The following is a 111,530-nucleotide window of genomic DNA, read 5'->3' on the forward strand; positions in this document are numbered from 1 at the left end:
CAAGTGCTGGCCAAGGTGCTGGCTGGCACCAGCAATTTCCTGCTGTTCCTTGCCTCCTTGCTTGTAGGCTTGAGCCTGCTCGACCTGCCCGAGCGCTGGCTCAGCCGGGTCAGCAGCCTGTGGTTCGTGGTCGCCGCCCTGCAGATTGGCCTGTGGGCCAACCGCGCCATAAGCCTAGGCCTTAGCCGCTACTTCGCACGCCACAGGGCCGATGGCCTGAACCAGGGCAGCGCCTTGGCCACGCTCTCGGCCTGGGGCGCGCGGGTGTTACTGTGGTCGGTGGTGTTGCTGGCGATGCTGTCGAACCTGGGCGTGAACATCACTGCCTTCGTTGCCAGCCTGGGTGTGGGCGGGATCGCGGTGGCGCTGGCCGTGCAGAACATCCTCGGCGACCTGTTCGCCTCGCTGTCGATCGCCGTGGACAAGCCGTTCGAAGTCGGCGACTTCATCGTCATCGGCCCGCTGGCGGGCACCGTGGAGCATGTCGGTCTTAAAACCACGCGTATCCGCAGCCTTGGCGGCGAGCAGATCGTCATGGCAAACGCCAGCATGATCAGCAGCACCATCCAGAACTACAAGCGGTTGCAGGAACGCCGCATCGTGTTCGAATTCGGCCTTTCCTACGACACACCCACCGAGGCGGTGAAGAAGGCGCCGGGCATCGTCGAAGAAGCGATCAAGGCGCAGGATCAGGTGCGTTTCGACCGTGCTCACCTGCGCGGTTTCGGCAAGGAGGCGTTGGAGTTCGAGTGCGTGTATATCGTCAAGGACCCAGGCTACAACCTGTACATGGATATCCAGCAAGCGATCAATTTCCGTCTACTGGAACGCTTCTCCCGGATCGGCGCCACATTCGCCGTTCCGGTACGGGCAATCAAGGTCACCGCCTTGCCAGAGGCCAACGTTGAGTCTGCAGGGCGCGAAGGCCGTGGCTTCAGAGGAGCCTGAATGCACAAGCCCCAGGGAAGGCGTCGCCAGCCAAGGCGTCTTCCCTCTCCGTCACAGGTCCAGCGCACCGCTGAGCAGCGCTTCCAGGACACCCGCCACATTGCTCTGACGCTCGTTCAGCAGGCACAGCGGAATACCCTGCAAAACCCCCAGGGAATCGTCCAGGCCCTCGCCCACCACCGCCAACGGGCAAGCGACGTCCATCTGCAACGACCGCAGGCGCCTGGCCAGCACAGGGGTAACAGGCTCCCGTACGGCAATCACCACCGCCGCGGGCTGGATCGCCGCGCACAGCAGGGCCAGTTCTTCGAGGGGTTGGCCACGACCGAGCACCTCGATGCGCTGGCGCTCGCCACTGAGCAGCAAACCGGTACTAAGCAACTCAAGCTCGGCATGGTCCTCCAAACCAGCCAGCAGGACCCGAGGGGCATCGGGCTGATTCATCTGCAGGCGCAGGAGTAACCTGGCGCGCAGGAAGGTATCGAGGAAAAGCCACTGGCTGCGCTCCCCGAAACCACTACCGGATGCCAGACCACGCCAGACCGGCATCAGCACGTCATGCATCACGCTGGCCTTGGGAAAGAGCGTGAACAACTGGCCATGGATACCTTCCAGCGCCTGGCTATCGAATGTTCTGGTTGCGCGCACAACGGCCGTACGCCATTCATCGAAGGCATCGTCGCGCACAAGGCTGGTCTTGCTTTGCCCCGCGAGCATTTCGCCAACCTTGCTGATCGGCAGGCCATTGGCGGTCCAGCGCAGGATGTCGCGGATTCGCTGCACGTCCGTGGCAGTGTACAACCGGTGGCCGCCATCGGTACGTTGTGGGCGGATCAGGCCATGGCGCCGCTCCCAGGCACGCAAGGTAACGGGGTTGATGCCGGTCATGGTGACCACATCGCGCATGGGAAAAAGATCAGGTGGGGTGGCTTCAGTCATCGTGGGGCATCCGTGAGATAACACATTCTAAACCCCTGCACATCTTCTTGGGCGAGCATCATTGAGTCATCATTCGACGAACCGCACCGAAGCTCTCGACAGTAGAGCTACGCTGCGCATACTGAACATGAATCCGTGGGTGGCTAAATGATCAACGCAAAACTCCTGCAACTGATGGTCGAGCATTCCAACGATGGCATCGTCGTCGCCGAACAGGAAGGCGACGACAGCATCCTTATCTACGTCAACCCCGCTTTCGAACGCCTCACAGGCTATTGCGCCGCCGATATCCTTTATCAGGACTGTCGCTTCCTCCAAGGCCAGGACCACGACCAGGCAGGGCTCGTTGCCATCCGCCAGGCCATCGCCCAAGGGCAGCCCTGCCGTCAGGTGCTGCGCAACTACCGCAAGGATGGCAGCTTGTTCTGGAACGAACTGTCCATCACGCCGGTGCATAACGAGGCGGACCAGTTGACCTACTACATCGGGATCCAGCACGACGTCACGGCACGAATGGAAGCCCAGCAAAGGATCCGGGAACTGGAAGCGCAAGTCGCTGAATTGCAGGGCAAATTGGGCGAGCTCGAAGCTTGATACAAAAAAAGCTGTACAAGGCCGTTGACTTGTACAATTTTAGACGTAGTCTTCAGCTATACCTGTACAAGATTCATTATCTGTACAGGCCTGCCTGGAGACTCGCATGTCCGCCTACCTGCAGCAATTCGCGCAACGCTTCGCGCGGCTCGACGCGCACAATATCGATGCGCTGGTAAACCTGTACAACGAAGAGGTCACTTTTCGCGACCCCCTGCATCAGATTCAGGGTCTTGAGGCACTGAAGGCCTACTTCTCCCAGCTTTACGCCAACGCGCAGGACATCCGCTACACCTTCACAGGCGCCGATGAGGTAGGGCCTGGTCAAGGCTATTTGCGTTGGACCTTGCAGTTCCGCCACCCTCGCCTGTCCGGCGGACGGCCGATCGCCTTGCAAGGTTGCAGCTACCTGCAATGGCAGGACCGGGTGCATCTGCATCAGGACTTCTTCGACGCAGGAGCCCTGCTCTACGAGCATGTTCCGGTCATGGGCGGCGCTATCCGCTGGCTCAAAGGCAGGTTGGCATGAGCCGTTGCTGGCTGACCGGCGCGAGCAGCGGGATCGGCGCCGAACTTGCGCGATGCCTGCTCGAACAGGGGCACCAAGTGGCACTCGGCAGCCGTCATGCCGAGCGGCTGTCACCCCTTGCCGAACAGTTTCCTGGCCAAGTGCTGCTGGCCATCGGCGACCTCGACGACCCACGCCAGGTAGCCCAGGTCGCCGCCTGCATCGAGCAGGCCTGGGGTGGCCTGGACATGGTCATCCTCAACGCAGGTACCTGCGAATACCTGGAGCCCGGCCGATACGACCCGCAGCTGGTCGAACGCGTGATCCGCACCAACTTCCTCGCGCTGAACCATTGTCTGGCAGCCGCCCTGCCCTTGCTGCGCGCTGGGGAGCGCCCGCACCTGGTGGTGATGGGCAGTTCGGTTACCTGGCTGGCCTTGCCTCGGGCGGGAGCTTATGGCGCATCCAAGGCGGCTGTACGCTACCTGGTGGAATCGCAACGCATCGACCTGGCGCGCGAGGGTATCGACGTGACCTTGGTGAGTCCGGGGTTCGTCGACACGCCGCTGACCCGCCGCAACGACTTCCCCATGCCCCAGATCTGGCCAGCCCAGCGCGCCGCCAGCCATATCGCCAAGCGCCTGCCCCAGCGCCCGCTGGAGATCAATTTCCCCGGCCTATTCACCTTTGTCCTGCGCCTGCTCGGTGCTTTGCCTGCGCGTCTGCGCCTGGCGATTGGCCGACGCCTGGCACGCCATGAACAGGAATGATGCCCCATGCGCATAGCGATCATCGGCAGCGGTATCGCAGGTTTGACCTGCGCCTACCTGTTGTCGCGCAAACACGAAGTGACAGTGTTCGAGGCCGAGCAATGGATCGGCGGGCACACCCATACCCTGGATGTGGACTGGCAGGGCCAACGCTATGCCATCGACACCGGCTTCATCGTCTTCAACGACTGGACCTACCCCCATTTCATACGCCTGCTCGGTCAGCTCGGGGTCGCGTCGCAACCAACGCAGATGAGCTTTTCGGTCCATGACCCGCTCACTGGCCTGGAATACAACGGTCACGACCTCGATACCCTGTTCGCCCAACGCAGAAACCTGTGGTCGCCGGGCTTCTGGGGGATGCTGCGCGACATCCTGCGCTTCAACCGGCAGGCACTGGCCGACCTGGACAACCAGCGCATCGATGCCTCCACCACCCTGGGCAGCTACCTCACGACCCATGGCTATGGGCAACGCTTCATCGAACACTACATCGTACCGATGGGGTCGGCCATCTGGTCGATGTCCCGCGCCGACATGCTCGACTTCCCGCTGCGGTTCTTCGTGCGGTTCTGTCGCAACCATGGCCTGCTGTCGGTCAACGATCGCCCGCAATGGCGGGTCATCCAGGGCGGCTCGCGTAGCTACATCGAGCCGCTGTGCCGACCGTTCGCCGATCGTATTCGCCTTGGCACCAAGGTCCACCGGGTCAGCCGCGACGAGGGGGGGGTGAGCGTTTTCACCAGCGCCGGCACCGAACGCTTCGAAAGCGTGGTGTTTGCCTGCCACAGCGACCAGGCCCTCGGGCTGCTGGAAGCACCCAGCGCCCAAGAGCGCGCCGTGCTAGGCGCCATAGGGTACGCCGAGAACGACGTGGTGCTGCACACCGACATCCGCCTGTTGCCGCGCCGCAGGAAAGCCTGGGCCAGTTGGAACTACCGCTTGGGCGGCGCCGAGCATGCCCCGGCCGCGGTCACCTACAACATGAACATTCTTCAGGGTATTCAGGCGCCGGCGACCTTCTGCGTCAGTCTCAACCAAACCGCACTCATAGACCCGGCACACATCATCGCCCGCCTGCGTTACGCCCACCCACAATACAGCCTGGCCGCCTCCACCGCGCAGGCAAGGCAGGAACAGATACAAGGCCATCTGCACAGTTACTTCTGCGGTGCCTATTGGGGCAATGGTTTTCATGAAGACGGCGTGGTGAGCGCGCTGCAGGTGGCGCGCCACTTTGGAGAGCAGCTGTGAACAGCAGCCTTTGCCTGGGCTGGCTCAGCCACCGCCGCCTGGCGCCACGCCCCCACGCGTTCCGTTACCGGGTAGGCATGTTCTTGCTGGACCTGGACGAACAAGCCGCATGGCTGGGGCTGTCGCGCTGGATCGGACGCTGGCGCCTGGCCCCTCTGAGCTGGCGCGACACCGACTACCTGCCCGCCCTGACCCGCCAAGGTACACCGCTAGCCGAAGCTGCCCGCACATTGGTCGGTCAGGCCACCGGCCGCACACCCACTGGACACGTCCAACTGCTGACGCAATTGCGTTGCTGGGGGCTGTCGTTCAATCCGGTGAGTTTCTACTTCTGCCATGACCACGACGGGCAGCTGGCGGCGATCCTGCTGGAAGTCCGCAACACTCCCTGGCGCGAGCGCTACCACTATGTGCTGCCGGTAGAGGGCAACCTGGCGACGTCCTTCACCCTGGCCAAGGCCTTCCATGTGTCGCCGTTCATGCCGTTGAACATGGACTACCGCCTGCACTTTCGCCTGGCGGCGACGCAAGTACGCATTCACATGCAGAACTGGCAGGACGGCCAGAAAGTCTTCGATGCCGATCTCGCCCTGCAGCTTCAGCCCCTGGATAGGCGCGCACTGCGGAGGTACATCCTGACCTTCCCCTGGATGAGCTTGCGCACCGTCTCGGCCATCTACTGGCAGGCGCTGCGCCTTCTACTCAAACGCACGCCCATCCATGACCACACCGAACGCCAGGGCGACCTGGTACTCGGCCAACCCTGCGAGGACCCCAACCATGCCCAACCCCACTCTGAGCGTTAGCAAGTCCGCAGGCCTGGCGCCCTTGCTCGGCACATTGGCACGTAACGCCCTGCTCGCCCAATTGGGCAAGTTACGCCACGGCCACCTGCGGCTGCTCAGCCATGGGCGGCAGTGGAACTTTGGCGATGCCGCCAGCCCGTTGCAGGCCGAGGTGGAGATTCTCGATGACGCAGCCTGGGGCATGATCGCCGGGAATGGCTCGATTGGCGCCGGCGAGGCGTATATCCATGGCTACTGGCGCAGCCCGGACCTTGCGCGGGTGACCCGCCTGTTCGTGGCCAACCTCGACGTACTGGACGCCCTGGAAGGTGGCCTGGCACGTCTTGGCCGACCAGCCCTGCGCCTGCTGCACCGGTTGAACCGCAACAGCCGGCGCGGTGCCCGGCGCAACATCCTGGCCCACTACGATCTGGGCAACGCACTGTTCGAGCAGTTGCTGGACCCGACCATGATGTATTCCGCGGCCAAGTTCGAGCATCCAGGGCAAACCCTGGAACAGGCGCAACTGAACAAGCTGGAGCGCATCTGCCAGAAGCTCGAACTCAGCCCGAACGACCACCTGCTGGAAATCGGCTGCGGTTGGGGCAGCCTGGCCATCCATGCCGCAACCCGCTACGGCTGCCGAGTCACCACCACCACGCTGTCGCAAGCGCAGTACAGCTATACCTTGCAGCGGGTCCGGGACCTTGGCCTGGAGCAGCGCGTGACCGTACTGCAAGACGACTACCGCGACCTGGTCGGCAGCTACGACAAGCTGGTGTCCATCGAAATGATCGAGGCCGTGGGCCACCGCTACCTACCGACCTACTTCCGCCAGTGCGCCGCCCTGCTCAAGCCCGACGGGCTGATGCTGCTGCAGGCCATCACCATCCGTGACCAGCGCTATGCCCAGGCGCGGCGCTCTGTGGACTTCATCCAACGCTACATCTTCCCCGGTGGCGCCCTGCCGTCGCTGAGCGTGATGCTCGACACCGCCAGCCGGCAGACCGCGCTCAACCTCGTGCATCTGGAAGATTTCGGTGTGGACTATGCACGCACGCTGGAGCATTGGCGCGACAACCTGCGCCAGTCACGCACCACGCTGGCCGCGCTGGGATACGACGACACGTTCCAGCGCTTGTGGGAGTTCTACCTGTGCTATTGCCAGGGCGGTTTCGAAGAGCGTGCAATCGGTGTATCACAATTGCTGTGGGCAGCCCCCTTGGCCCGGCGTGCGCCGTTGCCAGCACAGCCATGATGCCCAGCGCCTGGCTGGTGGCCAACGCCCTATGGTTGCAGGCCGGCTGGTGGCTTTGCGTGCTCGGCGCAAAATACCCGTGGCTGTTGCTACTGGTGCCGATCGGGCTGGCCGTGCACCTGTACCTGTGCGCGGACCTTGCCGCCGAGACCAAGGCGTTGTGGCGGGTCACACTGGCCGGCTGCGTCATGGACAGTCTGCTGGGATCGTTGGGCGTTTTCGATTTCGGCACCTGGCCACTGCCCCTGTGGCTGGGGCTTTTGTGGCTGGTGCTGGCCAGCGGCTTGCGCCACAGCTTGGCCTGGGCTGGCAGCCCATTCTGGCGTGGCGCACTGCTGGGTGCTCTGGGCGGCCCGGCGGCTTACCTGGGCGGTGCCGGGCTGGCTGATGTGGCGCTACCCTTGGGGTCACTGCCCACCGCGCTGTTGCTGGCCCCGATCTGGGCGCTGGCCTTCCCCCTGCTGGTGCGCATCGCCGCGTGGCGCTGACCTTCGGCAGCGCTGCGAGCAGTACCGCACCTGGTCCCAACACCGCGCCCAGCGCTTGCGCCAATCGAATGGGCGACCACACACCACGCAAACCTTGCTCGGCAATAAACCCTTCTTCATAGCGCCTCCCCGGCATCCAGCCGTGCCAACAACTCCTGGCCACGCTCCCACACCGCTTGGCGACGCGCCGGTGACATGTTGTCGAGGCTTCCATAGACCAGGCGCAGGCGCGGATTGGCAGATAGCTGGGCACGATGCCGAATCAGAAAATGCCAGTACAGCGCATTGAACGGGCAGGCATTCTCCTCCGTGACCTGCCCGACCTTGTAGCTGCAGGCCTGGCAATGGTTGGACATCCGCTGGATGTATCGACCACTCGCGCAATAGGGTTTGGAGCCCAGATAGCCGCCATCGGCGTGCATCACCATGCCCAAGGTATTGGGCAGCTCGACCCAATCGAACGCATCGATATACACCGCCAGGTACCACTGGCAAATGGCGTCTGGTGCGATGCCGGCCAACAGAGCGAAATTGCCAGTGACCATCAGCCGCTGGATATGGTGCGCGTAGCCAAGCCGCAGGGTCTGCCCAATGGCCTGCGCCATGCAGCGCATGCGCGTAGCCCCGGTCCAGTAGAACGTCGGCAGCGCGCGATCGTTGCCCAGGTGGTTCAGCCCAGCATACTCGGGCATGCGCAACCAGTAGATGCCCCGCACGTATTCGCGCCAGCCGATCAACTGACGAATGAAGCCCTCAGCGGCATTGAGCGGTACCTGGCCGCTGCGCCAGGCGTGGTCGACATCCGCGCACAACTGCCGGACATCCAGCAGCCCGACATTCAGGGCCGCACTGATGCGTGCATGGAACAGGTACGGTTCGCCTTCGGCCATGGCGTCCTGGTAATCGCCGAATGCCGCCAGGCCAAAGTCGAGAAAATGCTGCCAGAGCTGCTGGGCCTGACCATGGGTCACGGGGTAATCGAAACCGTCCATGGCACCGTAATGATCATTGAAACGCTGCCGGACCAAGTCCACCACCGTTTGGGTGATCGCATCCTGGTCGAACTGCGCCGGAATCGGCCCGCGCAGGCCTCGCGGCAAGGATTTGCGATTGTCGGCATCGAAGTTCCACGAGCCGCCTGCCGGACTGCCGTCGGGCTCCAACAGCAGGCCACAACGCTTGCGCATGCCTCGGTAGAAATGCTCCATGCGCAGTTGCGTGCGCCCTTGCGCCCAGCGCGCGAATGCCTCGCGCGAGCACAAGAAGCGGGTATCGCGATGCCACACCAGCGGCAGCCCGGCATCGCGCAGCGCCTGTTCCAGACGCCACTCGCCGCATTCGGTCAGGTGAATTTCGCTCGCACCGAGCACCTTGCACCAGCGCCGCAGCTCGCCGGCGATGCTGCCGCTGTTGCCTTCGGCATCCAGCTCGACGTAATGCACCTGCCACCCACGCTCGCGCAGGGCCTGGGCGAAATGACGCATGGCGCTGAAGATGAACATGATCTTGTGCGGATGATGCGGCACATAGCGGGCCTCCCCCTGGACTTCGGCCATGAGGACGGCGTCCTGGGTCGGGTCCAGCGCCGCCAGGCTCGCCAGGTCGAATGACAGCTGGTCACCGAGCACCAGGCCGAGACGCATTGCGTTGGTCACCATTGGCTGGCCATGGTCAGAGGCCCTTATTCAGTTGCAGGGAGCGCCTTCCGGCAGACGGCGGAAGAACAAGGTGATCTGCCCGAGTTCCACGCCCAGTTTGCTCATGCGCGAGCGATTGATCAGGGTGTCGTCGTCCATCAGGTACATCCAGTCGTCCAGGTCGACCTCCCAGTGCCGCCCGTCCACGGGCAGATCCAGCTGGTAGCGCCAGCGCAGCGCATTGCCCGCCACCTCGCCGCGGGCCTCGCCAATCACGTCCGCCGCGGTTCCGCGCCAGCGGCCAGGGCCGTCTGGCACGAGGGTCCAGACGCGCCGTTGACGCGTGCCATCGCTGTAAAGAAAACGCTCGTCGAGGATCAGCCGCTCACCGTCCCGCCGGCTGGCGATGCACACGTGAAAACGCTTGACCACTTCCCCGGAGCGCTTCTGGAACATGCCCCAGGCCTGCACCGGCTGCGAGAAGAAACTCGCCAGGTCTAATTTCGGCTGCTCCGAGGCGTAGCGCTCGACGCCAACATTGCCACAGCTACCCAATAAAACGCAGGCCGCCAACACCAGTGCCCTGTACATGCTCATGCTCCTTCGTCGTCGCTAACCTGCCCCAGCAAGCGCAGGCGCAGTCGAGGGTCTCTGGCCCGAGGGTCGAGCCATATCGCAAAGAACGCCCGCGCAAAGGCCGGGTCGGCGATTTCCCGGTGGAGCGTGCCGTCGACATAGAAGCGGCATCCCTCACCCGGCAAGTACAAACCGGTGATGCGCATTCCAGGGCGCACATCCACGAATGCCGTTTGAATCAGCTCGGCCCATGCAGCGATCTGCTCCGGCGTCACGGCCCCCGTGTTCAGTCGGCGAATCTCATCCATGCTGGCCTGGACCAGAGTTTCGCGGGAAATCGGTCGGTGGTAGAGCAGCTCCAGCGCAAAGGGCTGTCGCCAATCCTGTACAGGTCCGTTGGTCCAAAGCCTGGCGCTGTAGACACGCAACCCGAACCAGGTGAACTCACCGCTGCCCAGTCGCTGTGCCGTGGGCAGCGCTGTCCGCCAGTCGGCTGCTGCCGCTTGCAGGCAGATCAACAGGAACCACAGGCAGGTCCAACGCGCAGCGTGCGTCATGCTGACCTCCAGCTCACTCAATCCTGTACAAGAAGATACATTTGTACAACTTTACGAAGGAGATGTACAGCTTCTGACGAAACCTGCCCTCACGTCCGACTTGCAATACATCCGGAAAATCGTATATTCGGAAAATCATATACGCTCAGTGCACCCCTGCGGGCTGGCAGTGAAACCCAGCCACCGAGACACGCCATGACTGACCCGCTGTCACCCCTCCAGGTTTTCAAATGCCTCGCCGATGAGAATCGCATCCGGATGATGCTGCTGATCGCCCGCGAGCAAGAGCTCTGCGTCTGTGAGCTGACCTGCGCACTGGAACAAAGCCAACCCAAGGTTTCCCGCCATCTGGCGCAACTGCGCACCTGTGACCTGCTGGAGGACCGCCGGCAAGGCCAATGGGTCTATTACCGCCTGCATCCAGCGCTGCCCGCCTGGGTGCGAGAGGTACTGGCAATCACCCTCGAGGCCAATCGCGAATGGCTGAGTCGAACTGCCGATCGGCTGGACGCCATGGGGGATCGCCCACGGCGCGTCGCCAACTGCTGCTGATGCCATCGGATGGAAGAACCTCCTTCGCCTTCACCCTGAACAAGACCGACGTCCGCTGCATCGGTCATCGAGCGGCCATTGCCCCCCTACCCCTATGAGCGCTCTCTGAGCACAACCTGAGTACAACGACATGGCAATCAAAGTAGGCATCAACGGATTCGGACGTATCGGCCGCCTGGCGCTGCGCGCATCCTGGGAATGGCCAGAGTTCGAATTCGTCCGGATCAACGACCCAGCCGGCGACGCCAAGACACACGCCCATCTGGTCAACTTCGACTCGGTCCACGGCCGCTGGCACCGCGAAGCCAGCGCAGACGGCGACTCGGTGGTAATCGATGGCAAGCGCATCAAGGTCAGCGCGAACAAAACCCTTGCAGAAACCGACTGGTCCGACTGCGACCTGGTGATCGAGGCCAGCGGCAAGATGAAGTCGGTGGCCGTGCTCCAGGCCTATCTGGATCAGGGCGTCAAACGCGTGGTGGTGTGTGCGCCAGTCAAGGAAAAGGGCGCGCTTAACGTGGTGATGGGTGTCAACCAGCACGTGTTCGACCCGGCCCTGCACCGCATCGTCACCGCTGCTTCCTGCACCACCAATTGCCTGGCTCCGGTGGTCCAGGTAATTCATCAGCACCTGGGCATCCGCCACGGTTCGATCACCACCATCCACGACCTGACCAATACCCAAAGCATCCTCGATACGCCACACAAGGACTTGCGTCGCGCCCGGGCCTCAGGCATGAGCCTGATCCCCACCACCACCGGCTCGGCCACTGCGATCGCGGAAATCTTCCCTGAGCTGCGCGGCAAGCTCAATGGTCACGCCGTGCGTGTCCCGCTGGCCAATGCCTCGCTGACCGACTGTGTGTTCGAGGTTCAACGCGCGACCACCGCCGAAGAGGTCAATGCCCTGCTCAAAGCGGCTGCCGAAGGTGGGTTGAAGGGCATCCTGGGCTATGAAGAACGGCCATTGGTGTCCATCGACTACCGCACCGATCCACACTCCTCGATCATCGACGCGCTGTCCACGCTGGTGGTCAACGGTACCCAGGTGAAGATCTACGCCTGGTACGACAACGAATGGGGCTATGCCAACCGTGCAGCAGAACTGGCCCGACTCGTCGGCATGGCGGAGTAGACAACGATCATGAAGGCGTTGTCAGCCCTGTCCGGGGACGTGCGTCAATACCTGCTGGTGACCGGCAATTACTGGGCCTTCACGCTCACCGACGGCGCGTTACGCATGCTGGTGGTCCTGCACTTCCACGCACTGGGCTATACGCCGCTGCAGATCGCGGCGTTGTTCCTGTTCTATGAAGTGTTCGGCGTGATCACCAACCTGACGGGGGGCTATCTTGGCGCACGCCTGGGGCTCAATCGCACCATGAACATCGGCCTGGGCATGCAAGTCGTGGCCTTGATGATGCTGACGGTCCCGGCGGCCGGGCTGACGGTGCCCTGGGTGATGGCTGCCCAGGCGCTGTCCGGCATCGCCAAGGACCTCAACAAGATGAGCGCCAAAAGTTCGATCAAGCTGTTGGTGCCGGACAGCCAGCAAGGCACCCTCTACCAGTGGGTGGCCATCCTCACCGGCTCGAAGAACGCGCTCAAAGGCGTGGGCTTCTTCCTCGGTGGAGCGCTGCTCGCGCTGCTTGGTTTCACCCACGCGGTGCTGTCCATGGCGGCCGTGTTGGCAGCGGTTTGGATCGGCAGTTTGCTCCTGCTGAAAAAAGACCTTGGCAAGGCCAAGGCCAAACCGAAGTTCCGCGACATGCTGTCCAAGAGCCGGGCGATCAACATCCTCTCGGCTGCACGGCTGTTCCTGTTCGGGGCCCGCGACGTGTGGTTCGTGGTGGCGTTGCCGGTCTATCTGAGCGCCACTTTCGGCTGGGACTTCTGGATGGTCGGCGGTTTTCTGGCCGCCTGGGTCATCGGCTACGGCATCGTCCAGTCGTTCGCCCCTTACCTCACCGGCAAGAAGCAAGGCCATGTGCCCGACGGCCGAGCCGCCTTCACCTGGGCCATCGCCCTGGCCGGGCTGCCCCTGCTCATGGCACTGGGCCTCACAGCCGGTGGCTCGGCCCAGATCGTGCTACTGGGCGGGCTGATGTTGTTCGGCGTGCTGTTCGCGGTGAACTCATCGCTGCACAGCTATTTGATCGTGAGCTATGCCAAGGAGGATGGCGTTTCCCTGGACGTGGGCTTCTACTACATGTCCAACGCCCTGGGACGGCTGATGGGCACGCTGCTTTCGGGTTGGGTATTCCAGGCCTATGGCCTGGAGGCCTGCTTATGGGTTTCCAGCGTTTTCGTCCTGGCTGCGGCACTCATCTCGGTCGGATTGCCAAGGCACGGCAACCGGGTACGACAGCACGACTGAGCGGCGCCGAACAGCGCACGCTGTGGGGCCTGCGCTGTTCGGGTTCTACCGACGGGCGCGAATCGCTTCGATGCCATTGAACACCAGCATGCCCAGCAACATGGCTGCCACGAACAGCCAGGCCTGCCAATAACCACCCGGCAACAGCACCAGCGCAGGGCCCGGGCATACGCCAGCCAGCCCCCAACCAATGCCGAACAGCAGGCTTCCGCCTACCAGGCGACGGTCGATGTCACGCCGGGTGGGCAACTGCATCGTGCCCCCCAACAGCGCCACCGACTGTCGGCGCGCCCAGGCCATCGGCACCAACGCTGCGCCAATGGCACCGACCATGACCAATGCAAGCGAAGGATCCCACTGCCCGGCCAGGTCGAGAAATCCAAGCACCTTGGCGGGATTCGCCATGCCGGACAGCAACAAGCCCAACCCGAACAGCAACCCTGCGATGAAACCAGTGATCCGCGTCATGTCACACGCCCGCCAGAAGATGCCGAGCGACGAACACGGTGGCGAACCCGGCCGCCATGAAGCACAGCGTCGCCACTGCCGAACGGGGTGACAGCCGCGACAGGCCACACACCCCGTGACCGCTGGTGCAGCCGCCGCCGTAGCGAGTGCCCAGGCCGACCAGCAGCCCTGCGACCATGAGAACCCAGGGTGCACGGGTGAACTCCACGGCGGGAAGCGACACGAACACCTGCCACAGCAGCGGTGCAGCGATGATGCCCAGCAGGAACGCAGCTTTGTCGCCACGCCCCTCCCCTGACCGCTGCAACATCGAAGCCAGCAACCCACTGATACCGGCTATCCGCCCGTTGGCTGCAGCGAACAGCCCTGCGGCCAGACCAATCAGCACGCCTCCTCCGAGCGCCGACCATGGCGTGAAGGCATTCATGTCAACAAGCATCGCAACGCTCCAACTCAAGAGAAAGGGGTGGGCATGCCCTTATTCTAGCCCTGGGCCAGCAGGGTTGAAATCCGAGTCTGCAGCAGCCCGCCGTGGCTTGGGGATAGGTGAATTACTGCTAAGCTTTTCAGAGGCTGGCCGGTAATCCTCGTTGCTGCATTGCCAGTTCAGCACCGATGAGTTCCATTGTCGTTCGGGCCCACCCTTTGCGCATGACCTTTGCTCAACAAAGGTGCCGACATGGCTGACTTCAAGAAGCATTCGTCCAAGCGGTTGTCCAAGGTGAAAGACGACATCCGTGAAGAAAAGAATTTCCATTCGCGCAAGGAGAGACTGGAGGCCGGTAAACGTCTGCGAGACGTCGTTCCGCGGGCGGCTCATGCAACGTGGAAATCCAAGCCCAGGCAGCGTGATCCCGTCGGTTTGCTCGAACTGTCCAACCGTGACCGCCATCCGGCACTGGTGCCTGTCCGTTATGGGCGAATGCTGCGCAGCCCATTCACCTTCTTGCGTGGCTCGGCCGGCCTGATGGCACGCGACCTCGCCACGCTGCCTTGTACCGGCGTACACGTCCAAGCCTGCGGCGATTGCCACCTGCTCAACTTTGGCTTGTTCGCCACCCCCGAACGTAACCTGATCTTCGATATCAACGACTTCGACGAGACACTTCCCGCGCCGTGGGAATGGGACATCAAACGGTTGGCAGTCAGCTTTGCCGTCGCCGCCCAAGACAATCGGCTGAACGACAAAGAGGCCGGACAATTGGCCATGGCCTGCGTGGAGGCCTACCGCAAGCGCATGCGTGAATTGTCGGATATGAGCCCGCTTGACGTCTGGTACGACCGCCTGGACGCTCAGGCCATCATCGACATGGCCCCCAACGAGAAATACCGCAAGGCGCGCGAAGCATTGATGGCCAGGGCCAGAACGCGGATCGGGGACTACCTGTATCCCCAGATCAGCGATGAAGTGGGCGGTAGGCGACGCCTGGTCGACCAGCCTCCGATCCTGTTCCATATCCAAGAAGCCGGTTTCGCCAAGCGCGTGAAGCTTGCACTTGAGGATTACCGCCGTTCATTGCTACCCGAGCGCAGAGTGCTCTACGACCGCTATCGCCTGGAGGACTTCGCAGTGAAAGCCGTGGGCATTGGCAGCGTGGGCACGTTCTGCTTCGTCGGCTTGTTCTTTTCGGCCGAAAACCATCCGCTGCTGCTGCAATTCAAGGAAGCCTGCCCGTCCGTGCTGGCGCCCTATGCCGGCAAAAGCGAGTTTGCCAATCAAGGTCAGCGAGTGGTTACCGGCCAGCGCCTTTCGCAATCCGCCAGCGACATTTTTCTGGGCTGGACCGAAAGCACCAAGGGCCGGCAGTTTTTCGTCCGACAGCTACGCGATATGAAGATGTCATTGCCAGTGGAAGGTGCGACCTTCGAGCAGATGAACATGTATGCGCAGGTGTGTGGCATGACATTGGCGCGGGCGCATGCCAAGTCAGGGGACGCAGCGCTGATCAGTGGGTATCTCGGCAAGTCGGACGCCTTCGATCAAGCCCTTGGCAAGTTCGCACTGGCTTATGCCAAGCAAAATGCCATGGACTACGCGGCGCTGGTCAATGCCGAGAAAAAGGGCAGGATCAAGGCACTTCGCGAGGAAGACGATTGAGCACTGCCATGGCCTATGCCATGGGGGGTGACCTAACTGCATTCATCTGGATTCAAGAAGATGCATGACCCTCGTTTTCCCCCAGCGCGTTCAAGATCGTCTCGTTTCCACGGGGCCGTTCTCGTCGCGACCATACTGATGCTGACCGCCTGTTCAACCCTCGGTCCCTCCACCATCGAGCGCGACAGAAGCGATTACGCGACCGTCATAGCCACGACCTGGAAAGAACAGACCCTGTTGAACATCGTCAAGTTGCGTTACGCCGATGCCCCCGTCTATTTGGAGGTGTCATCGGTGATCAGTTCCACGGCCATCCAAAGTCAGGTGAACCTCAGCGCCAGTTGGTTCAGCGGTTCGCCCGCTGAGGGTAACAACCAGACCTTGGGCGCTTCAGGCCTCTACACAGATCGCCCTACCATCAGCTACACACCGTTGTCCGGCGAACGCTTCTCCCGTTACCTGCTCACGCCCCTTTCGCCAGCGGCTATATTCTCGCTCGTCCAGGCGGGCTATCCGGTCGATCGTGTGCTGCACCTGACCACGCGTGCCGCAAACGGCTTGTACAACAGGTCAACCTCCCCGTCTCGGCTGCGTGCAGCAGACCCAGAGTTCTATGCGGTGCTGGATGCGCTTCGGCGGATTCAGCGTTCGGAAAAGCTGGGCATGCGAATCAGCCAACGTGCCGGGACTGACAGTGAACTGCTGCTGATCGCCGACACCCGGTCGGAAATCGTCGAAACCGATCGCCGACTGGTGCGCCAGTCGCTGCACCTTCGACCCGACGCGGAGATACTGAAACTCACCTTCGGCTCGGTGCAGAGGGACGATACCGAGGTGGCCTTGCTGACACGTTCGATGTCGGAGATCTTCTCGGAGATCGCCGCCACCATCGAAGCCCCGCCCATCCATGTGCAAGAGGGTCGGGCAAACCCCGAACCCGCCCTTCCCAAGGTTTCCAACGAATGGGACACGCCACTGGTGCGTATCCATTCAAGCGAGCGAAAGCCAGACAATGCCTATGCCGCCGTGCACTACCGCGATCACTGGTTCTGGATAGACGATCGCGACCTGAAGTCCAAGTCCGAGTTCCTCTTCATTCTCGTGCTCTTGTCCCTCGCCGAAACTGGCGTAGCCCCGGAAACACCGGTCATCACGATCCCCGCCAACTAGTCAGGCAGCGGATACAGGCTTTGCAGCAAACGATCCTGCGCGGACAGGGGACCTAGATGGCGAACGAACAGGGCCTCGCCTTGTGGGCCCGAAAGTGCCTGGCTCAAGGCGGTATCCACCAACAAACGAAAATCGTCGTCTCCTCTTGGCATCGACAACGCCACCCGGCTCATGACGAACAAGTGATCCGGAACCCACAGCTGGTCGCGCTCAGCTTGCCGGGCCTGATAGGCCAGCAGGACCACCCTGTCTCCCAGGAGCGCGTCGACCTTGCGGTCGACCACCCGCTGCACCCCTTCCGCGTACGTCGACACTTCCTGGAGCGTGGATTGCAAACCAAGCTGGCGGATCCGCTCATGGGCCCAGCGACTGCTCAAGGTGCCACGCAGGACGGCAAAGCTGTGCTTGCTCAACCCCGCGTTGATCGTCGCGCGCCAGCGCGGGCTGGTGTCCTGCGCGCCACCGCTGAGGGGGCCGAGCAAGGTATTCGGTGCATCACGCCTGACCAGAGCCGCAAGGCCGGAAGTAAAGACCGCGATGGAAAAGTCCAAGGTGCCCCTTCTGGATAGGGTTTCCACCATCGGTGTACAGAGCAGGTCGACCTGCCCGTCACCCACGGTGCGAACAGCCTCCGGCTCTGCCAGGGAGCGCCAGCGTACCTGCAAGCCCGCGAGCCCGGGCGACTCCCGAAGGCGTGCGACGACTGCCTGGCAAAGGTCGATGGAGTACCCCTCCGGTGCCTGTTCGCTGCCAGATGAGAAGGGAGCGAACCCCTCCACGAATCCGAGATTGAGCACCTGCCCTTGCCTTAACCTGCTCAATACGTCCGCAGCGGCGACAGTGCTGTCTGCTACCGCGCACAACAGCAAACTGGCAAGACACCAACCGGTCGCTTTCAATGAACGCTTCATGGCGCACCTCCGATCATGTCCAACGCCTTGACGAAACGCTTGGCAATGAAACCGAACAGCAGGTAGCCCAGCGCCATGATCAGAGCGGCACCGAATACGGCTTCCAGGCCCGAGGCGTACAGTGCGTAGAAGCAATAGCACACCGCGACCACCATGACCGCGCTGTTACGGCGAAAAATGGCTGCCTGAACCTGGGCCTTGTACATGATCACCAACAGCCCGGTCAGCGAGGTGATGTAGGGAATGATGTTGGTCACGGCAGCCAGGTTGACCAGTTTGCTGAACTGGGCGCTGGCATTGGGCGAGAGCGTCGACAGGGCAATGAGGCTCTGCAGCACGGCGCAGGTCAGCATGCCTATCAATGGCACACCACGTGCCGTGGTGCGCGTGAACAGCGTTGGGAAAAGCCCCTGCCCGGCAGTCACTCTGGCGGTTTCAGCCAAGGTGAATTGCCAGCCGAGCAACGAACCCACACAGGCGATTACCGCCAAGGCCATGATGACATTGCCGACAGCGTCATTGAACATCTGCGCATAGACCAGGGCGAAGGGCGCGCTGGCGTTTGCAAGTTCCGGGTTCGGCACGATGCCCTGGATGACACTGGTCGAAAAAATGTAGATCACCGCTGCGCCAAGGGTGCCGAGCAAGCACGCCAGAGGCACATTGCGCTTGGGGTTTTCCACCGCGTCGGAGTTCTGCGCAGCCGATTCCATGCCCAGGAACGCCCACAAGGTCAGCGGAATACTGTTGGTAATGGCCTGGGCGACCGGCATTTGACCCGGGTTCCAGGCATCCTGGAAGGTCGCGGGGCTGAACCAGTGCCACCCGATCAGGCTTAAACCGGCAACCGGGACGATGACGCCCCACACGCTGACAGCGCCAATACGACCGGTAACTTCGGCTCCCCCCAGGTTGGACAAGGTGGTAAACCAGATCAACGTCACCGCTCCAACCAATAGCGGCCCACCACCAGTTCCAAGCCAGGGAATGAAAGGCGTGAGGTAGCCAACGGCAGAAATGGCGATGGCTACATTGCCAATCATCAGCGACAGGAAGTAAAGGTAGGAGCACAGAAAGAAAGCAGACTTGCCATGGGCTTGTTCACTGTAGGCAGACATGCCGCCCGATTGCGTGCAGTAGATGCCGCATTGGGCGAAACAGTAGGCGATAGCCATCGAGCCGATGGCCGTAATCACCCAGGACAGCAGCGAGACGGCGCCGATCTGCGCCATGCTTGCCGGCAGCATGATGATGCCCGAACCCATCATATTCACAGTGACCAGCGTCGTCAGTCCGACCAGGCCCATTTTCTTTGCTTTATCACGCATGGCTGCCACCTCCGCGAAAGCTTGTCGAAGAACCGATCGCTCATGTGCCACGCCTTCACTTTCGAGCCCTGCGCCCCAACCGCCGGGCACCGGGTGCAGCGCTTATGCCATGCAATATCACGCTGAGCACGACGCAAGCGATGGTCGTGGCGATGATCGTGCTGCCCTCTTGCAGCGGCGCATCGAGTACCAGCACGGCGAAGACGATAGACGCTAGACCACGCGGTCCGAACCAGCCAATGAACAGACGGCTCTCGGCAGCCAGCTCGCTGCCGGCCAGGCTCACCCAGACAGGCACCATACGCACCAGCGACAGGCTCAGCAGTGCATAGAACCATACCGAGGGCGACAGGATTTGCGAGGCCTTGGGCGCTACGTAGGCACCGAACACCACCCAGGTCAGCAGCGAAAGCGCTTCACCGCAGGATTCGCCGGTCTTAAGCAGCGGCTGCGTTTCCCGATTGAACAGGTAACCGGTCAACACACCTGCACAGAACGCTGCGATAAAGCCGCTACCGCCCATTGCCTGGGCGCTGGCGAAGCTCAGCAACGCCAGGGCGGGCATCACCAGTTGTTGCCAAGAGTCCATTTGCAGGCAGCGGCGTTGGGAAAGACGCAGCAGCCCTCCCACCACCAGCGCCAGCACTGCCCCCGTCAGTACGCCAATGCCCAACTCCTCCAGCAAGAAGTATCCCGCCAGGGCAAAGGGCATCGTCGAGCGACTTTCCATCAGCAATGCCAGCAGCAAGAGCAGAACCGGCACGCAGATGCCGTCATTCAGTCCGCTTTCGACGTTCAGGCTTTCACGCACATTGGCCGGCACCAGGGGGTTACTCACCACTGCCTTGCCAAGGGCGGCATCGGTGGGCGCCAGGATCGTCGACAACAGGGCCATTTCCAGCCAGGGCATGCGTGGAAACATCAGCCACGCAGCAAGCCAACCGGCGACCAGGGTCAGCGGCAAGCCAATCGTCAGCAGACGCAGCGGCAGGCTACGGTGAAGGCGCAATTGAGCCAGATCAGCTTGGGCAGCATCGCTGAACAGTACGATCGCCAGGGTAAGCTCGGCCAGCAGCCGAAGATCATGACGATCCAGGGAAAGGTTCAGCACCCCAAGCCCAGCGGGGCCTGCCACCAGCCCCGCCAGCAAGAACAACAGGGGGCCATTGATAGGTTTGGATTCGAGCGCGCCGGCCAGGTTGGCGTACAGCACCAGCAAGGCAGCCACGACAGCCAGATTCTGATACATGACACCCCACCGTGATCGCCACGACTGTATGAATACGCTACCACTGCGTTCGTGGCGCGACGATCCAAAAGGCGGCGCAAGTTATCCTAGGTCAACAGTTGAGGTAATAAACCTGCAAGACTCCTGTGCATCAGGTGGTACCTGCCCCAAGGCCCTCGCCAGCGACCGCGGGGATCATCGTGGAAATGACCTGTGCTTGGCTTTTATCAAGTCGAGCAGGTGGCAGCGGTATAGGTTGCCAATGACCCTTGGCCGACCACGGAAAACAATCATGAACCGCCCCGCCCCCTCACGCGCTCGCCTGTATGACGAACAAGACCTCGACAGCGTGCTGCGTAGCATGGCGCAGCAGGCCCTGGCGTTCATGACTGCCCAACCCACGGTGCTGGTGGGGATTCAACGCCGAGGGGAGCCTTTGGCGCGCCGCCTGCAACTGCACTTGCACCGACTGACCGGGGCGGCGCCATTGCCACTCTACCCGATCAAGGTCAAGCGCTACGCCGACGACCTCAGCATCCTGCATGCCTATACGCAGCTTACCGAGAACCCTGAGTTGGCCAAACTGGATCTGGCCGATACCACCTTGCTGGTGGTCGATGACGTGCTGTACGAAGGGCACTCCCTGCTGCGTACCTGCGCCTACCTGGCTGAGCTTGGCGCGCGACGGGTATTCAGCGCGGTGCTCGTTGACCGTCACGTCTGTCACCAACCCGTGCATGCGCAGATCGTGGGTATACACCTGCAGGTCGCCGAGCAGGACATCGTCGAATGTCATGTGCCACCTTTCGAGGCGGATTTCAGCGTGGAAGTGGTTCGCCACGGCCGAGCTGGCGACACCGCCTGAATCAATCCGCGGACGCGGACCGGACCGTCAGAAGGCTGCACGGCGCATGGTTGAGGAGCCGTTCGGTGGTGTCGCCGATCAGCTTGGCCCAGCGCCTGGGCTGCACCACGCCGACCACCACCACGTCGATCTTCAGCGTGGCGACCAGAGACTGGATCACGCGCAGCGGCGCACCTTCGATGAAGTAGCGCTGCGCATGGACAATGCCATGGATATCGGCCAGCTCATCGAACGGTGCCTGGAGCGACTCGCGCACTTGCTCCGCCCAGGGCGCTGCAAGGTCGGGATTGGCCAGCATAGCCATGGGCAGGTCGTACGCCGACAGCAAATGGACCTGGCCGTTGCATGCACTACCCAGTTGTCGACCTGCCTCCACCAGCGCATGGTTCAGCGCTTGCTGCGCAAGGTCCGCCTTGGCCACATCCACGGCGACCAATATGCTCGCGGGCATGGCCGGGGCCTCGGCAGGCACCAGTTGCAAAGGCACCTGACACGTATGCAGCAACGCACGGTCAACCGAGTACTTGTCGATCAGGCCACGTACCGGACTGGCGGAAAGCCCCTTGATCACCAAGTCAGGCGCACAACGCGCGATGCATGCCGGTAGGAGGTCACCCGCCGTGGCGGTTTCCAGCGCTTCGAAGGTGATGTGCAACCCTGTGGGCGCCTGCTCATCGAGCAATGCCTTGAGCCCGGAAGCGAAATGCGCGAATGCGGCTGACGGTTGGGCAGCTTGCCGCCCTTGATCGGGCACGCCACATTCGGCAGGCGTATGGATGCCCAGTACATGCAGCGAGGCACCTGACGCTTGAGCCAATGCCAGGGCCCGACGCAGCGCTGCATCGACCTGGACCTGGGTCATGACCAGAAGCATCCGACGGTACAGGCTCATCAGCCACCTCCTGGCGCGAATGGGGGTGCCGCACCGCTGTCATTATCGAAGCTGGCGGTCAGCCAATCTTGATAAATATCAAGGCCATCAAGCCCCACTGCGTCACCCTTGGCCTGAACCGGTGGGCCTTCATCGAGGCTGCCATCGCCGTGGAGGCCATCATGAATGCTTACTCGCGACTGCTACTGATCTGCCATCCAGACCTGCACCCCTCGCCTGCCCTGACGCGTGCCCAGGCGCTGGCCAGCACGACTGGCGCCACCTTGCACCTGGTGGTGCTCAGTCAACTCCCCTCACGTCTGGCCACCCTGGACCAAGTGCTGCGCGCCAATGCCCGCAAGCAGGACGCCGAGCACCGCAAGGCTTGGCTGGCCGACCAGGTGAAGGCGCTGGGCGAACTGGGCATCAGCGCCTACGCCGAGACACTGGACGATGAAGACCCGCTCAAGGACTTGATCCGGCTGGCCCAGTTGCACCGGGTAGAGATGGTGATCAAGGACATCAAGCACGAAACCGCCTTGAGCCGTGCACTGCTCACGCCTTTGGACTGGCAACTGCTGCGCCGTTGCCCGATCCCGCTGCACTTGGTGGCCCAGGCGCAGACCAACTTGCCAGCGCGCATACTTGTCGCCGTCGATCTGGTCGAGCACGACCCTGTGATCGACAAGCTCAACGACCACATCCTGCAATCGGCACAGGCCCTGGCACAGCGATGCAAGGCGCAACTGCATCTGCTGCAGGCCTATGAACCCAGTGCAAGCTTCGTTGCCTATGCCGCCGCCCCCGTCGCCTGGACTGACAAATTGGTCGAGGAAATGTCGGGTCGTGCGCGCGAGCGCATGGCAGCGTTCGGCGGCCGCTACGGCATCAAGCCAGATCATCTGCACCTGGTGAGAGGCGCTGCCCGTAACGTGGTCAGCGAATACGCCAACCAGCATGGCTTCGATGTGGTGGTGATGGGCACGCTGTACCATGAGCGGGTGAGCAAGGTGGTCGGAAGTACCACCGAGCAAACCCTGTACAAGGTTCACTCCAGCATTCTGGCGATCCACGGTTGAACGATCGCTCGCCTGGTTTCACCTCCTCCCTGGAGTGAAACCAGGCCAGGCGACCTCAGTCTCGATGCCAATCGACACTCAAGTACACATCGCTGTCGCTATAGCGGTAGCTGCACGCGCCATCGTAGGCGGCCTTCAGTTCATGACCAATGCGGTTGGCCAGGTGCGTGCCAGTGGTGGTTGCCACCAGTTGGCCCTGCTGGTAGTCGATCGCGATCAAGCGCTCAAGAACATGCGTCTGCCTTTCCTGTTGCTCCACGTTGTGCATGAGTTTGCGAATCTCCTCTTCATGCGCTGCCAGAAAACGGCCCGACACCCGCACTTGTCCGGCAGCGGCACGGTCTTCGATGCGCCGGCATGCCGGGCAGACGATCGACTCAACCGGCCCAGGCCCCTTCGCCCCATGGGCGTGCCACTCGCCTCCATGGTAGGCAGCGCCACATTGCGGACAACGCGCACTGCCAGCAGGACGATGCGCCGTGGCATAGGGGTCGAACGGATGCGGCTTGAACAGTTTGTCCTTGTGGCTTTTCTGGTATTTGTCCATTGGCGTACTCTCCGTGCAGGGTGTAGGGGGCGCAGGCCATTGCATGCTCTGACATGCCCAGTGTCCGCCCGCTGGCTATGCTCGACTTGATAATCGTCAAACCGCGCAGTGGCATGCCGCTTATGTTGCTGTGAACGACCTCTGGAGCGCAGGGCATGAATGACACACCACCGTTACTGTTCGCCTTGCAAGGCAGCCAGGCCTATGGTCATGCCGTGGCGCAACGATTGGGCTGGAAGCTGTCTGCGCATGAAGAGCGCGACTACGAAGATGGAGAACACAAATGCTGGCCTGCCGAGTCGGTCGACGGTCGATCGGTCATCGTCTTCCATTCGCTCTTTGGTGACGCGCACCACAGCGCGCACGACAAGCTGTGCCGCTTGCTGTTCTTCTGTGGTGCGCTCAAGGACGCCGGTGCCCGCCAGGTGACAGCCGTCACGCCTTACCTGTGTTATGGCCGCAAGGACCGCAAGGTGGAGTTTCAGGACGCGACCATTACCCGCCATGTAGCCCGGCTGATGGAAAGCTGCGGCATCGACCGCGTGGTCGCGCTGGACGTACACAACCCCAGCGCCTTCGACAACGCCTACCGAATCCCGAGCTGGAACCTGCAATGCACCCAGCTATTCGCCCAACACCTGGCCCCGCTGCTCGGAGAAGAGGCTGTCACGGTCGTCTCGCCGGATATCGGTGGTATCAAACGCGCCGAGCAGTTTCGCCAGGTCCTGGCGGACCTGCTGGCGCGCCCGGTTTCGGTGGCCATGATGGAAAAGCATCGCCAGCCGACGGGCCTGAGCGGCGAACATCTGGTTGGCAATGTGGCAGGCAGCACCGTCATCGTGTTCGACGACCTGATCAGCACGGGGCAGACGCTGCTCCGCGCTGCCCACGCCTGCCGGCAGGCCGGCGCCACCCGCATACTGGCCGCAGCCACCCATGGCCTGTTCACTACAGGTGGCGAGCTGTTCGACAGCTGTGCGTTCGAACGAGTACTGGTGACCGACAGCATCTCGCCCTTTCGCCTACCCGTGCGATGTCTGGAACAGCTGGATATCGTCGATACCAGCGCCCTGGTTGCCGAGTTGCTTGCCTGCCGCCGGGGCTTGGACGCATGACTCCGGCGCCGGGCCTTACACCGCCAGGATATTGCAGGGAATCTGGTACAACACATGCTCCGTGGTGCTGCCGAACAGTCGGTCCAGTCCCCGGGCGAGCGGCCTGCCCATGACGATCACGTCCACCGGATGGGTTTCGACGTATTCGCTCAGCACCGCGACCGGGCGGCCCAGTATGAAGTGCCTGCGCTCGGCCGGAGCGCCATAGCGGTCAGCCACCGCCTTGAAATCCTCCTCCAGTGCCTGGCGCAGGGACTCGCCGACGTCGCCAATGGCCCAGGCGCCATATCCCATGTCGCCCATGTAGGCCATGGTCAGGTCGCACGCGAACAGCAGGTCCAGTTGCGCGCCGGTCTGCAACGCGAGCGCATTGGCCTGCTGGACGATGCTGTCATTGCGCGCCTGGCCCTCGGGCGATGGATCGGCCACGTCTACCGCCGCGACGATCTGGCGAGGCAAGGCCGGTCTGGCTGCGCCCAATAGGTAGACCGGGATCGGGCAATGCCGCAGCAACTGCCAGTCCAATGGGGTAAAGAAGGCCCGCTTGAGCACCGGTTCGCGCTCGACCTGCTTGAGCAGTACATCCGGCTGCATCTCCAGGGCATGTTCGAGAATATCCGCCTGCAGATCGCTGCTCCAGGCGACTTCCGTCGTCACTTGCACACCCGATGCCCGCAGCACCTGGGCCTGCGCTTCGAGCTGCGCCTGCTGGGATTGCAGGTAAGCCTGCCGCTCGCTCTGATGGTCACCTGTCTCCAGGAACCTGAGCTTGTCCAGCGATTCCAGCAAACCCACGATGTGCAGGCTGGCCGAACTTGACCTGGCCAGGGCGGCCGCCTGTTCCAAGGCACAGGACTGGCGCAATGCAGGGCGCAGGATCAGCAACAGGCGTTGATAGTGGCTCATGGTAGCCTCCGACGATCGGTTCGCCTGATCACTCAGGCAATGGGGGTTGCATCAAAGGTGCTGTCTTTTCCGGGATATCGGTCATGGTTGCCTCGGTCAGCAGCAGGATGCTGGCGACTGAGACTGCGTTCTCGAGGGCGATGCGTACCACTTTGGTGGGGTCGATGATGCCGGCCTCGTACAGGTCGACGTAAGTGTTGGCCGCCGCGTCGAACCCGATGCTGCCCGTTTCGGCGAGCATGCGTGCCACCACCACGCCCGCGTCCACCGCGGAATTTTCGGCAATCATCCGCGCTGGGGCCTCCAGCGCACGGCGCAGTATCTGCAAACCGGTGCGTATATCACCTTCGCTGCCCGCCTCTTCAGCGAGCAACGCAGGCACCGCCTTGAGCAAAGCCAGGCCACCGCCAGGCACCATGCCTTCGGCGATGGCCGCGCGGGTGGCGGCCAGGGCATCATCCAACGCGTCCTTGCGCGCTTTCATCTCCGCTTCGGACGGTGCCCCGACGCGGATCACTGCCACACCGCCCGCAAGCCTGGCCAGGCGTTCATGCAGTTTTTCCCGGTCGTAATCGCTGGTGCTGGCCTCGATCTGGGCGCGGATCTGCGCAACGCGGGTAGCCACCGCTTGCTGGGTGCCCTTGCCACCGATCAACGCCGTACTGTCTTTCAACACCACCGCACGGTGCACCTGGCCGAGCTGGGACAACTGCAACTGATCGAGATTGATGCCAAGCTCCGCCGACACCAGGGTCGCCCCCGTGAGCACCGCGATGTCCTGGAGCATTTCCTTGCGCCGGTCGCCATACCCAGGAGCCTTCACGGCCACCGCTCGCAGCACGCCGCGGATCTGGTTGACCACCAGCGTGGTCAAGGCCTCGCCGTCGATGTCTTCGGCGATCACCACCAGCGGCTGACCGCTTTTCGCCACTTGTTCCAGCAGGGGCAGCAGATCGGTGAGTGCGCCGATCTTGTGATCGCACAGCAAGACACAAGCATCGGTCAGCTCGACCTGCATCTTCTCGGTGTCGGTGACGAAGTAAGGCGACACATAGCCCCGGTCGAAGCGCATGCCATCCATGATTTCGACCACGGTTTCGGTGGTCTTGGATTCCTCCACGCTGACCACGCCTTCCACGCCGACCTTCTCCAGGGCATCCGCGACCAACTGGCCAATCAACGGGTCGTTGTGCGCCGATAACGTCGCCACCTGGGCTTTTTCCTTGGCAGTGCTGACCTGGCGTGACTGCGCCAGCAGCGATGTCATGACCAACGCCAGCCCTCTGTCCAGGCCTCGCTTGAGGTCGATGGCGCTGGCCCCGGCCACCACGTTGCGCACGCCGTCGGCCAGGATCGCGTGGGCGAGCACTGTCGCGGTACTGGTGCCATCCCCCACCGCTTCACCGGTGCGTTCGGCCGCCTGGCGCAGCATCTGGGCGCCAAGATTTTCCTCTGGGTCCTGCAGATCGACCCGTTTGGCGATGGTGACTCCATCGTTGCAGACGGTCGGCTTACCCCAACTGCTCTGCATCAGCACCGATTTCGATTTGGGCCCTAGCGTAACGCGCACGGCATCGGCGAGCTGGGTGGCGCCACTGAGAATTTTCTCCCGCGCTGCAGAGCGGAACAGCATTTTGCTGTGGGGCATGGTATTGCCTCCCGTGTAGGCCAGGGCATGAAACAGCTGCTGCCAGCATCCCGCTCCACCACATTGGGTGCTTGATTTTTATCAACCCCACAAGGCGCTGAACGCTGCGCTCAGCGTTGATCCAGGTACCGGTAAAGGGCCTCTTCCTGGTCGAAGTGCAACTTTGCCAAGGTGTCCAGGCGTATCAGCTGGTGCTGGATGTCATCTGCGCTCGGGCTCGCTGCCGCCTGACTGAAATCGTGGTTCATGCAGGACAGAAGATGGATGAGGCGGAAAATTTCCCGGTGGGTATGGCTCATCGCCGACAACGGGTCTTCGCCGGGCATGAAGCGGCTCAGCAGCGGGTACAGACGACGCTCGTCATCGCGCTCGTGGCGCTCCAGAAGGTCATGCAGCCCGGTGACCAGCCTGCCGAGGTCAGCCCGCGCCTGCTCGATGGGACGCTTGGCGAAGTCGCAGGCCATCTGGCTCAGTTCCGTCAGCAACCCGTCGAGTTGCCGATGCTCGTCCTGCAACCGATCCAGGTCCTCGACGGCAAGCCCGCTGCGTTGCCTGGCCGTCAAGGGGCCTAGCGCACGCAAGGCGTTGACGATGATCAACAGGTCGATACCTTCCTGCAACACCGCCCCCAGCAATGCCGGCAGGTAGCCGGCGGCTGCAACCACCATCGCCAGCAACGACAGGCTCATCCCCACCCATACTCCCTGCCGGGCGATGTACACGGCATGCCGGGCGATATCCAGGGCCTCGACCAAGCGATCGAGCCGATCGACCAGCAACACCACACCGGCCGCCTGGGCGGAGGCCGTCACGCCAGAAGCCCCCATGGCAACCCCGACATCGGCCGCCGCCAATGCCGGTGCGTCGTTGATGCCGTCGCCGACCATCAGCGAGGGGGCCGTACGGCAGCCCTCCTGCACCAGGCGAATTTTGTCTTCTGGCGAGAGCCCTGAGCGAAGCTCGTCGATACCCGCCGCCAGCGCGACCATTTCCGCGGTTTCCGGGCGGTCACCGGTGAGCATGACCACCTTGTCGATCCCTCGCGCCCGCAGGCGTCGCAGTGTCTGGGGGGTTTCCCGGCGCAGGTCATCGGCCAGCCGCAGTACCGCTTTCAACTCACCGTCAACCGCCACGAAACTGCCGCTGTTGGCCAGGTAGTCCAGTTGCTGCAAACGCTCCTGTGCCCAGTGCCCATCGTCCTTCTCCTGCTGCACATAGGCCAGGGCACCCAAGCGTACAGCCTTGCCGTGCACAACCCCGGCGAGCCCCTGGCCGGGGCTTTCCTCCACCTGCTGGGCGGCGGTCAGCGTCACGTTGCGCAATCGGGCAGCATGAACAATGGCCTGGGCAATCGGATGGGTCGATGACTGGGCCAACGAAGCGGCCAGCTGCAGCATCTGCAAGGGCGCGCCCTGCCCCCTCACCTCGATCGACTGCAACTGGGCATGGCCACTGGTCAAGGTCCCGGTCTTGTCGAGGAACACCTGGCGCACGCCGGCGAGGGCTTCGAGCACCTCGCCGTCACGCACCAGTATGTTGCGCCGTGCAGCCCTCGAAATGCCTGAAATGATGGCAATCGGCACAGCCAGTATCAGCGGGCAAGGCGTGGCGACCACCAGCACGGCGAGCACCCGCTGCACATCGCCACTGGCCCACCACGCCAGCGCAGCCATCAGCAATGTCAACGGGATCAGCGCCAGTGCGTAGCGGTCGGCCAGGCGCACGAACGGTGCCCGTGACTGACGTGCCGCTTCGGCCAGTCGCACGATGCCCGCGTAAGTGCTTTGCGCTGCGGTACGGGTGGCCAGCAAGAGCAGCGGCGCGCCTGTGTTGGTCACGCCGCTGGCCACCGGCTCACCGGCATGGCGGGTGACGGGCAACGATTCGCCGGTCAGCGCAGCTTCGTCCAGAGTCGCCTGCTCAGACTGCAAGTACCCGTCCACTGGCACGATTTCGCCCAGGCGCACCAGGACGCGGTGGCCAGCGCGGACTGCGTCGACCGGCACCTCACGCAAGCCCTCCTGCTCCTGAATCCAGGCCCGCTGTGGCGCCCGGTCGATCAGTGCGCGCAATTCGCGCTCGGCGTGACGCAGGCTGAGCGTCTCCAAGGCACGCCCCGTGGCCAGCATCAGCGCAACCACGGCGCCCACCAGCATTTGCTCCAGGGCCAGGGCCGCGCCAATCGACATCAGTGCGATCAGGTCGATGCCCGCCTCACGCCTGGCCAGGCGCTGGACCATTTCCACCGCCAGCACCACTGCCATGAGCGCGCTGCCGCCGGCCCAGATCAACGCCGCCCAAACCGGCTGTTGCGCGGCATAGACCAGCCCGCCCAACAGCAGGGACAGGACGCAGACCAGCAACAGGCTTGGGTCCAGCCATCGACGTGACATGGCCGTTACTTGCGTTTGGCCTGCTGGAGCAACTGCTGGACCTGTTCCTGGGCCTGTGTCGCTCTGCGCAACGCCTCGTTGGCGGTCTGCTCGACCATATCGATGCGGTAGCACACCTGGTCGGCCCGCAAGCGCGCGGTCGCCGCGTTGTTCTCGGCCGACTCCAGCCGTGCGTCGTATTGCTCAGCGTGCCATGGCGTGCATCCCCAAACCAATACCAGCAGCAGGCTGGACAAGCCGGCAAGCAGATAGCGTTGCATGGTGGTGCCCTCGCGCATGCTCAAGACACCCCTAGTATCGGCACCGGCACTCACCGCAGCCTGACATTTATCAATCTCGCCAGGCGTACGGTAGCGCGCCGGTTTTGACCTTTGTCAATCGCGTGGTACCGCTGGAGGGTAGAAACATGGGCTGAGGGCATCTCGGCCCACCTTTCCAATGGATAGCGGAGACCATCATGAACGACCTTGATTTGCGCGACCTGGTGCTTGAAGAGTTGGCGTTTCAACCTGACATCAATGCCGCCAGCATCGGTGTGACGGTGCAGGATGGCGTGGTCACACTGTCCGGCCACGTCAGCAGTTATGCCCAGAAGATCAGTGCCGAGCGCACCGTCAAAGCCATGAAAGGCGTGCGTGGGCTGGCCGAGGAAATCGAAGTCCGACTGAACAAGCTCGAAGGTACTGCCGACGATACCATTGCCAGCCGCGCCCTGAAGATCATCGCCTGGAGCTCGGATGCCAATGTCGAGGGCATCAAGGTCACCGTTCACAAAGGCACGGTGACCTTGGAAGGCGAACTGGACTGGCAATACCAGAAGGAAGTGATCGAGCAAGCGGTTTGGCGTCTGTCGGGCGTGGTCGGCGTGCACAATCGCATCACCTTGAAGGCGCGGGCCAATGCCAGCGATATCCGCCATCGCATCGAACAGGCCCTCAAGCGCAGCGCAGAGATCCAGGCCGAGGGCATCCGCATTACCGTCAACGGCGGTGTGGTCCGGCTGGAAGGCAAGGTGCACTTGCTTCGTGAACGGGAAGTGGTCGAGCGCGCTGCCTGGGCAGTGCCTGGCGTAAGCAAGGTTGAAGACTACCTGTTGATCGCCTAGCCCGGCGGCCCACCAGGAGAGACGGTCATGAACAAAGATCAGCCCTGGACGCTGTACCTGCTGGCAATCGGCCTGGCCGTGCTCGCCGCCATCCAGTTCGGCCTGTTCAACCGAGCGGCCGTTCAGACCATCTCCTATAGCCAGTTCCTGCAATTGCTCGAACAGCAAAAGGTCAGTGAGCTGCGGATCGAACATGACCGCATCCTGGGCACATTGCAGGAACCGATCGCCGGGCGTTCGGTGTTCTCCACGGTGCGGGTCGACCCGCAGTTGAGCGAGCAATTGGGCCGTACGGGCGTTACCTTCACTGGGGTAGCCGAGGACAGCAACCTGGCGAGCCTGGTGGGTTGGCTGATGCCGCTGATGATGATGCTGGCGCTGTGGTTCTTCCTGTTTCGTGGCGTGACCGACAAACAGGGGTTGGGCGGGTTGATGAGCGTGGGCAAGTCACGTGCGCGCGTCTATGTCGAGCGCGATACCAAGGTCACCTTCGCCGATGTGGCGGGCATAGACGACGTCAAGGGCGAGCTCACCGAAGTGGTGTCCTTTCTCAAGAACCAGGCGTTCTATGCCCGCCTGGGGGCGCATGTGCCCAAGGGCACGTTGCTGATCGGCCCCCCTGGCACCGGCAAGACCCTGGTCGCCAAGGCCATCGCCGGAGAGGCGGCGGTACCGTTTTTCTCGATCTCCGGGTCGGAGTTCGTCGAGATGTTCGTCGGCGTGGGCGCGGCGCGGGTGCGCGACCTGTTCGACCAGGCCCGGCGCGCAGCGCCCTGCATCATCTTCATCGACGAACTGGACGCCCTGGGCAAGATGCGTGGTATCGGCAGCCTGGGCGGCAACGACGAGAAGGAACAGACCCTCAATCAACTGCTGGCCGAGCTCGATGGCTTCGATCCACGCGAAGGTGTCGTGCTGCTGGCAGCGACCAATCGCCCTGAGATACTGGACCCGGCGCTGCTGCGCGCCGGACGCTTCGACCGGCAGATCCTGATCGACCGCCCCGACCGCAAGGGCCGCCTGGCGATCCTTAAGGTGCACCTGCACAAGATCGTCTACAAGAACGACCTGGACTTGGAACGCATTGCCGAGATCACCCCTGGCCTGACCGGCGCCGACCTGGCCAACCTGGTGAACGAAGCCGCCATCGTCGCCACCCGGCGCGCCAGCCAATGGGTTGAGCTGCAGGACTTCACCGCTGCCGTCGAACGCCTGGTGGCAGGCGTGGAGCGCAAGGGCAACGTGCTGCGCGACGATGAACGCCAGGTTGTGGCGTACCATGAAATGGGCCACGCACTCGCGGCAAGCAGCCTGCCGGCGATGGACCCGGTGCACAAAGTGTCGATCATCCCCAGAGCCGCTGGCTCGCTGGGGTTCACGCTGCAACGGCCGACCGATGACCGCTACCTGATCAGCGCGCAGATGCTGCGCGACCGGATCGTCGTACTGATGGCCGGGCGGGCCGCCGAAAGCCTGGTATTCGGCCAGGTGTCCACCGGAGCCGCTGACGACTTGGGACGCGCCACCGACATCGCCCGCCAGCTGATCACCCGCTTCGGCATGAGCACGGAGCTGGGCCAGGCAGTGCTGGAGCGGCAGCAGGCCAGCTACCTGGGCGAATCGTTGTTGCGCCAGGAGCGCAAGGACTACTCGGAGCAGACCGCAAGGGAAATCGACCTGGGTATTCGCGGCTTGCTGGAGGAAGCCTACGCCCGTGCCCGGACGTTGCTCGAACAGCGACGTTCCGACCTGGACGCTGGGGCACGCCTGTTATTGGCCAAGGAAACCATCACCCCGGAAGAATTCCCCGCGCTGCTGCCCCTGGCCAAGGAGCCTGCCACCTATAATCTGGTCGATGCGGCCAAATGACAGACCGATCCAATCCGAGTACCGACCATGCTCACCGTCACATTGATCAACATGCTGGTGGTGATCCTGGTGGTGATCATCCACTACGAATGCCTGCTTCGCCTGAACGACTGGCTACCGCGGCTGAAGCTGTGGAGCCGGTTCCGGATCGTCGCTGGCGTGTTTGGCGCGCTGCTGGCCCATGCCTTGGAGGTCTGGTGTTTCGCCCTGGTGTATTACCTGATGGCCCACGCCGAGGGCTGGGGCACGCTCAGTGGCAACTTCGACGGCAGCTTGCTCGATTGCGTGTACTTTTCCTTTACCACCTACACCACGATAGGCTTTGGCGACATCGCCCCTACCGGTCATCTCAAGTACCTCACCGGCCTGCAAGCGTTGACAGGCCTGGTGCTGATCACCTGGACCGCGTCGTTCCTGTTCCTCGAAATGCAGAAATACTGGAAAGCCAAATAGCGCCGGTTCAGGCGTCTGGGTGCGGTGTCCAGTGCCATTGCGCAACCTCAGGCATGTCTTCGCCATGCTCGATCAGGTACAGCTTGTGCTTTTCCATGGTCGACCAGTAGCGGGTTCGCGCCCGCTCCACCTGCGCTTGCAGGCGAGGCACGCGTTCGAACACATCCAGCACCAGCTGGTAGCGGTCGAGGTTGTTGATGACCGCCATGTCGAACGGCGTGGTGGTCGCCCCTTCCTCACGAAAGCCGTGCACATGGAAACGCTGCGGGTTGGCACGCTTGTAGATGAGGCGGTGAACCAGGGCCGGGTAACCATGGAAGGCGAAGATCACCGGCTGCTCTTCGGTGAACAGCGCATTGAAGTCACTGTCGGGCAAGCCGTGCGGATGCTGTAGCGGTGATTGCAGTGCCATCAGGTCGACCACGTTCACCACCCTGACCCGCAGGTCGGCGACGTCGTCACGAAGCAGGGTTACCGCCGCCAGCACTTCCAGCGTCGGCACATCGCCTGCGCAGGCGAGGATCACCTCCGGCAGGTCATCGTCATGGCTGGCCCATGCCCAACGCCCGATGCCAGCCTGGCAGTGCAGGTTCGCCGCCTGCCCATCCAGCCACTGCCACTCCAGTTGCTTGCCGGCAACGATCACATTGATGTAGCCACGGCTGCGCAGGCAATGGTCAGCCACGGACAGCAGGCAGTTGGCGTCCGGGGGCAGGTAGATACGCGCAAGATCGGCCTTCTTGTTCGCCAGAAGGTCCAGCAGACCTGGGTCCTGGTGCGAAAAGCCGTTGTGGTCCTGACGCCAGACATGCGAGGTCAGCAGGATGTTCAACGAAGCGATCGGCTTGCGCCACGGCACTTCGGCGGCTGTCTTGAGCCATTTTGCATGCTGGTTGATCATCGAATCGACGATGTGGATGAACGCTTCATAACACGAAAACAAGCCGTGGCGGCCGGTCAGCAGGTAACCCTCCAGCCAACCTTCGCATATCTGCTCGCTGAGAATCTCCATCACCCTGCCATCTGGACCGAGGTGGTCATCCTCGGCACCGTGGGGGTCCAGCCAGACCTTGCAGGTCGCCTCGAATACCGCATCCAGCCGGTTGGAAGCCGTCTCGTCAGGGCCGAACAGGCGAAAATCGCGGGACACCAGGCTGTTCTTGATCACGTCGCGCAAGTAGCTGCCCAGAACCCGGGTCGCCTCTGCGCGTACGCGTCCAGGCCCGTCCATCTTCACGCTGTAGTCGCTGAAGCGCGGAAGGTCCAGCGCTCGCAACAGCAGCCCGCCATTAGCATGTGGGTTCGCGCTCATGCGCCGCCGCCCGGTCGGGACCAGCGCGGCCAGTTCCGGCAACAACGCGCCCTGGGCATCGAACAATTCATGCGGCCGGTAGCTTTCCAGCCATTGCTGCAACTGCTGCAAGTGCAGTGGCTTGCGAAGGTCTCCCAGGGGCAGTTGATGGGAGCGCCAGGTTCCCTCTACCCGCTGCCCATCGACGAACGTCGGCCCCGTCCAGCCTTTTGGGGTGCGCAAGACCAGCACCGGCCACAATGGCCGGTCGATGGCTTGGCCCGCCTCGGTGTGCCGGGCAAGCCGCTGGATCTGGCAGATTTTCTCGTAGATCACATCCAGCGTCCTGGCCAACGCCCGATGCACCTCCATCGGTTCGTCGCCCTCGACGAAATAAGGATCATAACCGTAGCCATACATGAGGCTGGTTAACTCGTCCTCGCTGATCCGCGACAGCACCGTCGGGTTGGCGATCTTGTAGCCATTGAGGTGCAGGATCGGCAGTACCGCACCGTCGCGCGCGGGATTGAGGAATTTGTTGCAATGCCAGCTCGCCGCCAGCGCTCCGGTTTCCGCCTCGCCGTCGCCGATGACGCAGGCCACGATCAGCTGCGGATTGTCCAGGGCTGCGCCATAGGCATGGACCAAGGCATAGCCCAGCTCGCCACCTTCGTGCAGAGAACCCGGAACATGCGGGCCGACATGGCTGCCAATGCCGTACGGCCAGGAAAACTGACGAAACAACCGCGCCATTCCCTGCGCGTTACGTTCTATCGCAGGGTTCAGCTCGGTGTAGGTGCCATCCAGGTACGCCTGGGCAACCATGGCCGGGCCGCCATGGCCAGGGCCGGCGACGAACAACATGTTCAGGTCGTAATGGCGGATCAGCCGGTTCAGATGGGTGTAGATCAGGTTGAGCCCTGGCGACGTGCCCCAGTGCCCCAGCAACCGAGGCTTGATGTCGGTCAGCTTCAGCGGCGTGGCCAGCAAGGGATTGCCCTGCAGGTAGATCTGGCCAACGGTAAGGTAGTTCGCGGCCCGCCAGTAGGCATCCAGCCATTCCAGTTCCTCGGTGCCTGGAAAATCGTTCATGATCGCCCCCTCTGTCGATGGCGCGCACGCGCATGGGGTTCAGATGTCCCCGGCGCGGATATCTTCTTCCCGCCGGCTCTGCTGACGGATCAGCAACGTCAGCTCGTGCAGGTGGTCGGCCAACAGCCCCACCAAGTCGTCCGCGGTGACGATTCCGACCAGTAGGCCAAAGTCATCGACCACCGGGATCCGCCTGATGTTGGCTCGCCGCATGTTCAGAATCACATCGAACAGGTCTTCGTTCTGGTTCGCGGTGATCAATGGACGTGGCAGCACGTCGATGGCCTGCAGGTCTTCCTGGTCAGGAGGGTTGCGGGCGATGATCCTCAGCGCAAGGTCACGGTCGGTGATCAGGCCGATGGGCCGGCAACGGTCGCGGTCGACAGGCTCGGCCAGCACCAGGTCCCCGACGTGGTACCGGCTCATCATCCGCGCCGCGGCGTAGATGGAAATGCTGGGGGGCGCTGTGACCACATCCCGGTTGCAGTATTTGCCAATGGACATGATGTTCTACCTTTTGGAATGCGAAGGCGGAGCGTCCCTGCTCCTGAAATCGGTCGGGTCAATCACTTGCTGCTTTTGATAGGAATCACTTTTTCAGGGTGAATCGCTTCGGCGCGCTTGGGCAGGTGCACCAACAGTACGCCCTTGGCAAACTGGGCATTGATCTTTTCAGCGTCGACTTCACGGGGCAGTTGGAAGACCCGCTCGAAGCTGCCGTAATGCCGCTCCGACAGGTGGTACTCCTTACGCTTTTCGTCGACCTCTTCCTGCTTCTCGCCGCGAATCACCACATTGCCATTGACCAGCTTGATCTCGATGTCCTTGTCGTCCACACCTGGCAGTTCGGCACTGATGCGAAACTCATCGGCCAGTTCGCTGATATCCATTGCCGGCATGCCATGGGCGAACAGCTCACGGCGCCAGAACGGCTCGACATCGAATGGGGTGTGGCTGAACGGCAAGCGCAATGGCCGGCGCCCGAAATCGTCGAACAGGCTGTCGATCTGGCGCCGCAGCTGCTGGAACGGCCGCCACAGGTCCGACGGCTCGGTGCCGGGTGGAGAAGCCTTGGCAGGTTGGGTGGCTGCGGGAGTGACAGGTACTTTCTTGGCTGCTTCGGACATGGCGACCTCCTCGAATGAGTAATGCCTCCCAGGGAGACACCTCGATCGTGCGCGGGCAGGCAACCCCGCGCTTGACCTTTATCAATCAGCGCGCTGCTGCCATCGCTTGTCGGTTTGATCCTGATCAAAGTCCCGTTCTGGCAGACGCCTAGCCTGAAAACAGTGCGGTCCATCCAGACACTATCGAGGCGACTATGGAGCGGGACGACGGCAAGCGTGTCCGCTTGCTGGAAACCTTCCCTGGCCCGGGTATTCAACAATGCCTGCGCCTGGCACAGTGCAGCCCGCAATTCACCGAGGCGATGCCAGGCCAGTATTGCCTGCTGGCCAATCGCACCGAGCGCTGGCCATGCAGCTACGTCAGCCTGCCCGGAGTGGATGGACGGTTCGTGGTGACTACCCACGGTGCGCACCCGCTGGGGCAGCCAGGCGAGCTGCTGGGGTATTCAGGCCCGTTGGGCAGCGGCTGGCCAGTGCCCTTGCAGAGTGCGCGCCTGCTGGCGATCACACGGGGCGAAGGGATATTGGCGCTATTGTGCATGCTCGATGAGGTCCGCTGCTGGCTGCCTTGGGTACAGGTGCGCTTGCTACACGAGGGCTTGGCGCTGGAGCACCTGCCCGCTGAATGCCGGCCATGGCTTCGCGCGCAAACGACGGCGCCGCGCGACCCCTCAAGCGGATGGATGCAACTGACACAGCAACTGCAAGCATTCAGGCCAGACACGGTCTACTGCTGCGCGCCGCCCCAGGTGGCTCGACAAGCAGCACGCCTGTGTTGGCAAAAGGGGATATCGCCACAGCGCATCTGGCTGCGGACCGACCATATGCCTCGGCCAACCTGGGGGGATCACTGTCCACTGGGAGGGCCGGTCCAGCGCTATGACAGGGTCCTGGCTGCGCTCAAGTGGGTTCCTCCAGCCGGCTGAGGTTCAGCAGGCTTTGCAAGTCGACCAGCCGAACTTCCCGCCCGACGCATTTCACGAACCCTGCCTGGGTGAAACGGCTGAACAGCCTACTGACGGTTTCCAGGGTAAGGTCCAGGTAGTTGGCGATATCGCCACGGGACATCGGCAGGTTGAAGACGTCTGCGCGCAGGCCGCGTTCGTGATAACGCGCCGACATGCCGAGCAGGAATATCGAAAGCCGCTGTTCGGCTCGGCCGTGGCAGCAGCGCAAGTGCTCATCCTTGCCCTGAATCCCCATGCTCAGCATATGCAACAGCTGGTAACGCAAGCCTGGGATCTGCCCCGACAGGTCGACCAGCTGATCCAGCCTGATGGAACACACCAGCGAAACCTCCAGCGCCAGGGCATAGCTTCGATAATGCCTTGCACCAATGGCGTCCAGCCCCAGCATCTCCCCCGGCAGGACGAAACCGGTAATCCGCTCGTTGCCCTCGGTATCGATCAGGAAACTCTTGATCGCCCCTGAGCGTAGGGCGAACACGTGCTCCATCGGCTCATCGGCCTTGAACAGATACTCGCCCTTCTTCAACGGGCGGTTACGGCGCACGATTCGCTCCAGCTTGTCCACTTCGTCGGCACTGAGGCTGGCGGGCAGGCAAAGCCGGCTCAACGAACACGCAAGGCACTTCACATGGGGCCTTGCCCCCATATCCAGTGAGCCTGACATGACCAGGCCTCCGCTAATGTGCATGGGGGGTATTAATACAAATTAGCTGGTTCCCCCGGCCTTTTCGCGCCCTCCGACCAAGGGTCACGCCGTCCTGCTCAAGGCTTGATGAAGATCAAGTCAGGTCTGCGCGCTGCTCTCATGCTCGACTGTCGGCAGGTTGCAAGCAGCCAGTGCGGCTCGATCGATGCTCAGTCCAGACAGAAGGCCCTATTTATGAAAATCAATCACTTGCTTTTGATCGCCCCTTGCGATGATCGATACAGCCCGGCGGTTGAGCAAAGCGCCGAATTGGCAATGGCCTTGGACGCCAGTGTTTCGCTTGCCGCGCTGCGTGCCCCATCCCTTGGCGGGCAGAAACCGTCCGTCGAGTCGTACCTGAAACAGCGGGCCTCCCATCTTGCGTCCAGGGGCCTTCGTGTCAGTCCTGATGTCACGGTACTCAAACCCACGGCAAACGGCGTCGCGGCGCAAGTCACGCGCTGTGGCGCGGACCTGGTGGTCATGGACCATGCCGCCGACGAGGCGGCGCATCAGGCCAACCTGGACCTGCAACTGCTGGAAAAAGCTCCCTGCCCGGTGCTGTTCGCTCGCGAACAGGTGGCGCCCAACCTGGAGAAGCTGTTCGTCGCCGCGCCAGCAAGCTGCGAAGACCTCGACGAACGGGCATTGAATGCCCACGTCATCGAGGTAGCCAAGGCCGTATGCCAGGCCCGCAAAGGCAAGATGCACCTGTTTTCGGTCTACGACCAGGCGGCGCTGCTGCGCCATAGCGAGCACTACAGCCTGGCAGAAATCCCAAGGTACGAAACCTTGGCCGCCACGTTCAAGGCATTTGCTGGGCAGCTTGGGATACCGACGCTTCACCATCACCTGATCGTCGGCTCTTGCGCCCATACCCTCTGCGCCTATGCCAATCGGTGCGAATACGACCTGGTGGTGATCGCCAATGCCTATAACCTGCGCCAGCACGAGACACTGCGCTATTTGCTGAGCCACCTCACCTGCAGCCTTTTGGTGGTCAACGCACCGAACAGGGCAATGCAGCCAGCGACCCAAGCCTGGGCGAGCCTTGACGATCCGCTGTTGTTCCCTGCCTGACAGGTGACACCCGCTGGAGGGCAGGCAATTGACAACTATCAAGTCCGCGCAGGGCCAAGCGTCGAAACTGAAGCTCCATTGTTCATTCCCGACACACGAGGATTATTGCCATGGCTCCTACAGAACCCTCCCGCCAATACACCGCGCCCTCGTTTCCCAAGCCTGCGGGCGAGCATTGGATCGAAGCCCTCGACAATGGCACCCATGTGCTGATCAGACCGCTGCAAGCCAAGGACCGGGAGCGCGAGAGGGCCTTCATCGAACGGCTGTCACCGCAGTCGCGGCATTTTCGCTTCCTGTGCCAGATCAAGGAGCCCGGTGAGGCAATGCTCGACCAGTTGATGGCGGTCGACCAGGACCGCCAAGCGGCCTACGTCGCCCTCGCCCATGTGGACGGCGAGCTGCAAGAGGTGGGCATTTCCCGTTACGCCGCCATTGCCGGCAAGGATGAATGCGAATGCGCCGTGACCGTGCTCGACAGCTGGCAGCACCATGGTCTGGGTCGACTCTTGCTCAAGCACCTGACCGATCATGCCCGGGCCAAGGGCCTACGACAGATGTATTCGATCGACTCGGCCGCCAACCAGGCGATGCGTGACCTGGCCAAGGCGGCAGGATTCACCACCAGCACCGACCCGGATGACCCGACCCAGGTCATCCATCGCCTGAACCTGACCTGAAGCGTCGTTGCGCCAGCGCCTGGGGTGGCCACAGCGCTGCCCCACCCGCTCTTCGCCCCACGACCTGCGGCCACATCCGCACGAGGAGGGTATCCATGAACGGTAACTCGCGCAAACTGATGGAAATGCTCTACGGCAAGCAATACCAGGTCGACAGCGCGGAGATCGCCCCCCTGCTGCATCAATTCGCCGAACCCTTGCCCGACCTCGAGTCCCCCGCCTTCGCCGCGCTATTCGATCGCTACGCCGACGCCCGTGTGGTGATGCTGGGCGAGGCAAGCCATGGCACCAGCGAGTTCTATCGCGCCCGTGCAGCCATTACCCGGCGGCTGATCGAACAGCACGGCTTCAACATCGTGGCCGTCGAAGCCGACTGGCCGGATGCAGGGCACGTTGACCAGTACGTGCGGGGCTTGGCTCATTCGGCATGGAAGCGCCATATATTCAGCCGTTTCCCAACCTGGATGTGGCGCAACAGCGAGGTCAAGGCATTCGCCCACTGGCTGCATGGGCATAATCGCCTGCTCGCCGTCGACCGCCGCGTGGAGTTTCGCGGCCTGGACGTCTACAGCCTGCGCAACTCCATTCACGAAGTGCTGGCCTTTTTGGACCGGACAGATCCGCACCTGGCCCGCGAAGCGCGCCGACGGTATGGTTGCCTGACGCCCTGGCAGGATGACCCGACACTGTATGGCCACTTCGTCGAACGGGGTGGCGTCATGCCCTGCGAGCAGCCTGTGGTCGAACAACTGAATGTGATGCTGGCCGATCAGCTGTCGGGCCTGATCCGCAATGATGAAGCGTTTTTCAATGCCACCCAGAACGCACGCGTGATCATCGCCGCAGAACAATACTATCGGGCGATCTACCGAGGCTCGACTGCCTCGTGGAACCTGCGCGACCGGCACATGTTCGATACCCTGCGCGCACTGCTGGAACATCGCGGGCCACACGCCAAAGCCGTGGTCTGGGCACACAACTCTCACATCGGCAACGCCGATGCCACGGAAATGGGCTGGAAAGGCCAATTCAACATCGGCCAACTGTGCCGCCACGCGTTTGGCCGGGACGCCGTGCTGATCGGCATGGCCACCGACCGCGGACAAGTGGCCGCCGCCAGTGACTGGGATGGCGACATGCTGATCAAGGACATCCGTCCTTCGCGGTCGGACAGTTGGGAGCACCAGTTCCGCCTGGCAGGCGTACCGGCTTCCTTGACCGACTGGCGAGACCCACAGCGCAAGGAGCTTCGTCGCATCTTGTCAATGCCACTGCTCGAACGCGCGATCGGCGTCATCTACCGACCGGAGAGCGAACGGCTGAGCCATTACTTCGAAGCAGTGCTGGCCGAGCAATTCGACGCCCTGCTTTGGATCGAACAGACCCAACCGGTTGACGCCCTGCCTCTGCCGAAACAACAACACCTTGAACCGGAGGACGAAACCTATCCGTTCGGCGTCTGAACATCCGGCCTGCAAGGCTCAAGGGGATGGGGCTTGCAGGTGGGTGACGAACCAGTCACCCGCCAGAACGGCGACTTCGGTCAGGGTGCCAGGCTCTTCGAACAGGTGCGAAGCACCTGCTACTACCTCCAAGCGATGCTCGCAAAGCAGCATCCGACTGGCCTGACGATTGAGTTCCAGGACCTGAACGTCCCTGCCACCAACGATCTGCAGGGTCGGGGCTTGTACCCGCTTGAGCGCTTCGCCTGCCAGATCGGTGCGCCCTCCCCGGCTGACCACCGCCGCCACCACCTCCGGGCGCTCGGCCGCCGCACACAAAGCCGCCGCTGCACCCGTACTGGCGCCGAACACGCCAATGCGCAAGCTAGCAAGGTCGGGGTCCTGGCCAACCCAATCGATGACATCCGTAAGCCGCTTCGCCAGCAGCGGAATATCAAAGCGCAGCGCGGCGGTCTGGTTGTCCAGTCGCTGCTCCTGCTCGGTCAAAAGGTCAAACAGCAACGAGCCGAGGCCGCGACTGGCGAGCACGTCCGCCACATACTGGTTTCTGGCGCTCAGCCGACCGCTACCGCTGCCATGGGCGAAAATGACCAAGGCCTGGGTGTTGGTGGGTAACCGTAGGTCCGCGAGCAGTTCGACGCCGGGCCATTTCATCGAGCGCAGCACTACCTCAGTCATCTTCAGCCTCCCCGCCACGGCCCCCGGACGACGCTGCGATCCCGGCCTTGTCCATCAGCGCCATGACTTCCTCGTCCGAGGTCTGCGGAAAGTCCTGGTACCAATAGCCGACCGAAACCATCCGATCGGGCACCAGCGGGCAGATCACCTCGTCCACTTCGCTCCACAGGGCCTCTAGCGTTTCCGGTGGCGCGACCGGCACCGCGACCACGATCCGCGCTGGCGATTGGGCACGCACCGCCTGGATGGCCGCCATCATCGAGGCCCCGGTTGCCAGGCCATCATCGACCAGGATCACGGTCTGGTCTTTGAGCCGAAGCGGAGGTCGGCCACCCCGATAGGCGCGCTCACGACGTCTCAGTTCCTGTGTTTCCCTGGCTATCACGCTCTCAAGCAGGGCCCGATCGACCGGATAGGCCCGCAATGCATCGTCATTGAGAATCTTCACCCCTCCCCCAGCGATCGCGCCCATGGCATATTCCGGGTGCGATGGCATGCCAAGCTTGCGCACCACCAGCAGGTCCAGGCGAACCTTGAGGGCGATGGCGACCTCGTAAGCCACCGGCACCCCGCCCCGTGGCAAGGCGAGCACGATTACATCAGCCCGTTCGGCGTATTGGCTCAACGGCGGCACCAGGCAGCGACCGGCTTCAGCGCGGTCGGGGTACAGGGTGCGACGCGCAAGATCATGTGACATGGAAACCTCCCGCGCCGAGACGGCGCCTGTCGTTTCACCTACTGGCAAGCACTACCACCCTTCAAGGCGTCGTCGCCCGGGCTTCTTCAGGTAGCAGGTCGAACTGCTCGAGACAGCGCTGTTCATCGTCCGCCGTCAACGCCTTGTATGCGCTCACTTCCCGCATCGGCGTTTCGAACAAGGCCAGGCGGATCACGCCATTGCGATCGAGGAACGTTTGCGCCAGGCAGGTACACACCGGCTTGCCGACCAGTGCCGTGAGCTTCTCATCCCCTGGGGTGTTCACCTGGGCCTGCAAGTTGTCTGCGCAATTCTCCACGATACGGTCCACCGAGCGCCCCGCCAGCCAAAGCGTGCCGCCAGCGAGCAACGCCAGCAGCAGCAACAGGCCTAAAAGAACGTTCGACTCCTGGGTGACCGAGCGCAGGAAGGCAAGCCGAGCCTGCCAGCCCGTGGCCTGACCATTGAAAATGGTCTTGCCGACCGTGCGCTTGACGCCACGCTGCACCACCCAGCCCAACGCCACGCACAAGGCCAGCAAAGCCAGCAGCACGAACGGGTGTTGCATGGGCAGACGCCAGCTTGGGCTCAACGACCGGTAGGTAGCGGCCACCATGAGCAATGCCAAGATCGCCACGATCCACCCCAGGCTACCCCGTGGCCGATGCATCCAGGCCCGGAGTTTCGCCCTCGCTTGTGTTTCCATGACAGCCTCCCGGCCCACGCTAGCGCACTGGGTCAATGGCAACGGTTTCCTGGTACTCGGGCACGCAGACCTGCCAACCGAGCTCGATGCTGATCCGCCGTCGCAGCGTGTCGGCGGCATGGGGCTCGCCATGGATGACGTAGGTCTGGCGTGGCGGGCGGGCGAATCCGCGCAGCCACTCCATGATCTCGTCGGCATCGGCATGCGCTGAAAGGTTCTCCATGGCATGCACCTGGGCCCGGATGGGCACGTCTTCGCCATGCAGGCGGACGTTGTGTGCACCGGCGACGATATCAGCCCCGCGCGTACCACCGGCCTGGAAACCTGAGAACAGGATGCTGTTGCGTGGGTTGGGGGCCAACGCCTTGAGATGGTGCAGCACCCGTCCACCAGTCGCCATGCCACTGGCGGCGATGATCACCGAAGGTTCCCGCAGCTGATCCAGATGCCGGGACTCATCGACCGTACGGATGATATGCGTGCCCCTGCACATTGCCGCGCATTCCGTGGACGTCAAGCGATGCTCGCTTCTGAACTGCTGGTACAGGGCGGTTGCATCGGTGGCCATCGGGCTGTTGAGGTAGACCGGGATGTCGGGTATCAGGCCATCGCGCTTGAGCTTGTACAGGTAGTACATCAGCAACTGGGCACGACCGACGGCGAATGACGGTACCAACGTGATGCCATGGCGCAGGAGGGTCTGGTTGATGACCTGGGCAAGGTATTGCTCGGTTGATTCGGTTGGGTGCTGGCGATCGCCATAGGTGGATTCCACCAGCAGCACGTCTGCCGTCCTGATCAGTTCCGGCGCGCGCATGATCGGGTCCTGTGGCCGGCCAAGGTCCCCGGAGAAGACCAGCGTCTGGCCATCGACCTTGATCTGCACCGTTGCCGCGCCAAGTATGTGCCCGGCCGTGCGCAACAGCAGCTCCATGCCTTGCACGACCATGATCGGGTGATGCAACTCCACAGGGCGCAGCAGTGCCAAGGCGCGCTTCGCATCCTGCTCGGTGTACAGCGGGCGTGCCGGTGAATGCTTGGAGTAGCCGTGGCGGTTGGCATGCTCGGCCTGCTCTTCCTGCAATCGGGCACTGTCGAGCAGCAGGATCTCGGCCAAGGCGCAGGTGGCCGGGGTTGCGTAGATCGGACCGGCATAGCCTTCCCGTGCGAGCACTGGAAGATAACCACTGTGGTCGAGATGGGCATGGGTCAGCACCACCGCATCGAGTGCATGAAGCGCCGCCGGAAGCGGTTCCCAGTTGCGCAGGCGCAGTTGCTTGTAACCTTGGAACAGTCCGCAGTCGATCAGCACACGGCTGCTGTCGCGGGTCAACAGGAACTTGCTGCCGGTCACGGTCCCGGTACCACCGAGAAATGTCAGTTGCATGGCTAGGGCTCCAGGGTTTCGACCGCTTGAGGGTGAACCGCCAGGACACTGCACGGTGGACGGCTGACGATGCGCTCGGTGGTATCGCCCAGCAGCTTGTCCAGCCCTTTGGGCTGCACCACACCCATGACCACCGCGTCGATATCCAGCGCAGCGACCTGCTCGCGAATCACTTGCACCGGGCCACCTTCCATGAAATGGCGGCGATTCGCCGCGACCCCCTCAGTGTCCGCCAAGGTGTCGAACGGCTCCTTCAAGGCGTTGCGCATCTCATCGATCCACGCCTGGGTGACGTTCATGTCCGAGGCGAATACGCCGGCCAGGTTGTAGGCCGAGAGCAGGTGCAACTGTGCATCGCATTGCAGTGCCAGCGCCTGCGCGGCACGGATCAGCCCACGATTGAAGGATGCCTGGACCTCGGGGGTTTCGCTGAAGGAAGTGTCAACGGCGACCAGCACGCGCTGGGGCAGCGACACCGCTGCCGCCGGCACGAAGTGCGTGATGCCCTTCAGGCCCCGCATCAAGGCGCAATCCAGGGGCGTGCTGAACAGTCGCACCATGGTTGGCGTCGCTTCGCTGTCCTTGATGACCATGTCGGGCTGCAGTTCGCTGATGTAGTCGAGGGCCTGGCTGCGGATGTCGTCCGCCTGCAGGCTGTCGACCGTCAAGGCGACACCGCTGCCACGGTGACGCTCGACCAAACCTGCCAGCCGTACACGGTAGTGGTCGAACTGGCGCTGGTTATCGGCCTCGTTCAATCGCTCTTCACGCAACAGGTGCTCCTGCGTCGGTTCGAACAAGCCCAGTACATGCACGCTGGCACCACTGACATGCGCCAGGGCCAGGGCCCTGCGCAGCGCGGCCGAATGCGGATCGACCTCGGTGAGCAGCACCAGCAGTTGTCGATATTGACCCATGGCGAACCTCCGGGCTTGCGCGGCTGGCGTGATGATGTAGGCGATTGTCCGGAGGCAGGCTGATGCGCGCTTGATGCAGATCAGAAAAACCACCTGCCGCGCCTGAACTTGACGATTGTCAGAACCGGCGCCGCCCATCACGGTACAACGGCTGCAGCAAGCATCGACCAGGTAATCGGGAGGCGACATGAACAAGCAGCAGGCTGACCAGCCAGATACGGGCGAGCATTGGATCGAGAAGCTTTCGGACGGCGCTGCCGTACTGATCCGTCCGCTGCGAGAAGAGGACCGCGAAAGGGACCGCCGCTTTCTCAGCACGATCGCCTACGAAGCCCGACGTTTCCGCTTGATCGCTGGGCTCAGTGGCGGCGTGCCAAGCCTGGATGCGCAGCAAATGCCAGTGGATCACCACCAGCGCGAAGCCTACGTTGCCCTGGTCCATGCAGATGGCCAGTTGCACCAGATCGGGGTAAGCCGGTATGCCAGCGTGCCCGGCAGCCGCCTCTGCGAATGCGCCGTCGCCGTGGACGAACAATGGCAGCGCAAGGGGCTGGGCCGGTTGCTGATGCAGCACCTGATCGCAGCCGCCAAGCGCAACGGCTTTCACTGCATGATTTCCAGGGACCTGGCGAACAACTATGCCATGCACCGGCTGACCAAGGGCCTGGGCTTCAGCTCACGCTACTTGGGTGGCGATGTCAGCGAGATCATTCACGAACTTGACCTTCGCACCTGAAGACAAGGCCCTTTGGGGCCTTGTCTCTCAGCCTTGGGAATGCTCCGGTGAAATCACCAGCACGCTGCTGGACAAGCGATTCAACACCCGCTCGGCAGTGCTGCCGATGAACCAGCCGATGCCGTGATGGTGGTAGCTGCCCATGACCAGTACGTCGATATCGTTGTTCTCCATGAACAGCGCCAGCACCTTGGCCGGGTCTCCCAAGCGCAGGTGGCGGTGTTCGGCGGCGATTCCATTGCGCTCGGCAAGTGCCTGGAAGGCATCGCTTTGCGCCTCGTGCAGTGTCTGGGCCAGGTTGGAGTCGAACAGGAATGAATGCTCGCGGCTGCCGCCGGCGTCCAGGTACATCGACCCCATGTCGTAGGCATATAGCAACTCGATCTGGGCATTGCACTGTAATGCCAGCTTCAGCGCCTCGCTGATGATCTGGTCGTTGAAGCCCTCGAACTGGTCTTCCGGGCGCGACAGGTCCACGGCCGCCAGAATCTTGCGCGGCAGCGCATGGCTGGCCTGGTGAACCAGGTGCAGGGGAATGCGGGTTTCCCGCAGCAACTGAATGTCGAGCGAGGTGAACATTGCCCGTGCCCACCAGGGTTCATGCTCGAAGGCCTTGATCAGCATGGCGAAAGGCTGCTCGCGCAGGTGCACGAGTATCTCGTCCAGCGGATGCTGGACCCATACCACTTCGGTGGTGACCGTCACCCCATTGCGGCGCATCGACAGCGCTTGGGTTTCCAGCCATTCACGGTGTTGCTGTACATAGCCTTCGCGCATCACCGCCAGGGCCTGGTCGTTGACCAAGCCCGCGGTGGCAAGGCCTTCGAGGTAGTCAAACGCCACGATATGCAGGGCCATGCCCTTGGCCTTGGCCAGCGCCGCCGCACGGTCGTAGACCGGGGTGCGCCGCATCAGAGGCGAAGCGATCAGAAGAAGTCTTTGCGGGTTGTCCATGGCGCACCTCAGCGTTTGGGAAGTGTCCCTGGATCATCCCTGAACCGCCCTATGCGGACTTGACGTTTATCAACTGAACCACTGGACGGACAAACGGCGATGCCAGCTGCGCGAGAATTTGATGCGGATCAAAGCTTCCTGGCGTTTACGGCGCAATCTGACTCTATACCAACAACAATCATCGAACTCCCTGGAGGCGTGCCATGACGCTCATGACAACCTGCGAAGTCGGCCATGAATCATTCGCCAACCCGCCCAATGGCGTGACGAAAATGGCCAATACGCCCTGAACCACCCCTGTTGCTGGCAGGGATGCCTTCGTTTCGCATGGATTTGCAGTTGGTTTGCTCATGCATGCTTTTGGAGGCTTCCATGAACATCTACGTCGAAACAAGCCCTGAACAGAACCGCTGGTGGGTCCGCATGGACGACTGCCGGGTGAGCTTCACCACGCCCGACGAAGCGCAAGCCTTCGTCGATCGGCTTAACGCCCGTCTCAATGCACCCCATTCACGCGACATGCTTGCCGACTGGTCACCACGCCCCGGCATGGGCAGCACGGGTAAAGCCAATGCTCGGATGGCCACTCAGGCAGATCTCCGATGCGCGAAGGAGGCCTGAAAATGACTGGCCTACTGAACGTGACCTTGCTCGACCAACCGCCAGCGTCGAGTCCCGCGACGCCGATCCACCTGAAACCGCTCACGACCCTGTGCACCGAGTGCCGTGTCAGCGGGTTGTGCCTGCCCACCGGTCTTCCGGTGCAAGACAACAGTTGCCTGGGCGCCCTGATCGGCCCACGCCTGCGTGTTCGCAAAGGCGCCGCGCTGTTCAACGCCAATGACCCGCTGACAACGCTCTATGCCGTGCGCTGCGGCAGCTTCAAGACCAGCCTGAACAGTGCCGAAGGCCAGGGCGTGGTGATCAATTTCTGGATGCCGGGCGATGTGCTTGGCCTCGACGCCATCGCCACCGAACACCACGTATGCGATGCCATTGCCCTGGAAGACAGCGAGGTGTGCCCTGTCCCCTACCGCCGGCTGCAGGCCCTGGCACACGACTTTCCCGTCCTGCAGCAAAGCCTGAACCGTTTGATGAGTCGGGAAATCGTGCGCGAGCATGAACGGGTGTTGATGCTGTGCAACCTCACCGCCGAGCAGCGCCTGGCCAGCTTCCTGGTGGGGTTGTCACGGCGCTTCGTCAGCCGGGGCTATTCTGCCCACGGTTTCATGCTGCGCATGTCCCGGGAAGACATGGCCTCGTACCTGGGACTGCGGCTTGAGACCGTCTGTCGTTCGGTCGCCCGCTTGCGTGCGCTGGGTATCGTCAGCATGCGTGGCAGGCTTGTCGAGATACTCAATCTGCCAGCTTTGATAGCCCTTGAGCAAGGCGGCGCGGACGTCGCGCCCAAGGACAACCCGAAGGCGCCATGCTCGACGCGGTGAATATCAGCCACGGCGCCGTGGCATTGGGCATCGGCATGCTGGTGGGGCTTGAGCGCGAGCGCAAGAAAGGCCGCAATGAAGACCATGCCGCCGCCGGCCTCCGGACCTTCGCCATCACCGCCCTGTTGGGCTACGTCAGCATGTTGCTGGCCGGGCCCATGCTGGTCGGGTTCGCCAGCCTTGGCCTGGTACTGATGTTGTGCATGCATTACCACAAACATGCCGACAGAGACCCCGAAGTCACCAGCGAAATCGCCCTGCTGCTGGTGCTGACCCTCGGAGCACTGAGCCTCGAGGAACCAGAACTGGCCACCGCTGTCGGCGTGGTACTGACCCTGCTCCTGGCACTGCGCCGCGAGCTGCATCATTTCGTGCTCCAGCAACTGAACGAGCAAGAGCTGCGCGATGGCTTGATGCTGTTGACGATGGCGCTGGTGGTGCTGCCGTCGACACCGGACAGGTTCATGGGGCCGTATGGCGCACTCAACCCTCGCACCCTCTGTACGCTGGTCGTGCTGCTGATGACCGTCGGTGCGCTGGGGCACATTGCCTTGCGTCTGGTCGGCCCACGCTACGGCTTGCCCCTGAGCGCCATCGCATCCGGCTTCGCCTCGGGCACGGCGACGATTGCGCTGCTTGCCCATCAAGCCCGTCAACGCGTCGCTGCCGTGAAATCCCTGGCCGCCGCGGCCGTGTTGTCCAACCTCGCCAGCATCGCGCAATTCGCCTTGGTACTGGGCATCGTCGACCGCCGCCTGTTGAAACCTTTCATGGCCTCGATCGGGCTCGGTGTAGGGGTTACGGTGGTTTACGGAACCTTGTTACTGGCACCTTGGCGCAACGACCAAGGCGCGTGCCCGGCACCTCAGGGCGATGGCGCCTTCAACCTCTGGACAGCCTTGATCATCACCCTGGCGCTGGCCGGAATCGCCTTGTTCTCGGCATTCCTGCTTCACCACCTGGGCCACAGCGGCGTCAGTATCGCGGCCTTCCTCGGCGGGATGGGCGATGCCCACGCAGCCACCGCATCGGTAGCCTCGCTGGTTGTGGCAGGACAGCTGGGGACAGCCGATGTCGTGGTACCAGGGATGATGGCAGTGACGGGCAATAGCCTGACCAAATGCGTACTGGCGTTCAGCAATGGCGGCTTCGCATTCGCACGTTACCTCGCCCCGGCACAGTTGATCATTCTTGGCGCGATGTGGCTGGGGCTTTTAGTGACCTGACTTGTCGAACGCCACTCGGGCATTGCGCAGGAACTTTGCACCGGTCGGACAGGCCTCCTGTTCCAGGTCTATCGAAAAACGGAGATTACGACGATGAGTGCACCACTCAATGGCAAGCGCGTGGCCTTTCTGGTCACCGATGGATTCGAACAAGTCGAGCTGACCGGCCCCCGCGAAGCATTGCAAAACAATGGCGCCGTGGTCGATATCCTGAGCGACAAGGAAGGCACTGTGCGGGGCTGGAACCACGACAAGCCCGCTGACGAATTCGCCGTCGATGCCACCTTCGAGAATGCGCATCTGGATCTGTACGATGCGCTGGTGCTGCCCGGCGGCGTGCAGAACTCCGATACCATTCGGCTGATTCCCGGCGCGCAGAAACTGGTCAAAAGCCATCAATCGGCCAACAAGCCGTTGGCAGTGATCTGTCATGGCGCCTGGCTGTTGGTGTCGAGCGGTTTGGCCAAGGGCAAGCGGATGACCAGCTACAAGACACTGCAGGATGACATTCGCAACGCAGGCGGCACCTGGGTGGACGAAGAGGTGGTGGTGGATGGCAACCTGATCAGTAGCCGTCAGCCCGATGACATTCCCGCGTTCAACGACCAGTTGGTCCGCGCCCTGGCCGTTTGAGCTGCGCGTTGACACCGCCGCTGCAAGTGAATTGAACGTCGCGCGCGGCCCCATGACCTAAAGAGGTACCCATCCGCTACTGGAGGTACCTCATCATGCACGATCCCAATGCCCCAGACCCATATGTCGATGACGTCCCCCATAACCCAGGTGAACCGGTGCCTGCACCAGACTCCGAAACCGAGGCGCCGGACTGGCCAGAGGACCAAGTCCCGCCAGAAGAGCAATCCGATGGTTGAGTGACGGGTTCGCCGGCGTCAACCTGTGGCCGGCGTCATCTCGCCCACCACTTGGTCGACCACTGCCCGGAAGGCCTGGCGCCGGTCTCTCCCCTGGGCGAGGGCGCGCTCGAAGGCGGCCAGTTGGCGTTGAGCGCTACTGCCGTCCTGGAGGATACGCGCAGCGTGGCCGAATGCGTGCTCGGCATCCTGGGTGTCGGCGGGTACCAGGCCCTGCAGCTGTGCCAGCCAGCCATGGGCGGTCACCGGTTGCCTGTCGTGCGCGCCTATGAACATGCCATTGCCGCCATGGCGGAGCGCCCTCCAGTAGTTCTCCTGGATGATCCAACGTTGCTCGGGGCCGAGCGGCTGCCAATGCTGACGAACCCGCAGCGTCTGCTCTACCAGGTGACGGAACAGCCCGGCGATGGCCAGGCCGTCTTCCAAGCGTGGGCACGCATCACAGATGCGCAACTCGATCGTCGGAAATCGCCGCGACGGGCGGATCGCCCACCAGAAGTCGCCGTCTTCGGCAAGCCCGCCTATACCTTGGAGCAGTGTTCTGTAGCGCAGGTAGGCATTCCAGTCAGCCAGCGGCTCTGGCATGTCCATGTGCGGCCACTCCCCGCAGACCACGCGTCGGTAACTTTGGTAACCGGTCACTTGGCTGTACCAGAACGGCGAAGAGGTGGTCAGGACGAGCAACAGCGGCAACCAGCAGAGCATCTGGTTGATCAGTTGCATGCGGTCGATCTCCGGCGCCACCCCCACGTGCACATGCAGCCCCGAGAGCAGGCTACGGCGGGCGACCATTTGATAGTCGTCGAATACCTGGCGGTAGTGATTCTGGTCCCGGGCATGCTGGCGTTGCCACCGCGCGGTGGGATGGCTGGCAGCGCCATAAAGGGCCACCCCCTCCTGCGCCAGCGCGCTGCACAGATTGTGTCGACATTCGGTGAAATAGCTGCGCGCTTCATGCAGGTTGGCCAACACCGGTGAAGCGACCTCGATCTGGCTGTAGAACATTTCCTCGGCGAAATGCTCGCCCACCACTTCACGGCAACGGCGCGCCACTGCGTGCGACGGCCTGGCCAGGACGTCGCCACGGGTAACGTCGACCAGCAAGTATTCCTCTTCGATGCCGAACCCTTGCGCCCTGACCATCGTGCACTCAGGCGATGCGAGTCAGGGTCAGTGCTACTGCGGCGATGCGTTCGACATGCGCGTAGCCTGGTTCGAGCAGTTGCTCACCGAATACATCCGGGTCCAGCTCACGGTAATGCCAACTGAAGGCAGGCCCGGCCAGGCGTAGGCGCACAGCGTCCAGCAAGGCATCGCGACCGTCGACGATCGCGACCCCGGTGTACAGCAACAACGTGCCACCCATGACCAGGCGTTCGCGCGCCTGTTCGATGATGCGCAGGGAAAGCTCGGCTCCGAGCGCACCGCCACCATGGCGATAGGCGCGCTGCTGGGCGTCGAGCATGTAAGGCGGATTGGCAACGATCAGGTCGAAGTTCGCGCCGATGCCATCGAGCAGGTCACTGGGCTCGACCGACACGTTGGCCACCCCCGCCAGTGCAGCATTGATGGCGGTATAACGCAACGCCAAAGGGTTGATGTCCACCGCGCAAACCTGCGCATGGGGGGCTGCACGGGCGATGATCAGCGCGCCGATGCCGGTGCCACAGCCAAGGTCGACCGCATGTTCCACGCGCCGGGGACTGTGCTGCAGAAAGTCCTGTATCACCTGGGCGAATCGGTAGCTATCGGGACCGAAGAACACCGCGTCGTGGCTGTCGGTCGGCCACGCGGAATGGACCAGCAACAGGTTGTCGAGGCTCGACCAACGCACCGCGCTGCGCAATAGCTCACCCTGCGCCTGCACCACACCAGCGGTTTTCAACTGGGCCAACTCGTCACTGCTGATCAGCGAGGCCGGGAACGGCCGGCTCCAGCCGAACACATCCCGCAGGTCGTGGGCCTGCTGGGCGGCGGTCCGGTCGTTGACGCGAGCATGGGTAGCTGGGGTCACGCAGGTGAAACGATAACCGTCGGCGCTGAGGCGCCGACCCAGGTGCAACAGTGCCTGGTCGGCATAAGCTTGGTTCTGGTCCAGCAACATCAGCACTCTCCTGCGTGGGTCAAGCCGGTGGCAAGGATGAAATCGCGGGTGGCGCGCAGTCCATCGGGCTCGGCGTGATGGTTACCGGACATCCGTTCGATCATGCACTCGACACGAGGCAGCCCTTGCGTGGCCGGCCCGCCCTCTTCCAAGGCCAAACCCTGCTCCCAGTGCCCCGGTGCGACGCGCCGATACGGCACGCCGGCCCTGTCACCGGCAATCCAGTCATGCCAGAGCTGCTTTTCGTAAGCGGTGAAAACCCCAAACATCGCGGCATGCGGTCCGTCGATCAAGGCCCAGAACCGGCTATTCGAAGGCGCCTCGCCTCGTTGCACCCACTGTTGCGTTTCAAGGGCGCGCAGGAAGCCGGGTAACGCGCTGGCATCGGCCAGCCATTGGTTGATGGTCCGACCTTGCAGGCGGCAACGGTCACTGTGCATGAACTGGCCGTATACCCGCTTGCGTTGCAAGGCGGCCAACAACTCCGTTTCCAGGTCGAAGGACGCAATCAGCGAGGCCGTGTCGAGCCCAAGATCGTTGAGACGATAGCCCCTGCGCACTCGCTCGTAGCAGGCTTTTTCCGACGGTCCCGGCATCAGCAGGAACAGGCTTTGCAATGCGCGACGAGCATGACCGCTGGCGGCATTGTCGATCGTGACGTGCAGCTGAAAGTAATGAGCATCGATGCCCAGTTCGGCCAACTCGTGGGTGGTGATCAGCAAGTGCAAAGGCGGCTGTTCATACCCCAGGTTGTAGCCAATGACCTCCGGCAAATACTGCTCGACGTTGCGCCCCAAGGCCAACTGCACCGCGCCTTGCAGGTACCGCGACGGGTCCAAAGGCAGCCCTTGGTCACAACCCAGGCGGCTCAGCAATCGCTGGTAGATCAACACATGGTTGCAGCGGGGGTCACCATCGCCCAGTTCTTCTAGGAAGGTACGGATCAGCCCATGGAACCGTGGATCTTGCCAGTGCTTGAGCGTTCCGTGCAGCCAAGCGCCATCCACCTCTTTGGTCGGGGCGACCTGTTGCAGGAACCACAGGGCCTGTGCCCGGTTGGCGAAGAACCGCCGTGGTGCGCCCTCACGCCGCTGCGCCAGGTAACGCGCATGCTCTGCGGCGACCCGGGCGGCATGATCGACCGACCACTGCGCCAAATCCGCGGGATCGTCCGGCAAATCATCGGTCATCGATATCGTCCGCTGAAGTTGACCGGCCAACCACTCCCGCGCGTCATAGCCACCCGACTGCAGCATTGCCGAGTACTGCCGCTGCGGATCGTCCGGCACAACCCGGACTGACTGCTGCATGATTTCTAATGGTATCAACCTCATGGGCCGCACCTCGCTCAGGGATTCTGGGGCTTGGTCTCGGGGCTCGGATGAGTGGTGGGTGTATCGGGTTGCTCCATCTGCAAGGACGGCTTGCTGGGGTCCGCATCCTTGGCGGGATGATCTGAATCACGGTCGAAACAGCCGCCGAGCAGCGTCAGGCTGGCGCCGAGCAGCACCGTGGGGAACAGGGTGTATTTCATGTCGGGCTCCGGTTGTAGTTGCGAGGGTTCATAACGAACGAGTGCGCTCGACGCGGCTGGATTCGTTTTTTTTACCCTGCAGTGGATGAACGGCGCTAAATACCGGGGCGGGGTGCATCGGGAGGCGCGGGTAGCCATCACGATGATCGAAGAAAAACTAAACCTTCCCGCCCTCGCCTGGCTCAACCGAATGCGACATCGAGGTCGCGCCAACTGAACGAAGGAGTCAGACATGAGCCAACCCTTCTTGAAACTCGCAGGCGTCACGTTGTTGATGAGCCTTGCTTCGCTGCAGGTCCAGGCGGCCTCTTCGGACGATTTCGTCGACGCGGCGATCGAGGCAGGCATCGCCGAGGTGGTCACCAGTAACCTTGCCCAGGAAAAAAGCCAGAACGCCGACATCAAGAAATATGCCCAGCAGATGGTCACCGACCATACCAAGGCCAACCAGCAGCTGGGCGAAATCGCCCGCAAGCTTGACATCAGCGTGCCCGACGAAGCGGCGCTGACCGACAAGGTCAAAAAAATGATCCTCGAATGGCGCGAAGCGTCCTTCGACCGTTCCTATGTCAACAACCAGGTCGATGCGCACGAAAAAGCCGTGGAGCTGTTCAAGAAGGAGTCGACATCCTCCGACAAACCAGAGCTGAAGGCCTTCGCCAGCGAAAAACTGCCGACGCTGGAACATCACCTCGAGCAGGCCAAAGCTTTGCAGACGACTCACGGCAAATAACCCAGCCGACAGGCCAGGCGACGGTAGGCCCGACGCCAATGGGGCAGCCATCCTGCCCCATTGATCAACGGTTCTGAGACCTTGTATCACTCGAACGCGGAGAGAACAGCATGCCACGTGGAGACAAAGACAAATACACCGACACCCAAAAGCGCAAGGCTGAACACATCGAAGAGCGCTACGAGCATAAAGGCCTGTCCAAGGACGAAGCCGAGGCGCGCGCCTGGGCAACGGTCAACAAGCAATCGGGCGGCGGCGAAAAGCCAGGCGGCTCGGGCAAAGCCGCCTCGTCGAAGGCCCAGTCCACCGCCCGTTCGGATTCGGCCAAGCGGGCGGCGCAAACACGTCAGGGGCACTCACGTACATCGAGTACGTCGCTGAACACGCAAACCAAGCAGAGCCTTCTCAAGGAAGCGCGGAGCAAGAACATCAAAGGCCGCTCGACCATGAGCAAGGCAGAACTGGTCGAGGCGTTAGGCAAGCATGGTTGAGATGCTCGACGCACGTCGGCGGCCTGCTTGGGTTTGACGGATGCTGGCCAGCTCCTTGAGCGGTCATGCATCCGGATCGCTCACATGGGCCTGCACGGCATCTTCAAGCGCCCGCACGTGGGCTTCATCGGCCAGCGCCTTGAGTGCCAGCCAATCGTCCCATTCGATGGAGCCATCGTCACGCAAGGCCTCGGCGGTGCGGACCAAAGCGTGGTGGTAGACATCCGGCGACTCGGTGCGGTAGCTGGTGTCGTCGTACTGGGCGTACCAGGCTTCAAGCTCTGGGATGCTGCGTTCGATGCTCATGGCAAGACTCCTCGGTGCTCATTGCAGTGAGAGTCCATCCGCCGGGCGACGTTCACCCGGATCGGGCGAGGATCGTCATCGCGACGTCGCCAAACCCTCGTCGCTCGGATGATGTGAAGCCTATAATCGCTGCCAATGCCCATGATTCATACAGGGACCCTACCCGGTCCGCACAAGGTTCGTGCCCATGAAGTCGTCCAGCAAGACTACACTCGCAGCACCGCACAACCCGGCGCTCAGCCCCAGCCATCTGGATTTCCCGGTCGTAGGCATCGGCGCATCGGCTGGCGGGTTGGAGGCGATCCAGACGTTCTTCCAGCACATGCCGGCCGACTGCGGCGTCGCGTTCGTCGTCGTATTGCACCTGTCGCCGGACCATCAGAGCCAGGCCGACCGCTTGATCCAGCGGGTCACCCGGATGCCCGTCTGTCAGGTGAGCGAGCCGGTGCCGATCGAGCGCAACCATGTCTATGTGATTTCTCCGGCCAACCGGTTGTCCACCAACGACGGCTACCTGCGCGTCAGCCCAGCCAGGCGCAGTCGCGGCGATCATGTCGCCATCGACCTGTTCTTCAGGGACCTGGCCGATGTGCACAAGGATCATGCTTTTTGCGTGATTCTTTCCGGTAGCGGCAGCGATGGCGCAGTGGGTTTGTCGCGAATCAAGGAGCAAGGCGGTGTGACCCTGGTGCAGGCACCCGACGATGCGCTGTACGCCGACATGCCCAAGGCGGCGATCGACACCGGCATGGTCGACCTGGTGCTTCCAGTGGCCCAGATCCCTGGGAAGCTGGTGGAACTGTGGCGCACGGCACGCGAGGTCAAACTGCCTGAAATAGACGACGACAGCCTGCCCCCTGCCCTGGGCGAGCGCTCAGGCGACCCACAGCAAAGCGATCCGCTCCTGGACGACATCCTGGCCCGTCTGCACGCCACCACCGGGCATGACTTCCAGCACTACAAGCGCGCAACGGTTTTGCGTCGGCTTGAACGGCGCCTGCATGTCACCGCGCAGACCGACCTGGCCGGCTATCGCGACTACCTGGAGCAACACCCCGAGGAGAGCCGTGCCTTGCTCGCCGACATGCTGATCGGGGTGACCAATTTCTTCCGCGACCGTGACGCCTTCGAGGCGCTGCAACAGCATGTGATGCCCGGCCTTAGCCATGACCAGAGCGGCGAAGATCCGCAGCGCGAAGTGCGCATCTGGTCGGCAGGCTGCTCTTCCGGCGAGGAAGCCTACAGTCTGGCGATGCTGGCCACCGAACAACTGGCGCGGGAGCAACGTAGCGCCAGGATTCAGGTGTTCGCCACCGACCTTGACGAACGCGCTATCAATGTCGGCCGCCTGGGTGTTTATCCTGATGCCATCGCCACCGATGTGCCTACCGCACGGTTACGCCAGTTCTTCATCAAGGAAGACCAGCACTACCGGGTGCGCAAGGACATCCGCGAAAAGGTCTTGTTCGCCCGCCATAACCTGCTGTCCGACCCACCCTTCTCCCAACTCGACCTGGTCGTGTGCCGTAACCTGCTCATCTACCTTGACCGAGAAGTGCAACACGAAATCCTGCGAATCTTTCACTTCGCCTTGCGCAAAGGGGGCTACCTGTTTCTGGGTTCATCGGAGTCGGCGGATGCGGCTGCCGATCTGTTCATTCCGGTGGACAAACGCCATCGTATCTTCAAGGCCAGGGAGGTGGAGCCTGCGCGTCGCACCGCCCGCCTGCAGGCGCCCGAGTCGCAGGTGGCGCGGGTCAAGACCAGGCCCGTTCGCAAGCTGTCCTATGCCGAGATCCATCACCGCGCACTGGCCAGGCGCACGCCACCAAGCCTGATCATCGACGCCGACGGCAACATCTTGCACATGAGCGAAGGGGTCGGCCGCTTTCTGCGCCACCCAGGGGGAGAACTCAGTCACAACCTGCTGAATCTGGTGCTGGTGCCGCTTCGACCGACCTTGCGCAGTACCGTGCTACAAGCCCAGAACACCGGCCAACTGGTCACCTCAGGCCCGGTCATCGTCGCTGTCGATGAGCAGCGTATCGAAGTAAAGATGCAGGTCCAGCCACACCAGGACGAGCCCAGCGGCAGCGAATGCCTGCTGGTCGTCTTCCAGGTGAGCGAAGCCGACGCGCACGGCCCGGCCATTGCCGAGCAGACCGACGGCATGGTGTTGAACACCCTGGAGCGCGAACTTCAGCGAACCCGCCAACAGTTGCAGGAAACCATCGAGCAGTCAGAGATCTCCAGCCAGGAGCTGACCGCTTCGAACGAGGAAATGCAGGCGATCAACGAAGAACTGCGCCTTGCCAGCGAAGAGCTGGAAACCAGCAAGGAAGAACTGCAGTCGATCAACGAAGAGTTACTGACGGTCAACTACGAGCTCAAGTCCAAGGTCGATGAAACCGACAAGATCAACGATTACCTGAGCAACCTGATCGCCTCCACCCAGATCGCGACAGTGTTCGTCGACCGCAGCCTGCGCATCCGCTGGTTCACCCCCCGGGCCACCGATATCTTCAGCATGCTGCCGGTCGATACCGGCCGCTCGCTGCTCGACATCACCCACCGCCTGGACTACCCAGGGCTGGCGGACGACGCGCGCGCGGTGATCGAGCGCGAGACCACGCTAGAGCGCGAGGTGATCGGCAATGACCAGCATTGGTACCTGGCCCGCCTGTTGCCCTATCGGGCCAATGAACAGAACGTCGATGGCACCGTGCTGACGTTCATCGACATCACCAAGAGTCGCGCTGCCGAAGAACGTTTGCGACGAGGGGAAGAGCGCATGCGCCTGGTCGCGGAGAGCACCCACGACTTCGCCATCATCCTGCTCGACGAAGAAGGCTTGATCATCGACTGGAACACCGGCGCTGCGCTGATATTCGGTTACGCCAAGGACGAAGTGCTGGGCCAGCACTTTTCGCTGCTCTTCACCGAGAAAGACCGCGAGAACGGGGTGCCGGAGCGTGAACTTCGCACCGCTCGCCTGCAGGGTCGCGGCCAGGACGAGCGCTGGCATGTGCGCAAGGGCGGCAGTCGCTTCTATTGCAGCGGCGAAGTGTCGCGCCTGAAGGGCAACAGCCTGCGCGGCTACGTCAAGATCGCCCGCGACCTGACAGGGCACAAGCGGCTTCACGACGAGCAAAGCAAGCGACTGGCCGAGTCGCAGGTCACCAGCCACATGAAGGATGAGTTCTTCGCGGTCATGTCCCATGAGCTCAAGCATCCGTTGAACCTCATCCAGCTCAATGCCGATATCCTGCGACGTCTGCCTCCGGTCAAGAGTACCAGCGCGGCGAACAAGGCCGTCAGCGTGATCTGCGAAGCGGTCGCCAGCCAGGCGCGTATCATCGACGACCTGCTCGATGTCGCACGCATACGTACGGGCAAGCTCAAGCTCCAGACCCGGCCGGTCGACCTGTGCGCTGTGCTGCAGGGTATCCACTCGGTGGCCTGCAGCGAACAACGCGGTTGTAGCGTGCGCCTGACGCTGCCAGCCAATGGCGCGCCGGTGTATGTCATGGCAGACAGTACGCGCCTGGAACAGATTATCTGGAACCTGCTGAACAACGCGCTGAAATTCAGCCCCGCCGATGGCGAGATCCTGCTGGTGCTCACGCAGTTGGACGAGCATGCGCAACTGCAGGTGATCGACCACGGCATTGGGCTTGCCGAAGAATCGCTGGAAAACATCTTCGAACTGTTCAGCCAGGCCGCCCCCACCAGCCATGGCCGCGAAGGCCTCGGCATCGGCCTTTCCCTGGTACGCCAACTGGTCGAGGCCCATGGCGGTAACGTGCGCGTACAGTCACCAGGGCTTGGCCAGGGCTGCACCTTCACCATCACCCTGCCGTTATGCGAATACACTCAGCAAACCCAGGAACAGGCTAGCGATGCAGTGCCTGAGGGGCGGCTCGTCGGTATCCGCATATTACTGGTGGATGACTCGGTCGATGTGTTGGATGTGATGGAGCAGTTACTGCTCATGGAAAATGCCGAAGTCGATGCCTACAGCGATCCACACCTGGCCTTGGCCTCAGCGGCGGATGCGCGATATGACGTGATCATTTCCGATATCGGCATGCCCGGCATGGATGGACACGCGCTGATCAAAGCACTGCGTGGCCTTGAGCATCTTCGCTACGTTCCGGCCATTGCCCTGACCGGCTACGGCGCCAGCGCCGATCAACACAAATCGCGACAGTCCGGCTTCGACCGACACTTGAACAAGCCTGTCGGTTACGAGGACCTGATCGAAACCCTTGAACGCCTGAACGGCGCGCAAACCCGCTGATCGCGCGGCTGGCGCCTGGCGCTGTGCCGCACGAGTCTACCTGCTGTCCCGGCGGCCCGCTCGTCAATCGTGGTGAACCCTTGCACCCCACCACGGGTCGCTAGAGGTGAGTCCACGAATGCAGGGGAGCTGGCGTGAGCGAGATTCGCATTGGTATTTCCGGATGGCGCTATGGTCCATGGCGCAAGGACTTCTACCCCAAGGGGCTGCGCCAGGACGATGAACTGGCGTTCGCCTCGCGGGCGGTCAACAGCATCGAGATCAATGGCTCGTTCTATGCGTTGCAGACACCGGAACGCTATTGCCATTGGCGTGACCAGACACCGGACGGGTTCGTGTTCTCGGTCAAGGCGCCGCGCTACATCACCCATGTGCGCAGGCTGCGCGACATCGACGAGGCGCTTGCCAACTTCTTCGCGTCCGGCCCGTTGTTGCTGGGCGACAAACTGGGCCCATTCCTGTGGCAGTTTCCCGCCACGCTGAAATTCGACGCCCAGCGTTTCAGCGACTTCCTCGGCAAGTTGCCCCGTGATCGCAAGGCTGCCCGCGAATGCGCAGGGCAAGCTGCCGCGCGCCTCAAGGACAATGGCGGTACCGCCATTGGCGGCAATGCCCGGCTCCGTCATGCCGTGGAAATCCGTCACCCAAGCTTCCTGTGCGACACCTTCATCAACCTGCTGCGTCGACACAAGGTGGCCCTGGTAGTGGCCGACAGCGCCGGCAAATGGCCGTACGTCGAGGATGTCACCGCCGACTTCGTCTACCTGCGCCTGCACGGCGATGTCGAACTCTACAGCAGTGGCTACACCGCCAAAGCCCTGCGCCGTTGGCGCTTGCGTATCGAGGCCTGGGCTGCCGGTAGCCAGCCAGATGATGCCGAGCTGGTGATGCAGCGCGCACCGGCCAGACGCGCCTCTCGCGATGTGTACTGCTATTTCGACAACGACCAGAAGGTGCATGCCCCGTACGATGCGCGCCGCCTGCTGGGTAAACTCGGCCTGGACGGTGAGCTTGTGACCGAGCCTGGCGTCGAACCGCAGGTGCAGTCATGAACCGGACCCTACCTACCGCAAGCTGCGTGATCGACGAGGCGAGCGCGGTGCATCGCCTGACAGTGCTCACCCTGAACGTGCATAAAGGCTTCACCCTGTTCAACCGCCGCTTCATCCTCCCTGAGCTTCGCGAAGCCGTGCGCGCTACCGGTGCCGACCTCGTGTTCCTGCAAGAAGTGCATGGCAGCCATCAGTGGCATGCCGAGCGCCATCCAACCTGGCCGCAGGAACCCCAGTACGAATTTCTCGCCGACAGCATGTGGCCTGAGTTCGCCTACGGTCGAAATGCGGTCTATCCCCATGGCGACCATGGCAATGCCCTGCTGTCGAAGTTTCCGATCCGCGCCTACGACAATCTCGACGTGTCGATCCACGGCAACGAGCAGCGCGGCCTGCTGCATTGCCAACTGGAAGTGCCCGGCCATGAGCGAATGCACGCCATCTGCGTGCACCTGGGTTTGCGCGAGGAGCACCGTCAGCGCCAGGTCGGCCTGCTCCTGGGGTTGCTCGACAGCCTGCCAGCGGACGAGCCGGTCATCGTCGCCGGTGACTTCAACGACTGGCGACTGAGGGCCGATGCACTGCTGTCCGGGCACCTGGCCGAAGCTTTTGGCAAACCGGCGCGCAGCTTCCCTGCCCGCCTGCCGCTGCTGCGCCTGGATCGCATCTACCTGCGCAATGTCAAGGCCAGCGAAGCGCGGGTGCTGTCCCGATACCCTTGGTCGCATCTTTCCGACCATGCCCCCCTGGTAGCGGAGGTGACCCTGTGAAACACACTTGGAGCGACGGCAACCACGTCGAACTGCTGATCAACGGCGAGCAATATTACCCTCGGGTGTTCGAGGCCATGGCCCAGGCACGGCACGAGATCCTGCTGGAAACCTTCATCATCTTCGACGACAAGGTCGGCCAGTCCCTGCGTCAGGCGCTGATCGACGCGGCCCGACGAGGCGTGCGGGTCGAGGTGGCGGTGGACGGCTATGGCACCGCCGACCTGCCCGATGACTTCATTTCCTCCATGACCGAGGCCGGGGTGCGCTTCCATGCGTTCGATCCCCAGCCCAAGCTGGCCGGCATGCGCACCAACCTGTTCCGCCGCCTGCACCGCAAGGTGGTGGTCATCGACGGTCAGCGCGCCTTCCTCGGCGGCATCAACTACAGCGCCGACCACCTGGGCGACTTCGGGCCGCAAGCCAAGCAGGACTATGCCGTGGAGGTCGCAGGCCCGGTGGTGGCGCAGGTGCATGCATCCAGTTGCCGGTTGCTTGCGCCCGTGCTCGAAAGCATCAGCCAGTTGCCCTCGGCCAGCCCCCCTGCCGGCACCGCCAGTGCCTTGCTGGTGGAACGCGACAACCGTCACCACCGCAACGATATCGAGGTGTGCTACCTGCAGGCCTTTCGCGAGGCCAAGCACCGCATCATCGTTGCCAATGCCTACTTCTTCCCCGGCTATCGCCTGCTGCGCGAACTGCGCAACGCCGCACGGCGCGGCGTTGACGTCACCCTGATTCTTCAGGGCCAACCGGACATGCGCTGGGTTCGTAGCCTATCGCGCCTGCTCTACAACTACTTGTTGCGCGACAATGTGCGCATCCGCGAGTACTGCCAGCGGCCTCTGCATGGCAAGGTGGCCTTGGTGGATGACCACTGGTCCACCGTCGGTTCCAGCAACCTTGACCCGCTGAGCCTGTCGTTCAATCTCGAAGCCAACCTGCTGATCCGCGATCGTGCGTTCAACCATGGCTTGCACGAGCACCTGAGCGAACTGGCCAGCAAGCATTGCAAGACCGTGACCCTCGAACGGATGGTACGCGGCTACTGGTGGCGTGCGCCGCTGATTTTCCTCGGCTTCCATATCACTCGCTACTTCCCGCGCATCGCCGGTTGGTTCCCGGCACACCGCCAGCGCCTGCAGTCCGTGCAAGTGGACCTCACGGCGCCGGTGGATTACCGCGGAGGCAAAACCGGATGAGCGGGCAACGTTGGAAGACCTGGGGCAAGCGTCTGTTGACGCTGCTGTTCGTGGTGCTGATCCCGGTACTGCTGTTCACCCTGGCGCGCAACCTGGACTGGTCCGAAGTTCGCCAGTCACTGCTGGCCTACCGGCCCTCGACCCTGGCCCTTGGCCTGCTACTGGCACTGTGCAGCTACCTGGTGTTCGCCAGCTACGACCTGCTGGCCCGTGCCTACACCGGCCACCCCTTGCCAGCCCGACAGGTACTGCCAGTGGCGTTCGTCTGCTATGCGTTCAACCTCAACTTCACCACCTGGGTTGGCGGTGTGGCCCTGCGCTACCGCCTGTACAGTCGATTGGGACTGGATACGGCGACCATCACGCGCATACTGACCCTGGGCCTGCTCACCAATTGGATGGGCTATATGCTGCTGGCCGGCACGGTGTTCGCCTTGAGCCTGGTCAAACTGCCTGAAAGCTGGGCACTGGGTACCCTCGGCCTGCGCCTGGTGGGCGTGCTCATGGTAGCGATCGCGGTGGTCTATCTGCTTGCCTGCGCCTTCGCCAAGCGCCGGACGTGGCACCTGCGAGGGCATGAGATCGCCTTGCCGAGCCTGCGCCTGGCGGTGTGCCAACTGGTGCTCGGCGCCAGCAACTGGGCCCTGATGGCGGCGCTGATTCATCTGTTGCTGCCACCTGAGCTGTTCTACCCCTCGGTACTGGGTGTATTGCTGATCAGTTGCCTGGCCGGCGTGGTTGCGCATATTCCGGCCGGGCTAGGGGTATTGGAGGCGGTGTTCCTTGCCCTGCTGCACGGTCAACTCGGCCAAGGCACGCTGGTAGCCGCCCTGCTGGGCTATCGGACGTTGTACTACCTGATACCGCTGGTGCTGGCGGTGATCACCTACCTGATCCTGGAAAAGCGCGCCAGGACCCTGCGCCAGCAGGCCGGGCAGGCCTGAGGCAAGCGTCGATGGGCCGTCTGGCCCGGGAGGTACATCATGCGATGCTTATTGTGTGTGGCACTGCTGGGCGCCCTGGCCAGCGGAGATGCGCTGGCCGAAGGCTGCGAGGTGGTCACCCGGTCTTCCAGCGAAGCGGTCAAACCGGTGCAACAACGTACCTGCTACACCTTCGGCAACATGCCTTCCGAAGCGATTGCCTGGTCTTGCAGCAATGAAAGCAAGGAAATGCTCAACAGCCAGAAGCGCAAGGTCGAGCGCTGCAGCGACGGCAGCGTTGGCAGTTGCATCGCGCCGCTGACTCAGGAGACCTTGGCCAACCCGGACGCCGCGGGGCGCGATGAACCCTCGACCCGCCCGCAGGTGCCGAAGGATGCGCGGATCATCACCTACTACTACGACACCCCAAGCCTTGGCCAGGCGCGCAGTGACTGCGAGCGCAACAATGGTATCTGGCAGACTCACTGAGGTGATCAGGGCGGGGCGAACCGGTACACGGCTTGCCCCGCGCCGCGCCTCAAGGTGAGATCGGGTCGCTCGCCGGGAAGGTTTCATCCAGGGCGTTATCGACGCTGCTTTCCTTGGGCTGGGTGGCTTCGCCACATTTGCATTCGGCCACGCGGCAAGGCTCACCGTTACGGTGACCCGTCGCGCACGCTTCACAGCAGTAGGCCTTGCCATCCTGGACCACGGCATTGGCGTCGACGGTGCAGGAACAAGGGTTGCAGGAACAGCGTTGCTCGTTCATCAGGGCGCTCTCCGGTCGTCTTCAGGTGTGACTTCATCGGTCCACGGCTCGCCGTCCAAGGGTGCCGAGCGCGCCAGTTCAGCCTCGTCCAAACCAATGCCACCGCCAATTTCATGGGCCTGGACCTGACGCAAGGTCTTGTCCGCCGGGCCGCCCCCCGTCCCCGGCTCATGGGGATCGCGGGCGCCAGTTTCGTCCAGCAGCGTATCGGGGCTCAGGTCATCGAGGGTGACATTGTCCTCGTGCAGGCTGTCACTGAGGGCTTCGCCACCGGTCATGCCGCTTTCGGCGACGCGCCGGGGCGGATAGTCCTCGTGCACCTCCCGCGCCGGACGCTCGTCGCCGATGCGACCCCTGCGCTCATCGCGGCGCTCGCTGAAATCCAGTTCATGGACACTGCCCATACGGTCTTCGGTGTCGTCTATTTCGACCTGAGGTCTTGGGTCATCGGGTGTAGCCATGAGGGTTCTCCGTCTGTGGGCTTCATTCGGTCGACTACCCTCATGGGTAAATGATTCAGAGTTTCTGGCTGTGCGCGCCTCGCTTTTTTTGGAACTCCCCGTTCCTGCGCCCTCTCCCACTCTAGAGACCCGCGAATCGTTTCGGAGCCCGCCATGGCCAAGCCCCTGCAGGAGTACCAGCGCAAGCGCGACTTCAACGCCACCCCCGAGCCGGCTGGCAAGCGCGCACGCGCACGCCCCGCCCATGGGCTGCAGTACTGCATTCAGAAGCATGACGCCAGCCACCTGCATTATGACTTTCGCCTGGAACTCGATGGCACCTTGAAAAGCTGGGCGATCCCCAAGGGCCCCTCACTCGACCCCAAGGTCCGGCGCCTGGCTGTGCATGTGGAGGATCACCCGCTGGACTACGCCAATTTCGAAGGCCACATCCCCGAGGGACACTACGGTGCCGGGGACGTGATCGTCTGGGATCGGGGCATCTGGGAGCCCGAGGGCGACCCGCGCGAAGCCTATGCCAAAGGCAAGCTGCGCTTTGCCCTGCAAGGCGAGAAGCTGTCGGGTGTCTGGAACCTGTTCCGCACCCATCTGGCCGGCAAGAAAGAGCAGTGGATGCTGGTCAAGTCCCATGACGACCAGGCCCGCAGCGAAGCCGATTACAGCATCGTCGAGGCCCTGCCGGACAGCGTGCTCAGCGACCGTACCCTGCTGCCGCGGCGCCCGACCAACGCCAGACCCGCCAAGCCCAGGCGCAAGGCCAAACCCAGCGCCCTGCCGGACAAGCTTCAACCCCAGTTGGCCACCCTGGTCGATTCGCCTCCCAGCGGCGACTGGCACTATGAAGTGAAGTTCGATGGCTACCGCATCCTGGCCCGCATCGACGCAGACGATGTGCGCCTGTTCACCCGCAATGGTCACGACTGGAGCGCCAAGCTATCGCGCCAGGTCGAGGCACTCAAGGCGCTCGGGCTCGATTCGGCCTGGCTGGATGGCGAGATGGTAGTGGTCGACGAGAACGGCGGCACCGACTTCCAGGCCCTGCAGAACGCCTTCGACACCGAACACGACGACAACATCACCTATTACCTGTTCGACTTGCTGTACCTGAGCGGCAAGGACCTGCGTGAACTGCCCGTGCAAGACCGCCGGGCAACCCTGGCCAAACTGCTTGAGCACAACACATCGGACACGCTTAAGTTTTCCGAGGACTTCAACCAACCGGTCGACTCACTGCTCGCCAGCGCCTGCCGGCTCGGACTGGAAGGCCTGATCGGCAAACGTGCCGACAGCGTCTACATGAGCCGGCGCAGCAGCGACTGGATCAAGCTCAAGTGCAAGCAGCGCCAGGAATTCGTGATCGTTGGCTACACCGATCCCAAAGGCAGCCGTCACGGCTTCGGCGCCCTGCTGCTGGCCCTGCACGACAAAGACAGCGGCCAGTTGCGCTACGCCGGCAAGGTAGGCACCGGTTTCAGCGCCGCCACCCTGGCGAGCATCCGCGACCGTCTGAAACCACTTCAGACCGCCACGCCACCCTTGCCCAAGCCGCCGACCGGGGCCGATGCCCGCGGCGTGCACTGGCTAAAACCGCGCCTGCTGGCCGAGGTCGCCTACGCCCAGATGACCCGCAGCGGCATCGTGCGCCACTCGGTATTCCACGGCCTGCGCGACGACAAGCCTGCAACCGCCATCGACCTGGAGCGCGCCGTGCCCGCCAAGACCGCAACGACGGCTCAGCCGAACGGGCTGGGCAAATTACGCCTCACCCACCCCGAACGTGTCATCGACCCGACCAGCGGCACCACCAAACGCCAGATCGCGCAGTACTACGCACAGGTCGCCGACTGGCTGCTGCCACAACTCAAGGACCGTCCCGTTGCGCTGGTTCGCGCACCGGACGGTCTTGACGGTGAATTGTTCTTTCAGAAGAACGCCGGTCAGTTGCACATTCCCCATGTCGTCAGCTACAGCAAGGCCGAAGCCGGCCAGGCGGCGATGGTGCTCAACCGCGCCGACAGCCTGCTGGGAGCGGTGCAGATGAACATGCTGGAACTTCACACCTGGAACGCCACCGACAAGGACTTCGACCGCCCCGACCGCTTCGTCCTGGACCTGGACCCTGACCCGGCACTGCCGTGGAAAGCCATGCTCGAGGCCACCCAGCTGACCCTCACCCTGCTCGATGAGTTGGGCCTGAAGACGTTCCTCAAGACCAGTGGCGGCAAGGGCATGCACCTGGTCGTGCCGCTGACCCGCAGAGCCGGATGGGAGCACGTGAAGGAGTTCAGTCACGCTATCGTCGAACACATGGCGAACCTCTTCCCGGATCGGCTCAGCGCCGTGTCCGGGCCCAAAAACAGGGTGGGTAAGATCTTCATCGACTACCTGCGCAACGGCAAAGGCGCCACCACCGTGGCCGCCTATTCGCTGCGCGCGCGCGAAGGCCTGCCGGTGTCGGTACCGATCTGGCGCGAGGAATTGACGCAGCTCAAGGGGGCCAACCAATGGAACATCGGCAACCTGCACGAACGGCTGGCGCAGGTGGACGACCCGTGGGCCGAGATGAGCAAGACCCGGCAGTCGATCACCGCACGCATGTGCAAGCAACTGGGGCTCGCTTGATGGGGGGGCTGATCGACCTGCTGCAATGGCCGGCGATGCTGCTCACGCTCGCAGCGGCCTGGTGCATCGGCTCGCGCCAACCCCGTCGGCGACGCATGGGATTCTGCTGCTTCATTGGCAGCAACGTGCTCTGGGTGGCATGGGGCTGGCAGGTGCAAGCCTGGGCATTGATCGTCCTGCAGTTCTGTCTGTGCGCCATGAACCTGCGGGGGTGGAAGAAGAATGTGCAAGGAGGGAGCAGCCCATGAGTCTCGACCCGGATTTCGACCCAGGCCATCTCGACCGGCTGCTGCAGCGCTTCGGCGCACGACCGCGCCCTATCGACCTGGCAGGCTCGCTGCCAGCGCTGTTGCATGCCTTGCAGGCCGACCACCTGGACTTGCTGCCGCTCCCAGGCCAAGGCAAGACCCTGCAACGCTGGCAAGCCCTGGCGCGGGTGGCGGCTTGCGATCTAGGTCTGGCGAAACTCTACGAAGGCCATACCGATGCCCTGGCGATCCTTGCCGAATGTGGCGCGGCGCAGCTTACGCAAATGGGCATCTGGGGCGTTTGGGCGGCCGAACCGCCGAATGCCCGGACCCACATCGTCCAGCGCACTGGCGATCAGGTACGCCTGCAAGGACGCAAGGCCTGGTGTTCGGGCGCGCTGCAAATCGACCGTGCGCTGATCACCGCCTGGGCACACGACCAGCCACAGCTGGTCGTCATCGAGATGGCGCACCCCAGCCAGCAGGTTCAGGCCGATCACTGGCAAGCCGTGGGCATGGCCCATACCGCCAGTGTCACCGTCACATTCGACGACTCGCCGGGGCTGGCCGTCGGCTTGCCGGGTCAATACCTGTCGCGACCGGGCTTCTGGCACGGCGGCGCAGGCATCGCGGCCTGTTGGTACGGTGCGGCCGAGGCGCTGGCCGAGTACCTGCGCGAACAGTGCCGCAAGCCTCGGCCCGATCCGCACGCCGACGCTCACCTGGGAGCGGTCGATGCCGCCTTGCAGGGGGCCCGCGCCGCGCTTCGCGAATGCGCGGCCTGGATAGACAGGCACCCCCAGGCCGACGCCAGCGTCGAGGTGCGCCGTACCCGCGCCCAGGTCGAGCAGGCGGTCGAACAGGTCATTCACCACGTTGGCCGGGCACTGGGCGCTACGCCGTTCTGTCATAGCAGCCACTTCGCCCGGCTCAGCGCGGACCTCCCGGTCTACCTGCGTCAAAGCCACGCCGAACGAGACTTGGCCGAATTGGGCCGGCAAGTGACCCACCTTCCGCCAGGAGCATGGCACTTATGAGCGAAAACTTGATTCAGGCAGCCTCCGGCACGCCGTGGAGTGAATGGCAGCATTCCGCGCACCTGGCACGCGCGAGCTGGCTGACGCCCGAGCAGCTGTGCCCTCCTGGCCGGCGCCTGGTGCTGCTGGCGCCGCATCCAGACGACGAAATCCTCATGGCGGGCGGGCTGCTGGCGAGCTTTCGCGGGCGCGAAAACGAGCTGGTGCTGATATCCGCCACCAATGGTGAGGGCAGCCACCGCGATTCCGCGTACTGGACCGAGCACCGCTTGCGTCACCAGCGCCCGCTGGAGAGTCGACATGCCTTGCAGCACCTGGACCTGGACCTCACCCGCCTTGACTGGCGACGGCTCAACCTCAAGGACGGAGCCCTGCCGCGCGATGAAGCCTTCCTGGTCAACCACCTGGAGCAGCTACTGGAACCCGACGACCTGTTGCTGACCACCTGGCGCGGCGACGGCCACTGCGACCATGAGGCCGCTGGCCGCGCCGGTGCGCGGGCGGCCCTGTCGCGCCGGGCACAACTGGCCGAAGCGCCGGTGTGGGCCTGGCACTGGGCCGAGCCTGACGACCCTCGCCTGCCCTGGCCTCGGGCGCATCGCCTGCAGGTGGACGAAGCACGCCTGGCACGCAAGCGGGAGGCCTTGGCCGCGCACGCCAGCCAACTGCAGCCCGATGGCGATCGTCCTCCAGTGCTGCCAGCGCCTTTGCAGACATGCCTACTGCAACCCTTTGAACTGCTTTTCCTATAAGGAGTCGCCATGAGCCTCGACGCGCAGTACTTCGCCGAGTTGTATGCCGCCAGCGATGACCCATGGGCCTTCCGCACCCGCTGGTACGAGCGCCGCAAGCGTGACCTGGTGATGGCCTGCCTGCCTCGCCAGTGCTACGCGCGCATCTTCGAACCGGCCTGCGCCAACGGCGAGCTCAGCGTGCTGTTGGCCGAACGCTGCGCCAGCCTGCTGTGCCAGGACATCGACAGCACCGCCGTATCCCTGGCTCGCCATCGCCTGACGGGCGCACCCCACGCCCTGGTCGAACAGGGGCACTTGCCGGGCGACTGGCCAGGCGGGACATTCGACCTGGTGGTACTGAGCGAGATCGGCTACTACCTAGACCCGACCGACTGGCTGCAAGTGATCGAACAATCGGTGGCGAGCCTTGCCAACGAGGGGGGGTTGCTCGCCTGCCACTGGCGCCATCCTATCGCCGGTTGTCCGCAAGATGGTCGCGAGGTACACGCCCTGCTGGCCCGTCACCTACCGCTCTACCCCCTGGTGCGCCACGAAGAGGCGGACTTTCTGCTCGAATACTGGTCATGCCAGCCCAGCGTGGTGGACCTGCAAGAGCGCTGCCAATGATCGCCGTCATTGTACCCGCCCACAACGAGGCCCGGCGCCTGGGACGCTGCCTAAGGGCGATCAAGGCTGCGGCTGCACGCGCTGAAGCGGCTGGACTTGCCGTTGAGGTGCTGGTGGTGCTGGACCGCTGCAGCGACACCAGTGCGCTTATCGCCCACCGCCATGGCGTGCAAACCCTTGCACTGCAAGCCGGTAATGTCGGCATTGCCCGGCGAGCGGGCGCGGCGCGGATGATCGCCCGGGGCGCCCGCTGGCTGGCATTCACCGATGCCGACAGCCGCGTTCCGGAGCACTGGCTGGTGTCGCAACTGCAATGGCATGCCGATGTGGTCTGCGGCACGGTGCACATCGAGCGCTGGCACCCCTGGCACAGTCACGCGCTGCGCGAGCTGTACCGTAGCGGCTACCAGGCCCTGGAGGGTCATCGGCATATTCACGGAGCCAACCTCGGCGTGTGTACCGAGGCCTATCAGCACGTCGGCGGTTTCCAACCGCTACCGGCCCATGAGGATGTGCAGTTGGTGCTGGCGCTGGAAGCCAGTGGCGCGCAGATCGTCTGGACCGCAGAACACAGCGTGGCGACCAGCAGCCGGCGGGATGGCCGGGCGAAGGGCGGCTTCGCCGACTACCTCACTCGCTTGGAACGTCAGCTGTGATGACGGCGCGCCAGGGTCTGCGCAAGACCCCGGCTTTTACGACGCAACCCATTGAGCGCTGGGTATTTCGTGCACCCTGTCTGCTCGTTCGAAAGTGAGTGGAGCAATCGCCTGCTGCCTGATCTCACACGTAAACACAGTCTTTTCTGTGTGAACAAACGAGGTTCAAGACCATGGCTAACGAACAAGATAAAAGTGGACAGCAAGGTGGTACCTCCCAGAACGCCCAGGGCAGCCGCCCCAACGACCCTGGCCGCACGTCCGAGGCAGGACAAAAAGGTGGCCAAACGACCGGAGGCAGGCCTGAGGAGCGGCAGCAGGGCGGCCAGGGATCGTGGGAGGACAAACCGCGTGGCGACCTTGAGCGTGCGAGCGGTGCGAATCAGCAAGGCGCAAAAGGTGGGCATGGGGCCGACACCCAATCCGACAATCGCCGTCCCCAGGACATGGACGACAACTCACAAACCGTCCAGGACGAAGACAGCGGCATGACCGACGACAACCGCTAAACCACGTAGGCCGAGGCGAAGGATCGCCTTGGCTCTGGGCCTACGCATGACATGCCATCGCCGCACAGTCCGAAAAATAAGACTCAGCGCTCCCACGGAGGTCAGATTCTGTAGATCCTCGTGGAGTCAACACCATGAAATTCGCGCAGTTCTGCCAATGGCTTTCCCACCATGCCGGTAAACCGAGCACCTTCTTCACCGCTCTATTGCTGATCGCCCTGTGGGCTGCAACCGGACCATGGTTTCACTACAACGATACCTGGCAACTGATCGTCAATACGTCGACGACGATCATTACCTTCCTGATGGTCTTTCTTATCCAGAACACCCAAAACCGCGACAACGACATCATTCATGTGAAGCTCGACGAGCTCATCCGCGCCACGAAATCGGCTCAACGCTCGGTGCTGGACCTCGAGGACCTGGACAACCGGCAGATCCACAAGCTGCGCGAAGCTTACCAGGCCATGGGCTGCCAGGGTGAAAACGAAACAGACAGCCCTGAGGCGCCACCCCGGGATGCAGCTGGCGACGACGCGCAGCGCTGATCCCAGGCGCCGTCGCGCTGTAGCCGGCGGCCGGGGGAGTACCACTCGTCGAGTCGACTGCACATCGGAGCCAACGCGCCGCGGGCCGGTGTTTCGAACAGGTATGAGCCTTCTCAACCGCAGGAGTTTTTACCATGCACCCCTACCCTACTCCCCCCTTTCCCTCCCAACCGCAAAACGTGCCAGGTTCGCAACGAAAAATGGACCCGTATCCCGACTGTGGCGAGCAGTCCTATACCGGTCACGATAGACTGAGCGGGAAGGTGGCGTTGATCACCGGAGCCGATAGCGGTATTGGCCGGGCTGTGGCCATCGCCTATGCCCGCGAAGGCGCCGACGTTGCCCTCGCGTATCTCGACGAACACGAAGACGCCAAGGAAACCGCGCGCTGGGTGGAGAACGCCGGTCGACAATGTCTGCTGCTGCCGGGAGACCTGTCCCAAAAGCAAACTTGCCGTGACATCGTCGAGAAGACCGTCAAGCAGTTCGGTCGAATCGATATCTTGGTCAATAACGCGGCGTTCCAGATGTCCCACGAGACCTTCGAAGAAATCGACGATGACGAGTGGGTGAAGACCTTCGACACCAACATCACCGCCATCTTCCGAATTTGCCAGGCGGCCTTGCCTTCCATGCCCGAGGGCAGCTCGATCATCAATACCAGCTCGGTCAACTCCGACGACCCCTCGCCAAAACTACTGCCCTATGCCACCACCAAGGGTGCCATTGCCAACTTCACGGCTGGGTTGGCGCAGCTGCTCGCCAAGCGTGGGATTCGCGTCAACAGCGTAGCCCCAGGCCCGATATGGACGCCCCTGATCCCGGCCACAATGCCGGACGAAGCTGTCAGGAACTTCGGTTCTGGCTATCCCATGGGGCGGCCAGGTCAGCCTGTCGAGGTCGCACCAATCTACGTGCTGCTTGGCTCGGATGAAGCCAGCTACATCAGCGGGTCGCGCTATGCTGTCACCGGGGGTAAACCGATCCTGTGAGAAACGCAGGCTCGCCTTTGCGGCGAGCCTTGCCACCCAACCACAGGGCCCATTTCAGCGTTTGGGTCGACCCTGTCCACGCGCGGCTTTCTGAGCGGTGGAGTCGTGGGAGGTACCCGTCGAGCCGTCTGGACGTAGTGCGTCGTTATCCCTCTCCTGCTCGCCTTTGGGGTTTTGCTGGGTGTCAGTGTTTTGCGACGGGTCTGCCTTGCTCATGCTGCACTCCTATCCCTTGCTGTGTTCGGGGGACGTTGGTCCGGTGCCGCGCTTGATTCCGCGCGGCCCGGCCACGCCCCAGAGGGCGAGCCCGACTATCGGCAGCGCCACGAGAATCAAGGACCACACCACCTTGGTCGTATCTGACTTGTCGCTACGAAAAACACTCACGATTGCCCAGAGGTCGACCAGCAGGATGATCACGGCGACGGCAATCCAGAAGTAAGTCACAGGGGCATTCATGGCGCGCTCTCCTTCTTTGTGCGCAACTGGCCGCATCGCTGTGCAGCGATTGCTGCCTATTACACAGAGGAAGCCGCCAGTGGCAACAAGTTCAGGCCGATCCGTATGCAAGGGATGATCGGGGCCAACGAACGCTGAACCAAATAGCCCTGGATGGCGTCCACCGCACAACAACAGACGAGTCGATCCCCTGATGGAAACCGAACCTGTATTGGCCACGCTCGGCTATCTCAAGGATCATCGGTTGATCCTGACCACAGCTGAGTCCTGCACGGCGGGTTGCATGGTGGCCTTGTTAGCGGCAGTGCCCGGCACCGGAGAAGTACTCGAAAGCGGGTATGTGGTCTATTCCCCGACTGCCAAGAAACGCTTGCTCGGCGTCGCCCCCAGGACCATCGAACGATACGGCCTCACCAGTGAGGCAGTGGCATGGGAAATGGCCCTGGGCGCCCTGCGCGACAGCGACGCCAATGTGGTCATCGCCACCACTGGCGTGGCCGGGCCCGAGCCACAGGACGGTGTTGCGCCAGGCACCCTGTGCTTTGCCTGGGCATTCGCCGGGGAACCCGTGGCTGTTTTCACACGAACCCAGCGGTTCTTCGGAGATCGCTCCGAGGTCATGCAGCAAGGCGCGCTATTCGGGCTGACCCGGCTCGCGCACTACCACCAGCGCTGGCTTCGCGGCGAGCGCGCCTGAGGCTTACTTCTCGCTCGGCGTCACCAACACTGTCTCGCTGCTGTCGAGCACGAACACGGCCATCAGCTTGGCGGGCTTGCTGTCGCTGGCGTTGGCGCTGACACCATGAAACGCCCCTGGCGCCTCGTACCAGTTTTCACCGGGTTTGTAGACCTTGGCTGGTTCACCATTCACACTGCTGCGTACTTCACCTTCGAGCACCGTTGCATAGATGAACGCGGATTTCGGGTGTCGGTGGGCTGGGGACGCGGCGCCCGGGGCATAATCGACGATCACCCCGCGCATGCTCTTGCCCGGCACGTTCGGCAGTGGGTGGTCAAAGACCACGGTGACTTTACTGACCGGCCGTTCGGCGGCCAGTACCGGGGTGAGGGTCAGCGCGGTGAACGCGGCGACCAGGAGAGTGCGACTGAACATGGCGAAGCTCCTTCTGTTCGGTAGGGGTTGCATGGGTTCACTGGCGCGCCAGCCAGTCTTCAAAGCGTGTCTTGCCAAGCCGCGCCCCCTTGCCAGGGGTCAGCGACTTGTCATCGAGTTCGGCGCCGAAGTAGCGTGCGTGGACGTCCGCCACCACCTTGCGCGCATCGCCTTTGCGCCGCAGGAAACGGCGTACCAACTCATCCAGCGGAGTGGCTTGGGGACCGGCGATCTCCAGCGTGCCATTGGCTGGCGCCGCCAGCGCGACGTCGGTGAGCGCCTCAACCACATCGTCCGCCGCCATGGGTTGGAACAGTGCCGGTGACAGGCGAATCTCCTCACCCACCGCTCCCGACTGGGCAATGCCTTCGACGAACTCGAAAAACTGGGTGGCGCGCACCACGGTGTAGGGCACCCCAGACTGCTCGATCAGCGCCTCTTGAGCGACCTTGGCACGGAAATAGCCGTTTTCCGGCAACCGCTCGCTGCCCACGATCGACAGCGCGACATGGTGTCCGACCCCTGCCGCCTTCTCGGCGGCCAACAGGTTACGGGTGGACGTCTCGAAGAACGCGAGTACGGCCTGGTCCTCCCAGGACGGCGCGTTGGCGACATCCACCACCACATCCGCCCCGTTCATCGCTTCGGCCAGCCCCTCGCGGGTGATGCTGTTCACCCCTGTGCTCGGTGCTGCGGCGACGGCCTGATGGCCTCGCTCGCGCAGGCCGTTGACAAGCTTGGAACCAATGAGACCGGTGCCTCCGATGACCACGATTTTCATGGCGCTCTCTCCGCGTGCTCGACCGCAACCTTTGCCGTCGTCAGGCATGCAGTGTGTGCCGTCGCCGCGGCAAAAGCCTTGCTGGCAGGCTGGATTTGCCTCCAGGCACGCTTGAATTTGCGTCCAAACCGTTCAAACCGCGCCCAAGCATGTGCAGCCGGCGATGCGCTGCCGTATCATCGAACAACCCCATGAACAGTCGCCTCGGACACCGAGCCTAGGGCGCGCGCGAGGACATCACGTGCCATTCGAGTTTGACGACTATGTGCTCGACGAGCAGCGTCGGGAGCTGACCCAGCGCGGACAGGCCGTGACCATCGGCCCGCAGGTGTTCGACCTGCTGCTGCAACTGGTCAGCCACCGCGACCGGGTGCTGGGCCGCGATGAATTGCTGGCCCGCGTGTGGAACGGCAAGATCGTCTCCGAGTCGACCATCACCAGCCATATCAATGCCGTGCGCAAAGCCATCGGCGATACCGGTGAGGAACAACGTCTGCTGCGCACCGTGCCGCGCAAGGGCTACCGCTTCGTGGCCCGGGTCCGCGAAGCCTGCAGCACCGAAGCGCCTGTTCCCACCGGGCCTGTGAGCGCCCCTGTCGGGCCCAGCCTCCCCGAGAAACCCTCGATCACGGTGCTGCCGTTCCAGAACCTCAGCGGCGACCCCGAACAGGACTACTTCGCCGATGGCATGGTCGAGGACATCATCGCCGCCCTGTCGCGCATCCGCTGGCTGTTCGTCATCGCCCGCAACTCAAGCTTCACCTTCAAGGGCCAGCGTGTCGACGTGCAACAGGTCGGCCAGGCCCTGGGCGTGCGCTACGTCCTCGAAGGCAGCGTGCGCAAGGCTGACAAACGGCTGCGCATCACGGGCCAGCTGATCGACGCCACCACCGGCGAGCACCTGTGGGCCGAGCGTTTCGAGGGACGGCTAGACGACCTGTTCGAGCTGCAGGACCAGATGGCTGAAAGCGTGGTGGGCGCCATCGCCCCACAGCTGGAACGGGCCGAGATCGAGCGTGCCAAACGCAAGCCGACCGACAGCCTGTGCGCCTACGATTACTACCTTCGCGGCACGGCGAAGCTGCACAACGGCACCCGCGAGGCCGTCGACCAGGCGCTGCCCTTGTTCTACCAGGCCATCGAACGGGACCCTGATTTCGCCTCGGCCTATGGCATGGCAGCCTGGTGCTACTTCTGGCGCAAGCTCAACGGCTGGATGGGTGATCGTACCCAGGAAATCGCCGAGGGTGCGCGCCTGGCACGCCTGGCCGTGGAGCTTGGCCGCGACGATGCCGTGGCGCTCACCCGCGGTGGGCATGCCCTCGGGCACCTGGCAGGTGACCTGGACGGTGGCATCGCCCTGCTCGATCGGGCGCGCCTGCTCAATCCCAACCTGGCGCCTGCCTGGTTCCTGGGCGGGATGCTGCGGGTACTGCGGGGTGAGACGCAGACCGCCATCGACAACCTCAACCACGCGGCACGGCTGAGCCCGCTGGACCCCGAAATGTTCCGCATGGAGGTGGGCATGTCGTTGGCGCATTTCTTTGCCGGGCGCTTTGACGAGGCGGTGGAGTGGGCGGAGAAGGCACTGGGGAATCTGCCCAGCCTGCTTGCGGCGGTGGCCCTGCTGGCCGCCAGCCATGCGCTCAGCGGGCGCATGGACAGCGCGTACAAAGCCATGCTGCGCTTACGCGAACAGGACCCTGGGTTGCGGGTTTCGGCGTTGCGCCAGTGGATGCCAATTCATCGCGACGAGGACTTGGCACTGTTTGCCGAGGGCCTGAGGCTAGCCGGGCTGCCAGAGTGATCGCCCGATCAGGGCATCGCGCGTTTGGGGTTCGATAATCGCACACTTTTCCACGCGAGGCAGCGCTTCGAATTGACGTAATTAACCACCTGGTACAAACATAAGCACATCCAAAAACAACAAAGTGATGCTGCTATGAAGCCCCTCATCCTGGTACTCAACGGCCCCAACCTGAACATGCTGGGCACCCGTGAACCTGCCCAATACGGTCGTGAAACCCTCGCCGACCTCGCCCAGGGTTGTGCTGACAGCGCCCAGGAACTGGGCCTGGACCTGGAGTTTCGCCAAACCAACCATGAAGGTGAGCTGATCGACTGGATTCATGCCGCCCGTGGCCGCTGCAACGGCATTCTGATCAATCCAGGCGCCTGGACCCACACGTCGGTGGCTATCCGCGACGCCTTGGTCGCCAGCGAATTGCCGGTAATCGAGGTGCACCTGTCGAATGTCCACAAGCGCGAACCGTTCCGCCATATTTCATTCGTCTCGTCCATCGCCGTCGGTGTGATCTGTGGCCTTGGCAGCCAGGGCTATCGCCTGGCCCTGAGTCACTTCGCGGAACTGTTGCAGGAGCAGGCAGCATGAATCAGCAAGCCATCCTTGCCGGACTGATCGGCCGTGGTATTCAACTGTCGCGCACCCCTGCCCTGCACGAGCACGAAGGTGATGCCCAAGCCCTGCGTTACCTGTATCGCCTGATCGACGCCGACCAGCTGGACGTCCAGGACAGTGCGCTGGCGCAATTGCTTGAGGCGGCGCAACTCACAGGCTTCACCGGCCTCAATATCACCTACCCGTTCAAGCAGGCGATTCTGCCACTGCTCGATGAGCTGTCGGATGAAGCGCGCGGCATCGGCGCGGTCAATACCGTGGTGCTTAAGGACGGCAAGCGGGTGGGACACAACACCGACTGCCTGGGCTTCGCCGAAGGTCTGCGCCGTGGGTTGCCCGACGTCTCACGACGCCAGGTGGTGCAGATGGGTGCCGGTGGTGCAGGATCGGCGGTGGCCCATGCCCTGCTGGGTGAAGGGGTCGAGCGACTGGTGCTGTTCGAGGTCGATGCTGCCCGCGCACAAGCGCTGGTGGACAACCTCAACGCGCACTTCGGCGCGGGCCGTGCGGTGGTAGGTACGGACTTGGCTAGCGCGCTGGCCGAGGCCGATGGCCTGGTGAATACCACGCCCGTGGGCATGGCCAAGTTGCCGGGCACCCCACTGCCTGTAGAGCTACTGCATGAGCGGCTGTGGGTGGCGGAAATCATTTACTTCCCGCTGGAGACCGAACTGCTGCGCGCAGCACGGGCGCTGGGCTGCCGTACGCTCGATGGCAGCAACATGGCCGTGTTCCAGGCGGTGAAGGCCTTTGAGCTGTTCACCGGGCGCCAGGCCGATGCGGGACGGATGCAAGCGCATTTCGCCAGCTTCAGCTGAATCGGCCGCCCCCTTCATCGTCGGCAAGCCGGCACCCGCACCAACCCGGTAGGTGCCGGCTGCCGGCGATGAAAGCCGACACATTGCCATCAGCCCTTCTCATCCAGCAACGCCCTGATCACCCGCGCCTGACCGTCATAATCACCCTCGCCAAAGTGCACATGCCGCACCTGCCCCTTGCGATCGACGAAATAATGGGCGGGCCAGAACTGATTGCCCCAGGCATTCCAGACCTTGTAGTCGTTATCCACCGCAACCGGATACTCGATACCAAGGCTGGCAACCTTCGACTTGAGCGTCCCCACATCATGCTCGTAGTCGTATTCCGGGGTATGTACGCCCACCACGACCAGCCCCTGGTCGGCGTACTGGCGCGCCCATTCGTTCACATGCGGCAAGCTGCGCTGGCAGTTGATGCAGTCCCAGGTCCAGAAATCCACTAGCACCACCTTGCCCTTGAGCGCCGAGGCGTCCAGCGGTGGCGAGTTGAGCCACTGGTTGGCACCGGCCAGCGACGGCATGGCCCCAAGATCGTCATGGGTCCAGGGCTTCGCGGCTAGGCCCAGGCCTACCAAGGCCAGGGCCACACCGCCTATCTTCAGCCAGTGGCGCCGATCAATTCTCATGGCAACCGCCGGTAGCGTACGTACGGTACTGCACGCTCTGCTGCTGACCTTTCGAATCGAGGTAGTCCATGCGGGTGTTCACCAGGCCGCAGGCATTGCCCTGGTCGTCCTGTACCGACAGCACTTTCTTGATATCGAGCGTGTCGCCGTAGCGGTACTGCATGACACCGGCATCGCTCATCGGTGCCGTGGCGGCCTGGGCGGCGATAGTGCCGAGGCTCAGCACGGCGAACAGGCTGGCGCTGGCGAAGGTCTTGAAGTTCATGGCATCTCTCCTGTGCAACGTTCAGGTGTGGGGAGTGTTGCTCCCCGGTCGAGAGCCATTTCACCGCTGCCAGGTATCCTGGATGTGTCGTTGCACGTTGCTATATGCCTCTTCCTGTATCTGAGTCCGGTACAGTGACGCATTGAAAAATCAGATAAAATCCTTTAAATACATGATGTTAAGGAATAATCCAGCACCCGAGATGGGCGCCAATCTTGTACAAACGGATACAATGGCATCAGGACGTCACGTATGCATTTTGAGAAAGACCCTCGTCTGCTCTGCCATCTCCAATGCGTCATCGACTTCGATGCCTAGGCTCTGTGTGAAACGTCTTGAGACGAAGGTCAGGCAAGGCGAAAACAGCCGAGGAAGCGGAGTTTACGGGTTGTAAATGAGCATTCCGAGGCTGTTTTCAACGCAGCATCACCGAGTATCAAGGCTTTTCGTACAGAGCCTACGGGCTTGCTCCCGGGAGGACCGCGCTGAACGGCCCCTCCTGGGCCGCAGCGCTTGACGGGCATCCATGCCCGTCACCTCCCTCCGCAAGCCCTACGCTCGGCCTACTGACGTCGCAATTTGCCGCGTCTGGGATATCGCGCATTAAAAGCAAAAGCGGAGCATGAAATACCAAACCCGAAAAACAACAACAACAACAACAACAACAACAACAACTGAACCAGCCGTACATTAAATATTCAAACTACAAAATTCGAGCCGGACTTTCTTCTACTTCGCTTTGCTCTTGCTTCTGGCGCGCGGTAGTTCAGGCGCCACCTGGTGCGACTTCAGGAGGCCGAGCGCAGGGCTTGCGGAGGGAGGTGACGGGCATGGATGCCCGTCAAGCGCTGCGGCCCAGGAGGGGCCGTTCAGCGCGGTCCTCCCGGAGCAAGCCCGGAGCGAGGGAACCCCGGAGCGCAGCGCAGGGGCCGGATGATAGGAGCCAGACTTTTTTGGTTACTTTTTGGGGCGTCTGCCAAAAAGTGACCCGCTGTAAGAGCGGAAAGGTGATTGAGCGTCACCTTGGCAAATGGATATGCTCACGCATCCAGAAACCAAAACTTCAAACTTCAAAGCACAGATTTAAGGGCGGCATTCAGATAGCGTGAATATCCATTCGCCATGGAGGCGCTCACTCACCTTTTCGCCTTTACGGCGACCTACTTTTGCTCTTGGGCAAAAGTAGGCAAAAACCGCTGGCTCCTATCATCCGGCCCCTACGCTTCGCTTCGGGGTTCCCTCGCTACGGGCTTGCTCCCGGGAGGACCGCGCTGAACGGCCCCTCCTGGGCCGCAGCGCTTGACGGGCATCCATGCCCGTCACCTCCCTCCGCAAGCCCTACGCTCGGCCTACTGACGTCGCAATTTGCCGCGTCTGGGATATCGCGCATTAAAAGCAAAAGCGGAGCATGAAATACCAAACCCGAACAACAACAACAACAACAACAACAACAACAACAACAACAACAGCTAAACCAGCCGCATATTCAACATTAAAACCATAAATGCGAGGCAAATTTTCTTTTGCTTCGTTTTGCTCTTGCTTCTAGCGCGCGGTAGTTCAGACGCCACCTAATGCGACTTCAGGAGGCCGAGCGCAGGGCTTGCGCAGGGAGGTGACGGGCATGGATGCCCGTCAAGCGCTGCGGCCCAGGAGGGGCCGTTCAGCGCGGTCCTCCCGGAGCAAGCCCGGAGCGAGGGAACCCCGGAGCGCAGCGCAGGGGGCGGATGATAGGAGCCAGACTTTTTTGGTTACTTTTTGGGGCGTCTGCCAAAAAGTGACCCGCTGTAAGAGCGGAAAGGTGATTGAGCGTCACCTTGGCAAATGGATATGCTCACGCATCCAGAAACCAAAACTTCAAACTTCAAAGCACAGATTTAAGGGCGGCATTCAGATAGCGTGAATATCCATTCGCCATGGAGGCGCTCATTCACCTTTTCGCCTTTACGGCGACCTACTTTTGCTCTTGGGCAAAAGTAGGCAAAAACCGCTGGCTCCTATCATCCGGCCCCTACGCTTCGCTTCGGGGTTCCCTCTCTACGGGCTTGCTCCCGGGAGGACCGCGCTGAACGGCCCCTCCTGGGCCGTAGCGCTTGACGGGCATCCATGCCCGTCACCTCCCTGCGCAAGCCCTACGCTCGGCCTACTGACGTCGCAATTTGTAGCGTCTGGGATATCGCGCATTAGGCTCTGTCTGAAATCCCAAGAAACTGAAATGTGGCCCCCGGAACAGCCGGGGTTCTGTACAGTCGCCGGCCATCTGCGGAAAGGAATTCTGTGATGGCAAAGCGTTATGAACTCTCGGATGAGGCGTGGGCAGTGGTCGCCGACCTCTTTACGGCGGCCCACGTCAGGGGCAGGCCCCGCAGCAGTGATCGCTTGATGCTCGATGGTGTGCTCTGGGTGCTGTGCTCAGGAGCAGCCTGGCGAGATATGCCCGAGCGCTTCGGGTCTTGGGCGACGGTCTATCACCGCTTCCGGGTCTGGCGAAACCGCGGAACATTCGATCAGATGCTCAGACGATTGCACCTCAGACTCAATGACAAAGGCTTGATCGATCCCCACACCTGGATGATCGATTCGACCGCTGTTCGAGCAACCCGTGCTTCATCTGGAGCGCGGAAAAAAGGGGGCCTGACGAGCCTACCGATCACGCTCTAGGCCGCAGTCGCGGCGGACTGACAACCCAAATTCATATGCTCTGCGATGCCAACGGAATACCGTTGCGCTTCCTTCTCTCCGGCGGCCAAGCCAGCGACATCAGCTATGCCCAGCCGTTACTTGATGATGTCAGCATCCCGACAAACCAGCGTGGTCGTCCACGCAAACGATGCAAATGGTTGCTGGCTGACAAAGGCTACGACGCCGAGGCCTTGCGCCGTTACTGCGATCGATATCGGATGCAGCCGGTCATTCCGCTGCGCTCAATGAAACGCAAGCCCAAACCCGCCTTGCCAAGACTGTTTGACCGCCCAAAATATCGACAGCGCAACATCATCGAACGCATGTTCGGCTGGCTAAAAGAGAACCGCCGAATCGTCACGCGCTTCGACAAGCTCGCAAAAAGTTATGCCGCAATGGTCTCGCTGGCTTGTGTCATGCGGTGTATGCGACGGCTTTTTTCAGACAGAGCCTAGGGCCATAGGCATCACTGATGTCCGCTTGGGGTCGGTTAGCGACGGTCTGCCCTCGACCGTCGCTTTGGATGATCAGACCTCCGTCTGCTCTGCCATCTCCAAGGCATCGTCGACTTCAATCCCCAGATATCTGACGGTGCTTTCAAGCTTCGTATGGCCAAGCAAGAGTTGGACTGCCCTCAGATTCTTGGTTCTACGATAGATAAATGAGGCCTTCGTTCGCCGCAGCGTGTGGGTGCCGTACAGCGTCGGATCAAGGCCAATGGCTGTCACCCAGGCTTTCACTATTCGAGCGTATTGCCTGGTGGAGAGATGATCTGAACCATGTAGCCGGCTCGGAAACAGGCAGTCCTCGCTACGGAGATGAGCCTGATGCATCCAGGCTTCCAAAGCCATACGGGTTTGCTCGGTGATCTCAAATTGCACGGGATGGTGAGTTTTCTGCTGCATCACGATCGCTCGTGACGACACATGCTCTCCATGGGCTACGTCCCGTACACGAAGCTTGGTTAAGTCGCAGGCTCGCAGCTTGCTGTCGATTGCCAAGTTGAACAACGCCAGATCCCTAGATTTCTCCGCGATCTGGAGCCTTACCCGGATGGCCCAGATATCTCTGAGTCGGAGCGGAGCTTTCTGCCCGACTAGCTTTCCCTTGTTCCATGGGCGATGGGTGTAGATAGCAGCGGTTTTCATGGGTTGTCCTCCGCGTTAGGGGAGAACAAGGGTGAACTCGATACGGTGGACGGTCGCTAACCGACCCAAAGCAGACCTCCGACATGGACCGCTCTCGTCCAAAAGCTGTAGTTCATGACCTATCGAATACGCAGTGTTAGATAATTCCCATTTCTTCAGGCCAGGTTTCCACTTCAAGCTTTTTCGCCGTCTCAATCAAGCAATTTATTTCCGCGTTAGATGCGTCGTTCAGTTCAGCAGCAATTGCCTCAAGCGCCGCTACGTCATCATCGTTTTCGACATTATGCCGGTCGTCAATATGTTTGCAGGCAAGGATCAATGCCCGTGCGATGGTTTCCATGTAGATCTCCAACAAACACGCAACGGTTGTAGAAGTAGTAAAGGGTCATTCGGATACCGCAGAGCGTAGCATTCGAAGAGCGGATGGGCAGCTTCTGGCCGATTGCTGCCCTCCGCGAAGGGCAGCTATGGGTCGATAGCGGCCATTCCTGCTCGGCCCTAGCGTATCTAGGCGGAGACCTTCGAAAGACGGTCATATTCACGGTCACACTGTTCGCCAGCTATTCGGGCACGGTCATCAGCTGTCGACAGTTCTCCCGATCACTCAGCCCGTGCGAGCAGGTCGCAGAGTACCCTGGCGGCGCGGGTGGCTATCGCACACTAGTTACAGTGCTGATCCGGCAATCGCTAACCTAGTGCCGTGGGGGCAAATCCTTCCCGGGAGCCTTCGCTATGGACACGGAGCAGGTGGCCAGAAATCGACTCAACCAGTGGGCTCCGCCAGCAGCCAATGGCGCTCCACCTCTTCTGGATGAGCGCCATGGTCTTGGGCGTGGTGGTAATTGCGCATGGCATCAAAGGACTTTTGAATCAGCTGCTCGCCAGCCTCGACCATCCCTATAAAGCTGTGCTTATCCACGGTACCGCTCCGATCATCTGACCAGCGCATTATAGGACTTTCCTCGGCACTGTCCGGCGAATCCAGCATGGTCATTGCGCAAACTCTCTCGCTCAATGATCCACCCAAGCAAAGGGGCCGGAGGGTACTCTTGCACACTTTCAATGGAAAGTTAATCAGCCTCTTTGGGCAATTTAGTTTTCCAAAGCGAAACCACAACCCCACCCAGCAGAAGACCTATTGTCACGCTTAAAGATAGCTCTGCCGGAACCTTACCAACTATATCATGAAGGAAAATTTTTGCGCCAATGAATACGAGCACCAGTGCCAACGCATACTTCAGATAAACAAAACGACTTATCATGGCTGCCAGCGCAAAATAAAGGGCTCGCAAACCGAGAATGGCAAAAATATTAGATGTATAGACTATGAAAGGATCTTGGGTAATGGCAAATATAGCAGGCACACTATCAACAGCAAACACCAAGTCGGCGCACTCGATAAGAACAAGCGCAAGGAAAAGCGGCGTCACCCATAAAACATTTTTACCTCTTGCGTCTGGCAAGCTCACCAGAAAACTTTGCCCGTGCAGCTCCTTGGTAACGCGGAGATGACTGCGCAAATACTTGACAAAACGGTTATTTTCTAGATCCGGGGCATGATCGACTCGCGCAAACAGCATTTTTATACCCGTAAATACTAGGAAAGCACCAAACAAGTAGAGCACCCAACTGAATTTCGCGATGAGCGCCGCACCAAGGCCGATCATGATAGCTCTCAGTACGATCACCCCCATGATCCCCCAGAATAGGACCCTATGTTGGTACTGCCGTGGTATCGCTAGAAAGCTAAATATTAGCGCGATCACAAAAACGTTATCCATGGACAAGGATTTCTCAATCAAGAAACCTGTCACATAGTCCAAACTGGCATCGCTTCCCTTCTGGAAATAAACCCAAATTGCGAACAGCAGCCCCATGCCAATATAGCCTGCAGAGAGCATTAGACTTTCTTTGACCCCAATCTCACGATTGCCGCGATGAAGAACTCCTAGATCAAGAGCCAACAGGGTCAAGACAACGGCAAAGAAAGACAGCCAGAGCCATAGTTCAGTACCAAAAACATCTTGAGAGAGATAAGCACTGAGGGCAGACATAGGCCCCTCCTCGACAGTCGTAGTTTAACAACTATGACTCCGACATGGCGGCTGTTAACCGTCAGAGGGGCCCGGCGTCACAAGCCAATATTTTATCGAGGCTTTTAAGCTCGCAAGTAGAATTGATTTACAAAACATGTCAGAACCAAATTAGATAATCTACAGAAAATTGATAAAAACATTATCGAGATGGATTTTGATAGGGCGTTCCTATTAGCTATCCCCGCCAATCGCACAGGCAGGGCTACCAGCTGAACTCTATGTATTTGAAGTGGAAGCCATCAACAGCCGCATCCGATGTCCGGGTGGTTAATCACCGCTCTCAGCAAAAGGACATTTTCATGGAGGCCATGGCTAGGGTCTTTATGAAAAGTCTTGAGACGAAGGTCAGGCAAGGCTGTTTTCAACGCAGCATCACCGAGTTTCAAGGCTTTTCGTCCAGAGCCTAGCCCTTCTCACTGGCCAGCACCGGCAAGACATTCTCTCTTTCAGGTTCAAAGACGAGGTGGAGGGTTTCCTGCAGGTAGTTAAGTCGAAGACAGGAGCCAGGCTCAGGATCAGCATCACGCTGGGGCGCATAGGCCTGAGCCTAGTTGAGGTGATACGACGTTGTCGTGACAGGGTAGTTGCAAAACAGCTGGCGCACCATCACCGAACAGTCGCTCGCGTCAAAGCGGGCGCAACGATCATGCCAGACACCATCAGCAAAGAGTTCGCGGCAGCTCGAGACCGGGCGGTAGCGAAGCTGGGTTTGGTACTGGGGAACAGCCCACCGCCATTCCATGAACAGGGGTCGTTGGCTGCACGGCTCCCTGAACAAGAAGGCCGGGATGCCCAGCGGCGACTCGGACACCATATTGCCAAAATGACCGATATGTACCTCGATAGCCGGGGCTCTGCAGGGATCGATTTCGCCTGGTTTTGTATTTTAGTTTTGGGGATATATTGGGGGAAGATTTCTGGAGACCAGTTAATCTCCTTTAAATTCAGTACCTTAAGCCAGTTGCTATATCTGGTACAGATACACTGCAATACAAAGCGCCGCAGGCAAGTACGCAAAGGCTCGGTACACTGCGCCCAACCCTTCTGAACAGGAACGCTTTAGATGGAACACGTCGATCACATCCTGGTCGTCGACGATGACCGCGAAATCCGCGAGCTGGTCGGCAACTACCTGAAAAAGAGCGGCCTGCGCACCAGCATCGTTGCCGATGGCCGGCAGATGCGCGCCTTCCTCGAAGCCAACAGCGTCGACCTGATCGTGCTCGACATCATGATGCCCGGTGACGACGGCCTGCTGTTGTGCCGCGAACTGCGTGCCGGCAAGCACCGCAATACCCCGGTGCTGATGCTGACCGCCCGCAACGACGAGACCGACCGCATCATCGGCCTGGAGATGGGCGCAGACGACTACCTGACCAAGCCCTTCTCCGCCCGCGAACTGCTCGCTCGCATCAACGCGGTGCTGCGTCGGACCCGCATGCTGCCGCCCAACCTGACCATCAGCGAAAGCAGCCGCCTGCTCGGCTTCGGCCAGTGGCGCCTTGACACCACCGCACGTCACTTGCTCGACAGCGAAGGCACCCTGGTGGCGCTCAGCGGCGCCGAGTACCGCTTGCTGCGGGTGTTCCTCGACCATCCGCAACGGGTGCTGAGCCGCGAGCAGTTGCTCAACCTTACCCAGGGCCGCGAGGCGGACATCTTCGACCGCTCCATCGACCTGCTGGTCAGTCGCTTGCGCCAGCGCCTGGGCGACGACGCTCGGGAGCCCAGCTGCATCAAGACCGTACGCAGCGAAGGCTACGTCTTTTCACTGCCCGTGCAGCTGCTCGAGTCACCCTCATGAAATGGCCCCGCACCCTGGCCTCGCGCCTGGCCCTGATCTTCTTCACCGGATTGGTACTGGCCTATGGGCTGTCGTTCAGCCTGCAGGCCTATGAGCGGTTCGTCAGCAGCCGCTCGATGATGCTCAGCAATCTGGAACAAGACGTCGCCACCTCGGTAGCCATCCTCGACCGCCTGCCTGCGGCCGAGCGCGCCAGCTGGCTGCCTCGCCTGGAGCGGCGCACCTACCGCTACCGGCTCGACCCGGGGGAGTCGGGCGAAGCGATGCCAACCGAGAACCCGCCGATGGCCGCCGATTCGATCGTAAAAGCCATCGGCCATGACTACCGCCTGACCTTCCAGGATATCCCTGGCCCGAATGCGCACTTCCAGGTCCATTTACGCCTGGCGGATGGCGCGCCCTTGACCATCGATGTCACGCCGGCACCGGTGCCCATGGCTACCTGGCTGCCAACGGTGCTGCTGATCCAGTTGCTTGTCCTGTTGCTGTGCACCTGGATGGCCGTGCGCCTGGCCATCGGCCCACTGACCCGCCTGGCCCAGGCCGTAGACAACCTCGACCCGGACAAACCTGGCGTGCAACTGGACGAAAGCGGCCCGCGAGAAGTTCGCTACGCCGCGGCTGCGTTCAACGCGCTGCAGGCGCGAATCGCCGCTTACTTGAAGGAGCGCATGCAACTGCTGGCCGCGATCTCCCATGACCTGCAAACCCCCATTACCCGCATGAAGCTGCGGGTCGAGGTCATGGACGATGGCGCCGATAAGGACAAGCTGTGGAGCGACCTCAACGCCATGGAGCATCTGGTGCGTGAGGGCGTCGCCTACGCCCGCAGCATGGACAGCAGCACCGAAGCGCCTTGCCGGATCAACCTCGACGCCTTCCTCGACAGCGTGGTGTTCGACTATCAGGACAGCGGCGCCCAGGTCGCCCGGCATGGCACCACCGATAGCCTGCTGGAGACCCGTCCCCATGCCCTGCGCCGGGTGCTGGTGAACCTGATCGACAACGCCCTCAAGTTCGCTGGCGCCGCAGAGCTGGAAGTGTCCCGCGAGGGCGGCAGTACGCTGATCCGCGTGCTCGATGACGGCCCCGGCATTCCTGCTGATGAGCTGGATGACGTGCTCAAGCCCTTCTACCGGGTGGAAGGCTCGCGCAACCGCAGCACGGGCGGCACCGGGCTGGGCCTGGCGATCGCCCAGCAGCTGACCCAGGCCATGGGTGGCCAGCTGACCCTGAGCAATCGCGCCTCTGGCGGGCTGTGTGCCCAAATCGAACTGAAGTGAGTCTGGCCAGCGCCCGCGCTGGCCCATGACTTTGCCCACGATCCAGATCGCTACAGTCCGATACACAAACGCCCCTTCACCGACACACTGCAGATACCCCCCGCCTTCACACTCTCGGCATACCACCACAACCGGGAGCGCCCTCGATGAAATCCCTCACCCTGCCCAGCGGCTGGAAGCTATTCGCCGCCCTTGCCGGCCTGACTTTGGCCATGACCGCCGTAGTACTTGCCAGCCACCCCATTGGCTCGGATGGGCTGCGCAGCGCGATACGCGCCACTGCGCGCAGTTCGTTCGCGTTGTTCCTGCTGGCCTTCCTGGCGTCGACGCTGGTGACCTTCCTCCCCGGTAGTGGCAGCCGCTGGCTGATACGCGAACGACGGTTCCTGGGCCTGGCGTTCGCTTTCTCGCACACCGTGCATGGCCTGTTGATCTACCGCTATGCCCAGCAGTTCCCCGAGTTGTTCTGGGCCGGTCGCACGGTAACCTCCAGCCTTCCTGGCAGCGTGGGCTACCTGTTCCTGCTGCTGCTCACCCTGACCTCGTTCAAAGCGCCGATGCGCCTGTTGGGCGGGCGTGCCTGGAAAACCTTGCACAGCACCGGAATGTGGGTACTGGCGGGTGTGTTCTGCTTCTCGTTCTACAAGCGCGTCCCCCTGGGCGGCTGGTACCCGGTGGCATTCGCCATCATGTTCGCCGCCCTTGCCTTCAAGCTCACCGCCAAGCTGGCCCAGCGCCAACGCCGCACCACCACCGCCCTTTCCTGAGATGAGCCCTGACCATGACGACCCTGACCCGCGCCCTGACCCTTTTCGACCGTTTCGGTACCTGGAGCGCCGACCTGCCGCTGCGGCTGTTCCTGGCCTGGGAATTCTTCGAGTCCGGCCTGGAAAAATTCAACGGCAGCAACTGGTTCGGCGACCTGCAGGCAAGCTTCCCCTTCCCCTTCAATCATCTGCCGGCGCAGTTGAACTGGCAGCTGTCGATGTGGGCCGAGCTGATCCTGCCACTATTGCTGCTGTTGGGCCTGGGTACGCGGCTGGCCTCGGCAGGCTTGATGGTGGTGACGGTGGTCGCCATCGCCGCCGTGCACTGGCCGGCGCACTGGTCGAGCCTGGCTGAACTGGCCCAGGGCTATGCCATTACCGACCAGGGCTTTGGCAACTACAAGTTACCGCTGATCTACCTGGTCGCACTGCTACCGCTGCTGCTCAAGGGCGCCGGACGGTTGAGCCTGGACCAGTGGCTGAGCCAGCGCTTTCTTCGCCACGCTTGAGTGCCACGCCCGGTCCCGATAAATTTCCCGGCGCGTCGCTCGTTTTCTGTTCAGATCAATGACCAAGAGAACGCGCCGTGGACCTGCAGATCCTTCTGGGCAAGCTGTTCGCCAACGCTGGGAGTGTCGGCCTGACCGGCACCTTCCAGTTCATCTTCGATGCCACTCACGCGTGCTGGTTCGAGGCCGGCGGCCGAGGCGGCAGTGGCCGTCATGCTGCCCCGGATGTCACCATCGAAGTGGCCACGCCCGACTTCATGGGCATCATGGGCGGCCAGGCCAATGTCGAGGAACTGTTCGCCACTGGCCGCCTCAAGATCGACGGCAATCTTGGCCTTGCCACTTTGCTGCCTCAGGCCATCGACATGGCGCTCAATGGCGCCAGCGCCCCCAGGGTCGAGGCCAACCGCCGTTACCCTCCACGTCCCCGCCTGAGCGATGCCCTTTCAGCCAGCCAGCCGCCCTTGCTCAGCGTGGAGCGTCGTGCGCACAGCAGCCTGTCGGTCGAGGCGTTCCGTGAACGTTACATGCTGCATGGCATTCCTGTGGTGATCAGCGATGCTTTGCAGGACTGGCCTTTGTTCACCATCGGTCGCCAGGCTTCGCTGGAGCTGTTCGCCAATCTGCAAGGCATCACCCGCCATGGCGACTACGTGAAGAAAACCTTCTCCACCGAACGCGACTTCCGCTCGACCTCGATGGCCGAATTCATCGCCAGCCTGGATGCACCCGCCCCGCCAAGCAGACACGGTCAGCCGCCGGCATACATGGGCAACAACATTCTGCCTGCGCAGTTGCTCGAACACATTCGCTATCCGCGCTACTTCAACACGGCGCAGTTCATACCACCAAGGATCTGGATCGGCCCGAAGGGCACGCTGACACCCTTGCATCGCGATGACAGCGACAACTTGTTCGCTCAGGTGTGGGGGGAGAAGTCGTTCATCCTGGCCGCTCCCCATCATCGCGATGCGCTCGGCTGCTGGGCAACATCGCCCGACGGGGGACTGGAGGGTTGCGATGTGGACCCAAAGGCGCCGGATCCGCAGCGTTTCCCGGGCTGCCAGGCGGTGCATTTCATGGAGGTGGTGCTGCAGGCGGGGGACTTGCTGTTCTTGCCGGAGGGTTGGTTCCACCAGGTGGAGTCTCGCTCCACCTCGCTGTCGGTGAACTTCTGGGTCGACTCGGGGCGCGGCTGGAGAAACTCGCCCTTGCCCGGAATGACCGGCCAGCACGCCCCCGTCTGAAGATCAACGAGTGCCTACGATCACACCTTGCTCGCGCAGTGAAGTGAGCAACGCCAGGCCTTGCAGGTCTACATCACCCAAGGCCTGAAGGCGCGCGCGGCCAGTGCCTGAAACCACGGCCAGCAGTTGATAGGCCATGGCTGTCAGCCGGGCGAAGCGCACCTGCAGGTCAGCATCGCGGTAGACCAGCAGCAAGGTTGGCGCGGCGGGCGCTTGCTGGGGCTGAAACGGCGGGCCGATCTGCTCTACCGGCCATTGATAGGCCAACACCCTGGCCGTGCAGGACAACAGCGGCTCACCTTCGAGCAGATCACCCCTGGCGTCATGCGGCGGGTCCTGTGCATCGCTGAGGTACAACTGCGCTTCGACCCACTCGTAATGGGCCAGCTCCAGCTGCCAGGGTGCGTCGAGTTCGATGCCTTGCAGGTAGTCGATGAAGGCTTCGGCAATTTCGGTGAACAAGGGCGTCTGGCAGCGGTAGTTGGCATAGAAGTGATGCACCCGCGCATGCCAGGCGGCATCGCCCAATGTCTCCCGCATTACCGGGAAACTCCCCGCCAGCAAGCCCTCGATGGAACCGTAGAACAGATCGCGGTACACCTTGAGCCGCCTCGCCTCGATGCCCGGTGGTGGCGCATGCACCTTCGGGTCACGAAGATGCCGGGCCAGGCGCCATTGCTGGTCACGCAGCGTCTCGTTCATCACGGTCCTCCTGTGCTGCCTGTTGCACGGCGCGTACCCGCGCGGTTTCCGCCAGCAGCTCGGCCAGCGGCGGGTAGTTGAAATCCCGTTCCAGCAGCGTCGGTTGCGTACCGAAGCGCCGACAGGCAGCGTGAAACAGCGACCAGACAGCCTCTTTAACGGGCGCCCCATGGGTATCGACCTTGAGGTCATCCGCCTCGTCATAGTGCCCGGCCACATGCATGCCGGTTACTCGTGCCACCGGCAAGCCATTGAGGAAGCCCGCTGCGTCGTAACCGTGGTTACAGGCATTGACGAACACGTTGTTGACGTCGAGCAACAGGTCGCAATCGGCTTCATCGAGCACCGCATTGATGAACTCCAGCTCGCTCATGGCTTGGTAGGGCGCGGCGTAATAGCTGATGTTCTCCACGGCGATACGCCGTTGCAGGTGGTCCTGAACCTGACCAATTCGCGCGGCCACGTGGTGCACGGCCTCGTCGGTGAACGGTATCGGCATCAGGTCGTACAGATGGCCATCGTCGCTGCAGTAGCTCAAGTGCTCGCTGTACAACCCGACGTGGTAGCGGTCGAGAAACTGGCGGGTCTGGTCGAGAAAAGCACGGTCAAGCGGCAGGCTTCCGCCCAGGGACAGGGACAGACCATGGCAGGTGATCGGAAAGCGCTCGGCCAACCGTGCCAGCCCCTGGCCATAGGCCCCCCCGACACCGATCCAGTTTTCCGGCGCGCATTCCAGGAAGTCGACCGCGCCGTCTTCCATTACCAGCAGTTCGCGCAGCAATCCGCGACGCAGGCCCAGGCCGGCACGCATTGGGTTGTGATTCATGGCGGTCACTCCATAAGGCACGACGCTCGCCTGCCCGGCAGGGAGCGTCGTGGGTAACGCAAGGGTGAGGGTCAGGACTTGCCGGCCAGGTGGCTGAATAGCCCGTCAGGCATGGCCTTGCCGTTGGCCTGGTAGATCGACTTCAGATGATCGTAGGCTTCCTGCTCGGAGATGAAGCCATCGTGGTTGCGGTCGATCTTGTCGAAGTCGGCGGCACGGTCCTTTGCCACCACCAGAAACTCCTGGCGCGAGACCTTGCCGTCGTGGTCGGTATCGGTGCGAGCGAAGGAGGCATCGCCACATTTACCCTCCCCGCATTTGCCCTCTGCCCCGGCCTTGGTGCTGGCGCCACATTTGCCCTCGCCGCATTTACCTTCACCGTGAGTAGCCTTGGCACTGCCACCACACTTGCCTTCGCCGCACTTGCCTTCGCCTGGGACCTTGGCTGAAGCCAGTTGATAACCCTGGGCCAGCGGTTCGGCCGCGAACGCAGTGCTGCCAAAGGCCATGCTACCGATCAGTGCAGCGCCGAGCAGTCCGAGAGTATTGCGTGCATGAGTCATGGTGTTGCTCCACTTGTGGTTGGGAAGTGGAGCCATTAAGCCGCTTGGATGTGTCGCAGGTGTATCACCACAATCTGCGTTTGGTATGAGAATGCGTCTGTTGCCGTGACAGATACACAGCGATACATTCAGACCCCGTCAGCTGGCGGCAGTCGAGGTCCGTGCAGGGTGGTCAGTCTTCCAGCGGCTTGGGGGGCGCCGCCGGCTTGGCCGGTTTCGCCGGCTTGCTGTCCTTGGCCTTGGGCTCGGGTGCAGCTGCAGCCGCTACCGGTTCCGGCGCAGTGATGGTTTTCTCGCTGGCCGGCAGGTCGTCGACGGCCTTGAGGATCACCTGTGGGTCGATCTTCTCGCCGGTGTCGTCGTCCTTGAGCATATGACGCTCGCCATCCTTGCCCACCAGAATGACCTTGGTCCCCTTGCTTGCCCCAAGCTTGAGCTCGCGGATCAGGGCCATGGTGGTCTGTTGCTCGAGGTTCTTGTCCTCGCGCTTGCCCATCATGTTGGCGACGCTGTACAGCACCAGGCCGCGTTCCTTGAAGGCAGCCTGGGTCGCGGGGTCCTTCAGTGCCTCGTTCAGCCCCCGCAAGGTCGGGTCGGCTGAACTCGGGGCAATGATCACCAAGGGCCGTGCCTTGCCCAGTTCCTTGGCCAGTGGCGCGTCGCTGTCGGCGGCGAACACAGGGCCTGTGACGGCGAGCAAGGTGGCGAGGGTCAGTGACCGGACGAGCATGCGCATCTCCTTAATGTTTCGATAAACCAATGACTACAGATCACGGAGAAAAATCCGATCCGGAGCCTAAACCAGTTCCAACGCCCAGTGGCCAAGGAAAAGTAACTGACAGTTTCCAGCCCTGCGTCAGACTCGGACGTCGAGCCCTTCAGAAAGTGCCGATACCCTGACTGAGCATAGTCCAAAGCCACGGGCGCGCAGGGGTTCAATGGTTTGCGCCGGGCCGCGGTCAGACGTCGATCCCGGGGTCTTCCGGGCCGATTTCCATGGCCCTGAGTGTGATGTCGAGCATCAAGGCGCGCCGGGCGGCACGCTGCTCCTCAAGGGTCGCATCCGACTGATCACGCCGCTGTTCATCAGTCAGCGTGTCATCGTCGAGCACCGTTTCAAGCCGTTGCCTGAATGGCTCGTCGACCGACGCGAAGCGATCAGGATAGGTGCGCTCCAAATGCTCTCGCCAGAAGGCACGATCCACCAGCGAGCGTGCGACGTCGTCTACGTTCTGCTCCCAGGCGAGAATCCTGGTTTCAGCCTCTGCCAAGGCTGCTTCATCGACGCCTGACAACAGGCGAAAGCTCATGCTACCCACCGTAATCGGCAAACCCAGCCGGTCGCGAAGACCAACCCGATAAGCCAGCCCGACCTCGCTCTCATCTGGATTGCCTCCCCGTTGTTGCCGTAAGCGGATCTCCTGCGCGGCATACCGATCAACGGCATCCTGACGCCATAAACGCCTGCCCAGCGCGAGCAGACTGCGCTCTGGGTTTCCCCCGACCCGGGTCCGAGCACGCCAGGTCAGCACATTCAGCTCCAGGTTGCTCAGGCACCAAGTGGCGCCGTCCTGGCAACCCCACTCGTCATTGGCCACGACGAACAGATCGTCACGCAGCGAGGCATCCATCGCCATCGCCTGCAGAAGGGCCAGCACCCGGTTTGCGAGGGACGGGGCATCGATGTGGAAATCGGCTGAATGCACCAACTGCTGCAGCACCCGGAACAACCGCTCCGACACGGCGCCCTGATCGACGGTTTCCCAGGCCGCCATCAGCAGGCCGCGTAACCGTGGGCCGATGGCATCCCCCCACACTTGACGTGCGTGAGCGAGCTGTTCATTGCGCAAGGCTTCGTCCACGGGTTCGGAAATATCCATGAGCGAAGCATGCAGACGCATCATTTCTGCCTCGCCCAGCGGGTTACCGGCCAACCTGATACTGCGCCGGGTACGGAGCGAAGCCTGGTAGAAGCGCTCGGGTATATGCCTGATGCGATTCTCACGCAGATCCACGTAGACCAGCTCATGGTTGAGCAGGCCGCTGGGAAACTGCCTGATGGCCGTGCTGCGCAAATTCAACCAGCGAAGTCGGGTCAACCCAGCCAAGGTGAACGCGCGCCCCAGCGGGTTGTAGGACAGATCGACGTACTCCAGGTTGCCACAGCTGGCCAGCAGGGCGGATTGCGCCATATCGAGGACGATCTCGTTGTTGGTAAACGTGAGATGACGCAGGTGTTGCATCTGCAACAACGACTGCGGCAGGCGGGTCAGGTAGTTGCCGCCCAGGTCCAGGACCTGCAAGCGAGGGAAAGCCAATAGAAAGCTCGAAGGCAGGTCCTCCAGATCCATGCGCAGCAATGACATTTCGGAAACATGGGCAAAGCTGACCTGCGCCGGTATAGGCGGCAGCTCACCGAGCCTGGAGTTGTAGGTCATGATGCGGTAGTCCTGGTCGGTATTGAGTTGCGACTCGCCAACCGAAACCGTTCGACGCCAGCAGTCGATCATCGTCGTACGAAAACTGTCCCGATCCTCCCAGACATCACCCTCGACCTCGCCCACCCAGGCGCTCAGGGTGTTGCGCAAGACAGTCAGCTGTTGCTGCAGCGTGCTCAATACCGTCTCGACCCGGCGTCCGGACCGCTGCACATGAGTGATCCAGGCCTCCACCTGCTCATCGGTGAACGTGGGGTACAGCTCACGCAACATTGCACTGAGCGAACGATCGGCACCTCGCAATTCGCCCGAACTGCACCCGCCCAGGGGGTAGCCGAGGCGACCGTCGGCCAAGCGCAAGGGCAAGCGGGTCGCACCCGGGCGCAACGGACTGAGCAAGCGCTTGACCTCGGCTCTTCGCTGCGCCGCTTCAAGTCCCAGGATCACCCGAAGGTTGTGCGCGAAAGGTTCGGCGATTGCCATGGCTTCACGCTGACTCGCGCCATAGGCCCTGGCCATGACGTCGAACAACTCCCCTGGCTCACCCAACAGCACGCCGTGGGTGTCGCGCAGTTGGAAGGCGCCGTTGGTGTGCACCAGGTCGAACGCTTGCTGCCCTAGCTCGGTCGAGGCTAGCAATGGCCCCTGAAAATAACCCTCGAACAAGCGCCAGCGGATACCCTGCTCGCCACCTGGCAGGTGCTTGAGCATTCCCAGCGCGACGCGCGCCAGGTCTGCGTTTTGCGGTGTATCGATGTTGAATGCCTCGAACACCCGCGCGGTACGAATGCCCAGCACACAGCGCCGCGCCGCCTCAGCCAGACGCAATGGCACCCGGCCGTGCTCCAGCAGGGTTCGGCGGTCCTGTACGTTGGCTGCCTCGACAAGCGCTTGCGCGGCTCGCGGGTACAGCCCCGTGAAGACCCGGCGCAGCGTGGCGCTGCCCGGGCTTTCTACGGGCTGCTGGGCCTCGTACAAACGTCCCAGCAACAGCCGTCGCTGAGTCCAGGCAAGCTCAGCCAACGCTTGGTCGGACAGGCTTTGGGCGCCTGTCAGCCCGCGAGCCTGGTCCAGCACCATCGGATCGTCGACCACCTCACCACCACGCAAACGGTTGATCGCTCGTCGAATGCGCTGGTCAAGGCCGATGCGCTGTGCACTGTCGAGCATTCCAGGCTCAGGCGCCAGGCCATAGACATGCAGGGCCCGTACATGGTCACCATCCATACCTTGGAACAGCAGTACCTGATCGATTTGTTCGTCGTTCAGTTGATTGAGCGGCTCACCCAGCCGGCGGAACATCCGATGGGTGTCGCGCCAGTCTGCCGGCTGCTCGCTCCAAAGTCGCCAGGCGCCGGCACCATTGCTTCGCAGGGCCGGGCCATGCCCGTTATGCGGACGCAACTGCCACTGCCCTTCGCCACCTTGCTCGACCACCGGATAATGATGCCCGTCCATCTCGATCCAGGCGTGATCGCCCAAGCGCCAGATGCCCTGCGCATCCCGGGTTGCCGCCGCGCCAGGCAATGTGCTGCGGTAGGGCATCAGGTCCTGCTGCCAGAGCTTGGTACTGCCGTTTTCCAATTGCGCGGGCACCATGGCATCGACCAGCGAAGAGCGCGTCCACAACCGCCGTACGACCACTCCTCCGACAGCCACGGCACCAATGGCCGCAAGGTCGATGGCCACGTTGGTCAAGTGGTCGAGCGCCTCCTGGTGGTCGCCATCACGCCACGCTTCGATACCGTGATAAACCTCGTCCAGCAGTTCCCACACGGCCACTGCCAGCAAGGCGGCACCGATGACAGGAACGAACAGACCTGCCACGTTGAGCAGTGTCCAGCCCTGTGCTGCCAGGCGTTCGTCATGGGCCCTTTGGACTTCACGATCGAGTTCGGCGACCGGCATGGCGATGACGGCGGCATCGTCCTTGATCTGGCGGACGCGGGCATGGGCGAGGCTATTGAACAAGGGTGCCGGGTAGGCGCGTAAGCGCGGCTTGAGGTCCAGCGTCGCCCATGCGGGCAAATCGGCGTAATCGGGAATGATCGTGGAGAAGAATGCCTGGCTGTCACGGCGGCGCACGAAGCGGGTGAAGAATCGCTGGTAGGACGGCTCACGCAGCCGATTGCCAAGCGCGCGCGCAAGCTCATCCATGCTTGCGAAGGCACTCCAGGCTGCCACCGGATCACCCGGGACATGCATCAGCAGACGCCGGGTCGTGTCCAGCAGCGGCCCCTGGTCGATGACTTGCAGCACGACGATCTGCTCCAGCTCGCACCCCAGCAGGCTCAAACGCCTGGCAACCACCAGATCGCCCGCCAGGCGCAGCAACTTGCCGTCGATGCACATGGCCACCAGCAACCTGAGCTCGCTGTCGTCCAGCTGTTGCTCCTGTCTGGCCTTGTAGGCGTCGACCAGCATGCTGAAGCGGCTGGCGTCACGCAGCAAGGCCTCTACGCGCTCGTCGCGGTCGCCGGGCGAAAGGATCGAGTCCAGGTGGCGTTGGTAGGCCTCACCCAGATCGAGCTCACGGCACAGGGCCGCGAACTCGATGGCCGTGGGCGGCTTCACCGAACCCTGGCGCGGCATCAGCAGACGGTTGCCCACCGGCTGGCCGCCCGCCAGCGCCTGTTCGGCGGTGAAGTTGCGCAGTGCGACCTCGAGCAACGGCTTTTCTTCGTACACCACTTTCGTCAGGTGCGCGCCTACCGGTTGCTCGTTGATGACAGGTTCGCGGCGCCCCTCCAGAAACCGCATGCGGCGCAGGTTAGCGGTGATGCCGTAACGGTCCTGCAATGCGGTTGCCAAGGCCGACTCGACGAAACCGTCGATATCCTGCAGGCGCGTCAGCAGTCTGTTCAGTTGCTGCCGGCAGGCAAGGCTCTGGGCCAATGCCTTGCCGATCTCGGGTAACTGTGCGACCGGCGCATCGCGCAGCCATCCAGGCAACCGCCTGCCAATGATTCCGTCCTGGTAGGCCCTGCTCGCCTTTCGATAGGTTTCGAAACGCTGGGCTTCGACCGTCACATTGTCTTGCGTGGCGGTTGGTGTGTGTGGCGATGGTTTCGTGCCCATGCTCGCGGCCTCGTGGTCGACAAAGACCGCCAGCCTAGGCAGCAAGGGTGTTTCAGGGCACTAGATAGGTAATACCCGCCTCAGAACAGCAGTAGCTGGCGATCGGTCAACGCCGAGAAGTCATCGCCGACAAAGGGCAGGATGGCGTCTGCCACGGGTTGAAGCTGGCGACTGAGGTAATGGTCGTAGTCGATGGGCGACTGCAGGTTTTCCAGCGGTTCCGGGCCTGCGGTGGTGATCACATAGCTGATCCATCCGCCATTCTGGTATTGCCGCGCGCGCCCCAGGCGGCTGTTGTAGTCGTCGGCCATGCGTGCGGCGCGCACATGGGGTGGCACGTTGCGCTGATAATCGGTCAGTGGCCGACGCAGGCGTTTGCGGTAAACCAGCAATGCGTCCTGCTCGCCTGCCAGGGTGCTTCGCACGAACTCCCGGACATACTCGCGATAAGGCTCGCCGCGGAAGATGCGCCCATACAGGGCCTGCTGGAATTGCTGGGCCAAGGGCGACCAGTCCGTGCGTACCGACTCCAGTCCCTTGTACACCACATCGTCACTGCCATCGGTGCGCTGGACCAGGCCGGCGTAGCGCTTCTTGCTGCCCTCGTCGGCACCACGAATGGTGGGCATGAGGAAGCGCCGGTAATGCGTTTCGAACTGCAGCTCAAGGGCACTCTCAAGGCCCATGGTCTCACTCAGGTGATGGCGCCACCACTGATTGACCTCAGCCACCAGCGCGCGACCGATTCGGGCCGCAGCCTCCTCGCCATGGGCCCCTTTGAGCCAGACGAAGGTGGAGTCGGTGTCGCCGTAGATCACGTCATAACCTCGCGCCTCGATCAACGCGCGGGTCTGGCGCATGATCTGATGGCCGCGCAGGGTGATGGACGATGCCAGGCGTGGGTCGAAGAAGCGGCAACCATTGGAGCCGAGCACGCCGTAGAACGCATTCATGATGATTTTCAGCGCCTGGGACAGCGGTGCATTGCCTTCACGCTTGGCCGCCTCCCTGCCCTGCCACACCCGCGCCACGATAGCCGGCAAACAATGCTGGCTGCGCGAAAAGCGCGCGCCCCGAAAGCCTTCCACCGAGTGTTCCTCGTCCGGCTGGCGCAAGCCCTCGACCAGTCCCACCGGGTCGATGAGGAAGGTACGGATGATCGAGGGGTACAGGCTTTTGTAGTCCAGTACCAGCACCGAGTCGTACAGGCCAGGGCGCGAGTCCATGACGAAGCCACCGGGGCTGGCTTCGTCCGGGCGACTGCCCAAGTTGGGGGCGACGAAGCCCAGGCGATGCATGTGCGGAATGTACAGATGACAGAACGCGGCCACCGACCCGCCACTGCGATCCACCGCCAAACCGGTGACGGACGAGCGCTCCAGCAGGAATTCCAGCAGCCGCGTATGGGCGAAGATGCGGGTGACCAGTTCGCAATCCTTGAGGTTGTAGCGCGCCAGCGATGGCTTGTCCTGGGCGAACATGCGGTTGATTTCGTCCATGCGCTGGTAAGGGGTCTCGATGGCCTTGCCCTCCCCTAGCAGAGTCTGGGCGACGTTCTCCAGGCTGAACGAAGGGAAACTCCAGGTTGCCGAACGCAGCGCCTCGATTCCGTCGATCAGCAGGCGACCGGGGGCATCGGCAAACACATGGCCCCGGCTGGCCTGGGCGCGCAAGCTCAGGACAGCGCCATTGCGGCCCAACGCCAGTGGCACGTCCAGTTGCTTGGCATGTTCGTGCAACAGCCGCAGGTCGAACTGCACCAGATTCCAGCCGATGATGGCGTCGGGGTCGTGGGTGGACAACCACTGGTTGAGGCAGGTCAGCAGTTCGGTGCGGCTGTCGCAGTAGTGCAGGTCGAAGTCCAGGTCTTGAACATCGCCATTGGCTGGGCCGAGCATGTAGACCTGTCGCTGGCCACAGCCTTCCAGTGCGATGCTGTAGAGCTCGCCGCGCTCGCTGGTTTCGATGTCCAGCGAGACCAAGCGCAGGTTTGGGCGGTAGTCCGGCGAGGGTTTGAGCTGGGCGTCGCACAGGACCCCTTGAGCGTCGGGTTTGCCGGTGAACTGCACGGGAGCGGTGATGAAGCGCTCCATCAGGTAGCGCTCGGGCGGGCGTATGTCGGCCTCATGGACCTCGATCCCGGCGCTGCGCAGGCGTTGTTCCAGTTGCATCAGCTGGCGGTGCTGGCGGGTGTACAGGCCCATCACCGGTTGCTGCTCGAAGGTTCGCAGGTCCAGCGGTTTGAGTTCGACAGCCGTTTCATTGGCCAGCAGTGCGCGGGTGCGGTCGGCGTCTTCGCTGGCGATGAAGGCGATTGACGCCTGAGGGGCCAGGCGTACCTGGCGGGGGCCTTGGTCGGTAGCCAGCCAGAATTCCACGCAGGTGCCTTGGGGGGTGTCATGCCAGTGTCGGGTCAGGACGAAGCCCTGCTGCACATTCACTGCGTTGTCCTCAGAATGGCTGTTCGATTCAAGAGGTGATTCTACCTCCAGTCGCCGATGGGAGGTTCGACAACGGCAGAATTCGCGAGTGCGCACCCGTTCAAACACACCCGGTTGCGACTTCAGGAAGTTTAAAAGTGATGACGCGTCGCCTTGGCAAATGGATGCTCACGCATCCAGAAACCAACACGCCAGACGTCAGGTCACTAACGTAGGCGCGGCATTCAAACCGCGCGAGGGTCCAACCGCTGCCTCCGGTCTCCCGACCTCCTGTCGTGGCAATCGGCTGAACCTGAACTTGCGCACACGAGAAGCAAAGAAGAGCAAGAGCGACACCGAGAAATCACCCGTATAGGTAATTGATATCCTTGTAGGCCAACGCTGGCACCTGCCCCAGCAGGAACTCACGCAGCTTGCCCATCTGCCGGGCCTTGGGACTCGCCTTGAGCCAGGTCATGTAATAACCATCCCCCGTCGCCACCGCATGCTTGAACGGCGTCACCAACCGCCCCGCCGCCAAGTCAGCACTGGCCAACACCAGGTCCACCACCGAAATCCCCAACCCTTGCTGCGCCGCGGAAATCCCCTGGTCGAGCGTATCGAACACCTGACCATGGTCGATGCTGATATCCAACGCATCCATACGCGCCAACCAGCGCCGCCAGTCTCGCCTATCCGGTGACGGATGAAGGAATTCACAGTGACGCAGATCCCCCAGGTCCGGCTGCGGGTTATCCAGGTAATCTGGGTGACACACCGGGATCAGCCACTCATCGAACAACTTGAAACTCTCGACATCGGCCGGAAAACGCCCATTGGCCAGCAAAATCGCGCAATCGTAGGGCTCGGAATAGAAATCCACCGTGTCGATGTCCATCCACACGCTCGACAATTGCACGCTGCAACTGTCATCGACCTTCTTGAACGCATCCAGCGCCCTCAGCAGCCAACGCACCGTCAAAGTCGATGGCGCTTTCAAACGCAGGCCATAGCGGTCCTGACGCAATAACGCACATGCATTCTCGATGATCTTGAAGCCAACCTTGAGCTCCTGGGCCAACAACCGCCCGTGCTCGGTCAGGCGCAACTTGGGACCTCGGCGCTCGAACAGGTCGCAGCCGAACATCGCTTCCAGGGTCTTGATGTGGTGACTGACCGCCCCTTGGGTCAAGGCCAGTTCCTCCGCCGCCCGGGTGAACGACCCGTATCGAGAAGCCACCTCAAACGCACGCAGCGCGTGCAAAGCCTGAATCCGTTCCGACATGGGGTCTTCCGAAGCATGAGTGAGACTAATAGTAGGTCATAGTTCCACGCGTTTTACAACCTGAGGGCCGTCTCAGAAAATGCAGGTAAATAACAAAGATAAACAAACAAACTGCCTGCATATGACTGGAACGTCCACTTATCTTAAACGCCTGGGGAAATCATGTTTACAGGTTATGGAAACTGCTATCGCCTGGATGCGCTAGACGCGGCCTCTGAACATGTCCGGAATTCGCAACACTGGACCTACACGACCATACAACACTTCAAAGGCGTCCTTGCCAACCCCGAATTTCCTTGCCTGTTCGGGCGCAAGGCAGTGGCTGCCGAAACCTGCCACATCCTCTTCGCACGCGCCGAATACCTGGCTGACGACATGGCCAAGGGGCTTGCCGACTATGTCGTGAACATCAAGCACGTGCCGGTCAAGCAACGCATCGGCAGCCCCCTGGTGGTGTTTCTCGAAACGGCCAGCGAAATGACCCTTGCCGAACAACAGGCCTTGGCCTGGAAAGTCTTGCGTGGCGTTCACGCGCGCGACCCTCACCCCTGGCCCCAGGCCATCCCGACCGACCCTGACGACAGCGGTTGGTCGTTTTGCTACGCCGGCATGCCGCTGTTCATCAACATGAACTTTCCCGGCCACCAGCAGATGAAAAGCCGCAACCTCGGCGCGCACATCACCTTCGTCATCAACCCGCGGGAAAACTTCGACGAAGTCGCCAACGCCAGTACTGAGAGCGGCAAGCGCATCCGCGCCCGCATCCGCGAACGCGTGCACCATTACAACGATGGCGTCGTACCCGACACCCTCGGCTTCTTCGGCCAGGACGACAACTACGAGTGGAAGCAATACCAGCTTCAGGAGCAAGGCTCGCTGAACCCACCACGCTGCCCCTTCCACGCCCTGGCAACCTCTGAATCATTGATCGAGAACTGACCGTGAATACCGCACTGACGCTGACCTACGCCCTGACCGTCCTGCTGCTGATCGCCACCCCAGGCCCGGTGGTGGCACTGATCGTCAACACTGCCGCGGCCTCAGGCTCGCGCAAGGCCATCTTTACCGCTGTCGGCACCAACTGGGCATCGCTGGTACTGATCGGCGCGGCAGCTTGGGTCATTCTGACCAGCGCCGCCATCGACAAGACCTGGCTCAGCGCCATGAGCCTGCTGGGGTGCCTGTTCATCGGTCATATCGCCGTGGGCACCCTGAAAGACGCGCTGCAAGCACCGGCTGCCGAGGCATCCGGCGAGGCATCCAAGGCTGGACGCGGAGGCTTGTGGCAAGGGTTCATGGTCGGCATTTCCAATCCCAAGGACATCATCTTCTTCATCGCCTTCTTTCCCCAGTTCATCCAGATCACCGAATCGTTCGGCAAGAGCATGGTGGTACTGTCGCTGCTCTGGGTGTTCATCGACTTCGCGGTGCTCAGTCTCTACATCTTCGCCATTGGCAAGATCGCCTCGCAGCGTAGCAACCGCCTCATCAGCTTGGCCTCGGGCGTCGCCCTGCTGCTGATTGCCACCGGTGGCCTGCTGTACAACCTCAAGGAGCTGGCCTCCTGACACAGGCGAGCCAACCCCGTCGCCCCAGAAAGAGGAATGCCCATGACGACGACCGACACAGCCAACGACGCGCCGGACATGCCCTCTTCCCTGCAGCAGGACTATCAGCATTTCCTGTTGATGGGTAACCAGCGGGCGCCGCACACCTTGCAGGTGCACGAGCGCGGCTATCGCTCGGGCACCATCAACACCGATGCACTGGGCTTTCGCTACAGCCATTTCGCTGGCAAGCGCTTCTCGGCGGCCGAACGTGGCCCGGCAGGACGTGTCAACCTGCTGGTCGGTGGCTCCGCCGTATTGGGCATTGGAGCCAGCTCCGACGAGCACACCGTGGCCTCGCACCTGTCGATGCTCACCGGAGAGGTATGGCTGAATCTGGCCAGTTGCGGACTCAACGCCAGCCAGGAACTGCTGCTGTTCCTCACCCATCAGCACCGCTTCGGGCAGATCGGCCACGTGGTGGTTCTAAGTGGCCTGAACACTTTGGCCCACGAAGGCTTGAGCGAAGTCCTCGACGGCCTGCTCGACCCACAGCATGCCAAGGCCCAGCAGGCATTTCTCGACAGTTTCAAGGAAGGGGTTCAGCCCCCGGCCTCGCCGACCAACCAGTCCTTGTGGCGCCGCCTGGGGCAAGCCCTGGCGCCGCGCAGACCATCTACCCCGATCAACTGGACACTCTCCTCGCCAGAAAAACGCATGGCCCGCGCCGCCGACACCATCGGCCGCACCCTGCGCCAATGGGAGCGCATGCTAGCCGACAGCCACGCCACGCTCACCTTCATTCTCCAGCCACTGCTGCTCTGGTGCCGGGACACGGTACCCGCTGGCGAGCAAGCAATGCTGGCAGCCCTGGAGCGTCGACCGGCGAACTTCGACAAGTTGTTGGAGGATGCATTCGACAGCCAACTGCACATGGCCTACTTCCGCCGTATCAAGCGCCAGGCCGACCCGGTTCCCTGCTATGACATGAACAGCATGCTCAGCAGCTCACCTGTATTCGCCGCCGAGCTGTTCGTCGATCGCCTGCACCTCAACGACCTGGGCAACAATGCAGTAGCCAAGGTGATCACCGCCAAACTTGGCCTGGCCCAGGAAAAACACGCTCCGCGCAAGGTCACACCGATCAAGCTCGTCTGACAGTTGCCCTTGGGCCTTCCGGCAAGCGCCTGGGCATGGCTAGAATACGTCGTCGTTCCGTTATGCCTGAGGCACCCTGTACCGGCCATGAACCTCGTAGTCCTGCATCAGACCCTGCCCGCTGGCCATGACCGCTGTTCGTCGTGCGAGGGCAGCCTGTGAGTCGCGTCCGACCCCTGCCTGCGCTGTTGTTCGCCCTGTTACCGCTGGCCGCGCAAGCGCTCGATGTGCGCATCGATCCCCATGCCGACCTGCTCTATCGCCAGGCCCTGCCACTGCTCGAACAGGCCGATACCCAGGAAGACAACCCTAGCCCCCTGCGCACCGCCCTGGGCAGCGACCCTGAGTTGACCCGCCAGGGCGAGGCCATGGCCCGCACGTTGCCGACGGCCGTGGCATTGCTGAAGAAGTCCGTGGAATTGGGCCACCCGGTGGCACAGTACCGACTGGCCCTGTACTACATGACCTACTTGCCGGCAGCACAGATTCCGGATGCCGCCTGCCCATTGCTGGAGGACAGTCTCAAACAAGGGTTCGCCCCTCCTGCCTCGGCCATTGCCAGCTTGTGCGCGCCGTACAACACCAGCCCGACCTACCGCCAGGAGCTGGAAGCCATTCCCAGCATGGCCACGCTTTACGCACCCTACTACCCGCAACCGGCCTTGCGCCTGGCCTGCAATCGCAGCCAACCACAGGGCCTGCAGATGCAATGGGGGCGTCAGCGCGACTACCAGGCCGAGGTCTACCGGCTGTTGAGCGACCTGGATCCGCAGCAGCGTCAAGCCCTGTTGCAAAAGGCTATCGAAATCAATGGCTGCGCCACCGCCCAGCAGCGTTTGGCCAGCCACCGCTGACAGAGCAAGATCGTTCAAGCCATCGGCTCCCTCGCTCTGGCATGCTGGCCTGCCTAATCGACGTGTCGTCATCGCCATGCCCAGCAGCCCTCCCATTGCCCGTCAAGCCTTTCTCCACGGCGCCATCGCCATTCTCCCGCTGTCCCTGGCCGTGGCCCCGTGGGGGTTGCTGGCAGGCTCCATGGCCATCGAAGCCAACCTCAGCGCCTGGGAAGGCCAGGGGCTTTCGGCCATCGTCTTCGCGGGCGCGGCACAACTGGTGGCCATTGGCATGCTCAAGGGCGGCGCCAACCTGGCGTCGATCCTGCTCACCACCCTGCTGCTGACTTCTCAGCACTTGCTCTATGGCCTGTCCATGCGCCCGGTGCTGTCGAGTCAGCCGCTGCGCTGGCGGCTGGGTCTGGGCTTTCTGCTCACCGACGAGTTCTTCGCGCTGACCAGCCATTACGACCAGCAGCAGTTCAACCGCTGGTACGCACTGGGTGTGGGCCTGACCTTCTATATAGCGTGGAACCTGTTCACCCTGGCCGGGATCATCCTCGGCCAGAACATCCCGCACCTGGATCAACTGGGTCTGGACTTCTCCATCGTCGCCACCTTCGTCGCCCTGATTGCGCCGCTTGTACGCAGCCTGGCGACAGTCGTCTGTGTGGCGGTATCGCTGTTCTGCTCGGTGCTGTTCAGCTACTGGCAGTGGGAAACTGCGCTGGTGGCTGCAGGCCTGCTAGGCATGGCGGCGGGCTTTATTTGTCAGAAGTTTTCCGGAGGCCGCGCATGATCTGGTTGCTGATATTCACCATGGGCGCGGTGGTATTCCTCAACCGCTATGCCTTCCTGGAACCTCGCCTGCCCCTGCGCCTGAGCTCCAATGCCCGGCAGTTCCTGGGCTTCGCCGTGCCCGGCATGCTCACGGCCATCTGCGGGCCGATCATCTTCCTGCCCGACCACCAACTGGACCTGAGCCCGCTCAATCCTTACCTGCTTGGCTCGCTGGTGGCCATCGCACTGGTGCTCTGGACGCGCAGCGTATTGTTGAGCATGCTGGTGAGCATGTTGATCTTCTTTCTTCTGCGTAGCTGGCTGGCATGAGCAGACCCCTGCGCGAACAGACCCACCTCTGGCAAGCGCCTGCCCTGGGCGATGTGGAGATGCTGCATGCGCGGTATTTCCAGCAACGCTTTGCCCCGCACGTGCATGAGGGCTACGTATTTACCGTGATCGAGTCCGGGGCCCAGCGCTTCTGGCACCGAGGCAGCGAGCATCTGGCACCGGTCGGCAGCATGGTACTGATCAATCCCGATGAGCTGCACACCGGGGCCACCGCCCATGAAGCCGGTTGGCGCTATCGCGGTTTCTATCCGGAGCACGAGCGGGTCACCGGCGTGCTGGACGAGCTAGAGCTTGGCCGCCATGGCATGCCGCATTTCAAGGAAAGTGTGATTCAGGACCCGGCCCTGGCCTTGGCGTTCAGCCAACTGCACCAGCTGTCCGAATCCGGCGCCAGTGCCCTCGAGCAGCAAACCGCCTGGCGCCAGGCGGTACTGGCCCTGGTGCAGCGCCACGGGCAATGCGCAGAACCTGCGGCGCCCGGCCAGGAACCGCTGGCAGTGGCCCGCGCCCGCGAACTGCTGGAAAGCCAGCTGGCCGACCCGCCCTCGCTTGAAGCGCTGGCGGCGGCGGTCAACCTGTCGCCGTTCCATTTTGCCCGGGTGTTCCGCCAGGCCACCGGCCTGCCGCCACATGCCTGGCTGAAGCAGCGCCGCCTGGCCCGGGCACGGGAAATGCTCAAGCGTGGCTGGGCAGCCTCGGAGGTAGCGTTCGACCTGGGTTATGCCGACCAGAGTCATCTGAGCCGGCAGTTCAAGCAGGCCTATGGAGTGCCCCCTGGGGCCTACCGGCAGGCGTGCATCAGCTCAAACATGCCTGCCGGATCGCTCACAATGCCAACTCAAGTTGCAATGGATCCAGCAGGTCCCGTCGAATCCTGACGGCAACACCAACCAGGCGCACTGCTCGCCCCTGCCGCTTGCTTTCCCAAAGCATTCGACACAGCCCCCGCATGACCTGCGGTTGTAACGCCAGGGCGGGCGCTTCGGCAGTGGCAACAGAAAAATCGGAAAACTTGAGTTTGACTTGATTCTTGATAATAGGCGGTGCGTTGCCTAGCGCTTGCAAGCGGGTCGCTAAACTCGCCAGTAGTTCATCCAGCTCTCGGATACAGCAAGCAAAATCATCACAATCGCTGGGCAACGTATGCTCAACACCGAACGACTGCATACCACTGGGCTTGCCTTCGTAACCTTCCCGACCCCGGCAACGCTCCCACACATAGAAACCGTGAGCGCCAAGGTGACGCAGCAGGGCCGGTATCATCTCGTCTGTGACATCAGCACATTTTGTACACCCCAATGCTTGCAATACCGCCCAGGTCTTGGGACCCACCCCTGGAATCTTGCGAATGTCCAGGCTCGCAAGAAAGGCCTGCACCTGATCCGGCGCGATAACGAACTGGCCGTCAGGCTTGTTCACCTCCGAAGCCATTTTCGCCAGGTACTTCAAAGGAGCGATACCCGCAGAAGCTGTCAACTGCAGCTCTTGTTCAATGGTCGCCCGGATCCGGCTTGCCATGTAAGTCGCCGATCCGCTGCAGTGCGTCTGCCCTGTCACATCCAGCGTTGCCTCATCCAGCGAGAGAAACTCGACGCTCGAGGTATAACGCCGGAAAATGATGTCCAGCCTGCGAGTCACTGCCTCGTAACGCTCGAAGCGCACAGGCAACAGGACCAACCCCGGACATAAGCGTTGCGCTGTTGCGGTTGCCATGCCGCTCCTGACGCCAAATCGCCTGGCGATGTAGTTGGATGTACTGATCACACCCCGGTCAGTCGCCTTTCCGCCGACAGCGACAGGTCGTTCACACAACCATGGGGCATCCAGCAGCTCGACGGCAACGAAGTATGAGTCCATGTCGATGTGAATGAATTTGCGCCCGTGACCGTTCGGTTGCTGCCCCGCGCTGTCATGCGATTGAGCGTTTTCAGTCAAGCACGAATACCCCCAGCGAGACCGATCCATCGGTATTACGAACCTTGTGCACACCCTGAATATGCGGGGCAAATTCGGGGTATTGCACAGACAACGCCTCGACTGCCTGCAGGTAGCCAACCAAAGCCGCAGTCCAGCGCTCGCCGGGGGCGATACACATGATCCCTGGCGGGTATGGAATAACCCCCTCGGCCGCAACCCTGCCCGTAACCTCTCCAATGCTCTGAAGGCGGGCTTCGCCACGCACAAACCGCTGGTTGGCCTGATACGGGGGGCAATCCACCTGTGCCGCACCAATGGCACTGAAGATCTCACTTTGCCTCTGTTCTACCTGATGTGCGCGATAGAGCGTATTGATGCGCTCACCGAGCATAGCAAGGGATAGCCCCTGATAAGGCGCTGGAGCTAAACGCAGCGAAGGCAGCAGTTGCAGCACCGCAGCCCCCTCGAGCAAGTGCGCTTCGAAAAACTCCAGAACATGCACCAACCCATTCAAGGCGGCATTGTTGCTGGATGGCGTCATTAGCAGGGTGAAGGTGTAGAAATCCGTTTTTTCCGGGGTAAAGCCGCAATCTCGCAGGTACTGGGTGACCAGGCATGCCGGGATGTCGAGCTGTCCTCGAGTAGTGAAAATGGCTTTGCATGGGTCGATGTAGTGCAGACCAGGCTCGATAGGTAACGCGCCCTGCGCCTGGTATTCGAGCGGGATTTCGGAAACAGGCGGCATCAGTGGCCGGATGAACCGGCAGCGGCGTGCCACTTGGTCCCGCAATGTCTGCGCAGCGGCCAACGCCTGCCGCCAATGCCGCTCGCCTTCGCCGTCGGCAAGCATGGCGGCATTTACCTCCAGCGACATGAACAAAGGGTAGGAAGGGCTGGTCGAGGCGTGTTGCATGAAGGCGGCATTGAACACTGGCCGCGGGCAGTAACTTGGCAGATGGCCGATATGCCGGTCTTTCTTGTGAATCTGCGACGCCTGGGAGAGCCCGGACATCTGCTTGTGCACCGACTGGGTCACGACAATACCGGGGGAGGTATCGATCAACTGCACGTTCAGCGGCGACAGTGTGGCCAATGCCGGAATGAAAGGCTCATACCCAGCCCAGGCGCCGTCGAACAGTACGTATTCACAAAGATGGCCAATGCGCGCCAACATTGCCGCTGCGTCGACCACAACTCCATCGCAGGTCGCCTGCTGGATTATCGCCAGACGAAAAGGCCTGGGTTCGTGCGACCGCCGCTCACAGATCTGACCCACCCGGCTGCGCAAGTGCCCCTCATCCAGGGCACCCAATCGGTAGCCGCCCAGCCCCCCCCGCTCATCTCGTACATTGTCCAAGTACACCGGCAATGCACCGCACTGGATCAAGGCACCGAGAAACACCGACTTATGGTTGTTTCGATCCATCAACACCAAATCGCCTGCCGCCAGCAGAGCGCTGGCAACCACCTTGTTCGCAGTAGACGTGCCATTGAGCACGAACCAAGTATCGTCGGCACCAAAAACCCTTGCTGCCAGTTGTTCGGCCTCTTGTACCGGGCCTTCATGACCGAGCACGTCACCCAGCTCCGGTGCTGCATGGGGGACATCCACATGAAACACTTCCGGCCCCAGCAATTGCCGGAAACGGGCACCGGCCGGGTGCTGCTGTAAACAGGCTCCCCCTTGGTGACCAG

General features: G+C 62.2%; 113 protein-coding genes and 2 pseudogenes (2 of these 115 cut by a window edge). 63 read left to right on the forward strand and 52 right to left on the reverse strand.

Going from position 1 to position 111,530, the window contains the following annotated elements; all coding sequences use genetic code 11:
• Nucleotides 1–948, forward strand: the 3' portion of a protein-coding gene (locus VXM67_RS15645) for a mechanosensitive ion channel family protein (RefSeq protein WP_023380938.1). It extends 174 nt beyond the left edge of the window; the window shows 948 of its 1,122 coding nt (coding positions 175–1,122); the start codon falls outside the window, past its left edge; its stop codon occupies nt 946–948.
• A gap of 51 nt (nt 949–999) precedes the next feature.
• Here the strand turns inward: VXM67_RS15645 and VXM67_RS15650 are convergent, their stop codons facing one another.
• Nucleotides 1,000–1,887 carry a MerR family transcriptional regulator gene (locus VXM67_RS15650; RefSeq protein WP_104881642.1) on the reverse strand — a complete coding sequence of 296 codons (888 nt, stop codon included), beginning with the start codon at nt 1,885–1,887 and terminating at the stop codon, nt 1,000–1,002.
• Between the two features lie 147 nt (nt 1,888–2,034).
• Between VXM67_RS15650 and VXM67_RS15655 the strand changes: the two genes are divergently transcribed.
• From VXM67_RS15655 to VXM67_RS15685, 7 genes are all read left to right on the forward strand, one after another.
• Nucleotides 2,035–2,481: a PAS domain S-box protein gene (locus tag VXM67_RS15655; RefSeq protein WP_023380940.1), complete on the forward strand. Its 447-nt coding sequence runs from the start codon at nt 2,035–2,037 to the stop codon at nt 2,479–2,481.
• A gap of 106 nt (nt 2,482–2,587) precedes the next feature.
• On the forward strand, nt 2,588–3,010 hold the full coding sequence (locus tag VXM67_RS15660) for a nuclear transport factor 2 family protein (protein WP_104881641.1): 423 nt from the start codon (nt 2,588–2,590) through the stop codon (nt 3,008–3,010).
• Nucleotides 3,007–3,759: an SDR family oxidoreductase gene (locus VXM67_RS15665; protein ID WP_027906723.1), complete on the forward strand. Its 753-nt coding sequence runs from the start codon at nt 3,007–3,009 to the stop codon at nt 3,757–3,759. The genes VXM67_RS15660 and VXM67_RS15665 overlap by 4 nt, the downstream gene beginning before the upstream one ends.
• A 6-nt stretch (nt 3,760–3,765) precedes the next feature.
• Nucleotides 3,766–5,013 carry an NAD(P)/FAD-dependent oxidoreductase gene (locus VXM67_RS15670; RefSeq protein WP_023380943.1) on the forward strand — a complete coding sequence of 416 codons (1,248 nt, stop codon included), beginning with the start codon at nt 3,766–3,768 and terminating at the stop codon, nt 5,011–5,013.
• Nucleotides 5,010–5,819 (forward strand): DUF1365 domain-containing protein, encoded by an 810-nt coding sequence (locus VXM67_RS15675; protein WP_023380944.1) that lies wholly within the window; start codon nt 5,010–5,012, stop codon nt 5,817–5,819. Before VXM67_RS15670 ends, VXM67_RS15675 begins: the two co-directional genes overlap by 4 nt.
• Nucleotides 5,794–7,056, forward strand: coding sequence for a cyclopropane-fatty-acyl-phospholipid synthase family protein (locus VXM67_RS15680; protein WP_023380945.1), 1,263 nt, complete (start codon nt 5,794–5,796; stop codon nt 7,054–7,056). The genes VXM67_RS15675 and VXM67_RS15680 overlap by 26 nt, the downstream gene beginning before the upstream one ends.
• A complete protein-coding gene (locus tag VXM67_RS15685; RefSeq protein ID WP_027906724.1) occupies nt 7,056–7,544 on the forward strand; it encodes a DUF2878 domain-containing protein in 489 nt (162 codons plus the stop codon). Before VXM67_RS15680 ends, VXM67_RS15685 begins: the two co-directional genes overlap by 1 nt.
• Here VXM67_RS15685 and VXM67_RS15690 read toward each other — a convergent pair.
• From VXM67_RS15690 to VXM67_RS15705, 4 genes and pseudogenes are all read right to left on the reverse strand, one after another.
• Nucleotides 7,545–7,664: pseudogene (locus tag VXM67_RS15690) on the reverse strand (DUF2256 domain-containing protein); the annotation flags it as partial.
• Nucleotides 7,661–9,187 (reverse strand): cryptochrome/photolyase family protein, encoded by a 1,527-nt coding sequence (locus tag VXM67_RS15695; protein WP_186598200.1) that lies wholly within the window; start codon nt 9,185–9,187, stop codon nt 7,661–7,663. The pseudogene VXM67_RS15690 and the gene VXM67_RS15695, both read right to left, overlap by 4 nt.
• Before the next feature lie 42 nt (nt 9,188–9,229).
• Nucleotides 9,230–9,772: a DUF3833 domain-containing protein gene (locus VXM67_RS15700; protein WP_027906726.1), complete on the reverse strand. Its 543-nt coding sequence runs from the start codon at nt 9,770–9,772 to the stop codon at nt 9,230–9,232.
• Nucleotides 9,773–9,774: 2 nt separating this feature from the next.
• Entirely contained in the window at nt 9,775–10,314 is a 540-nt protein-coding gene (locus VXM67_RS15705; protein ID WP_027906727.1) for a chalcone isomerase family protein, read from the reverse strand.
• Nucleotides 10,315–10,509: 195 nt separating this feature from the next.
• Between VXM67_RS15705 and VXM67_RS15710 the strand changes: the two genes are divergently transcribed.
• From VXM67_RS15710 to arsJ, 3 genes are all read left to right on the forward strand, one after another.
• A complete protein-coding gene (locus tag VXM67_RS15710; protein WP_023380951.1) occupies nt 10,510–10,866 on the forward strand; it encodes a metalloregulator ArsR/SmtB family transcription factor in 357 nt (118 codons plus the stop codon).
• Nucleotides 10,867–10,996: 130 nt separating this feature from the next.
• Nucleotides 10,997–12,001, forward strand: a complete 1,005-nt coding sequence (locus tag VXM67_RS15715) for an ArsJ-associated glyceraldehyde-3-phosphate dehydrogenase (protein WP_023380952.1) — start codon at nt 10,997–10,999, stop codon at nt 11,999–12,001.
• Between the two features lie 9 nt (nt 12,002–12,010).
• Complete coding sequence (gene arsJ, locus VXM67_RS15720; protein ID WP_023380954.1) at nt 12,011–13,243, forward strand: organoarsenical effux MFS transporter ArsJ; 1,233 nt, start codon at nt 12,011–12,013, stop codon at nt 13,241–13,243.
• A gap of 45 nt (nt 13,244–13,288) precedes the next feature.
• Here the strand turns inward: arsJ and VXM67_RS15725 are convergent, their stop codons facing one another.
• Both VXM67_RS15725 and VXM67_RS15730 read right to left on the reverse strand, forming a co-directional pair.
• Nucleotides 13,289–13,711 carry a DUF6691 family protein gene (locus tag VXM67_RS15725; RefSeq protein ID WP_023380956.1) on the reverse strand — a complete coding sequence of 141 codons (423 nt, stop codon included), beginning with the start codon at nt 13,709–13,711 and terminating at the stop codon, nt 13,289–13,291.
• A 1-nt stretch (nt 13,712) separates the two neighbouring features.
• The gene (locus VXM67_RS15730; RefSeq protein ID WP_023380958.1) at nt 13,713–14,150 is read right to left on the reverse strand and encodes a YeeE/YedE family protein; all 438 of its coding nucleotides are present in this window, start codon (nt 14,148–14,150) and stop codon (nt 13,713–13,715) included.
• A gap of 483 nt (nt 14,151–14,633) precedes the next feature.
• On the opposite strand from VXM67_RS15730, the gene VXM67_RS15735 reads away from it, so the two are divergent.
• Nucleotides 14,634–15,809, forward strand: a complete 1,176-nt coding sequence (locus VXM67_RS15735; protein ID WP_338104633.1) for a DUF2252 domain-containing protein — start codon at nt 14,634–14,636, stop codon at nt 15,807–15,809.
• A 138-nt stretch (nt 15,810–15,947) separates the two neighbouring features.
• Entirely contained in the window at nt 15,948–16,979 is a 1,032-nt protein-coding gene (locus VXM67_RS15740; protein WP_023380961.1) for a hypothetical protein, read from the forward strand.
• Here VXM67_RS15740 and VXM67_RS15745 read toward each other — a convergent pair.
• The 3 genes from VXM67_RS15745 to VXM67_RS15755 are packed head-to-tail and all read right to left on the reverse strand — an operon-like array spanning nt 16,976 to nt 20,467.
• Nucleotides 16,976–17,890 carry a transporter substrate-binding domain-containing protein gene (locus VXM67_RS15745; RefSeq protein WP_023380963.1) on the reverse strand — a complete coding sequence of 305 codons (915 nt, stop codon included), beginning with the start codon at nt 17,888–17,890 and terminating at the stop codon, nt 16,976–16,978. The two genes, VXM67_RS15740 and VXM67_RS15745, sit on opposite strands and share 4 nt — an antisense overlap.
• Complete coding sequence (gene potE / locus VXM67_RS15750) at nt 17,887–19,218, reverse strand: putrescine-ornithine antiporter (protein ID WP_367237146.1); 1,332 nt, start codon at nt 19,216–19,218, stop codon at nt 17,887–17,889. The genes VXM67_RS15745 and potE overlap by 4 nt, the downstream gene beginning before the upstream one ends.
• A gap of 55 nt (nt 19,219–19,273) precedes the next feature.
• On the reverse strand, nt 19,274–20,467 hold the full coding sequence (locus VXM67_RS15755) for a cation:proton antiporter (RefSeq protein WP_367237147.1): 1,194 nt from the start codon (nt 20,465–20,467) through the stop codon (nt 19,274–19,276).
• Nucleotides 20,468–20,738: 271 nt separating this feature from the next.
• Here VXM67_RS15755 and VXM67_RS15760 point away from each other — a divergent pair, with 271 nt between their 5' ends.
• Nucleotides 20,739–21,311 carry a phosphoribosyltransferase family protein gene (locus VXM67_RS15760; protein ID WP_023380966.1) on the forward strand — a complete coding sequence of 191 codons (573 nt, stop codon included), beginning with the start codon at nt 20,739–20,741 and terminating at the stop codon, nt 21,309–21,311.
• Nucleotide 21,312: 1 nt separating this feature from the next.
• Here VXM67_RS15760 and VXM67_RS15765 read toward each other — a convergent pair whose 3' ends face one another.
• Nucleotides 21,313–22,203 carry a universal stress protein gene (locus VXM67_RS15765; RefSeq protein ID WP_367237148.1) on the reverse strand — a complete coding sequence of 297 codons (891 nt, stop codon included), beginning with the start codon at nt 22,201–22,203 and terminating at the stop codon, nt 21,313–21,315.
• A 68-nt stretch (nt 22,204–22,271) separates the two neighbouring features.
• Here VXM67_RS15765 and VXM67_RS15770 point away from each other — a divergent pair, with 68 nt between their 5' ends.
• Nucleotides 22,272–23,261: a universal stress protein gene (locus VXM67_RS15770; protein ID WP_367237149.1), complete on the forward strand. Its 990-nt coding sequence runs from the start codon at nt 22,272–22,274 to the stop codon at nt 23,259–23,261.
• Nucleotides 23,262–23,316: 55 nt separating this feature from the next.
• Here VXM67_RS15770 and VXM67_RS15775 read toward each other — a convergent pair whose 3' ends face one another.
• Nucleotides 23,317–23,808: a BCAM0308 family protein gene (locus tag VXM67_RS15775; RefSeq protein WP_027906734.1), complete on the reverse strand. Its 492-nt coding sequence runs from the start codon at nt 23,806–23,808 to the stop codon at nt 23,317–23,319.
• 155 nt (nt 23,809–23,963) lie between these two features.
• On the opposite strand from VXM67_RS15775, the gene VXM67_RS15780 reads away from it, so the two are divergent.
• Nucleotides 23,964–24,923: a ribose-phosphate diphosphokinase gene (locus VXM67_RS15780; protein ID WP_023380972.1), complete on the forward strand. Its 960-nt coding sequence runs from the start codon at nt 23,964–23,966 to the stop codon at nt 24,921–24,923.
• A 15-nt stretch (nt 24,924–24,938) separates the two neighbouring features.
• On the opposite strand, the gene VXM67_RS15785 is transcribed toward VXM67_RS15780, so the two are convergent.
• From VXM67_RS15785 to VXM67_RS15800, 4 genes are all read right to left on the reverse strand, one after another.
• The gene (locus VXM67_RS15785) at nt 24,939–25,829 is read right to left on the reverse strand and encodes a universal stress protein (protein WP_023380973.1); all 891 of its coding nucleotides are present in this window, start codon (nt 25,827–25,829) and stop codon (nt 24,939–24,941) included.
• 28 nt (nt 25,830–25,857) lie between these two features.
• On the reverse strand, nt 25,858–27,477 hold the full coding sequence (groL, locus tag VXM67_RS15790; protein WP_367237150.1) for a chaperonin GroEL: 1,620 nt from the start codon (nt 27,475–27,477) through the stop codon (nt 25,858–25,860).
• A 110-nt stretch (nt 27,478–27,587) separates the two neighbouring features.
• Complete coding sequence (locus tag VXM67_RS15795) at nt 27,588–29,870, reverse strand: heavy metal translocating P-type ATPase (RefSeq protein WP_027906736.1); 2,283 nt, start codon at nt 29,868–29,870, stop codon at nt 27,588–27,590.
• A gap of 5 nt (nt 29,871–29,875) precedes the next feature.
• Nucleotides 29,876–30,130 (reverse strand): Lpp/OprI family alanine-zipper lipoprotein, encoded by a 255-nt coding sequence (locus VXM67_RS15800; protein ID WP_041925689.1) that lies wholly within the window; start codon nt 30,128–30,130, stop codon nt 29,876–29,878.
• Nucleotides 30,131–30,327: 197 nt separating this feature from the next.
• On the opposite strand from VXM67_RS15800, the gene VXM67_RS15805 reads away from it, so the two are divergent.
• Genes VXM67_RS15805 through VXM67_RS15815 form a run of 3 tightly spaced genes read left to right on the forward strand, consistent with a single transcriptional unit; the run spans nt 30,328 to nt 33,297 of the window.
• Nucleotides 30,328–30,975: a BON domain-containing protein gene (locus tag VXM67_RS15805; RefSeq protein WP_023380977.1), complete on the forward strand. Its 648-nt coding sequence runs from the start codon at nt 30,328–30,330 to the stop codon at nt 30,973–30,975.
• Between the two features lie 27 nt (nt 30,976–31,002).
• Complete coding sequence (gene ftsH / locus VXM67_RS15810) at nt 31,003–32,844, forward strand: ATP-dependent zinc metalloprotease FtsH (RefSeq protein WP_367237151.1); 1,842 nt, start codon at nt 31,003–31,005, stop codon at nt 32,842–32,844.
• 27 nt (nt 32,845–32,871) lie between these two features.
• Nucleotides 32,872–33,297, forward strand: a complete 426-nt coding sequence (locus tag VXM67_RS15815; protein WP_023380979.1) for a potassium channel family protein — start codon at nt 32,872–32,874, stop codon at nt 33,295–33,297.
• Nucleotides 33,298–33,304: 7 nt separating this feature from the next.
• Here the strand turns inward: VXM67_RS15815 and VXM67_RS15820 are convergent, their stop codons facing one another.
• The 3 genes from VXM67_RS15820 to VXM67_RS15830 all read right to left on the reverse strand — a co-directional run bounded on the left by VXM67_RS15820 (nt 33,305) and on the right by VXM67_RS15830 (nt 36,807).
• On the reverse strand, nt 33,305–35,680 hold the full coding sequence (locus VXM67_RS15820; protein ID WP_367237152.1) for a phosphoketolase: 2,376 nt from the start codon (nt 35,678–35,680) through the stop codon (nt 33,305–33,307).
• Between the two features lie 39 nt (nt 35,681–35,719).
• Nucleotides 35,720–36,184, reverse strand: a complete 465-nt coding sequence (locus VXM67_RS15825; protein ID WP_023380981.1) for a CBS domain-containing protein — start codon at nt 36,182–36,184, stop codon at nt 35,720–35,722.
• Between the two features lie 62 nt (nt 36,185–36,246).
• Entirely contained in the window at nt 36,247–36,807 is a 561-nt protein-coding gene (locus VXM67_RS15830; protein WP_023380982.1) for an Hsp20/alpha crystallin family protein, read from the reverse strand.
• 194 nt (nt 36,808–37,001) lie between these two features.
• On the opposite strand from VXM67_RS15830, the gene VXM67_RS15835 reads away from it, so the two are divergent.
• Nucleotides 37,002–37,733 carry a hypothetical protein gene (locus VXM67_RS15835; protein WP_023380983.1) on the forward strand — a complete coding sequence of 244 codons (732 nt, stop codon included), beginning with the start codon at nt 37,002–37,004 and terminating at the stop codon, nt 37,731–37,733.
• On the opposite strand, the gene fnr is transcribed toward VXM67_RS15835, so the two are convergent.
• Nucleotides 37,708–38,439 (reverse strand): fumarate/nitrate reduction transcriptional regulator Fnr, encoded by a 732-nt coding sequence (fnr, locus tag VXM67_RS15840; RefSeq protein ID WP_041925509.1) that lies wholly within the window; start codon nt 38,437–38,439, stop codon nt 37,708–37,710. The genes VXM67_RS15835 and fnr overlap by 26 nt on opposite strands.
• A gap of 216 nt (nt 38,440–38,655) precedes the next feature.
• On the opposite strand from fnr, the gene VXM67_RS15845 reads away from it, so the two are divergent.
• The 3 genes from VXM67_RS15845 to VXM67_RS15855 all read left to right on the forward strand — a co-directional run bounded on the left by VXM67_RS15845 (nt 38,656) and on the right by VXM67_RS15855 (nt 41,683).
• Nucleotides 38,656–39,540, forward strand: a complete 885-nt coding sequence (locus tag VXM67_RS15845) for a universal stress protein (protein ID WP_023380985.1) — start codon at nt 38,656–38,658, stop codon at nt 39,538–39,540.
• Nucleotides 39,541–39,650: 110 nt separating this feature from the next.
• Nucleotides 39,651–40,220: a GNAT family N-acetyltransferase gene (locus VXM67_RS15850; protein WP_023380986.1), complete on the forward strand. Its 570-nt coding sequence runs from the start codon at nt 39,651–39,653 to the stop codon at nt 40,218–40,220.
• A 95-nt stretch (nt 40,221–40,315) separates the two neighbouring features.
• A complete protein-coding gene (locus tag VXM67_RS15855) occupies nt 40,316–41,683 on the forward strand; it encodes an erythromycin esterase family protein (RefSeq protein WP_027906743.1) in 1,368 nt (455 codons plus the stop codon).
• Nucleotides 41,684–41,701: 18 nt separating this feature from the next.
• Here the strand turns inward: VXM67_RS15855 and VXM67_RS15860 are convergent, their stop codons facing one another.
• The 5 genes from VXM67_RS15860 to VXM67_RS15880 form a co-directional block, all read right to left on the reverse strand.
• Entirely contained in the window at nt 41,702–42,361 is a 660-nt protein-coding gene (locus VXM67_RS15860) for a dienelactone hydrolase family protein (RefSeq protein ID WP_023380988.1), read from the reverse strand.
• Nucleotides 42,354–43,058 carry a phosphoribosyltransferase gene (locus tag VXM67_RS15865; RefSeq protein ID WP_027906744.1) on the reverse strand — a complete coding sequence of 235 codons (705 nt, stop codon included), beginning with the start codon at nt 43,056–43,058 and terminating at the stop codon, nt 42,354–42,356. Before VXM67_RS15865 ends, VXM67_RS15860 begins: the two co-directional genes overlap by 8 nt.
• 61 nt (nt 43,059–43,119) lie before the next feature.
• On the reverse strand, nt 43,120–43,728 hold the full coding sequence (locus VXM67_RS15870; protein ID WP_186598227.1) for a hypothetical protein: 609 nt from the start codon (nt 43,726–43,728) through the stop codon (nt 43,120–43,122).
• Between the two features lie 55 nt (nt 43,729–43,783).
• The gene (locus tag VXM67_RS15875; RefSeq protein ID WP_023380991.1) at nt 43,784–45,151 is read right to left on the reverse strand and encodes an MBL fold metallo-hydrolase RNA specificity domain-containing protein; all 1,368 of its coding nucleotides are present in this window, start codon (nt 45,149–45,151) and stop codon (nt 43,784–43,786) included.
• 2 nt (nt 45,152–45,153) lie between these two features.
• Complete coding sequence (locus VXM67_RS15880; RefSeq protein WP_367237153.1) at nt 45,154–46,068, reverse strand: universal stress protein; 915 nt, start codon at nt 46,066–46,068, stop codon at nt 45,154–45,156.
• 187 nt (nt 46,069–46,255) lie between these two features.
• Here VXM67_RS15880 and VXM67_RS15885 point away from each other — a divergent pair, with 187 nt between their 5' ends.
• Nucleotides 46,256–46,804, forward strand: a complete 549-nt coding sequence (locus VXM67_RS15885) for a GNAT family N-acetyltransferase (protein WP_023380993.1) — start codon at nt 46,256–46,258, stop codon at nt 46,802–46,804.
• A 27-nt stretch (nt 46,805–46,831) separates the two neighbouring features.
• On the opposite strand, the gene VXM67_RS15890 is transcribed toward VXM67_RS15885, so the two are convergent.
• Complete coding sequence (locus VXM67_RS15890; protein WP_023380994.1) at nt 46,832–47,758, reverse strand: universal stress protein; 927 nt, start codon at nt 47,756–47,758, stop codon at nt 46,832–46,834.
• A 372-nt stretch (nt 47,759–48,130) separates the two neighbouring features.
• Here VXM67_RS15890 and VXM67_RS15895 point away from each other — a divergent pair, with 372 nt between their 5' ends.
• The 4 genes from VXM67_RS15895 (at nt 48,131) to VXM67_RS15910 (ending at nt 51,062) form a co-directional block, all read left to right on the forward strand.
• On the forward strand, nt 48,131–48,379 hold the full coding sequence (locus tag VXM67_RS15895) for a hypothetical protein (RefSeq protein ID WP_027906748.1): 249 nt from the start codon (nt 48,131–48,133) through the stop codon (nt 48,377–48,379).
• A 2-nt stretch (nt 48,380–48,381) separates the two neighbouring features.
• A complete protein-coding gene (locus VXM67_RS15900) occupies nt 48,382–49,203 on the forward strand; it encodes a helix-turn-helix domain-containing protein (protein ID WP_104881630.1) in 822 nt (273 codons plus the stop codon).
• Nucleotides 49,188–50,429 carry a DUF4010 domain-containing protein gene (locus VXM67_RS15905; RefSeq protein ID WP_023380997.1) on the forward strand — a complete coding sequence of 414 codons (1,242 nt, stop codon included), beginning with the start codon at nt 49,188–49,190 and terminating at the stop codon, nt 50,427–50,429. Before VXM67_RS15900 ends, VXM67_RS15905 begins: the two co-directional genes overlap by 16 nt.
• A 93-nt stretch (nt 50,430–50,522) precedes the next feature.
• On the forward strand, nt 50,523–51,062 hold the full coding sequence (locus tag VXM67_RS15910) for a type 1 glutamine amidotransferase domain-containing protein (RefSeq protein WP_023380998.1): 540 nt from the start codon (nt 50,523–50,525) through the stop codon (nt 51,060–51,062).
• 257 nt (nt 51,063–51,319) lie between these two features.
• Here VXM67_RS15910 and VXM67_RS15915 read toward each other — a convergent pair whose 3' ends face one another.
• From VXM67_RS15915 to VXM67_RS15930, 4 genes are read right to left on the reverse strand one after another with little or no spacing between them, the layout of a single operon-like run.
• Nucleotides 51,320–52,444: a carboxylate-amine ligase gene (locus VXM67_RS15915; RefSeq protein WP_027906749.1), complete on the reverse strand. Its 1,125-nt coding sequence runs from the start codon at nt 52,442–52,444 to the stop codon at nt 51,320–51,322.
• A 7-nt stretch (nt 52,445–52,451) separates the two neighbouring features.
• On the reverse strand, nt 52,452–53,405 hold the full coding sequence (locus tag VXM67_RS15920; protein WP_104881627.1) for a class I SAM-dependent methyltransferase: 954 nt from the start codon (nt 53,403–53,405) through the stop codon (nt 52,452–52,454).
• Complete coding sequence (locus tag VXM67_RS15925; protein WP_023381001.1) at nt 53,405–54,715, reverse strand: iron-containing redox enzyme family protein; 1,311 nt, start codon at nt 54,713–54,715, stop codon at nt 53,405–53,407. The genes VXM67_RS15920 and VXM67_RS15925 overlap by 1 nt, the downstream gene beginning before the upstream one ends.
• A gap of 38 nt (nt 54,716–54,753) precedes the next feature.
• On the reverse strand, nt 54,754–54,939 hold the full coding sequence (locus VXM67_RS15930) for a hypothetical protein (RefSeq protein WP_023381002.1): 186 nt from the start codon (nt 54,937–54,939) through the stop codon (nt 54,754–54,756).
• 232 nt (nt 54,940–55,171) lie between these two features.
• Here VXM67_RS15930 and VXM67_RS15935 point away from each other — a divergent pair, with 232 nt between their 5' ends.
• Together VXM67_RS15935 and VXM67_RS15940 are read left to right on the forward strand one after the other, a co-directional pair.
• A complete protein-coding gene (locus tag VXM67_RS15935; RefSeq protein ID WP_023381003.1) occupies nt 55,172–55,672 on the forward strand; it encodes a DUF4142 domain-containing protein in 501 nt (166 codons plus the stop codon).
• Between the two features lie 110 nt (nt 55,673–55,782).
• The gene (locus tag VXM67_RS15940; RefSeq protein WP_023381004.1) at nt 55,783–56,163 is read left to right on the forward strand and encodes a hypothetical protein; all 381 of its coding nucleotides are present in this window, start codon (nt 55,783–55,785) and stop codon (nt 56,161–56,163) included.
• Nucleotides 56,164–56,226: 63 nt separating this feature from the next.
• Here VXM67_RS15940 and VXM67_RS15945 read toward each other — a convergent pair whose 3' ends face one another.
• Complete coding sequence (locus VXM67_RS15945) at nt 56,227–56,469, reverse strand: hypothetical protein (RefSeq protein ID WP_367237154.1); 243 nt, start codon at nt 56,467–56,469, stop codon at nt 56,227–56,229.
• A gap of 187 nt (nt 56,470–56,656) precedes the next feature.
• Between VXM67_RS15945 and VXM67_RS15950 the strand changes: the two genes are divergently transcribed.
• From VXM67_RS15950 to VXM67_RS15975, 6 genes are all read left to right on the forward strand, one after another.
• Nucleotides 56,657–60,769 (forward strand): CheR family methyltransferase, encoded by a 4,113-nt coding sequence (locus VXM67_RS15950; protein WP_367237155.1) that lies wholly within the window; start codon nt 56,657–56,659, stop codon nt 60,767–60,769.
• A gap of 134 nt (nt 60,770–60,903) precedes the next feature.
• Nucleotides 60,904–61,821: a DUF72 domain-containing protein gene (locus VXM67_RS15955; protein ID WP_023381007.1), complete on the forward strand. Its 918-nt coding sequence runs from the start codon at nt 60,904–60,906 to the stop codon at nt 61,819–61,821.
• Nucleotides 61,818–62,591: an endonuclease/exonuclease/phosphatase family protein gene (locus VXM67_RS15960; RefSeq protein WP_367237156.1), complete on the forward strand. Its 774-nt coding sequence runs from the start codon at nt 61,818–61,820 to the stop codon at nt 62,589–62,591. Before VXM67_RS15955 ends, VXM67_RS15960 begins: the two co-directional genes overlap by 4 nt.
• Entirely contained in the window at nt 62,588–63,793 is a 1,206-nt protein-coding gene (gene clsB, locus VXM67_RS15965) for a cardiolipin synthase ClsB (protein ID WP_027906751.1), read from the forward strand. Before VXM67_RS15960 ends, clsB begins: the two co-directional genes overlap by 4 nt.
• Nucleotides 63,790–64,737: a lysylphosphatidylglycerol synthase domain-containing protein gene (locus VXM67_RS15970; RefSeq protein ID WP_027906752.1), complete on the forward strand. Its 948-nt coding sequence runs from the start codon at nt 63,790–63,792 to the stop codon at nt 64,735–64,737. Before clsB ends, VXM67_RS15970 begins: the two co-directional genes overlap by 4 nt.
• A 39-nt stretch (nt 64,738–64,776) precedes the next feature.
• On the forward strand, nt 64,777–65,205 hold the full coding sequence (locus VXM67_RS15975) for a hypothetical protein (protein ID WP_023381011.1): 429 nt from the start codon (nt 64,777–64,779) through the stop codon (nt 65,203–65,205).
• A gap of 49 nt (nt 65,206–65,254) precedes the next feature.
• Here the strand turns inward: VXM67_RS15975 and VXM67_RS15980 are convergent, their stop codons facing one another.
• A complete protein-coding gene (locus VXM67_RS15980) occupies nt 65,255–65,485 on the reverse strand; it encodes a metallothionein (RefSeq protein ID WP_023381012.1) in 231 nt (76 codons plus the stop codon).
• A complete protein-coding gene (locus tag VXM67_RS15985) occupies nt 65,485–65,946 on the reverse strand; it encodes a hypothetical protein (protein ID WP_023381013.1) in 462 nt (153 codons plus the stop codon). Before VXM67_RS15985 ends, VXM67_RS15980 begins: the two co-directional genes overlap by 1 nt.
• Nucleotides 65,947–66,099: 153 nt before the next feature.
• Between VXM67_RS15985 and ligD the strand changes: the two genes are divergently transcribed.
• The 9 genes from ligD to VXM67_RS16030 all read left to right on the forward strand — a co-directional run bounded on the left by ligD (nt 66,100) and on the right by VXM67_RS16030 (nt 73,919).
• Nucleotides 66,100–68,568 (forward strand): DNA ligase D, encoded by a 2,469-nt coding sequence (gene ligD / locus VXM67_RS15990; protein ID WP_367237157.1) that lies wholly within the window; start codon nt 66,100–66,102, stop codon nt 68,566–68,568.
• Nucleotides 68,568–68,816, forward strand: coding sequence for a hypothetical protein (locus tag VXM67_RS15995; RefSeq protein ID WP_023381015.1), 249 nt, complete (start codon nt 68,568–68,570; stop codon nt 68,814–68,816). Before ligD ends, VXM67_RS15995 begins: the two co-directional genes overlap by 1 nt.
• Nucleotides 68,813–69,853 (forward strand): acyl-CoA dehydrogenase, encoded by a 1,041-nt coding sequence (locus tag VXM67_RS16000; protein ID WP_023381016.1) that lies wholly within the window; start codon nt 68,813–68,815, stop codon nt 69,851–69,853. Before VXM67_RS15995 ends, VXM67_RS16000 begins: the two co-directional genes overlap by 4 nt.
• Nucleotides 69,850–70,605, forward strand: a complete 756-nt coding sequence (locus VXM67_RS16005; protein WP_023381017.1) for a PIG-L deacetylase family protein — start codon at nt 69,850–69,852, stop codon at nt 70,603–70,605. Before VXM67_RS16000 ends, VXM67_RS16005 begins: the two co-directional genes overlap by 4 nt.
• A 9-nt stretch (nt 70,606–70,614) precedes the next feature.
• Nucleotides 70,615–71,214 carry an SAM-dependent methyltransferase gene (locus tag VXM67_RS16010; RefSeq protein ID WP_023381018.1) on the forward strand — a complete coding sequence of 200 codons (600 nt, stop codon included), beginning with the start codon at nt 70,615–70,617 and terminating at the stop codon, nt 71,212–71,214.
• Complete coding sequence (locus tag VXM67_RS16015; RefSeq protein WP_023381019.1) at nt 71,211–71,870, forward strand: glycosyltransferase; 660 nt, start codon at nt 71,211–71,213, stop codon at nt 71,868–71,870. The genes VXM67_RS16010 and VXM67_RS16015 overlap by 4 nt, the downstream gene beginning before the upstream one ends.
• A gap of 173 nt (nt 71,871–72,043) precedes the next feature.
• A complete protein-coding gene (locus VXM67_RS16020) occupies nt 72,044–72,379 on the forward strand; it encodes a stress-induced protein (protein WP_367237158.1) in 336 nt (111 codons plus the stop codon).
• Nucleotides 72,380–72,513: 134 nt separating this feature from the next.
• Complete coding sequence (locus tag VXM67_RS16025) at nt 72,514–72,927, forward strand: low affinity iron permease family protein (RefSeq protein WP_027906756.1); 414 nt, start codon at nt 72,514–72,516, stop codon at nt 72,925–72,927.
• A 134-nt stretch (nt 72,928–73,061) separates the two neighbouring features.
• Nucleotides 73,062–73,919, forward strand: a complete 858-nt coding sequence (locus VXM67_RS16030; protein ID WP_027906757.1) for an SDR family oxidoreductase — start codon at nt 73,062–73,064, stop codon at nt 73,917–73,919.
• A 54-nt stretch (nt 73,920–73,973) separates the two neighbouring features.
• On the opposite strand, the gene VXM67_RS16035 is transcribed toward VXM67_RS16030, so the two are convergent.
• Together VXM67_RS16035 and VXM67_RS16040 are read right to left on the reverse strand one after the other, a co-directional pair.
• Nucleotides 73,974–74,135, reverse strand: a complete 162-nt coding sequence (locus tag VXM67_RS16035) for a hypothetical protein (protein WP_167332792.1) — start codon at nt 74,133–74,135, stop codon at nt 73,974–73,976.
• Between the two features lie 9 nt (nt 74,136–74,144).
• Nucleotides 74,145–74,378 (reverse strand): PLD nuclease N-terminal domain-containing protein, encoded by a 234-nt coding sequence (locus tag VXM67_RS16040; protein WP_023381023.1) that lies wholly within the window; start codon nt 74,376–74,378, stop codon nt 74,145–74,147.
• A 193-nt stretch (nt 74,379–74,571) separates the two neighbouring features.
• Between VXM67_RS16040 and VXM67_RS16045 the strand changes: the two genes are divergently transcribed.
• Nucleotides 74,572–75,075 (forward strand): CinA family protein, encoded by a 504-nt coding sequence (locus tag VXM67_RS16045; protein WP_104881616.1) that lies wholly within the window; start codon nt 74,572–74,574, stop codon nt 75,073–75,075.
• Nucleotides 75,076–75,078: 3 nt separating this feature from the next.
• Here the strand turns inward: VXM67_RS16045 and VXM67_RS16050 are convergent, their stop codons facing one another.
• Both VXM67_RS16050 and VXM67_RS16055 read right to left on the reverse strand, forming a co-directional pair.
• Nucleotides 75,079–75,492, reverse strand: a complete 414-nt coding sequence (locus tag VXM67_RS16050; RefSeq protein ID WP_023381025.1) for a cupin domain-containing protein — start codon at nt 75,490–75,492, stop codon at nt 75,079–75,081.
• A 37-nt stretch (nt 75,493–75,529) separates the two neighbouring features.
• Entirely contained in the window at nt 75,530–76,273 is a 744-nt protein-coding gene (locus VXM67_RS16055; protein WP_104881615.1) for an SDR family oxidoreductase, read from the reverse strand.
• Between the two features lie 241 nt (nt 76,274–76,514).
• Between VXM67_RS16055 and VXM67_RS16060 the strand changes: the two genes are divergently transcribed.
• The 3 genes from VXM67_RS16060 (at nt 76,515) to VXM67_RS16070 (ending at nt 79,510) form a co-directional block, all read left to right on the forward strand.
• The gene (locus VXM67_RS16060; RefSeq protein WP_023381027.1) at nt 76,515–78,080 is read left to right on the forward strand and encodes a winged helix-turn-helix domain-containing protein; all 1,566 of its coding nucleotides are present in this window, start codon (nt 76,515–76,517) and stop codon (nt 78,078–78,080) included.
• Between the two features lie 135 nt (nt 78,081–78,215).
• The gene (gene aroQ, locus VXM67_RS16065; protein ID WP_023381028.1) at nt 78,216–78,665 is read left to right on the forward strand and encodes a type II 3-dehydroquinate dehydratase; all 450 of its coding nucleotides are present in this window, start codon (nt 78,216–78,218) and stop codon (nt 78,663–78,665) included.
• Nucleotides 78,662–79,510 (forward strand): shikimate dehydrogenase, encoded by an 849-nt coding sequence (locus tag VXM67_RS16070; protein ID WP_023381029.1) that lies wholly within the window; start codon nt 78,662–78,664, stop codon nt 79,508–79,510. Before aroQ ends, VXM67_RS16070 begins: the two co-directional genes overlap by 4 nt.
• 89 nt (nt 79,511–79,599) lie before the next feature.
• Here VXM67_RS16070 and VXM67_RS16075 read toward each other — a convergent pair whose 3' ends face one another.
• Nucleotides 79,600–80,136: a thioredoxin family protein gene (locus tag VXM67_RS16075; RefSeq protein WP_027906759.1), complete on the reverse strand. Its 537-nt coding sequence runs from the start codon at nt 80,134–80,136 to the stop codon at nt 79,600–79,602.
• Entirely contained in the window at nt 80,126–80,401 is a 276-nt protein-coding gene (locus tag VXM67_RS16080; protein WP_027906760.1) for a DUF2790 domain-containing protein, read from the reverse strand. Before VXM67_RS16080 ends, VXM67_RS16075 begins: the two co-directional genes overlap by 11 nt.
• 2,280 nt (nt 80,402–82,681) lie before the next feature.
• Between VXM67_RS16080 and VXM67_RS16085 the strand changes: the two genes are divergently transcribed.
• Nucleotides 82,682–83,538, forward strand: a protein-coding gene (locus VXM67_RS16085) for an IS5 family transposase (protein WP_367237159.1) whose coding sequence is annotated in 2 segments (ribosomal slippage) — nt 82,682–83,030 and nt 83,030–83,538 — 858 coding nt in all. Because the reading frame shifts where the segments join, the coding sequence is not laid out codon by codon here.
• Between the two features lie 72 nt (nt 83,539–83,610).
• On the opposite strand, the gene VXM67_RS16090 is transcribed toward VXM67_RS16085, so the two are convergent.
• The 4 genes and pseudogenes from VXM67_RS16090 to VXM67_RS16105 all read right to left on the reverse strand — a co-directional run bounded on the left by VXM67_RS16090 (nt 83,611) and on the right by VXM67_RS16105 (nt 86,285).
• Nucleotides 83,611–84,231, reverse strand: coding sequence for a tyrosine-type recombinase/integrase (locus VXM67_RS16090; protein ID WP_367237160.1), 621 nt, complete (start codon nt 84,229–84,231; stop codon nt 83,611–83,613).
• A 136-nt stretch (nt 84,232–84,367) separates the two neighbouring features.
• A complete protein-coding gene (locus tag VXM67_RS16095; protein ID WP_023380915.1) occupies nt 84,368–84,571 on the reverse strand; it encodes a hypothetical protein in 204 nt (67 codons plus the stop codon).
• Nucleotides 84,572–84,923: 352 nt separating this feature from the next.
• A pseudogene (locus VXM67_RS16100) lies at nt 84,924–85,150 on the reverse strand (hypothetical protein).
• Nucleotides 85,151–85,301: 151 nt separating this feature from the next.
• On the reverse strand, nt 85,302–86,285 hold the full coding sequence (locus tag VXM67_RS16105; protein WP_027907057.1) for a TerC family protein: 984 nt from the start codon (nt 86,283–86,285) through the stop codon (nt 85,302–85,304).
• Between the two features lie 688 nt (nt 86,286–86,973).
• Here VXM67_RS16105 and VXM67_RS16110 point away from each other — a divergent pair.
• From VXM67_RS16110 to VXM67_RS16135, 6 genes are all read left to right on the forward strand, one after another.
• Nucleotides 86,974–87,375, forward strand: coding sequence for a hypothetical protein (locus VXM67_RS16110; RefSeq protein WP_177429844.1), 402 nt, complete (start codon nt 86,974–86,976; stop codon nt 87,373–87,375).
• Between the two features lie 15 nt (nt 87,376–87,390).
• Nucleotides 87,391–88,131, forward strand: a complete 741-nt coding sequence (locus VXM67_RS16115) for a response regulator (RefSeq protein WP_023381041.1) — start codon at nt 87,391–87,393, stop codon at nt 88,129–88,131.
• The gene (locus tag VXM67_RS16120) at nt 88,128–89,414 is read left to right on the forward strand and encodes a HAMP domain-containing sensor histidine kinase (RefSeq protein ID WP_023381042.1); all 1,287 of its coding nucleotides are present in this window, start codon (nt 88,128–88,130) and stop codon (nt 89,412–89,414) included. The genes VXM67_RS16115 and VXM67_RS16120 overlap by 4 nt, the downstream gene beginning before the upstream one ends.
• A gap of 146 nt (nt 89,415–89,560) precedes the next feature.
• The gene (locus tag VXM67_RS16125; protein WP_023381043.1) at nt 89,561–90,181 is read left to right on the forward strand and encodes a ferric reductase-like transmembrane domain-containing protein; all 621 of its coding nucleotides are present in this window, start codon (nt 89,561–89,563) and stop codon (nt 90,179–90,181) included.
• Between the two features lie 14 nt (nt 90,182–90,195).
• Complete coding sequence (locus tag VXM67_RS16130; RefSeq protein WP_023381044.1) at nt 90,196–90,690, forward strand: DoxX family membrane protein; 495 nt, start codon at nt 90,196–90,198, stop codon at nt 90,688–90,690.
• A 77-nt stretch (nt 90,691–90,767) separates the two neighbouring features.
• Nucleotides 90,768–91,937 (forward strand): cupin-like domain-containing protein, encoded by a 1,170-nt coding sequence (locus VXM67_RS16135; protein WP_023381045.1) that lies wholly within the window; start codon nt 90,768–90,770, stop codon nt 91,935–91,937.
• 3 nt (nt 91,938–91,940) lie between these two features.
• Here VXM67_RS16135 and VXM67_RS16140 read toward each other — a convergent pair whose 3' ends face one another.
• From VXM67_RS16140 to VXM67_RS16170, 7 genes are all read right to left on the reverse strand, one after another.
• A complete protein-coding gene (locus VXM67_RS16140) occupies nt 91,941–92,639 on the reverse strand; it encodes a DUF2063 domain-containing protein (RefSeq protein ID WP_023381046.1) in 699 nt (232 codons plus the stop codon).
• A complete protein-coding gene (locus VXM67_RS16145) occupies nt 92,620–93,465 on the reverse strand; it encodes a DUF692 domain-containing protein (RefSeq protein WP_023381047.1) in 846 nt (281 codons plus the stop codon). Before VXM67_RS16145 ends, VXM67_RS16140 begins: the two co-directional genes overlap by 20 nt.
• A 71-nt stretch (nt 93,466–93,536) precedes the next feature.
• On the reverse strand, nt 93,537–94,028 hold the full coding sequence (locus VXM67_RS16150; protein ID WP_023381048.1) for a hypothetical protein: 492 nt from the start codon (nt 94,026–94,028) through the stop codon (nt 93,537–93,539).
• A 172-nt stretch (nt 94,029–94,200) separates the two neighbouring features.
• A complete protein-coding gene (locus tag VXM67_RS16155) occupies nt 94,201–94,758 on the reverse strand; it encodes a DUF4174 domain-containing protein (RefSeq protein WP_023381049.1) in 558 nt (185 codons plus the stop codon).
• Between the two features lie 229 nt (nt 94,759–94,987).
• A complete protein-coding gene (locus VXM67_RS16160; RefSeq protein ID WP_367237161.1) occupies nt 94,988–99,544 on the reverse strand; it encodes an NEL-type E3 ubiquitin ligase domain-containing protein in 4,557 nt (1,518 codons plus the stop codon).
• Between the two features lie 80 nt (nt 99,545–99,624).
• Complete coding sequence (locus VXM67_RS16165; protein WP_023381051.1) at nt 99,625–101,985, reverse strand: DNA polymerase II; 2,361 nt, start codon at nt 101,983–101,985, stop codon at nt 99,625–99,627.
• 343 nt (nt 101,986–102,328) lie between these two features.
• Nucleotides 102,329–103,249, reverse strand: coding sequence for a LysR substrate-binding domain-containing protein (locus tag VXM67_RS16170; RefSeq protein ID WP_023381052.1), 921 nt, complete (start codon nt 103,247–103,249; stop codon nt 102,329–102,331).
• A gap of 162 nt (nt 103,250–103,411) precedes the next feature.
• Between VXM67_RS16170 and VXM67_RS16175 the strand changes: the two genes are divergently transcribed.
• The 7 genes from VXM67_RS16175 to VXM67_RS16205 all read left to right on the forward strand — a co-directional run bounded on the left by VXM67_RS16175 (nt 103,412) and on the right by VXM67_RS16205 (nt 108,796).
• Nucleotides 103,412–104,188, forward strand: coding sequence for a YqcI/YcgG family protein (locus tag VXM67_RS16175; protein ID WP_023381053.1), 777 nt, complete (start codon nt 103,412–103,414; stop codon nt 104,186–104,188).
• A 2-nt stretch (nt 104,189–104,190) separates the two neighbouring features.
• Nucleotides 104,191–104,817: a LysE family translocator gene (locus VXM67_RS16180; protein WP_104883579.1), complete on the forward strand. Its 627-nt coding sequence runs from the start codon at nt 104,191–104,193 to the stop codon at nt 104,815–104,817.
• Between the two features lie 42 nt (nt 104,818–104,859).
• The gene (locus tag VXM67_RS16185) at nt 104,860–105,954 is read left to right on the forward strand and encodes a hypothetical protein (protein WP_367237162.1); all 1,095 of its coding nucleotides are present in this window, start codon (nt 104,860–104,862) and stop codon (nt 105,952–105,954) included.
• 158 nt (nt 105,955–106,112) lie between these two features.
• The gene (locus VXM67_RS16190) at nt 106,113–106,808 is read left to right on the forward strand and encodes a hypothetical protein (protein WP_023381056.1); all 696 of its coding nucleotides are present in this window, start codon (nt 106,113–106,115) and stop codon (nt 106,806–106,808) included.
• A 76-nt stretch (nt 106,809–106,884) separates the two neighbouring features.
• Nucleotides 106,885–107,586: an AzlC family ABC transporter permease gene (locus VXM67_RS16195; protein WP_367237163.1), complete on the forward strand. Its 702-nt coding sequence runs from the start codon at nt 106,885–106,887 to the stop codon at nt 107,584–107,586.
• A complete protein-coding gene (locus VXM67_RS16200; RefSeq protein ID WP_023381058.1) occupies nt 107,583–107,897 on the forward strand; it encodes an AzlD domain-containing protein in 315 nt (104 codons plus the stop codon). The genes VXM67_RS16195 and VXM67_RS16200 overlap by 4 nt, the downstream gene beginning before the upstream one ends.
• Nucleotides 107,894–108,796, forward strand: coding sequence for an AraC family transcriptional regulator (locus VXM67_RS16205; protein WP_104883578.1), 903 nt, complete (start codon nt 107,894–107,896; stop codon nt 108,794–108,796). Before VXM67_RS16200 ends, VXM67_RS16205 begins: the two co-directional genes overlap by 4 nt.
• Here VXM67_RS16205 and dinB read toward each other — a convergent pair.
• On the reverse strand, nt 108,744–109,853 hold the full coding sequence (gene dinB / locus VXM67_RS16210; protein WP_256583295.1) for a DNA polymerase IV: 1,110 nt from the start codon (nt 109,851–109,853) through the stop codon (nt 108,744–108,746). The genes VXM67_RS16205 and dinB overlap by 53 nt on opposite strands.
• On the reverse strand, nt 109,846–111,530 hold the 3' portion of the coding sequence (locus tag VXM67_RS16215; RefSeq protein WP_367237164.1) for an ornithine decarboxylase. It continues 130 nt past the right edge of the window; only the last 1,685 of its 1,815 coding nucleotides appear in the window; its start codon lies off the right edge, out of view; its stop codon occupies nt 109,846–109,848. Before VXM67_RS16215 ends, dinB begins: the two co-directional genes overlap by 8 nt.

This window comes from Pseudomonas sp. Rh2 (assembly GCF_040762985.1).
Classification (GTDB): domain Bacteria; phylum Pseudomonadota; class Gammaproteobacteria; order Pseudomonadales; family Pseudomonadaceae; genus Aquipseudomonas; species Aquipseudomonas taiwanensis.

Bases quoted from the DNA above. Each gene is read 5' to 3' on its own strand.
- VXM67_RS15825 (WP_023380981.1), bottom strand. From the start codon at position 36,184: ATGTCCATTGGCAAATACTGCAACCGGGATGTGGTCACAGCGCCCCCC.
- ftsH (WP_367237151.1), top strand. From the start codon at position 31,003: ATGAACAAAGATCAGCCCTGGACGCTGTACCTGCTGGCAATCGGCCTG.
- VXM67_RS15700 (WP_027906726.1), bottom strand. From the start codon at position 9,772: ATGTACAGGGCACTGGTGTTGGCGGCCTGCGTTTTATTGGGTAGCTGT.
- VXM67_RS16055 (WP_104881615.1), bottom strand. From the start codon at position 76,273: ATGAAAATCGTGGTCATCGGAGGCACCGGTCTCATTGGTTCCAAGCTT.
- VXM67_RS15820 (WP_367237152.1), bottom strand. From the start codon at position 35,680: ATGAACGATTTTCCAGGCACCGAGGAACTGGAATGGCTGGATGCCTAC.
- VXM67_RS15885 (WP_023380993.1), top strand. From the start codon at position 46,256: ATGAACAAGCAGCAGGCTGACCAGCCAGATACGGGCGAGCATTGGATC.
- VXM67_RS16020 (WP_367237158.1), top strand. From the start codon at position 72,044: ATGGCTAACGAACAAGATAAAAGTGGACAGCAAGGTGGTACCTCCCAG.
- VXM67_RS15685 (WP_027906724.1), top strand. From the start codon at position 7,056: ATGCCCAGCGCCTGGCTGGTGGCCAACGCCCTATGGTTGCAGGCCGGC.
- VXM67_RS15905 (WP_023380997.1), top strand. From the start codon at position 49,188: ATGCTCGACGCGGTGAATATCAGCCACGGCGCCGTGGCATTGGGCATC.
- VXM67_RS15845 (WP_023380985.1), top strand. From the start codon at position 38,656: ATGAAAATCAATCACTTGCTTTTGATCGCCCCTTGCGATGATCGATAC.
- VXM67_RS15835 (WP_023380983.1), top strand. From the start codon at position 37,002: ATGGAGCGGGACGACGGCAAGCGTGTCCGCTTGCTGGAAACCTTCCCT.
- VXM67_RS15800 (WP_041925689.1), bottom strand. From the start codon at position 30,130: ATGCAACGCTATCTGCTTGCCGGCTTGTCCAGCCTGCTGCTGGTATTG.
- VXM67_RS15775 (WP_027906734.1), bottom strand. From the start codon at position 23,808: ATGGACAAATACCAGAAAAGCCACAAGGACAAACTGTTCAAGCCGCAT.
- VXM67_RS15850 (WP_023380986.1), top strand. From the start codon at position 39,651: ATGGCTCCTACAGAACCCTCCCGCCAATACACCGCGCCCTCGTTTCCC.
- VXM67_RS16025 (WP_027906756.1), top strand. From the start codon at position 72,514: ATGAAATTCGCGCAGTTCTGCCAATGGCTTTCCCACCATGCCGGTAAA.
- VXM67_RS15795 (WP_027906736.1), bottom strand. From the start codon at position 29,870: ATGTCACGTCGATGGCTGGACCCAAGCCTGTTGCTGGTCTGCGTCCTG.
- VXM67_RS15970 (WP_027906752.1), top strand. From the start codon at position 63,790: ATGAGCGGGCAACGTTGGAAGACCTGGGGCAAGCGTCTGTTGACGCTG.
- VXM67_RS16195 (WP_367237163.1), top strand. From the start codon at position 106,885: ATGCCCAGCAGCCCTCCCATTGCCCGTCAAGCCTTTCTCCACGGCGCC.
- VXM67_RS15870 (WP_186598227.1), bottom strand. From the start codon at position 43,728: ATGCATCGGCCACGGGGTAGCCTGGGGTGGATCGTGGCGATCTTGGCA.
- VXM67_RS15650 (WP_104881642.1), bottom strand. From the start codon at position 1,887: ATGACTGAAGCCACCCCACCTGATCTTTTTCCCATGCGCGATGTGGTC.
- VXM67_RS15740 (WP_023380961.1), top strand. From the start codon at position 15,948: ATGCTGACCGCCTGTTCAACCCTCGGTCCCTCCACCATCGAGCGCGAC.
- VXM67_RS15830 (WP_023380982.1), bottom strand. From the start codon at position 36,807: ATGTCCGAAGCAGCCAAGAAAGTACCTGTCACTCCCGCAGCCACCCAA.
- VXM67_RS15855 (WP_027906743.1), top strand. From the start codon at position 40,316: ATGAACGGTAACTCGCGCAAACTGATGGAAATGCTCTACGGCAAGCAA.
- VXM67_RS15715 (WP_023380952.1), top strand. From the start codon at position 10,997: ATGGCAATCAAAGTAGGCATCAACGGATTCGGACGTATCGGCCGCCTG.
- VXM67_RS15680 (WP_023380945.1), top strand. From the start codon at position 5,794: ATGCCCAACCCCACTCTGAGCGTTAGCAAGTCCGCAGGCCTGGCGCCC.
- VXM67_RS15735 (WP_338104633.1), top strand. From the start codon at position 14,634: ATGCTGCGCAGCCCATTCACCTTCTTGCGTGGCTCGGCCGGCCTGATG.
- VXM67_RS16125 (WP_023381043.1), top strand. From the start codon at position 89,561: ATGAAATCCCTCACCCTGCCCAGCGGCTGGAAGCTATTCGCCGCCCTT.
- VXM67_RS16070 (WP_023381029.1), top strand. From the start codon at position 78,662: ATGAATCAGCAAGCCATCCTTGCCGGACTGATCGGCCGTGGTATTCAA.
- VXM67_RS16015 (WP_023381019.1), top strand. From the start codon at position 71,211: ATGATCGCCGTCATTGTACCCGCCCACAACGAGGCCCGGCGCCTGGGA.
- VXM67_RS15940 (WP_023381004.1), top strand. From the start codon at position 55,783: ATGCCACGTGGAGACAAAGACAAATACACCGACACCCAAAAGCGCAAG.
- fnr (WP_041925509.1), bottom strand. From the start codon at position 38,439: ATGTCAGGCTCACTGGATATGGGGGCAAGGCCCCATGTGAAGTGCCTT.
- VXM67_RS15745 (WP_023380963.1), bottom strand. From the start codon at position 17,890: ATGAAGCGTTCATTGAAAGCGACCGGTTGGTGTCTTGCCAGTTTGCTG.
- VXM67_RS15695 (WP_186598200.1), bottom strand. From the start codon at position 9,187: ATGCGTCTCGGCCTGGTGCTCGGTGACCAGCTGTCATTCGACCTGGCG.
- VXM67_RS15765 (WP_367237148.1), bottom strand. From the start codon at position 22,203: ATGAGCCTGTACCGTCGGATGCTTCTGGTCATGACCCAGGTCCAGGTC.
- VXM67_RS15660 (WP_104881641.1), top strand. From the start codon at position 2,588: ATGTCCGCCTACCTGCAGCAATTCGCGCAACGCTTCGCGCGGCTCGAC.
- VXM67_RS16035 (WP_167332792.1), bottom strand. From the start codon at position 74,135: ATGAGCAAGGCAGACCCGTCGCAAAACACTGACACCCAGCAAAACCCC.
- VXM67_RS15930 (WP_023381002.1), bottom strand. From the start codon at position 54,939: ATGAAATACACCCTGTTCCCCACGGTGCTGCTCGGCGCCAGCCTGACG.
- arsJ (WP_023380954.1), top strand. From the start codon at position 12,011: ATGAAGGCGTTGTCAGCCCTGTCCGGGGACGTGCGTCAATACCTGCTG.
- VXM67_RS15915 (WP_027906749.1), bottom strand. From the start codon at position 52,444: ATGGTCAGGGCGCAAGGGTTCGGCATCGAAGAGGAATACTTGCTGGTC.
- VXM67_RS16145 (WP_023381047.1), bottom strand. From the start codon at position 93,465: ATGAATCACAACCCAATGCGTGCCGGCCTGGGCCTGCGTCGCGGATTG.
- VXM67_RS16105 (WP_027907057.1), bottom strand. From the start codon at position 86,285: ATGTCTGCCCTCAGTGCTTATCTCTCTCAAGATGTTTTTGGTACTGAA.
- VXM67_RS16000 (WP_023381016.1), top strand. From the start codon at position 68,813: ATGAGTCTCGACCCGGATTTCGACCCAGGCCATCTCGACCGGCTGCTG.
- VXM67_RS15760 (WP_023380966.1), top strand. From the start codon at position 20,739: ATGAACCGCCCCGCCCCCTCACGCGCTCGCCTGTATGACGAACAAGAC.
- VXM67_RS15780 (WP_023380972.1), top strand. From the start codon at position 23,964: ATGAATGACACACCACCGTTACTGTTCGCCTTGCAAGGCAGCCAGGCC.
- VXM67_RS16140 (WP_023381046.1), bottom strand. From the start codon at position 92,639: ATGAACGAGACGCTGCGTGACCAGCAATGGCGCCTGGCCCGGCATCTT.
- VXM67_RS15785 (WP_023380973.1), bottom strand. From the start codon at position 25,829: ATGAGCCACTATCAACGCCTGTTGCTGATCCTGCGCCCTGCATTGCGC.
- VXM67_RS15910 (WP_023380998.1), top strand. From the start codon at position 50,523: ATGAGTGCACCACTCAATGGCAAGCGCGTGGCCTTTCTGGTCACCGAT.
- VXM67_RS15860 (WP_023380988.1), bottom strand. From the start codon at position 42,361: ATGACTGAGGTAGTGCTGCGCTCGATGAAATGGCCCGGCGTCGAACTG.
- VXM67_RS16120 (WP_023381042.1), top strand. From the start codon at position 88,128: ATGAAATGGCCCCGCACCCTGGCCTCGCGCCTGGCCCTGATCTTCTTC.
- VXM67_RS16150 (WP_023381048.1), bottom strand. From the start codon at position 94,028: ATGACTCATGCACGCAATACTCTCGGACTGCTCGGCGCTGCACTGATC.
- VXM67_RS16115 (WP_023381041.1), top strand. From the start codon at position 87,391: ATGGAACACGTCGATCACATCCTGGTCGTCGACGATGACCGCGAAATC.
- VXM67_RS15985 (WP_023381013.1), bottom strand. From the start codon at position 65,946: ATGGCTACACCCGATGACCCAAGACCTCAGGTCGAAATAGACGACACC.
- VXM67_RS16010 (WP_023381018.1), top strand. From the start codon at position 70,615: ATGAGCCTCGACGCGCAGTACTTCGCCGAGTTGTATGCCGCCAGCGAT.
- VXM67_RS15655 (WP_023380940.1), top strand. From the start codon at position 2,035: ATGATCAACGCAAAACTCCTGCAACTGATGGTCGAGCATTCCAACGAT.
- VXM67_RS15815 (WP_023380979.1), top strand. From the start codon at position 32,872: ATGCTCACCGTCACATTGATCAACATGCTGGTGGTGATCCTGGTGGTG.
- VXM67_RS16130 (WP_023381044.1), top strand. From the start codon at position 90,196: ATGACGACCCTGACCCGCGCCCTGACCCTTTTCGACCGTTTCGGTACC.
- VXM67_RS16030 (WP_027906757.1), top strand. From the start codon at position 73,062: ATGCACCCCTACCCTACTCCCCCCTTTCCCTCCCAACCGCAAAACGTG.
- VXM67_RS16040 (WP_023381023.1), bottom strand. From the start codon at position 74,378: ATGAATGCCCCTGTGACTTACTTCTGGATTGCCGTCGCCGTGATCATC.
- VXM67_RS15755 (WP_367237147.1), bottom strand. From the start codon at position 20,467: ATGTATCAGAATCTGGCTGTCGTGGCTGCCTTGCTGGTGCTGTACGCC.
- VXM67_RS16050 (WP_023381025.1), bottom strand. From the start codon at position 75,492: ATGTTCAGTCGCACTCTCCTGGTCGCCGCGTTCACCGCGCTGACCCTC.
- VXM67_RS15880 (WP_367237153.1), bottom strand. From the start codon at position 46,068: ATGGGTCAATATCGACAACTGCTGGTGCTGCTCACCGAGGTCGATCCG.
- VXM67_RS15935 (WP_023381003.1), top strand. From the start codon at position 55,172: ATGAGCCAACCCTTCTTGAAACTCGCAGGCGTCACGTTGTTGATGAGC.
- VXM67_RS15995 (WP_023381015.1), top strand. From the start codon at position 68,568: ATGGGGGGGCTGATCGACCTGCTGCAATGGCCGGCGATGCTGCTCACG.
- VXM67_RS16205 (WP_104883578.1), top strand. From the start codon at position 107,894: ATGAGCAGACCCCTGCGCGAACAGACCCACCTCTGGCAAGCGCCTGCC.
- VXM67_RS16080 (WP_027906760.1), bottom strand. From the start codon at position 80,401: ATGAACTTCAAGACCTTCGCCAGCGCCAGCCTGTTCGCCGTGCTGAGC.
- VXM67_RS15670 (WP_023380943.1), top strand. From the start codon at position 3,766: ATGCGCATAGCGATCATCGGCAGCGGTATCGCAGGTTTGACCTGCGCC.
- VXM67_RS15665 (WP_027906723.1), top strand. From the start codon at position 3,007: ATGAGCCGTTGCTGGCTGACCGGCGCGAGCAGCGGGATCGGCGCCGAA.
- potE (WP_367237146.1), bottom strand. From the start codon at position 19,218: ATGCGTGATAAAGCAAAGAAAATGGGCCTGGTCGGACTGACGACGCTG.
- VXM67_RS15960 (WP_367237156.1), top strand. From the start codon at position 61,818: ATGAACCGGACCCTACCTACCGCAAGCTGCGTGATCGACGAGGCGAGC.
- VXM67_RS15945 (WP_367237154.1), bottom strand. From the start codon at position 56,469: ATGAGCATCGAACGCAGCATCCCAGAGCTTGAAGCCTGGTACGCCCAG.
- VXM67_RS16090 (WP_367237160.1), bottom strand. From the start codon at position 84,231: ATGAAAACCGCTGCTATCTACACCCATCGCCCATGGAACAAGGGAAAG.
- VXM67_RS15710 (WP_023380951.1), top strand. From the start codon at position 10,510: ATGACTGACCCGCTGTCACCCCTCCAGGTTTTCAAATGCCTCGCCGAT.
- VXM67_RS15895 (WP_027906748.1), top strand. From the start codon at position 48,131: ATGAACATCTACGTCGAAACAAGCCCTGAACAGAACCGCTGGTGGGTC.
- VXM67_RS16175 (WP_023381053.1), top strand. From the start codon at position 103,412: ATGTTTACAGGTTATGGAAACTGCTATCGCCTGGATGCGCTAGACGCG.
- VXM67_RS16045 (WP_104881616.1), top strand. From the start codon at position 74,572: ATGGAAACCGAACCTGTATTGGCCACGCTCGGCTATCTCAAGGATCAT.
- VXM67_RS15875 (WP_023380991.1), bottom strand. From the start codon at position 45,151: ATGCAACTGACATTTCTCGGTGGTACCGGGACCGTGACCGGCAGCAAG.
- VXM67_RS16155 (WP_023381049.1), bottom strand. From the start codon at position 94,758: ATGCTCGTCCGGTCACTGACCCTCGCCACCTTGCTCGCCGTCACAGGC.
- VXM67_RS15865 (WP_027906744.1), bottom strand. From the start codon at position 43,058: ATGTCACATGATCTTGCGCGTCGCACCCTGTACCCCGACCGCGCTGAA.
- VXM67_RS15705 (WP_027906727.1), bottom strand. From the start codon at position 10,314: ATGACGCACGCTGCGCGTTGGACCTGCCTGTGGTTCCTGTTGATCTGC.
- VXM67_RS16170 (WP_023381052.1), bottom strand. From the start codon at position 103,249: ATGTCGGAACGGATTCAGGCTTTGCACGCGCTGCGTGCGTTTGAGGTG.
- VXM67_RS15900 (WP_104881630.1), top strand. From the start codon at position 48,382: ATGACTGGCCTACTGAACGTGACCTTGCTCGACCAACCGCCAGCGTCG.
- aroQ (WP_023381028.1), top strand. From the start codon at position 78,216: ATGAAGCCCCTCATCCTGGTACTCAACGGCCCCAACCTGAACATGCTG.
- VXM67_RS15975 (WP_023381011.1), top strand. From the start codon at position 64,777: ATGCGATGCTTATTGTGTGTGGCACTGCTGGGCGCCCTGGCCAGCGGA.
- VXM67_RS15980 (WP_023381012.1), bottom strand. From the start codon at position 65,485: ATGAACGAGCAACGCTGTTCCTGCAACCCTTGTTCCTGCACCGTCGAC.
- VXM67_RS16160 (WP_367237161.1), bottom strand. From the start codon at position 99,544: ATGGGCACGAAACCATCGCCACACACACCAACCGCCACGCAAGACAAT.
- groL (WP_367237150.1), bottom strand. From the start codon at position 27,477: ATGCCCCACAGCAAAATGCTGTTCCGCTCTGCAGCGCGGGAGAAAATT.
- VXM67_RS16110 (WP_177429844.1), top strand. From the start codon at position 86,974: ATGCCAGACACCATCAGCAAAGAGTTCGCGGCAGCTCGAGACCGGGCG.
- ligD (WP_367237157.1), top strand. From the start codon at position 66,100: ATGGCCAAGCCCCTGCAGGAGTACCAGCGCAAGCGCGACTTCAACGCC.
- VXM67_RS15725 (WP_023380956.1), bottom strand. From the start codon at position 13,711: ATGACGCGGATCACTGGTTTCATCGCAGGGTTGCTGTTCGGGTTGGGC.
- VXM67_RS16075 (WP_027906759.1), bottom strand. From the start codon at position 80,136: ATGAGAATTGATCGGCGCCACTGGCTGAAGATAGGCGGTGTGGCCCTG.
- VXM67_RS16185 (WP_367237162.1), top strand. From the start codon at position 104,860: ATGACGACGACCGACACAGCCAACGACGCGCCGGACATGCCCTCTTCC.
- VXM67_RS15890 (WP_023380994.1), bottom strand. From the start codon at position 47,758: ATGGACAACCCGCAAAGACTTCTTCTGATCGCTTCGCCTCTGATGCGG.
- VXM67_RS16095 (WP_023380915.1), bottom strand. From the start codon at position 84,571: ATGGAAACCATCGCACGGGCATTGATCCTTGCCTGCAAACATATTGAC.
- VXM67_RS15920 (WP_104881627.1), bottom strand. From the start codon at position 53,405: ATGTTGCTGGACCAGAACCAAGCTTATGCCGACCAGGCACTGTTGCAC.
- VXM67_RS16005 (WP_023381017.1), top strand. From the start codon at position 69,850: ATGAGCGAAAACTTGATTCAGGCAGCCTCCGGCACGCCGTGGAGTGAA.
- VXM67_RS15925 (WP_023381001.1), bottom strand. From the start codon at position 54,715: ATGCAGCAGTCAGTCCGGGTTGTGCCGGACGATCCGCAGCGGCAGTAC.
- VXM67_RS15805 (WP_023380977.1), top strand. From the start codon at position 30,328: ATGAACGACCTTGATTTGCGCGACCTGGTGCTTGAAGAGTTGGCGTTT.
- VXM67_RS15950 (WP_367237155.1), top strand. From the start codon at position 56,657: ATGAAGTCGTCCAGCAAGACTACACTCGCAGCACCGCACAACCCGGCG.
- VXM67_RS16200 (WP_023381058.1), top strand. From the start codon at position 107,583: ATGATCTGGTTGCTGATATTCACCATGGGCGCGGTGGTATTCCTCAAC.
- VXM67_RS15730 (WP_023380958.1), bottom strand. From the start codon at position 14,150: ATGCTTGTTGACATGAATGCCTTCACGCCATGGTCGGCGCTCGGAGGA.